This window comes from Mameliella sp. CS4 (assembly GCF_019392335.1).
GTDB lineage: Bacteria > Pseudomonadota > Alphaproteobacteria > Rhodobacterales > Rhodobacteraceae > Antarctobacter.
The window spans coordinates 1-104898 of the sequence record NZ_JAHXRQ010000005.1; the positions used below are offsets into that span (position 1 = coordinate 1).

Genomic DNA, 104898 nt, shown 5'->3' on the forward strand with positions numbered 1-104898 from the left:
GCCCAGACATAGGCCAAGGGCCACTGCAACTGCCCGCTGAGATACTTGGACAGGGTGCCCTTGCCGACCTGCCCGCCCAGCCGCGCATTGATCGTCTCCGCAGCGGCATCGAGGCAGCCGAAGGTGCCGTCGATCAGCGCCGACATGGCCGCATTGATGGCCCGCCCTTCATTCATCCCGAAACCTCGTTTCCTGTGCACCGGCCCGTGATGCAGGCAGACAGGCGGCATGGGACAGACAGACCGACAACATGTTGACGAAACGCCAGCGCAGGGCGGAAACTGCGGGCGCGCCGGGGTAGCAGCCCGACGCGCCCAACCACATGACGCCAGAAGGAAAACGCCACATGGCAAACGACGACGTGACCCGGATCATCCTGCGGCAGGCCGGGGAAATCCAAGCTCTGAAAACCGTCCTGGCCCAACTGATCTCTCGCCTTGCGGCGGACCATCCGGACACCGAGGGCTATGTCCTCACACTGACCGCTGGCGTGCGCGGCGCGTCCGAGGCCGCGGACGTGCCCTCGGCAATGCTCGACGCGATGGAAGGCGTGGCCGACATGATCGAGGACATGGCCCTGAACGACTGACCTACGCATCGCGGGATCTCCCGAGCCGCCGGAATGCCGCCTCGCCTTCCCGCGCCGCTTGCCGCGCTTGCTTCTCTGCAGAGGCAAGCGCGGCGGCAAAATCCATCCGCGCCTTGCGCTGCGCCACCTCGGCGCGGTGTCGGATCACCCAGGCCGCCAGACAGCCCGCGCCGAACCCGGCAAGCGCACCGACCAGGACGGTGAGGAAGAGGAAGGCAGTGAAGGCGATGGGGGTCATGCGGCGCTCTCCTGTTCAGCGTCCGGGTTCGGGACCCACGACTCGGCAGGCACAGCGCCGCCGGTGAGACGATGAATCCGGACCGCCAGAACCAACCCGGGCACCTTTTTGCCGCCCAGCAGGTCACAGAGGTAACCGGGGGAGATTTCGAGCCGGCGCGCCCATGCGGCCTGGCTATCTCCGGAGTTTTTGATGAAGTCAGCGAACATCTTGAGAATCTTCTCACACAGAGAAGATCGCCCCGTCAAGATTTGAATTCTTTGTCAGCGAATATTCTCTCTCAGCGTATTGCCCGGAGCAGCCCGCCGAAGGACAACCCGCACATGGGTCCAATCATCCTCAAGCAATTGAAAACGCTGCGCATGACGCAGACCGCCCTTGCCGACAAGGTCGGCATCAGCGCGGGCTACCTCAGCGAATTGATCTCGGGCAAGAAACAGCCCTCGATGGCAACGCTCAACGCGATTGCCGAAGCTCTGGAGATCACGACTGCCGAATTGCACGGCGCGCCGACACCGGCACCGGGCTTTCAGGAGCCGCCGGAAAGCTTTGTCTCCCCGGTAAAGGAAACGCCGGAGGATCTGCGCCAGGCCCTGACAGAACAGCCCGGCCACGCCGCCTACCGCATCAACCGCGCAGCCATCCCCTTCGGCATGCTGGCAGGTGACATCATCATCCTGGAACTCGGGAAAGGCGGGCACCCCGGCGACCTGGTGATTGCCACCCAGGTCGACACCTTCGGCGCCGCCGAGACTTTTCTGGCCCGCAAGATCGGGGACAGCTTCATGCTACCCGATCCGCAGGACCCGCCGCGCAAGTCACGCGGCGGAACGATAATTACCGTGATGGGCCGGGTGGCGGCCGTGTTCAGGAATACAGGTCCCTCTGCCCACTGAACACCTTTCGCGCCGACGTCATGTTGTCGAACACCTGCCCTTCGACCCAGTACCGACCGTCGCCAATGTCGCGCAATTCGCGCCCGTAACGCACCTCGACGATCCGACCCGGCGCCTTGCCGCCACCGGGCGCAGGCACTGCCCTGCGTTCTGCATCGACAGTTTCCGCGATGAAGGCGACGGCCCGCGCCAGGTGCGCCAACAGCACCAGCAGCAAGCCACCCACAACCGATGGCACCGCCGCCATGATGCCGGGCAGCGGATCGCGCTCGCCGACGTTCAGCGCAATCAGCACCATGCCACCCGCGACCGTCAGCCAGCCAATGATCTCGATCACAGCGGACAATTTCCGCAATCCGTCAAACATCAAACCCCTCCACCAGATCAATGCCACGACCGTAGCCGCAGGACCGTTACAGCTCAACGATTCACCTCGGCGGCAACCGATATTCTCCTGTGGCGAATATTTCTCTTGACGCGAATATTCTCTGTCAGCTAATTCTCCCTTCATCCCACCCCGGCCACATCCCCCGCGATGCACCCGCCGGGACACCCCGCCCGCCGTCAGGCAGGCACTTGGATGGAGGCCATATGCGTATCCCCCGCGATTTCACCGCCGATCTACTTGTCCCGCCCTCGGGCGCGGTTGACCGGATCACCTGCCTGGACGCCTGGCTGCGGCTGAAAGCCCGCCAGCGGCTGGAGGATGGCACCAGCGCCGCCATTGAACCGCAGCGCCTCTCGCGCCTCCTGCGCCTGCCCACCCCGGTCAACGAGATCGACGCCGCCCGCATCAACGCCCTGCCCGCCACCCGCGCCGCCATCGCCAGGCTGGGCGCCCGCGCAGGCTCCCGCGAGATCGCGGCCTACACCTACCGACCGGGGTGCACGTGATGGACGCGCTCACCCGAGAAGCCGCGGACCATCTCTGGTACGCCCGCGCCGTCCTCGCCGACATTGCAGCCCAGGACACCGCCACGGTGATCGAGGCCTGCCGCATGGTCGAAACCAAAAGCGACGACCTGCAGGAATGGAAAGACGTCCGCGCCCTGCGGGAACGCCTGGAGAGAGAGGCCGCATGACACGCACGATCTGCATCTACCATGTCAATTGCGCAGATGGTTTCACCGCCGCTTGGGCCGTTCGAGAAGCCCTTGGCGACGCCGTCGAATACATTCCGGCAGGCTACGGCAGCGAGCCGCCCGACGTCACAGGCGCCGACGTGATCATCGTCGATTTCAGTTACAAGCGCCCAGTGCTGGAACGCATGGCGCAGACCGCGCGGTCCATCCTGATTCTCGACCACCACAAGACAGCCCAGGCGGATCTTGCCGGGTTGCCGTCCCCCGCTGGCGGCTGGGAGGCGCACCGCTCATCCGCTGGAAACCCCGTCGCCCTCTTCGACATGGACCGCAGCGGCGCGCAGATGGCCTGGGCCTATTTCCACGAGGGCGCCGCCCCTGCCATTGTCGACTATGTCGCCGACCGTGATCTGTGGCAGTGGCGGCTTGAACACTCGCACGAGATCAGCGCCGTGATCGCCTCCTACGACATGACCTTCGACCGCTGGCACGAATTGGCGGCGAACATGCAGGCAGACTACGATCTGGGCCTGATGGCCGACGAGGGCGCCGCGATCCTGCGCGCCCGCAACAAGATCGTGCAGAGCATCATCGATAGCACGTTCCGCACCATGCAGATCGGCGGACACATTGTGCCCGTTGCCAACGGCCCTTACGCGCTTGCCTCCGAGGTTGCTGGTACATTGGCCGAGGGCGCCCCCTTCGCCGCCAGCTATGTCGACACTCCTAAGGGTCGCGCCTTCTCGCTGCGGTCCAGAGCCGATGGTGAGGATGTTTCCGAAATTGCGGCCCGCTTCGGCGGCGGCGGTCATCGTCAAGCCGCCGGTTTCCTTGCCCCGCTCCGCTGGGAGGGTGAGGCATGACCCAGCATGACAAATGGGGCGGTCAGCAGACCGCCGAACACACCTACGGCACCAGTGATGCCGGAATGGACGACCTCGGCATGGGTGAGGCCGCGCGCCGCAGGCACCGCCGCTGGATCTTTGCCCTGCCCATCCTTGCCATCCTGGCGCTGGCCGCCGCGCGCATGGTGCTGGCGGCACCGTGATGAAAACCATCCTGTCCATCGTCGCGGGCGTCCTGCTGATCGCCACTGCGGTCATGACGCTGCTGTGCATGCGCGAGTGGCCCGTCATGCGCCGCGGCGAACGCCAGGCCGCGGTCTGCCTGGTCGCCCTCTTCGCCGCCGTCACCGCAGGCCTGACCCTTTACGCGCGAGGCCTGCAATGACCCCCGCCGAGGCCCGCGCAATCCTCGCAGACCCGGCGCCCCACGACGACGCGAAGATCCGCGACGCCGCCCGCCTGCTGATCGAGGCGGGAGACCCCGACGACATCCAGAAAGCCCGCAGGTTCGTCAGCTTCGGCCTGCGCCACACAGGAAAGGACTCGCATGCCACGCGATGAACTGAACTTCCTCGAATTCCTCCAGACTTTTCGGCGCGGCGAACTGCTGCGCGAGGTGGATGCCCGCCTGCTGGAGGTTCTGGAGGCCATCCAGGAGACCGGCAACAGCGGCGAGATCACGCTGAAACTGCCGCTCAAGGTGAACAAGGCGGGGCAGATCGAATGCGTCCCTCAGGTCACCGCCAAGAAGCCGCGCCGCGAGCTGGGCGCCGGAATCTACTTCCTCAGCGACGACGCGCGGCTGTCGCGCCGCGATCCCAACCAGGGCGACTGGCTGGACGAGGTCGAAAGCCGCCGCGACGCGGCGGAATGAACCCAAACCCGAAAGGACCTGACATGACCGAAACCGCACAGACCGATCCGCGCGCCGCGCTGGACGTCGCCCTGAACGCCGCCCGGCTGGCCGACCCGGTGATAGAGGGCGAACACGGCAAACGCTTCACCTTCGGCCCGACCGATTTCAAGCTGACGGAGATCCCGAACCCACATGCCCTGCCGCCGCACATCCAGGCACAGCCCGTGGTGGACGACGCGCAGTCGCTGATCACCTATGCCAACCGGTTCAGCAGCGCCGAGTCCCTGCTGATCGCGGACATCGACAGCCTGCGCGTCATGGCCTGCCTCGACTACCACGCCGGCAACCAGGACTCCGAGCCGCTGGTCCCGGGTCCGCGCAAGCACACCGCCACGCTGCAATTGCGCGAAAGCGAGGAGTTTAAGCGATGGAACGAGGTGCAGGGCGAGCTTATCGACCAGATGGCTTTTGCCGAGTTCCTGGACGAGAACGCCAGCGATATCATCGACCCGGAACCCACCGTCATGATCGAGATCGCCCGCGACCTCGAAGCCACCCAGGGCGTCAATTTCAAATCCTCGACCCGGCTGCAGACCGGTGAGCGGTCAATCGTCTACGAGACCGAGACCCACACCAAGGGCGAGATGAAGGTGCCAACCCAGTTCACCCTGCAGATCCCGCTTTTCGCGGGCGAGGCGCCTGTCGACATCACCGCCAGCTTCCGGTTCCGCCCCTCCGCCGGCGGCCTGAAACTCGGATTCGTCTGGCGCCGGGTCGAGTACCGCCGCCAGGCAGAGTTCCAGCAGGTGGCAACGCGCATCGCCGAAGGCACCGGCCTGCCGGTGGTCTTTGGCCGCCCGGCGTAAGCTGGCCCCCAGCGCCTGCGCCGCCAGCCCGGCGGCGCATCCCCTCCCAGAAAGGAAATCCCATGACGACGCTCGAAGATCTTCGGAACGCCCGCCAGGCGGAACTGCGGTTGGCGCAGGCACAGGTCGCCCTCTGCGACGCCCTCATGAAACATGCCCGCACGCTGGAGGAGGACCAACTGGCAATGGACGTCGAGACCGACAGCAAGGGCAAGATGTCGATCATGCTGCGGCTGGCCAACACCGCCGCACCGAACAGCACGCCCGCCGCCCCCAAACCCGGCGACTGGACCGACGACGAGGACATGACCCTGCTGGCCGAGGCCGAGAAAGGCACGCCGGTCAAACAGATCGCGCCCAAGGTCGGGCGCAGCTGGCAGGCCGTGGCCAAGCGGCTCAAGGCCCTGAAACAGGCGCAGGACGAAGAGGGCGGCGAACCCGAGCCCACGCCTGCCTCCGCGCCTGCGGCCTTGCCCACCGCAACCACCCGCGACCCCGGCGAAACCGGGCTGGCCTTGTCCTTCCCCGGCCTCGGCACGGCCCGCGAAAAGGCCGCCGAACGCCGGATGCGGGCCATCGGCTACCCGGCCCCGCACAGCCCGCAGTCGGATCTGAAACTGGTCGAATCCATCATGCGCGGCGATGGCATGAGCCTTGCCGCCAATACGGCAGGCCTCGAAAAGGATGCCGCCGGCAAGCGCTGGAAGGCGCTGATGGCCGAGGTGACGATCGATAACCAGACGGCCCTGCTGACCGTCCTGCGCCTGCGCTACGAACTGGAACGGCGCGCCAGCGGCCAGGCAGCGTGATGCACCCCCATGCGTGACACCTTCGAGTTCCCCGACCCCCAGCCCATCCCGCAGGCAATTTGCGAAATGCTGGATGCTGGCGCTCTGTTCGCCGTCAACCACAGCGCTGGCAAGGACAGCCAAGCCATGCTGATCACGCTGCGACGCATGGGCGTGCCGGATTCCCAGATTGTCGTCGTTCACGCCGATCTCGGCGAGGTCGAATGGCCCGGAAACATCGAGCACATCACGGACACTATCGGCAATGTACCGTTGATCATCGCCAAAGCCCGCAAATCGTTTTTCGAAATGGTAGAACATCGCCAGATGTTCCCAAGCCCCGGCCAACGCCAGTGCACCAGTGACCTGAAACGCGGCCCCATACAGCGCGAACTCCGCCGCTATCTAAAGGCCAACCCTCAGTTCGGGGGGCGGATCGTCAACTGCATGGGAATGCGGTCCCAGGAAAGCCCAGCCCGTGCCAGACGGAATCCGGTTTCCAGGAATGTGGGATGTTCTGTTGCAGGACGGGAATGGATCGACTGGCTTCCCATCCATGACATGCTGCATTTCGACGTGTTCGCTACCATCCTGTCCGCAGGGCAGCGACCACACTGGGCCTACTACGCAGGAATGACCCGCCTTTCCTGCGTCTTCTGTATCATGGCCAGCGCAGCCGACCTGACAACCGCTGCCCGACTGATGCGCGATCTCTACCGCCGCTATGTTGAGACCGAAAAGCGGGTCGGTCACACCCTCAGTATGTCCGGGCGCGGCTTGGAAGAAATTACCGGAGTGACCGCGTGACCCGCCCCCTCCGCGTCCTCATCGGTTGCGAGTCTTCCGGCATTGCCCGCAGGGCCTTTGCCGCGCTGGGGCATGATGTCTGGTCCTGTGACATCGAACCGGCGGAGGACGGCAGCAATAGGCACATCCGCTGCGATATCCGCGACGGCATCCTGACCGAGGGCTGGGATCTGCTGACCGTCATGCATCCGCCCTGCACCAGGCTCTGCCGCTCCGGCCGCCGGTGGATGAGCGGCGCAGGCAAATGGACCCCGCCCAAACGCCTACCGAAAGGGCGCACATGGACCGACATGCGGGCCGAGTTCGAGACCGGCATCGAGGTATTCACGGCCTGCTGGGGCGCTCCTATTCCGCGCGTGGCCATCGAGAACCCGGAAATGAACGACCTGGCGCGCGACCGGATGCCCGATGATCTGCCCGCACCGTCGATGGTGCAGCCGTTCTGGTTCGGCGAACCCGCCTACAAGTCCACCGGCTGGTATCTGCGCGGCCTGCCCGAGCTGGTCGAGACCAACCGCCTGCCAGAGCCGGAACGCGGATCCGACGAATGGAAAGCCTGGAACAAGGTCCACCGAATGCCACCGGGCCCCGACCGCGCCCGCCTGCGCAGCCGGTCCTTCCCCGGCATGATGAACGCCGCCGCCGATCAATGGGGCGGCTACGCCCTCGCACAGGAGACAGCAGCATGACCCGCCGCGCCGCCACATCTTCGCTCGCTCTTTGCATCACGGTCGAACCCGTGGCCCTCGGGCACCCGCAGGAGGGCAGATACCAGGCGCAGGTGCGCTGGGACGAGGATACCGTCACCGCCTACGGCGACACGGCGCCCCTGGCTGCGCTGGCGGTGGCGACAAAGATCAACAGGGAGACATGGGGATGACCGACAAACCGATCCTTTTCAGCGGCCCGATGGTCCGCGCCCTGCTGGACGGTCGAAAGACTCAGACGCGGCGTGTGCTGAAGCCGTGGCCCGGCTATCAGGCGGAATGGCTCAGCATGGAAACACTTCACAGCGCACCGACCTGTTATCTTGCTGATGTGGACGGGCACCTTGGAGTGCAAATGCAGCATCCTCGGGCAGGCACCGTCTACCAAGGCGTCGACATAGACGCCATGTCGCCTCTCACCTGGGTCCGCCTACCCTACGCCATCGGAGACCGCCTCTGGGTGAGGGAAGCGTGGCGCACATCACGGCACTACGACGACCTCAAGCCCAGCGAAATGGGCGGTGAGGAGCCTGTGCAGTTCATCGCAGATGGATCAGTCGACGCCCATGCAGGGCGCGTCGATGACCTGTCGGGGCGGGCGCGGCCAGGTATGTTCATGCCCCGCTGGGCCTCACGTCTGACGCTGATCGTGACGGACGTGCGCGTGCAGCGGTTGCAGGAGATCAGCGCCGACGATGCCAGGGCAGAGGGCGTGCAGCCTGTCTACGACCCCGCCAGCGACACAGGGGACCCTGCATACATGAATTATCAAAAAACCGGCGAGGCATTCGCCGGACTCGGTGCCGCACGTCTCAGTTTCATGACGCTCTGGGACAGCCTGAACGCCCCGCGCGGCTTCGACTGGTACGTCAACCCGTGGGTCGCAGCCTACACGTTCGAGATCCACCGCGAGAACATCGACCAGATGACCGACACCCTGCAACAGATGAGGACGACATGAATAGTAACAGTATACGTGTGACATTCCAAAGCGACGACGACGCCGTGATGGCGTTAGAGGCGGCAGGGTTCAGCGTCGGACGCTTGCAAGCGAGTTCGCCGCGCGGGATCATGTTCGGAGACTTTGACATCCAGAAGTGGCGGAACCTGAGCGCATCCGACCGGGACAGCCTCGATGGCCACCTATGCCGCCACGGCTCGGCTGGGGCGCCCGCATCGGTGACTATTAATTCCGCCGATCACATACCGGCGAAAGCCATCAACAAAGTGACCGCCGCTGCCCTGCGGGCGCATCCCACCCAACCCCCGGAGTCCCCCAATGGCTGAACACAGCACGATAGAATGGACCGATGCCACCTGGAACCCGATCACCGGGTGCAGCGTGGTCTCGCCCGGCTGCACCAACTGCTACGCCATGAAGCTGGCAGGCACCCGTCTGCGCAACCATCCCAGCCGGGCCGGGCTGACCGACAGCAGCCGCGCCGGACCCGTCTGGAACGGCAAGGTGCGGCTGAACGACCAATGGCTGGAACAGCCGATCCACTGGCGCCGGGGCCGCAACGTCTTTGTCTGCGCCCACGGCGACCTTTTCCACGAGGACGTGCCCGACGACTGGATCGACGCGGTGTTCGCCGTCATGGCACTCGCCCCGCAGCACAACTTCCAGGTGCTGACCAAGCGGGCGGCGCGGATGCGGACCTATATGTCTCATGTCAACGCACACGGCGAAACCAGGCATGAAATCATCGAACGCAAGGCGCGGCACATGTTCGAGTACGCCGACGCATGGATGACGGAAAGCTGGCCCCTGCCCAACGTCTGGATGGGTGTCTCTGTCGAGAACCAGGCCGAGGCCGACCGCCGCATCCCGCACCTTCTGTCGATCCCCGCCCACGTCCGGTTCCTGTCTTGCGAGCCGCTGCTGGGGCCGGTGGATTTGACCGCGATCCGACGCACCAGAGAACTCGGGTTCATGCGCCCGCTGGATGGTCGGTTCAACCGCATCGACTGGGTCATCGCAGGCGGCGAGAGCGGCCCCGGCGCCCGGCCCAGCAACCCGCAATGGTTCCGCGACCTGCGCGACCAGTGCGCGGCGGCAGGCGTGCCCTTCCACTTTAAGCAGTGGGGCGAGTGGCACCCCGGCGACGGCATGGGCGATGACATCGATGGCAGCGCGTTCGGCTGCTTCGATGATGCGGGCAGGTGGGTGCATCCCGTGCAGCAGGACTTCGCCGCCACCCGCACGACCATGTTCCGCATCGGCAAATCGCGCGCCCTGCGCCAGCTCGACGGAGTGACACATGACGGATTCCCCACGCCCTGACATTCCGTCAGGCGTCCCCCGCCGTCCCAACCGGTGGCAGGCCAAGGCGGCGGGGGTTCTGAACAAGGAGAGACGTGATGCTGAAACTTCTTTCGTTCTTGTGGAGCGGGTGCTTCCACAAATGGAAGGCAACCAGCCAAGCAATATACGATAGCGGTTCCGGGGAGCGCGGCCCGATTGTCTATGCAGTTTGTGAAAAGTGCGGGAAACGAACGCATTTCAAAAATGCCACAATAGGAGACTGGGAGAAATGACCAACACATCACGAGAAGCCGTCGAGGCGCTGGCGCGTGACGTTGAGAAGTACAGAAACTTGCCAACCAGAAAGGAAGGCGCCGAGGCCCGCGACAGGCTGGCGAAAGACGGCGGCGCCAGAGCCGAGGCAGCCCTACAGGAGAAACCCGATGAGTGAACGCAAATGGACGCCGGGGTCTTGGTATTTTGACGGAAGATCTGTTCGCGCCGAAGGTTTCCCGCGTACTGCTGACCATCATTTGACGGACGCTTTTGTAACCGGGCCGTGCAATTTTGATGACGCTCACTTAATCGCAGCGGCGCCCGATCTGTATGAGGCGCTGGAGGAAGCAACAAAATGGGCTGACAAGTTCGGTTGGGCCGCGCCGTGGTATGACGACGCCCGCACAGCCCTAGCCAAAGCAGAAGGACGCACCCACGATGAGTGATGAACTGAAAGAGCGACTGCGTAGCGCCTTGACCTCATACGAGGCCGCAGGCGTTGAAGGATCGCACGGTGCCCGCGAAATGAGAGGCGCGCTTAATCGCATCACCGACCTCGAAGCCCAGCTTGCCGAGGCGCGGGCCGATGGGATGCGGGAGGCGGCATCTCTGGTTGGTTCGATGGGGACTGAATACCACCCCGTGTCAAACGCCATCCTCGCAGCTATCGAGAAGGGGGAAGGGTCATGAGCGACAATCAAGCATGGATCATCGGCGGGCTGATATTCTGGGGACTGCTTCTGAATGGGTGCATGCAGTCATGACCCCGCCAGACCTATCACCCGGAGAGTTCATCTGCCCTCTCTGCTACCGCCGCCACCGTTTCGGCGCTGAACCGGAAGGGATGTTCTGATGACCTCCCCCCGCCCTCTCTCAGAGCGCGCCCTGCGGGAGGCGGCGCAGGTGGCATCTGACACCGGCTGCCCTATCGTGATCGAGAGCGGGGGGCGGGTTTACAAGGTAATGCCGCCGGAACAGTCTGAGAAGCCCGTGAACCCTGCCGATCTGGTGAATTGGGATGATTAAGCGCCACCTGCCGCCGAACATCTACCGGACGCGCGGCGTGCTGTATTTCTACCGCCGCCCGGGCCCGTGGATCAAGCTGGAAACCCAGTTTCCGGAGGGAGAGCCGGTTCCGTTCGCCCTGCACCAGGAGCGCGAGCGGCTGTTGTCCCAGCCCGCGCCGGTCAAGCCGGGTCAGGACATTGCAGCGGTCATCAGGCACTACATGGCAAGCCGGAAATACGCTCGCAAGGCCAGCCGCACGCGGGCCGACTACGAGGCGCACCTGATTGCGCTGTCCGAAAAGCTGGGGAAGATCGAGCCGCGCCGGATCGAGCGCCGCCACGTAATCGAGTGGCTGGACGCATGGGCCAAGGCCGCGACCCCGCACCTGGCGAATTACCGGCTGCGCGTGTTCCGTATCGTCATGGAGCACGCCATAGACATGGGCCTGCTCAGCGCGGGGCAGAACCCGGCGAAAGGCGTGACCGAACTGGAATACGACCGGGTAGAGCGCCAGCCGTGGCCGGTCAATCTCGTGCAGGCATTCCGGTCCGAAGCCGAGGGCGATACGCTGCTGCTCTTTGAGATGCTGCTAGGGCTGGGCCAGCGCGTCGGAGACACGCTTAGCCTGCGCTGGCCGCAGTACGATGGGGATTGGTTCGCCGTGCGCCAGAGGAAGACAGGAAACCGCGTGTGGCTTCCTGTGCCGCCCGCGCTGGCCGAGACGCTGGACGCTCGCCCGCGCGATGCCCTGTTCATCTTCCCGAACGCGGATCTGACCGGGCACCTGACCTACAGCGCCGCGCGGCAACGCTTCATGCGGGTGCGCAAGAGGATCGGCGCGGAGGCCTACGACATTCACGCCCTGCGCCACACGCGGGCCAGTGAACTGGCCGCCGCCGGTCATGATGATGCTACGATCATGGCAATCACCGGCCACAAGAGCGTTGCGGCGCTGAGGATTTACACCGAGGAAGCCCGCCAGAAGGCGCGGGCGGAACGGACCAAAAACAGAACGTGAATGTTTGGGCCGATGTTTGGAAACAGGCGAACGCGAAAGCTAAGCCGCTGTCCGAAAAGGTGAAAATCGCCGCCTGTCACCGGATAGACAATCCGGTGCTCTCCCGTTGAGCTACGCGACCCACGTGCCGGGCCTGGCAGGGCGTACGGGATTCGAACCCGTGTTATCCGCTCGAAAGGCGGGTGTCCTGACCCCTAGACGAACGCCCCATTGGCCATGTCGGGACATTAGGTGAATAAATCGCGCCGATCAATATTTTTATTGTTTATTTTCATGCACTTAAATAATTTGCAGCACGGTCCCGTTCACCCCCTAGAAGGGGTGTTGAAGACCGGAACGCCGGGGTCGTATGGATCTGGGTCGGGAACGGAGACGGAGGACAGGGGTCCTCCGCCTCCTCGGGATCGTCAGGGTCTTCGGCCAAGGCGGCTCCTTTCTGCGGAACAAAAGAAAAGGGGCGGCATCACATGGATGCCGCCCCTCGGGATAAAACCGGATCTGACTGCTAGTCGCCGCGCGCGCACAAGCACCCGATCCCCCGAGGGGGGCCGGGATCGCATTCTGCAAAGGGGCTGCGCGTGAACATGACAGGTCTTTTTCGGTTGAACTCAGATCGCCTGCTTAACAGAAGCCCGCCCCGTGCCAAAGACGAAATGGCCATAACGCGCGGCCACGAGGTCACAGCGCGAAATCGTCCGCCGTCAGCCCCGTGACACCGGCCACGCGGATCTCGGCATCGGCTACCCCGTCGCCCGTCGTCTCGAACTGGACGATACTGGACCCGGAGGCCGTTTCGATCACGCGGATCTGGTTCGCGCCGGTAAAGGCGCCGGTTCCGACAAAGGTGAAGGCCCCAGGCGTCATCGAGACCACGTTGATCACGTCCACCCCCTGTTCAAAGTCCAGGATCTGGTCGCGGGTCACGCCAATCCCGGCCTGCGCGATAGTGCGGAACACAAAGATATCCGCGTCCGCGCCCCCGGTCAGAAAGTCGAGACCAAGCCCCCCGGCCAGCTCGTCCTCACCGGCGCGGCCGCGCAGGACATCGCTTTCGTCCCCACCCTCAAGGATGTCATTGCCACCACCACCGTCCAGAGTGTCCCTGCCCGCGCCGCCATCAAGGTTGTCCGCCCCGTCCTGGCCAACCAGCACATCATTCCCCAGACCTCCGACCAGTTCGTCATCGCCGGCCCCGCCGTTCAGGGTGTCGTTCTGTGGCCCGCCATCCAGCAGATCGTCCCCGTCGCCCCCCAGCAGCATGTCCGGAAACTCTCCACCGTAAAGCGAATCGTCCCCGCCGTGTCCCGCAAGCAGGTCGGCATTTTCGTTGCCTTCGAAGCGGTCTGCAGCGTCGGAGCCGATCAGGGTGTCATTGTCCGCCCCACCCCGCACGGTGCCGACGACGCCCCCGGCCCCCGCGTTCCGGAACAGGTCTTCGCCCGCCAGCAGTTCTACGTCGCCGAAAATCGTACCGCTATTGCTGACCACATCTGCAGCGCCGCCGGTTTCCAGCGCCGGATCTGTCCCGTGTACCGTGATCGTCCCGCTGTTGAGCACCGTCGTCCCCGCCCCTGACCCGGCCCGGATGCCACTGGTCTGGATCAACCCGGAATTGGCCAGGTAGACGCCAAACTCCGCCTCCGCGAACAGCTCGTCCCCGATCATGTCACCACTGTTGATGAGACGCAGCGCATCAAGCCCGTTGTTGGACGCGATGATTGCCCCGGTGTCGGCCGAGATCAGGCCAGTGTTGGTCAGGTTGAGGCTCATGTCGGGATTGCCCGCCATCGCGATCGCCGCGCCGCTGCTGCTGATGTCGCCGTGGTTCGTCAGGGAGTGGAGACCGGTCGAGCCCGGGGCATAGTCTACCGCCGCCGCGACACCATTGATCGTGCCGAAATTGCTCACCTTGCTGCCCGGAGAGAGCACCGTCACCGCCGCTGCGCCGGAAAAGACGGCGCCGTGGTTGTGAAACTCCGTCGACAAGGCCCCCGCGTCCAGCGTGACGGCATCCGCAGACGCGTAGATCTGAGCGTCCTGCAGGGTGAACATCTCGTCACCATTGATCACGGTGACGGGGATCGCGGACGCGCCCTGAAAAACCACAGCCATGAGGGAGTTCCTTTCGTGTCGGGGAAAATGTCACTTGCGATCCTAACGAAGCCGAGACCGCTTTGCGCGCATTTCTGCGCCGCCGCACGCGCGACACGCGCATAATCGCGCATCCGGTCCGCGGGAATTTCAGACCGGCGCAAAAGAAAAGGCCCGGGCGCTGTGCCCGGGCCTTGTCAAACGTTCAGGTTGCGCTCGGCTCAGGCCGGCAGCGCGCCTTTCGCCTGATCGACGATGGCGGCGAACGCCTCGGGCTCGTGCACGGCCAGATCGGCCAGGACCTTGCGGTCGACCTCGATGCCGGCCAGCGACAGGCCATTGATGAAACGCGAGTAGGTCAGCGATTCGTCATGGGCGCGCACAGCCGCGTTGATGCGCTGGATCCACAGGGCGCGGAAGTTGCGCTTGCGGTTCTTGCGGTCGCGGGTCTTATACTGGTTGGCCTTGTCCACAGCCTGCGCCGCCACCTTGAAGGTGTTCTTGCGGCGGCCGTAGTAACCTTTGGCCTGGTCCGTGATCTTCTTGTGACGCGCGTGGGTGACGGTTCCGCCTTTGGTACGGGACATCTTATATCCTCCTGATCAGCGGTCGTAGGGCATGAACTGCTTGACGATCTTGGCGTCAGGCTTGCTCATGACAGTGGTGCCGCGTGCGTCGCGGATGAATTTCTTGGTGCGCTTGATCATGCCGTGGCGTTTGCCGGCCTGGGCCGTCATCACCTTGCCGGTGGCGCTTACCTTGAAGCGCTTCTTGGCGCTCGACTTGGTCTTCATCTTGGGCATTTCTATCTCCATTACTTGGCGCGACTCGGCATGCCACTGGTGGCCGGCCGCGCGGTTGGAAGGCGCCGTATAGGGGGATGCCGGGAATTTGGCAAGGGCAGAGTCGCCCCGACCGAAGTGCCTTTGCCGTTCAGGGATCGGGCACTTCGGGCCACATCCGGGAACCATGATGGCACCCGTCCTTGCCCGTGGCGGATCGCCTTACTATCCTCGCACAGCGCATTTGCCACCACAAAAATCAGAGTTCCCAATCCCCCGCATGTCCGACACTCCCGAAACAGACCAGTCAACGCGCCCGGAAATCTCGGAGATCCGAAAGGCGCAGACCTGGTTTCTCGGCATCATCGCCTTCGCGGTGATCCTCTTCCTGCTGGTGCAGGCCAAGTTCCTGCTGATCTCGCTGGCCATCGCGATCATGCTGTTCTCGCTGACGTCCGATGCGATCAACTATTTCCAGCGAATGCGGATCGGCAGCGCCCGTGTCTCGATCTGGATCGCCTCGGTGCTGGCTGTCCTGCTGATCGCCACCATCCTGATTTCCGCCTCGCTGATCATCATCGCGCAGGCCAACACGGTCGTGGTCACCATCCTGCAATACGCCGACCCCGCTCAACAGGCGGTCGCGGACCTGGTGGGCTGGATGGGCGCGGACGTGGAAACAGCCGTGCTGGACTGGCTGAAGTCGATTCAGTTGGGCCCCTACCTGTCCTCTCTGGCCGGGCAGGCCGGCAACATTGCCTCTGGCGCGGTGCTGGTGACGCTGTTCGTGGGATTCATGTTCCTGGAACGGCTGTGGTTCCCGACCAAATTGGCCAGCCTCATGGGGGACGAGCGGCGCGCCCGGCGGGTCGAGCGGATCATTTCCTCGATCATCCACAGGGTGAACCGCTACCTGGTGGTGAAGGTGGTCATCAGTACCGTCACCGGGGCGCTGGTCTACGCCGTGATGACCTTCTTTGCACTGGACCTGGCAATGCCGATGGCGGTGCTGACCTTTATCCTGAACTTCATCCCCAACATCGGGTCCATCGTCGCCACGGTGGTGGTGGCGCTGGTCAGCTACGTCCAGACCGGCGACGCCTTTACCGGGCTGATGGTCCTGTCCATCGTGACGGTGATCCAGTTCACCGTTGGTCAGGTTCTGGACCCGCTCCTGCTGGGCAAGACCCTGCGTCTGTCCTCTTTCGGCATCATTGCCAGCCTGGCGTTCTGGGCGGCGGTCTGGGGGATCGTGGGGATGTTCCTGGCGGTGCCGATCATGGTGTCGGTCATGATCATCTGTTCGCATATTCCGCGCGTGCGCCCGGTGGCGATCCTGCTGTCCCGCGAAGGGTTGCCGGACCTCGACCTGGAAATGGAACCTGAGGCCGAGCCTGCCAAGGATACCGCAGAAGCCCGACCCTCCTCCTGATCCTGCGTTCAGCCCAGGATCTGACCAATGACGCCATAGACCGCGTCGGGAATATCCTGCAGGCGATAGCCGCCGTCCTTTTCCCGGAAGGCCAAGAACACAAGACCCGCGCCACCGAACAGAACGAGGGCGCCCGCACGGGGCGCCCGGCTATCGGCCCAGGCCGAAATGATCGCCGGCAGGGACAGAACGACCAGCCCCATGCCGGTGACCAGCATCATGTCAGGTTCCATTGGCCTGTCCCCTCTTGCAGGGGCGAGGTTATTCCGGATCGGTCGAGAAGATCAAACGCTCGTTGCAGGGGGCAACGCGCAGGATGTTGGTTGTCCCGGGCTGGTTGAAGGGCACGCCCGCCGTGACGACGATCTGGTCCTTTTCGCCCGCATAACCTTGCGCGCGTGCGGCGCGGGCCGCATTAACCACCGCCTGCTTGAACCGCTCCAGCTCGCCGGTCATGACACATTGCGTGCCCCAGGTCAGCGACAGGCGGCGCGCCGCGCCGGTCATCGGGGTCATGGCGATGATCGGAACGCGCGGACGTTCCCGTGCCACCAGCGCGGCAGTGGTGCCCGAGGAGGTAAAGCAGCAGATCGCCTTGATCTCCGTCGTCTCGGCGATCTCTCGCGCGGCGGCCACGATGCCGTCGGCGACAGAGGTCCGCACGGCGTTGCGCGAGGCCTCGATCACCTCGCGGTAGGTTGGGTCGCTTTCGACCGAAACCGCCACGTTGTTCATCGTCTGCACCGCCTCGATCGGGTACTGGCCAGCAGCCGATTCCGCTGACAGCATGATCGCATCGGTGCCTTCGTAGATCGCGCCGGAGACGTCCGAAACTTCGGCCCGTGTGGGCATCGGCGATTCGATCATGGATTCCAGCATCTGGGTGGCGACGATCACCGGCTTGGCCGCGGCACGGCACTTGCGCACCAGGCGTTTCTGGATCGGCGGCACCGCCTGCACCGGCAGTTCGACGCCCAGGTCGCCCCGCGCGACCATGATCCCGTCCGAGACCTCCAGGATCTGATCGAAGGCTTCGACCGCCGAGGGTTTCTCGATCTTCGAGATGATCGCGGCCCGGCCCCAGACCAGGCGCCGCGCCTCCTCGACATCTTCGACCCGCTGCACAAAGGACAGCGCGATCCAGTCCACGCCCAGCCCGCAGGCAAATTCCAGGTCACGGCGGTCCTTGTCGCTGAGCGCCGCCAGCGGCAGCACCACGTCGGGGACGTTCACGCCCTTGCGGTTGGAAATCGTTCCACCCGCCTCGACGATGCAGTTGGCGTGGTCCTTGCCGCAGTCGGCCACTTTGAGGCGGATCTTGCCGTCGTTGACCAGCAGGTGCGACCCACCGCTGAGGGCGGCAAAGATCTCGGGGTGCGGCAGTTGCACCCGCGTCGCGTCGCCCGGCGTGTCGTCCAGATCCAGCCGGAACTTCTGGCCCCACTCCAGCTCTTCGGATCCGTTGGCAAACTCGCCCACCCGCAACTTAGGGCCCTGCAGGTCGGCAAGGATCGCGATCGGGCTGTCCAGGTCCTTTTCGACCTGCCGGATCATCTTGTGGCGTTCCTCGATTTCCTCGTGGGTGCCGTGGCTCATGTTCAAGCGAAAGACATCCGCTCCGGCCTCGTGCAGGGCCCGGATCATATCGTAGGTGTTGGATGCGGGGCCAAGCGTGGCCACGATCTTGACGTTACGGTCGCGTTTCATGTCTTTCTCCCTGCCCGGTCGGCTGTGGCGGCCAGTCGCGTCCATGGGTGCGCGCTGGCATATGCAGTTGCGGCGTTACCGCTAACGGCGCCTGCTTTATCACGCATTTCCCTTTGCCGCGCAACTGGCATATGTGTAGCGGGCCAAAGACGACGAGACCATGACATATTCCCCCTGCCAAATCATCGGCGAAACCCGCCAGAGCCGCTTCCTGATCACCTGTGATCATGCCGCCAACACCGTTCCGCCCGATCTTGGCGGCTCTCTGGGGCTGCCGGTGTCGGACATGGCGCGCCATATCGCCTACGACGTGGGCGCCGCGGGCATGGCGCTGGAACTGGGCAGTCTTCTGGATGCGCCGGTTGTGCTGTCGAATTTCTCGCGCCTCGTGATCGACCCGAACCGGGGCGAAGACGACCCGACCCTGTTGATGAAGCTCTACGACGGATCGGTGATCCCCGGCAACCGCCATGCGGACGCCGAGGAAAAGGAACGCCGCCTGAACGCCTATTACCGCCCTTATGATGCCGCTTTGGCGAAAATGGTGGCAGGGCGCGACGATGTGGCCATCGTGGCGATCCATTCCTTCACACCGCAACTGCACGGCCGCCCGCCCCGCCCCTGGCATGTCGGCGTGCTGCATGCGGCATGGGATGCGCGCCTGTCTGATCCGCTCATTGACATGCTGGAGGCGGAACCCGATCTGGTGGTGGGACGCAACCAGCCCTACCCCGGCCACCTGCCCGGCGATGCGATCGACCGCCACGCCCTGGGCGCGGGTCGCCTGAATACGCTGATCGAGGTCCGCAACGACCTGATCGAGGAAGAGGTCGGCCAGCGACACTGGGCGGCGCGCCTGGCGCCGCTGCTGGAACAGGCGCTGGCCGCCGTGACGGAGAAAGAGGAGTGACAAAGATGGACGACCAGACCCGCATCGAGATCGAGGCCGCCGCCTTTCGCCGGCTGCGCCAGCACCTGATGGAAGACCGGCAGGACGTGCAGAACATCGACATGATGAACCTCGCCGGCTTCTGCCGCAACTGCCTGAGCCGCTGGTACCAGGAAGCGGCAAACGAAAAGGGCATCGAGATGGGCAAGGAAGAGGCCCGCGAGGTCTATTACGGGATGCCTTATTCCGAATGGAAGGCGCAGCACCAGACCCAGGCCGGGGCCGACAAGCAGGCCGCCTTCGAAAAGGCCTTCAAGGAAAACGTGACCGACAAGGGCTGAACCCGCCCGCATTCGCACAGAAAGTCGTTGCGCCCGGGCGGCATCCTGCGGGCGGTATCAAAAACCGGGGCGCTGGCGCCACGCACGCGCCGGGGGATGCTTGCGCACGGGCGCGCGTGCCGGTAACGGGAAGCGCATGCGGATCGTTCACGACTATCAGTACACGCGGCCCGAGGATCGGGGCGCCAGCGCCGCCATCGGCAACTTTGACGGCGTCCACCTGGGTCATCAGGCGGTGATCGACCTGGCGCGCCGGTCGGCGCCGGGGGCGCCCCTTGGTGTGATGACCTTTGAACCGCATCCGCGCGAGTATTTCGCCCCGGACTCTGCCCCCTTTCGCCTGATGAGCGCCGAGACACGCGCCGCACGGCTTGAGAAGCTTGGGGTCGAACGGCTGTACCAGTTGAATTTCAATACGGTGCTGGCCTCGTTGACCCCGCGGGACTTCGCGGACCGCGTGATCCGCAAGGGCTTCGGCCTGGTCAACGTGGTGGTGGGCGCGGATTTCTGTTTCGGCAAAGGGCGCGCGGGCAATGTCGAAAGTCTGCAGGCCTTCGGCGAAGAAATGGGATTTGGCGTGACGGTTGCTGACCTGTTGGAAACCGGCGGTGTACAGGTTTCGTCGACCGCGATCCGCGACGCGCTGTCCGAGGGCCGCCCCCGCGATGCCGCGGCCCTGCTGGGTCACTGGCACCGGATCGAAGGCAAGGTGGTCGGCGGCGAACAGCGCGGGCGTGAGCTTGGCTATCCCACCGCGAACATGTCCATCGACGGGCTGCACCCGCCCCGGTTCGGCGTCTACGCCGTATTGGTGGACGTGCGCGACGGCCCGCACAAGGGCAGCTATCGCGGCGCCGCCAGCATCGGCGTCCGCCCGATGTTCAACGGCGAAGTGCCGAACATCGAAACCTATCTCTTCGACTTCACGGGCGACCTCTACGGTGCAACGCTGTCGGTCGGACTGGTCGAATACCTGCGGCCCGAGCTGAAATTCGACGGGCTTGAGGCGCTGATCACCCAGATGGACGCGGATTGCCTGAAAGCCCGCGAGATTCTGGCCGCCGAATGACCGATCCGATCCCTCGCACCGGCCTGACGCCGCGCTTTTGGGAGCGCAAGCGCCTTCAGGACATGTCGGACGCCGAGTGGGAAGCTCTGTGCGACGGCTGTGGCAAGTGCTGCCTGAACAAGCTCGAGGACGAGGACACCGGCGAAGTGGCCCTGACCCGGGTCGCCTGCCGCCTGTTCGACGACAGCACCTGCCGTTGCTCCCAATACGAGATCCGGCATCAGTTCGTGCCCGAATGTATCGTGTTGCGGCCGGCGAATATCGCCAAGAACCACTACTGGATGCCCGAGACCTGCGCCTACAAGCTGCTGTACGAGGGCAAGCCGCTATTCGACTGGCACCCGCTGATCTCAGGCACGCCCGGCTCTGTTCATGATGCAGGCGTGTCGATGCGGGACGCCACGGTGCCCGAATTCGAGGTCGATGAAGACGACTGGGAAGACCATATCATCGAGGAGCCGCTATGAATTTTGCGTCCGACAATGCCAGCCCGGTCCCGCAACAGGTCATTGACGTTCTGGCGCGCGTGAACAGCGGTTCGGCGGCAAGCTATGGCGCCGACGACGTGACGGCAGAGGTGGCGGACCGGGTCCGCGCCCTTTTCGAAGCCCCGGACGCGGCGATCTATCTGGTGGCCACCGGCACCGCTGCGAATTCACTGTCGCTGGCCACGCTCTGCGCGCCGTTCCAGACGATCTTCTGCTCCGAACACGCGCATATCCACGAGGATGAGTGCAATGCCCCGGAATTCTACACCGGCGGCGCCAAGCTGACCCTGGTGCGCGGCGGCGACGTCATGACGCCCGACGCCCTGCGTGCCGCGATCCTGGGCGAAGGCAACCGTGGTGTGCACGGGCCGCAGCGTGGCCCGGTCTCGATCACCAATGTGACCGAGGGCGGGAATGTCTACGCATTGTCCGACATCGGGGCGCTTTGTGCGGTGGCGCGGGAATACGGATTGCCGGTGCACCTGGACGGGGCGCGCTTTGCCAATGCCTGCGTCAAGCTGGGCTGCAGCCCGGCCGAGATGACCTGGAAGGCGGGCGTGGACATCGCCGTGTTCGGGGGCACCAAGAACGGTCTGATGGATGCCGAGGCGGTGGTGATCTTCGATCCCGAAGCGCCTGCCAGCAGTGGATTTACCCGGGCGCAGGAATTCGAACTGCGGGTGAAACGCGCGGGCCACCTCTATTCCAAGCACCGCTACGTTGCGGCACAGATGCTGGCCTACCTTCAGGACGACCTGTGGCGCGACCTGGCGCAACAGGCCAATGACCGCTGCGAGGCGCTGGCCCGGGGTCTGGAGGACATGGGCCTGGAGATCGTGAACCCGACCCGTGCCAACATGCTGTTCTTTCGCGCGCCGCTGCGGGCGCACGAGGCGGCGCAGGCGGCAGGTGCGGTCTATGGTCTGTGGGGCAACGCGCCCAAGAACGCCAATGAACTGGCGCTTGCCCGGCTGGTGTGCAACTGGTCCACCACCGAGGCGGAAATCGCGGAATTCCTGAAGGTCATGCGCGCCGCGCCGTGACCGGATGGGGCTTCACAGCCCCTCCTGCCTGCCGCTAGGCTGATTCTGCGGCAGGAGGATATGGCATGGCCAAGCTGGATTTCTGGTATTCGATCGGCAGCACCTACAGCTACCTGACGGTCGCGCGGATGCGGGGCTATGCGCGCCAGCATGGGCTGCAGGTGACATGGCGCCCCTTCGATGTGCGCCGCATCATGATGGCCCAGAACAACATCCCCTTTCGCGACAAGCCGATCAAGACCGCCTACATGTGGCGCGACATGGAACGGCGGGCAGACCTCTTCGGGCTGCCGATCAATGTGCCTGCTCCCTACCCGCTGCCGAACCTGCCGCTCGCCAACAAGGTGGCGGTTTTGGGCATGACCGAGGGATGGGGAGAAGACTACACGATCGAGACCTACCGCCGCTGGTTCATCGACGGACAGGAAGCGGGCAGCGATCCGAACCTGTCGAACAGCCTGCGGGCCGTGGGCCAGGACCCCGTCGCAGTGCTGGCCCGCGCCGCCGGCGAGGAAGGTACCGCTCTGCTGGCCGCAGAAACCGACAAGGCCGAAGCCCTCGGCATCTTCGGCAGCCCGACTTTTGTCGTGGGTAAAGAAGTGTTCTGGGGCGACGACCGGCTGGACGAGGCCGCCGCCTGGGCAACAAGGGCGGCATGAGCCCACCCGGCCTGTGACCGGAAATCCGCCCTCAGTTCATCTGGAAATGCAGCGCGTAAGAGCCATCCTCGAAGGCGCCGAAGAGATCGGGAATGTCCGGATGGTCTACCGGCTCGCCCGAGTAGTCGGCGACAAGGTTCTGTTCGGACACATAGGCCACGTAAAAGCTCTGATCGTTTTCCGCCAACAGGTGGTAGAACGGCTGCTTCTTGGACGGACGGCTGTCCTCGGGAATGGATTCGTACCATTCCTCGGTGTTCGAGAATTCGGGATCGACATCAAACACCACGCCCCGGAAGGGGTGTTTGCGGTGGCGGACGACCTGACCCAGGTGATATTTCGCGCGATTGTGCAACATAACGAGCCTCTTCCTGCCCCCTTGATATCGTTTCCGCCGGTGCCTTGTCCAACTTTCGCCTCAAATTGGCGAGAAACACTCTGTGAAACACACGCCAACAGTACCGAATGGGGGTCCTTCGCGCCTGATACCCCACGCGGTTCCCCGGCAACAGCGGCGCGCCGCCGGAATGGAGGAAATGTGATTCCCTCGCCCGGCGCAATCAGCTAAAATGCCTTACAATAAAAAGACAAAGCGAGGCGAGTGGCAAATGAGCAGAGTCCTTCGCGCCTTGGTGATCGTGCTTCTGGCGGCCTCCTGTGGGGGTGGCGGCGGGTCTGGCACGTCTCCGCGCAACCTGGACAACGCCTGTTCGATTCTCGAACAGCGACCCGGATATTACCGTGCATTCCGCAGTGCCGAACGGCGCTGGGGTGTTCCCGTGCACGTTCAGATGGCGACGATCTACCAAGAAAGCAAGTTCGACAGCGACGCGCGAACCCCCTTCCGTTACAGACTGGGCGTGATCCCGATCGGGCGGCAGAGCTCGGCCTTCGGTTACAGCCAGGCGCTGGATGGCACCTGGGACGAATACCTGGCCGACGCGGGCCGACGCAGTGCGCGCCGCGACAACATCCGCGACGCGACCGATTTCATGGGCTGGTACATGGATCAGTCGCGCAAGGAACTGGGCATTCCGATGTCGGATGCGCGGCGCCATTACCTTGCCTATCACGAGGGGCGCGCCGGCTATCGTCGGGGTACATACAACGCCAAGTCCTGGCTGCTGCGGGTTTCGACCCAGGTCGGCGAACGGGCAGTGCTATACGAGCGCCAGCTCAGGACTTGCCGCGCCGCACGGTAAGGCAGGCACGCGGCCCCGGACGGGGCCGCGCCCTAACTATCAGCGCTTGAGCTTGGCCAGTTCCGCTTCGATCGAGAAGACGCTGTTCGACAGGTTGGCCTGTTCCAGCCCGCCCAGGATCACCGTGGTCTGGGTGCCGTTGCCGTCGGTGATGATCCACTGGCGCAACTCCACCGGAGAGCCGGTGAACTTCAGTTGGATGGTCCCATAGTCCGGGTTGTCGGGGTCCTGTGCGGTGACCGTCGTCGCCGTGCCGTCGTACCCATGCCCGACCACCATGCCGGCGCGGCTCAGATCCACGTTCCGCGCCAGGATGATCGACAGCGGCGTCTGGCGAAGTGGGTAGGTGTCGGGTCGGGCCCCCAGCTTGCGGTCTAGGATATAGACCGCCCCGGCACTGGCCATGACCAGCGCCCGCTCTGGCGGGTTGTAGTCGAAACGCACCTTGCCCGGCCGCTTGATTGCAATCTCCCCCGTCGAAATCGTGCCGTCGGCGTTGATCTGGGTAAAGCTGCCCGTGGCCGAGGTGATCGAGTTCAGGTAGCGCGAGATCTCGGTCAGCGAAAGCTGCTGGGCGCTGGCGGGCAGCGCCGCAAGCGTGCCAAGGGCAATAAGGCCTGCGGTAAAAGCTCTGCGGATCATGTGTTTCCTTCCTGCTCGGATGCCCAGTATGTGGCACCTTGGGGCCGGATATGCGATAGCGTCGCCCGTTCAGCCTGATATCGTAGGCAAAACGCCACCGATCAAGGGCACATCTTCGAGCGCTCCAACCCGTGAATACGATGCCCGGTTCCTTCAGCCCCGCAGAAATCGCCCTTGCCGCCACGGTGGTGGAACAGGAACTGGCAGACCTGCAAGTCGCAACCGATTACCACAGCGCGGCGGGATGGGAATACTTGCAGGACTACCCGCGCGACAGGTTCGACCTGCTGTTTCGGCTGGCACTGCTGCCGGAATGCGCAAAGGACGGTCCCGGCGCGCTGGATCGGCACAAGGGCAAGACAGATCTGACACGCCCGGCCGAGCAGTTGCTCAACCTGCCCCTCACACGCGCGGACTATGATCTGATCCTGACGTTCATGTTGCGCCAGCCCCGGTTCAGCCGGGCGGGCATCCGACCCTACGACACCCCGATGGTGCCGGAACAGGACGGTCAGGCGATCTTTGAACTGCTGAGCGATTGCGGCCTGCTGGAACAAAGGCGCAAGACTTGGCACTGGACACCCGGAATGCGCCCGCATCTTGGCGCACCGCCGCCACCGCAACCACCCGTCCAGTCGCCGCTCTATGATGAATTGCCGCTGCTGCTGCGCGGCTATCTTCACTGGATCGCCCGCAGCAAGGACGCCAAGGCCTTTGGCCAAGCGATCCGCAGGCACCGGCGCGGCGGCCGCTGGCACCTGATCCCGATGGACAGCGCAGACGCCGGTCACGAGCTGGAGCTGACGCAGATCGTCCGGCTCATGCGAAAGTTCTTTCCGCGCCACTGATCTCGGGAAGCCCCTGGCCTGAAAAGGCCCCCGTCTCTTTGGTCAACAGCCCCCCTTCGGAGGCCGGAAAAGAAAGATGGGGGCAGTGCCCCCATCAATCCGATTGAATGTTCCTATAGGCGAACAGGCTCAGGCCTGTTCCGGCACCAGTATTTCGCGCTTGCCGACATGGTTCGCGGGGCTGACGACACTCTCGTCCTCCATCTGCTCGACCAGGCGCGCGGCCTTGTTATAGCCGATGCCCAGCTTGCGCTGGATGTAAGACGTCGAACACTTGCGGTCCTTGATGACGATGGCCACGGCCTGATCGTACAGCGCATCCTCGCCACCGGTGTTGCCGCCGGTGTTCAGCCCCAGCACCGCGTCGATGTTTTCGGCCTTCTCGTCGTCCGGCCCCTGCACCACGCCGCCAACATATTCCGGCGGACCGAAGGCCTTGAGGTGATTGACGATTTCCTCGACCTCCTCGTCGGACACAAACGGCCCGTGGCACCGGGTGATCTTGGCCCCACCCGCCATGTAGAGCATGTCGCCCATACCCAAGAGTTGTTCGGCGCCCATCTCGCCCAGAATGGTGCGGCTGTCGATCTTGGACGTCACCTGGAAGGAAATCCGGGTCGGGAAGTTCGCCTTGATCGTGCCGGTGATGACATCGACCGAGGGGCGCTGCGTGGCCATGATGAGGTGAATGCCAGAGGCACGCGCCATCTGGGCGAGACGCTGGATGCAGGCCTCGATCTCTTTCCCCGCGACCATCATCAGATCGGCCATCTCGTCGACGATGACGACGATATAGGGCATCTTCTTGGGCTCGAATTCCTCGGTCTCGAAGACGGGCTCACCCGTGTCATCGTCAAAGCCGGTCTGGACCGTGCGGCTGAACATCTCGCCCTTGGACAGCGCGTCTTCGACGCGAGAGTTATAGCCATCGATGTTGCGGACGCCCATCTTGGACATCTTGCGGTAGCGGTCCTCCATCTCGCCCACGACCCATTTCAGGGCGACAACCGCCTTTTTCGGGTCCGTCACAACCGGGGACAGCAGGTGCGGGATGCCGTCATAGACGCTGAGTTCCAGCATCTTGGGGTCGATCATCACCAGTCGCAGATCCTCTGGCGACAGCTTGTAGAGCAGCGACAGAATCATGGTGTTGATGGCCACGGACTTGCCCGAGCCGGTGGTGCCCGCGATCAGCAGGTGGGGCATCTTGGCCAGGTTGGCCACCAGAGGTTCGCCACCGATGTTCTTGCCCAGCGCCAGCGGCAGCTTGTGCTTGCCGTCGCCATAGTCACGGCCTGCCAGGATCTCGCGGAAAGAGACCATTTCGCGGTTGTCATTGGGCAGTTCGATACCGATCACGCTGCGCCCCGGCACGGTGGAGACACGCGCCGAGAGCGCCGACATGGACCGCGCGATGTCATCGGCCAAGCCGATGACGCGGCTGGCCTTGAGGCCCGGCGCGGGTTCCAGTTCGTACATGGTGACGACCGGCCCGGGGCGGACGCTGACGATCTCACCCTTGACGCCATAGTCGTCCAGCACGGTTTCCAGCATCCGCGCGTTTTCCTCCAGCGCCTCGTCGCTGAGGACATGGCGCTCGATCTTGTCGGGCGACATCAGCAGCGAGAGCGGCGGCAGTTCGTATTCCGGCTTGTCGTCGTCAAAACGCAGTTGCGGCTGGGCCTCGGCCTGGGCGCGTTTCGACGGTTGCACGGGCTTGCGCACCGGCTGCTGGACAACCTTCTTGGGTTCCGGCAGCGGCACGGCGGCACGCGGTTGCGGCGTGGGCTGCGGGGCAGGCTCGGGCTGATAGTCGTCGGTCAGCACCTCCGCCTCGTCTCCGTAGTCGTCCCCGTAATCGTCTTCGTAGTCCACGGTGTCGCCGTAGTCGTCGAAATCGCTGAGGTCAGAGTACAGCTCCGCGTCCACCTCGGGTTCCACGGTCGGGGCGCGGGGCAGGACGCGCGGCGCCGGTTCGGCGACGTCCTCGGCAACGGGCACGGTCCGGGGGGCCGGTGCAGCGGCAGGCGCAGGCGCCGGGTCGGCGGCGGTCAGGCGCGGCTCGGGCGGCAGCGGGCGATCCGCTGCGGTCAACGGCGGTTCCGGCGGCAGCGCGGGCTGGCGCGGCGTGTCGCGGAAGACGATTGGCTGCGGACCATAACCACGGCCCTTGGTCAGCGGCTTGTCGGCCATGATGCCTGGCGTCTGGCGCCCGGGCAGAACCGTGCTGCGGGACTTCACCGCACTGGCGATCTTGGCACGGATGCGGTCCTCTCCCGGCACGTCGACGTCATGGTCGATCAGCTCCTCGACCAGTTCGGGTTCCGGCATCGGATCGGGGTCTGCCCGCCGGATCATGCGCGACAGGAACCCCTGTTTCTCGGGCTGCGGCATGGGCGCCTCTTCGAGGATGTCTTCCTCGGGGTCATAGAACCCGGCCTCGGGCGAAGGCGGCACGCCCATATCTGCGCGCAGCACGCGAGAGGACGAGGGCACGGCGGCAGGCGCCGGCTCGGCAGTGGCGACATAATCGGCCTCCTGTGCAGCCTCCGCGGCGGCGGCCCGGCGCTCGGCCCGGGCGGCGCGGCGTTCGGCACCAGCGGCCTGCATGCGCTGCGCCACGACCACCGTCCCACTGGCGCCACGCCCCATCAAGCGCACCAGCGTGGCATAGGTCATGACAACACTGACCAGCAGGAAGCGGCCCAGCGCTTTCAGTTCCTCGCGGGTAAAGCCCAGCACGAAGGCGCCCAGCGCAAGGATGCCCGCCCCCAGTCCAAGCTGCATGATCTTCAGCCCCGTGGCCGGGGCAAAGGGCAGCACGTTGAGGGCCGAGCCCATCATCATGTCGCCGAACAGCCCACCGAGGCCAAAGTGATGCGTCCATCCGGCGGATTCGTGCAGGCCCGAGGCATAGACCGCACAGAGCGCCACCCAGATGGGCGAGAAAATCAGGCAAGAGAAGGCGCGGCCATTGCCCTGGTGCAGCGCCAGGCGGACTCCCCAGGCGAGGAAGACGGCGGCCAGCGCCCAGGTCCCCAGCCCGATAATCATGAACAGCGGCGCGGCGACATAGGCCCCAAGGCGTCCCATCCAGTTCTGCACCGGCGCATCGGTGGCCGACAGCCAGGAGGGATCATCCGGCGTATACGAGGCGATCATGGCCGCCACCATCAGCCCCAGCGCGATCAGCGCCAGCCCGATCAGCTCGCGACCCCGCTTTTCCAGCGTCGCGGCGGTATTGGTGTCGAACAGGGGATCACGCCCCCTTGCCTGGAAAGATGCCATCTTCGCCTCGTCTTTTTTCTTTATTATGTGAACAGGCAGTCCCGGATCCGGGTCAGCCCATCCTTTGTCTCGTCCTGTGGCGCGACAAGCGCCGCGCGGATGTACCCCTGCCCCGGGTTTCCATCCGCCGTGTCGCGCGACAGGTAGGCGCCGGGCAACACCCGTACACCGGTTTCCGTCCACAGTTTGAACGTCGCCGCCTCGCCGTCCTCGACCGGCAGCCAGACGAACATGCCCGCTTGCGGGGACATGTAGCCCGGGACATCGCCCAGGATCTCGTCCGCCAGGGCGTATTTTTGCGCCCAGAGCGCGCGGTTCTCGCGCACATGCGCCTCATCTGTCCAGAGCGCCTCTGACACATGTTGCAGAGGCAGCGGCACCGGGGCGCCGGAATAGGCCCGGAGTTGACGCAGACGCGCGATGCTTTCGGGGCCACCCGCAACAAAGCCGGACCGCAGCCCCGGCAGGTTCGAGCGTTTGGAAAGCGAATGCAGCGACAGCACCCGTTCGGGGTGCGCCCCCATCGCGGCAGCCACCTCCAGCGCGCCGGTGGGCGGCGTGCCGCGGTAAAGCTCGGCGTAACACTCATCGGCCACGATCTGGAAGTCGTGTTTTTCGGCCAGGCCGATCAGCCCGCGCCAATAGGGCTCGTCCGCCATGACGCCTTGCGGGTTTGCCGGCGAACAGATGTAGCACAGCGCGGCACGGTCCAGCACCTCGGCCGGCAGGCCCGCATAGTCCGGCAGGTGGCCGGTTTCCGCGGTGGCGGGGGTAAAGATCGGCTCTGCCCCCACCGAAATCGCCGAAATCATGTAGACTTGGTAGAAGGGGTTGGGCATCAGCACCGCCGGGCGCTGGCCGTTCTTCTGTTCCGGGCACAGCGCCATGCCGATGTTGTACAGCCCCTCGCGCGTGCCGTTCAGGTTCATGACCTGCGTCGCAGGGTCAAGGCTGACGCCATATCGCCGGTTCAGCCAGCCCGCGATGGCCGCGCGCAGCTCTGCCGTGCCCTCGTTCGGCGGATAGCGCCCGAAATCGGCGGCATGGCGGGCGATGATCTCGGTGATCCACGCCGGAAACGGATGTTTCGGCTCTCCGATGGACATGTGCAGCACGGGGCCGCCCGGATCATGGTGATCCAGCAGCGCGCGCAGGCGCGGGAACGCATAGGCCGGTAGGTTCGAAAACCGCTCGGGGAACATCGTGACTGCCTCAATAAGTAGCGGGATCATTTGCGTGCCCCGCGTTTGTCCGCAGGATACGGAAAAACAGGGGGTTCTGTCCAGAATCAAGGACCTGCAGGGGGGCGATGTGGCGCCAAAGTCGCAGTGGCGCGAAATCCTCAGCCCATTGCGGCCTCGGCGGCGGCGGCGATCCGCAGCAGGCGGTGTTCGCCCATCGGTGTGCCCATCAGCGAGATACCACAAGACGGGATGCCGGTGGGCAGGGTGACAATCGCGCCGCCGATCAGGTTTCCGATGCGCGTGTTGCGCAGGGTGCGCAGGTTGGCCTGAACATAGGTCTCGCCCAGTTCCATCAGGGTATCGACCTTTTCCGGCAGGTTCGGCGCCGTCGGACAGAGCACCGCGTCATAGCCTGCCGTGACCTCGGCCCAGCGGGCGCGCATGGCGTGGACGGTCTTCCAGGCGGCGATGAAATCGGCGGCGGAATGGGCGGCACCTGCCTCGAATCGCTCGCGGATGGGGGCGAACATGACATCGGGCTGGGCGGTGATCTCGTCGCGCCAAGTGGCCCAAGCCTCGGCGGTGTAGAGCATCGCCGATTGTTCATGCGGCTGGATGATCTCCGGGACGTCCAGCTCTTCGATGATGGCACCGGCGGCGCGCAGCTTGTCCAGCGCAAGGGCATAGGCCTGCGCCGGGGCCGGGTCGAGGTCGTCCATGACCACCGTCTGCAGCGCGGCAAAGCGGCGGCCCTTCAGGCTGGTGCCGCGCAGGTCGGGCGCAGGTGTGCCTTCAAGCGCGGAAAGCATGAGGGCCGCGTCCTCGACCGAGCGGCACAGCGGACCCACCGTGTCGAAACTGGCGATCAGCGAGACCGCGCCCTTGAGGCTGAGCCTGCCGGAGGTGGTTTTCAACCCCACGAGGTCGTTCCAGCAGGCCGGCAGGCGAACAGAGCCGCCGGTGTCCGACCCGACACTTGACGGCGCCAGCCCGAAGGCGACAGAGGCCGCGGCCCCCGAAGACGACCCGCCCGCCACCGCCTCGGGATCGTTTACGCAGGGCGCGGTGGCGGTCACAGGATTCAGGCCCAGACCGGAAAAGGCCAGTTCGGACAGATGTGTCTTGCCCAGGCAGACAAGGCCGTTCTGCGTCGCGGTCCGCAGCACCTCGGCGTCGCGGGCGGGAATGCGCCCGGCCAGCAGGGCAGAGCCCGCCTCTGTCACCGTGCCCGCAGTGTCGTAGAGATCCTTCCAGCTGATCGGCACGCCGTCCAGCGGATGCACCCGCAGGCCCAGTTCGGCGCGGGATTTCGCCGCGGCGGCCTCGGCCAGGGCGCGGTCCGGAGTCAGCCGGGCATAGATCCGGTCACGCAGGGGGTGTGCGTTGATTTCATTCAGGAAATGCTCGGTCAGCACAACCGGGTCGATCTCTTTCCTGCCAATGCCCCGCCCCAGGTCCGCGGCACTCATCTCTGTCCAGTTCGTCATGCTTGTCTTCCCTGTCCTCGCGCGGCGACGGTAGCGGCAGGCGGGCGCATGGACAATCCCGTACGCAGGTTCATATTGCGGCGCATGGAACATGACCTGATCATCGTCGGCGGCGGATTGAACGGCCCCGCCCTTGCCTTGGCCGCCGCGCAGGCCGGGCTGAGCAGTTGCGTGGTGGATGCCCTGCCCCTGGATACCCGCGAAGCAGAAGATTTCGACGGCCGGTCCTATGCGCTGGCGCGGTCGTCGCAACGGATGCTGGACCGGCTGGGGCTGTGGGAGGATCTGGCCGATCATGCCCAACCGATGAACGAGATCAAGGTCTCGGACGGGCGCGTGGGCGATGCGGGCGTCTTCCTGGGTCTGCATTTCGACAGCGCCGAGATCGAGGACGGCCCGATGGGCTACATGGTCGAGGATCGCTACCTGCGCCGCGCCCTGCTGGCGACGCTGGCCGGTACAGACTTGATCGAACACCGGGCCGAAAGCCTTGTCACCGCACAAGACGTCACGCCCGAGGGCGCGGCGGTCACGCTGGCGGATGGCACGGTTCTGCGCGGACGGCTGATCGTGGGCGCGGACGGACAGAAAAGCGGCGTCGCCCGCCGGGCGGGCATCCGGCGCATGGGCTGGAGCTATGGCCAGACCGCGCTGGTCTGCGCCATCGCGCATGAGGAATCGCATCACGGGGTGGCGCATCAACTGTTCCTGCCCGCCGGGCCGCTTGCGATCCTGCCCTTGACCGGGAATCGCTCCAGCATCGTCTGGAGCGAGACCGATGCGCGGGCCAAGGCCATCAACGCGCTGCCGGATGAGGACTATCTGCAGGTATTGCGCCCGCGCTTTGGCGATTTTCTGGGCGAGATCTCCATTGCCGGCGCGCGCTTCACCTATCCGCTGACGCTGTCGCTGGCGCGGGCCTTTGTGGCCGACCGGGTGGCGTTGGTCGGCGATGCGGCGCACCGGATGCACCCGATCGCGGGCCAGGGGCTGAACGCGGGGCTGCGTGACGTGGCGGTCCTGGCGCATGTCATCACCCATGCGGCGCGGCGGGGCGAGGATATCGCGGCGCCGGGCGTGCTGGACCGCTACACGCAATGGCGGCGCTTTGACACGGCGACGCAGGCCACCTCGACCGACCTGTTCAACCGGCTGTTTTCCAATGACAACCCGCTTTTGCGCGCCGCCCGCGACATCGGCATGGCAGCGATCAATGCGGCACCGGGACTGCGACGCGGCTTTATCCGCGAGGCGGCGGGGCTGACCGGCGACCTGCCGGACCTGATGCGGGCCTGATCGCGGGCTGACGGGACTTCCCCCCGGGTCGGGCGCTGCCTAGAGTGCCCGGCAGAAGATCGGGAGGACCTCAATGGACAAGAAATGCGCAATCGTCACCGGCGCCGCGCGCGGCATCGGGCTGGCCACGGCAGACCTGTTTCTGGAGAACGGCTGGCAGGTGGCGATGCTGGACCGCGACGGGGACGAGCTGTTGAAGCAGACAGCCACACGCGAAAACGTGCTGCCTTTGGTGCGCGACGTGTCGAACCCGCAGGACGTGGCCGCGATGGTGCGCGAGGCGCATGGCTGGGCCGGGCGCATCGACGCGCTGATCAACAACGCGGGCGTGGCCGAGTTTGGCCCCATCGAGGAGTGCGACTTCGAAACGTGGCGGCGGGTGATGGAGACCAACCTGGACGGTGTTTTCCTCTGTTCGCAGGCGGCGACGCCCTATCTCAAGGAAACGCATGGGGCCATCGTCAACATCGCCTCGATCAGCGGGTTGCGCGCCTCGACGCTGCGGGTGGCCTATGGCACCTCGAAGGCGGCGGTGGTCCACCTGACCAAGCAGCACGCCGCCGAACTGGGCGAGTTCGGTATCCGCGTCAACTGCGTCGCGCCGGGTCCGGTCAAGACCAAGCTGTCGATTGCCGTGCACAGCCCCGAGATCATCCAGGCCTACCATGACTCGATCCCGCTGAACCGCTACGGCAGCGAGCGCGAACTGGCCGAGGTGATCGTCTTTCTTGCCTCGGAAAAGGCGTCTTATGTCAGCGGCCAGATCGTGGCGGTGGACGGCGGGTTCGATTCCACCGGCGTGGGTCTTCCCGCTCTGCGGGCGTAACCCAGGGGTCCAGACGAAAAAAGGGCGGGGAAATCCCCGCCCTTTCGCTTGCGCCGGAACGGCGGCTTACTGGATGCGCTGACCGTTGGCCAGGACGTGGCCCTCTGCGTTGACCTCGATGGTCGAGGTCGCGGTGTCGGGGTCTTCACCCGGCACGGTGAACATCGACATCATCATGCGAAAGCCCATCGCGTCCTCTTCGGGCAGCAGGCCCATCGAGATCAGGCTGTCGACAAGACCGTTGGCCCCGGCGATCGACACGTCTAGCTTGCCTTCGGGACGCGGCACGCCGCCGAATGTCTGCAAGTCGGAGTTGTCGAAGGTGAAAGCGCCCGAGCCCTTGACCATCGCGCCCAACGCATCGACCACGAGGTTGTTGAGCGTGAGCGAGTTCAGCTCACCCGGCATACCGTCGGTCATGCCCAGTTTTTCCATCGACTCGGGGTCCAGCAGGCTGACGAAGGGCGTGACCATCGCTTCCAGGCTGAAGGCCACGGTGGCAGGATCACGGGGCAGCACCTCACCCGGGTCGAAGATGTTCCACAGCATGTCGTCCATCGTGAACCCGCCCAAGGTCAGCGACAAAGACGCGGGGCGCGGCTCTTCGGACGGGGACAGGGGCATGGCCAGCGCGAAACCGGCCTCGCCCAGCGCGGCATTGATCGGCAGCGGCAGTTCCGGGCCGGCCATCGCGACGGTCTGGTCGGTGGCCGACAGGCGATAAGACAGGTCGGTTTCCGACACGGCCACGCCGAATTCGCCACCGGACGAAGTAAACATGCCGGTGGTCGGGCCATCCCCTTCGTTGACGCTGAACTCGGTCTTGCCGCCGGTGTGCTTGATCACCGCATCGACCATGCCACCGTTCTTGAACATCGAGGTCGGGTCCTCGACATCCAGGTCCAGCGGCAGGCGCGTGGTACCGGTGCTGCTGAGTCCGGCCAGGGCCATCGTGAACATGAAGGCATCGTCGCCCTCGGGGTCGTCAAATTTGACGTCGAGGGCCAGGTCCCCCATCGTCATGTCCTGCTCGATGCTGCGCATCACATCGTCTTTCATGATGTGCGAGGTGCCCGACAGCGGGCCCATGCTCATCGTGGCGCTGATGATGTCGCGGCCGTATTCCTCTTCGTCCTCGTGGTCGTAGACCCGCGTCAGGTCCAGCGCGACACGCTCGCCCGAGTAGGTGTATGTCAGGTCGCCGGGGTTGCCGGACACCAGCATCTCGAGATCGGTATGGGTCATCTCCAGCACGACTTCGCCGACGACCTCATCCTCGTCCTCGACAAAGAAGAGCGTGACCTCGCCAACCTCGGGATAGGTGATGGACACGCTGCCTTCGCCGGCTTCGGCAAAGGTCATCGGCGGCATGGTCACGCGAACCAGACCGTCCTCTTCGGGGATGGTCACAACCATCGTCATGTCCGAGACCACCAGCGACGAACCTTCCATCGTCTCGGTGGCGGTGATCTGGTAGCCGAAGTTGGACATGTAGGCTTCGAAGTCGTCCCAGACCTGCTGGGGCGTCACATCGGCCCAAGCCTGTCCGGCCATAGCCACGATGGCCAGCGCAGAGGCTGTTGCGTAGCGTTTCATAATATCTCCTCTCTGTCGGGGCAAACGAATGGATGCAGTGTCAAGACCTTCTCAGGGCCGGTCAAGGGACTGGATTCCATACTATTGAGCGATTACGAAAGTTGCGAGACGCCTTTTGTGGCGCAAATCACCAATTCCAGCAGGAGACCGGGCATGAGCAGCGATCTGAGCGGAAAGACGGTGCTGATCACGGGCGCAAGCCGAGGGATCGGGGCCGAGGCGGCGCGAGCATTCGCCGCAGCGGGGGCACGGGTGGCGCTTGTGGCGCGCTCTGCCGAGGCGATCGCCGACCTCGCAGGCGAGATCGGTGAACAGGCCGTGGCAATCCCCTGCGACATCGCCCGTTACTGGGAATTGGAACAGGCCGTGGCCAAGTGCCAGCAGGCGCACGGGGGCCTCGACATCCTGGTCAACAATGCCGGTGTGATCGAACCCGTGGCCCATATGGCCGATGCCGACCCAGAGGCCTGGGGCGAGGTCATCGACATCAATCTCAAGGGGGTGTTCCACGGCATGCGCGCGGCGCTGCCCGTGATGCTGGAGGCCGGCGGCGGCACGGTTCTGACCATCGGGTCCGGCGCCGCGCACGGCCCGGTCGAGGGCTGGTCGCACTACTGTTCGTCCAAGGCGGGCGCGTTGATGCTGACCCGGATGTTGGACAAGGAATACCGCGATCAGGGGATGCGGGCGATCTCGCTCTCGCCCGGGACGGTGGCCACGCAGATGCAGCGCGAGATCAAGGCCAGCGGCATCAACCCGGTCAGCCAGCTGGACTGGTCGGCCCATATCCCGCCCGAGTGGGTTGCCAGGACGCTGGTCTGGATGTGCTCGGACGCGGCGGACGGCTGGCTGGGTGACGAGATTTCCCTGCGGGACGAGAGCATTCGCAAGGCGGTGGGGCTGGCATGATCCGGCTGGACCGTGACGGCGGACTGTGGGTCGCCACCATCGACCGGCCCGAAAAGGCCAATTCGCTGACCGCGCGCATGCTCGAAGAGCTGTGCGACATCGCCGAGGATGCCCAGACGGGTGCGCGGGCGCTGGTGCTGACCGGCGCGGGAAAGGTGTTTTCCGCCGGAGCGGACCTGGAAGCGGCCAAGGCTGGGCTGGCTGTCTCGCCGCTTTGGGAACGGCTGTCGGGCGCCATTGCCCGGCACCCGGGCTTGACGATCTGTGCGCTGAACGGCACCGTCGCGGGCGGGGCGATGGGTATGGCGCTGGCCTGTGACCTGCGGATTTCCGTCCCCGGCGCCAAGGTATTCTACCCGGTGATGAAGCTGGGCTTTCTGCCGCAGCCGTCAGACCCCCGGCGCCTGGTGGCGCTGGTTGGTCCCTCCCGGGCCAAGATGATCCTGATGGCAGGTCAGAAGATCCCCGTCGAAGAGGCACAGACCTGGGGCCTTGTCGACCGGCTGGTCGAGGGCGACCTGCTGGAAGAGGCCCGCGCGCTGACCGCCGACACGGTGGGCGCCGAGGCCAGCCATGCCCGGGCGATCAAGGGGTTGATCCTCTAGGCTTTTCGGAGAGACGAGCTTTCGGCCAGCACCCCTCGGCAGCTTCAGAACCGGCCGGGGAAATGCGCTATCATGCCGGTCACGTCCTCACCGCAGGAAAAGGCCTCCGGGTTCCGCGACAGCATGGACTGGACAAAGGCGCGCCGCTGGCGGGCCTCCTCTGGCGTGGTTTCCGCGTCACCGCGACGCCGGATCAGAACTGCGGCAAGGCGGATACGCCGGGCATGATGCCTTGTTTCGAACCGATCCCGGAGCTCGAGATGCAACACCTGATGCTGATCTCACCCGAGGCCTATCGGCGGCGCGAGGTGAAGGCCTTTGTCAGCCATTTCGCACCGCGCTACGCCGCGCTCTACCGCTAAGCCCGGGCTATTGCGCCAGCCGGGCGATCACGCTGTCGGCGGTCACGCGGCCCAGCGGTGTTCCCGCCTCGGTCACAGTCAGCGGCCCCTCTTTCAGCCTTGGCATCAGGTCGCGGATCGGCGTTTCGGCCGCGATCTCGATGGACCCGGCCCCCGGTTCCATCACGTCGCGCGCGGTCAGCACGCCCAGCGGGTTCATGTTGGCGACGAAATCGGCGACATATTCCGAAGCGGGGTTCGAGAAGATCTCGCGCGGGGTGCCGGTCTGGACGATACGACCGCCTTCCATGATCGCGATGCGGTTGCCGATCTTGAAGGCCTCGTCGAGGTCGTGACTGACGAACAGGATGGTGCGCTTCAGCTCGCTCTGCAGGTCCAGCAGCTCGTCCTGAAGCCGGGTGCGGATCAGCGGATCAAGCGCCGAAAAGGGCTCATCCATCAGCAGGACCGGCGCCTCGGTGGCAAAGGCACGGGCGAGGCCCACGCGCTGCTGCATCCCGCCCGAAAGCTCGCCCACCTTGCGGTCGCCCCAGTCGGAAAGTCCGACAAGAGCCAGCTGGCGTTTGACGGTTTCGGTGCGTTCCGTGTTCCCCTGCCCCGCCAGTTCCAGGCCGAAGCCCACGTTTTCGGCCACGGTGCGCCAGGGCAACAGGCCGAACTGCTGGAACACCATCGCCACGCGGCGCTGGCGGATACGGCGCAGGCGGGCGGCGGTGCAGCTGGCCACGTCGACCATATCGCCGTCGTCGTTCACCAGAACCCGCCCGCGCGAGACCTTGTTCAGCCCGTTGACCGCGCGCAGCAGCGTCGACTTGCCCGAGCCGGACAGGCCCATCAGGACGACGATTTCCCCCTCTTCGACGCTGAGCGTGCAGTCATGCGCGCCCAGCACCTGGCCGGTTTCGGACTGGATTTCGGCCCGGTCCTGGCCCGCGTCGGCCAGTGGCAGCGCGCTGGCGGGACGGTCTCCAAAGATGATCGAGACGTTTTCGAAGGCGACGGCGCTCATTGTTTCCACCTCAGGGCACGGTCCAGCATGATGGCGACGACGACGATGATCAGCCCCGCCTCGAAACCAAGGCCCGTATCGACCCGGTTCAGCGCACGCACCACCGGCACGCCCAGCCCGTCGGCACCGACCAGCGCCGCGATCACCACCATCGAGAGCGACAGCATGATGGTCTGGTTCAGCCCGGCCATGATCTGCGGCAGCGCGCTTGGCAGTTCGATCTTCCACAGCTTCTGCCCCGGCGTCGCGCCAAAGGCATCCGCTGCCTCCAGCAACGCCTTGGGGGTCGAGGAAATGCCGAGATGCGTCAGGCGGATGGGCGCGGGCACGACAAAGATCACCGTGGCGATCAGACCCGGCACCATGCCGATGCCGAAAAAGACGATGGCCGGGATCAGGTAGACGAAGGTCGGCAAGGTCTGCATCAGGTCCAGAACCGGACGCATGAAACGATAGAGGCCGGGATTATGGGCGGCAAAGATGCCGATGGGCACGCCAACCCCCATGCAGACCACGCAGGCCGAAAGCACCAGCGTCAGGCTCTCGGTCGTTTCCTCCCAATAGCCCTGGTTGAGGATGAAGATAAAGCCCAGGAAGACCATCAGAGGCACCTGCCAGCTGCGGTGCAGCGCGGCGGTCGCAGCGGTGAAGAGGGCGATCACCACCAGTTCGTGCGGGGTCTGCAACAGCCAGAGGATCGCGTCGATCAGCGTTTCCATCGCCACGGCCATGCCGTCGAAAAACCATCCGCCATGTTCCTGCAACCAGTCAAAGACCGCCTCCGCGGCATCACCTACGGGGAGCTTGTGCTCGGTCAGCCAGTCCAAATCTCACTCCTCTTCGTTTTCGTGCCCGAGCATGCGGGCTGCGCCGCCGGATGTGAAGCGGGTTTAGAAATTGATGCTTGGTGACTGTGACCTCGCGTGAGAGCCTGACCGGGCGGAAGCCGGAGAGAGATCATGAGTGACATCACCTTTTACACCAATCCCATGTCGCGGGGGCGCATCGCCCGCTGGATGCTGGAGGAAACCGGCGCGCCCTACCGGACCGAGGTGCTGGACTATGGCCCTGCCATGAAGACGCCCGAATACCGGGCGCTGAACCCGATGGGCAAGGTGCCCACGATTGTGCATGGCGAGTTGGTGGTCACGGAATGCGCGGCGATCTGCGCCTATCTTGCCGATGCCTTTCCCGGGGCCGGGTTGGCGCCGGAGCCCGGCTCTGATGCACGGGGAGCCTACTATCGCTGGCTGTTCTTTGCCGCCGGCCCGGTCGAGGCGGCGGTGACGGCTGCCGCTTTCGGCTTTGACACGCAGGACGACCAGGCCTATTGCCGCGCCGGTTGGGGCAATCTGGAGGCGGTGACAGATACGCTGGCCGGGCTGCTGTCCGACGGACGCCCCTACCTGTTGGGAGAGGCGTTTTCGGCGGTGGATGTCTACCTCGGCTCGCAGATCGCCTGGGGGCGCCAGTTCGGCACCCTGCCCAACCGCGAAGGCTTTGGCCCCTATCTCGCTCGGATCATGGGACGCGGGGCAGCGGTACGGTCGCAGGAAAAGGACAAAGCCCTGATGCCCCAACAAGACGAAGACCAGCCCTCGGCAAGCTGAAACGGGGGCGCCGGGGCGCCCCCGCCGGGATCACTTCAGCGCGTCCATGACCGCGGCCTTGGCATCGCCGCCATCCATCGCGGTCACGCCGTCCAGCCAGCCGTCCAGAACGCCGGTGTTGGCCGAAAGCCAGGTCTTGGCCGCATCTTCGGGGTCTTCGCCCTCGTCGAGGATCAGGGCCATGATCTCGTTTTCCATCGCCAGGCTGAACTCGAGGTTCTTGAGCAGCGCGCCGACATTGGGGCATTCATCGACATAGCCCGCGCGGGTGTTGGTATAGACCGTCGCACCACCCAGATCGGGGCCAAAGTAGTCATCCCCGCCGGTCAGGTACGTCAGGTCGTAGTTGGCGTTCATCGGGTGCGGTTCCCAGGCCAGGAAGATCACCGGTTCATCGCGTTTCACCGCGCGTCCGACCTGCGCCAGCATCCCCTGCTCCGAGCTTTCCTTGACCTCGAAAGCGGAGAGGCCAAAGGCATCGGCGTCGATCATGTCGATGATCAGGCGGTTGCCGTCATTGCCCGGCTCGATGCCATAGATCGTCTCGTCCAGGGCCTCTGCGTGGGCGGCAATATCGGCGAAATCCGCGATGCCCAGCGCGGCACCGGCGGCGTTGGTGGCCAGCGTGTATTTCGCGCCCTGCAGGTTGTCGCGCACGGTGTCGACGGTGCCCGCCTCGCGGTAGGGGGCGATATCGGCCTCCATCGTCGGCATCCAGTTGCCCAGGAAGACATCGATGTCCCCTTCGGCCATCGAGGTATAGGTGACCGGCACGCTCAGCACCTTGATGTCGGTTTCATAACCCAGCGCGTCCAGCACCAGCGTGGTTGCGGCGGTGGTGGCGGTGATATCGGTCCAGCCGACGTCCGAGAAGGTGACGGAGCTGCAATCGGCCATCGCGGTGCCCGCGACGAGGCTCAGCGCAAGCGCGGAAGTGAGGGTCTTTGTCATGGAAATCTCCCAGGTTGGTTTTGCGCGCGAGTAGATCGTGCCTTGGGGTCCTTTGCAACCGATGGATGGATCGGAGCGCCTACAGCGGCGGAAGCCCTCGCAGGGGACGGGACGCTGTGCCATCATCCGGCACGAGGCAATTTTCGAAAGGCTGGGTCATGGCAGATCTGGAACGGCGCATCGCGCAGGGGCGCGGGGATGAACCGGCGGACAAGGTGCTGCGCGGCGGGCAGGTGTTCGACCTGATCACCGGAGAGCTGTTGGACGGGGACGTCGCGATCTGCGGCGACACCATCGTCGGCATCATGGACCGCTACGAGGGGCGCGAGGTGATCGACGTGACGGGACTGATCCTGGTTCCCGGCTTCATCGACACGCATCTGCACATCGAATCCTCGCTGGTCACACCTTTCGAGTTCGACCGCTGCGTCGGGCCGCGCGGAGTGACGACGGCGATCTGTGACCCGCATGAAATCGCCAACGTGATCGGCGAGGCCGGCGTGCGCTATTTCCAGGAGGCCAGCCGTCATACGCTGATGGACATCAAGGTGCAGCTGTCCTCCTGTGTGCCCTCGACCCACATGGAGACGGCAGGGGCCGAACTGACGGCGGCAGAGATTGCCGGACTGATGGGGCATCCCTCGGGCCTGGGGCTGGCGGAGTTCATGAACTTCCCCGGCGTGATCCACCGCGACCCGGGTTGCATGGACAAGCTGAGGCTCTTCGAGGGCGGCCATGTGGACGGGCATTGCCCGCTTCTGTCCGACAAGGACCTGAACGCCTATGTCGCGGCTGGCATCCGGACAGAGCACGAGGCGACCAACGCGGATGAGGCCTTGGAAAAGCTGCGCAAGGGGATGCGGGTGCTGATCCGCGAGGGGTCCGTGTCAAAGGATCTGCACGCGCTGCAACCGCTGCTGACCGAACGCACGGCGCCCTACATGTGCCTGTGCACCGACGACCGCAATCCGCTGGACATCGGGGAGCATGGCCACCTGGATTACATGATCCGCGAGTTGATCCGCCTTGGTTCATCGCCGCTGGCGGTCTATCGCGCGGCCAGCCTTTCGGCGGCAGAGGCATTCGGCCTTAAGGATCGCGGCCAGATCGCCCCGAGCAAACGCGCGGATATCGTGGCCGTCGGATCACTGGAGGCCTGCGACGCGCAGATCGTTCTGGCCGGGGGCACCGTTCTCTCGGAGGCGGCCTTTTCAGCACGCGAGACGGTGGCGCCGGTCGGGCGCGGATCGGTCAAGGCGCCGCGGGTCTCGCCCGAGAGTTTCCGGGCCCGGGCCAACCGGGTCGAAACGGATGTGATCGGCATTCGCGAGGGCCAGATCCTGACCGACCACCTGCACGAGGACATCGCCATCCTGGACGGCGACAAGGCGCCGGACGTGGCACGTGACCTCGTTCGCATCGCGGTGGTGGAGCGGCACGGCAAGAATGGCAATATCGCCAAGGGGTTCGTAAAGGGGTTCGGGCTGCAAGCAGGGGCAATTGCCTCGACGGTCTGCCACGATCACCACAACATCGCCTGTGTCGGTGTGGAATATGCCGACATGGCCATCGCCGCAAATCGGCTGTCAGAGATCGAAGGCGGTTTCGTCGTGGCCCGCGACGGCAAGGTGCTGGCGGAACTCGCCCTGCCCGTCGCCGGGCTGATGAGCCTTGAGCCTTTCGAAGAGGTCCGCGCCCGGCTGGTCGACCTTCGGGCTGCGGCAAAGTCGCTTGGCGTGACGCTGGAAGAACCCTTCTTGCAGTTGGCCTTCCTTGCGCTGCCGGTCATTCCGGCGCTCAAGATCACCGATCGGGGCATGGTGGATGTGAACCGGTTCGAGATTATCGGCTAAGGCCCCCTCTGCCCCGCCTGTCTGTTTCGGCCCGAACGGGCCGAAACTTCACCGGACCCCGGTTCGGCCGGCTTACAGACGGTTCAGCAGCGCAGGCGTCGGCCAGGCATCGGCGGGCAGGCCCAGTTCGCGCTGGACGTCGCGGACCGCGTTGCGGGTGCCGGCGCCAAGAATACCGTCGATCTTGCCCACGTCATAGCCGCGTGCGGCCAGCTTGGTTTGCAGGCGCTTCATCTGCTCGCCCGACAGGCCCGGGTCCGGGTTGCCCGCGTCATAGACCGGCGCACCCTCCAGCCTCGTGCCGAAGTAGGCGGCGGTCAGGACGTAGGTAAAGCTCTGGTTCCATTCAAAGTAGATGCTGAAGTTCGGGTAGGCGATGAACGCCGGTCCCTTGTGCCCCTGCGGGATCACGATGGACGCGTCGAGCCGGCCATCGTCCAGCGGTCCGTGTTTGCCGCGCACGCCCAGTTGCTCCCATTCCGCCACGGTCTTGGTCGCATGCATTCCGGTGTCGTACCAATCCAGGTCAGAGGGCAGTTCGACCTCCTGCAGCCAGGGCTCGTTCGGGCGCCAGCCGAGATGCGACAGCATCTTGGCGCCGGACATCAGCGCATCGGGGGCCGAGGTCTTGGGCGTCACATGGCCGTCACCGTCGCCATCGACACCGTTGATGAGGATATCCTTGGGCAGCATCTGCACCATGCCGATTTCCCCGGCCCAGGCGCCGGTCGTGGTGCGCGGGTCGAAATCGCCGTTCTCGTACAGCTTGAGCGCCGAAAAAATCTGCGGCCGGAAGATTTCCGGGCGGCGGCAGTCATGCGCTAGCGTCACCAGCGCGTTGAGCGTGTTGAAATCCCCCTGGAAGGCGCCGAAATCGGTCTCGAACGCCCAGAAGGCCAACAGGACACCGCGCGAGAGGCCGAACTCACGCTCGATCCGGTCGAAGACGGAGTCGTAGCGGTTCGCCATCTGGCGCCCCTTGTCCAGCCGGTACTGGCTGATCAGCTTGCGCGAGAAGGTGATGAAGGGATCCTGAAAGATCCCCTGCCGGCGGTCGGCCCTCAGCACGGCATCGCTTTGCTGCGCGCTGGCGAAAAATTGCCGAACCATGGCGGGGTCATGTCCCTGCGTGACAGCCTCTTGCGCCAGACCGTCGACGAAGGCGCCAAAGCCGCCACCACAGGGCACGTCCTGCGCCTGAGCCGCGCCTGCCAGCATCAGTGCACCGATAATTGCCGAAAACCGCATGGAATTCCTCGCTTGCTCTCTTTGCCAACACAGTATCAAGACCGGCGCCCGGGGCAAGCGTGCTTCACGGTCAGGGCGCCTTGTGGCAGGTTTCCGACAACCGGGGCGGGTATTTACGCTTTATTCAAAATTCTCATAGCAATTAACCGTTTATTCACTCCTGTGAACACATGATGAAGGCAAGCAACGGTTCACCGGGGATGTCCGACCCGGGTGTTGGGTGCGAGGAGAGTCGCTTGAACGTGCTGATCGTGGAAAACAGCGAGCAGTTGGCTCAGCTGTGGCAGAGGCATATCCAACGTGGAGGCGCCCGTGTCTGGACGGCCTCCACCGAGGAAGCCGCCTTTGACCTGCTTACGGCACAGAAATTCGACATCATCATCCTGAACGTCATGCTGGAAGGCGGCAATGCGCTGGCGGTTTCGGACCTGGCCCAATTCCGCCAGCCCGAGTCGCGCATCATCTTCGTCACCAACACCACCTTCTTTTCGGACGGATCGATCTTCAACCTCTGCGCCAATGCCTGCGCCTTCCTGCCCAGCAGCACCTCGCCGGACGATCTGGCCACGATGGTCAACCATTACGCCCGGGCGGGCTGAGGCAACTCAGGCCGCCCGCAGCCTTTCGCGCCCATGCGGCGCGTCAAGATCCAGGTTCGGCCCGATGGGCACGATGCGATGCGGGTTCACCGTCTCGTGGCTATAGTAGTAATGCCGCGTGATATGGTCGAAGTTTACCGTCTTCGCCACGCCCGGCCACTGGTAAAGCTCTCGCGTATAGGCCCAGAGGTTTGGATAGTCGACGATCCGCGCAAGGTTGCACTTGAAGTGACCGTGATAGACCTTGTCGAAGCGGATCAGCGTGGTGAAGAGACGCCAGTCTGCCTCGGTGATCGTGTCACCCATCAGGTAGCGGTTCCGCGACAACCGGTCCTCGATCCAGTCCAGCGTATCAAAGAGCGGGTGCACGGCGCCGTCATAGGCCTCTTGGGTAGTAGCAAAGCCCGACTTGTAGACCCCGTTGTTCAACGTGTCGTAGATGCGCGCGTTCACCGGCTCGATGGCCTCGCGCATGGCCTTGGGCCAGTAGTCGTCCCGGTTGCCGGTGATCCCGTCAAAGGCAGAGTTGAGCATCCGGATGATCTCGGCGCTTTCGTTCGAGACGATGGTCTCGCGGCTCTTGTCCCACAGCACCGGGACGGTGACGCGGGTCGTCGCCTGAGGGTCGGCCTTGGTGTAGATGTCACGCAAGTAACGCAGGCCATAAAGCGTGTCGCCCGTCGCGCCCTTGTCGTCAGTGTCGAAGGTCCAGCCGTCGCCCAGCATGTCCGGATGCACGGCGCTGACGGTGATCAGGTCCTCCAACCCCTTGAGTTGACGAAAGATCAGCGCACGATGCGCCCAGGGGCAGGCATAGCTGACATAAAGATGATAGCGGCCGGGCTCGGCCTTGAAGCCGCCCTCACCGGTGGGGCCGGGCGCGCCGTCGTCAGTGATCCAGTTGCGCCAGCTCGACTCCGACCGCACGAACTTGCCGCCGGTCTTTCCGGTGTCGTACCAGCCTTCGTGCCAGGTGCCGTCAACAAGTTGTCCCATGCTATCCTCCTTTGGCTTGGCAGGGAGGTAGAGCCAAAGGTCCCGCACACCAAGGCAGACTGGCGCGCAGGGGGTCTGTGCTGACGCACAGGCGCCCCTAGCGCATGTAGGTCTGCCAGACCCAGATCAGCAGCAGCGCCCCCAGAACGGCCCCGACAAGACCCGCCAACAGCCCTGTCACGGTCAGCAAAAAGCGCAGCACGAGGCCGCCGATCAGCGCCCCGCCGATGCCAATGGCGATGGTCGGCAGGATGCCGGTTTCCATCTTCATCATGCGGGTCGCAAGGAAGCCCGCGGCGGCACCGACGATGATGAGCCAGACGATATGCATGGATGCTCCTGTTGGGGCTGACGTGTCTTTGCGGGCAGGATAGGCCTGCAGGACAGCGGCGCAATGGGGAATTCAGTCGCCCTCGGCGCCTCGCATCGGCCACCGTACCGCCCGACACGCGCGGACTGGCATTCGTGGACCAACCATTGCTGCTTTGGTTTTCCAAACACCCTCGGGGAGGCGCTCGGTGAGAGACGGGGCAGAGACCCCGGGATCTGCGCGCCGAAAGCGCGTTGCGCGCGGTCAGCGCCGGCGCCAGTGGGTTGGAACGATGATCAGCGCGCCGATGGAAGCGAGGATGGCATTCACGCCGGGACTGCGGAAACCGATGCCGAACATGAGGGTGACGAAATAGAACAGGAAGGCGCCACCGATGCAGATGATGATGCTGGGCAGGATGCCATTGCGGGTAAAGCCCGATTTCTCGGAGACATAGCCGGTGATCCCGGCGATGACCACGGTGCCGATCAGGGTGGGGAACATGGGGGTCTCCTTGGGTCCGGGGTCAAGATAGAGGCCGGGGTGCGGGATGCCCAGAGGGTCAGGCGCCCAGGTGCGCGCCCTTGGGCAGGGGGCAGCCATTGAGGAAGGTGGCGGCGTCCTGCGCGCCCTTGCCCGCCCGTTGCGCGCGGGTGATGCGCAGGGCGCCGGTGCCGCAGGCCACGGTGAAGCGGTCGTCCAACAGCGTGCCCGGCGTGCCCTGCCCGTCTGCCGGTTCGGCGCCCAGCAGTTTTATCCGGTCGCCCTGGTGCGTGGTCCAGGCCCCGGGAAAGGGCGCGAGGCCGCGGACCTGGCGCGAGATTTCGTCCGCGGGACGGGTCCAGTCGACGGCGGCCTCGGCCTTGTCGATCTTGGCGGCATAGGTCACGCCTTCCTCGGGCTGAGACTTGGGGACGAGATCGTCGATCCGGTCGAGCGCCTGCGTGATGAGGCGGGCGCCCATCTGGCTCAGGCGGTCGTGCAGCGCGCCGGTGGTTTCGGTTGCCCCGATGGGGGTGGCCTCGCGCATCAGGACCGGGCCAGTGTCGAGCCCCGCCTCCATCTGCATGATGCAGACGCCGGTTTCCGCGTCCCCGGCCATGATGGCGCGGTGGATCGGCGCCGCGCCGCGCCAGCGGGGCAGCAGGGATGCGTGGATGTTGAGGCAGCCATGTTTCGGCGCGTCGAGCACGGGTTGCGGCAGGATCAGCCCGTAGGCAACAACCACGGCCACGTCGGCGTTCAGGTCGGCGAATGCGGCCTGCTCCTCGGGCGATTTCAACCGCTCGGGGTGACGGACGGGCAGGCCCAGCGCAAGGGCCCGTTGGTGGACCGGGGTCGGCCGGTCCTTCTTGCCACGTCCGGCGGGGCGCGGTGGCTGGCAGTAGACGCAGGCGATGTCATGGCCCGCCGCATGCAGCGCGTCGAGGACGGGGACGGAGAAATCGGGGGTTCCCATGAAGATGACGCGCATATGCCTGCTCCTGCGGTGCTCGTATTTGGGGTGTAGCGCAGGCGGGTGGACCGGGCCAAGGGCCTTCGAAGGCCCTTGCAAGCGGCTTTGAAGCCGCTTGGCCCCGCCCCGACCGATAGCATCAGGCGCGTTTGCGGGCCTTGCGCAGCAGCATGTCGCGTTTCATCTTGCTGAGCCGGTCGAAATACATGCGCCCGTTCAGATGGTCGATCTGGTGCTGCACCGAGGTGGCCCAGAGACCGACAAGATCCTTGCGCACCTTCATCCCCTGCGGGTCGGTATAGGTGACGGTCACAGCGCGGGGACGGCTGATCTTTGCATGCACGCCGGGCAGGTTGGGGCTGGCCTCGTCGTGGTCGCGGAACTCGACCGAGGCGTGCAGGATCTCGGGATTGGCCATACGCAGCGCCTTGCCGCGCTCTTTGGAGGCATCCACGACCGCGAGGCGCAGCATGACACCGATCTGCGGCGCCGCCAGCCCGACACCCGGCATGGCCTCCATCGTGTCGATCATGTCCTCCCAGATCCCGCGAATCTCGTCGGTGATTTCAGCGACCGGAGCGGCGGCGGTGCGCAGGCGCTTGTCGGGCCAGGGGACGAAGGGACGCAGGCTCATGCCCCCTGCCCCGCCTCGTATGCCGCCAGCAGCGCATCGCGCCCGGCCGGGTCAAGCCGATCGAAGTGCAGGACCCCGTCGAGATGATCGTATTCATGCTGGGCAATGGTGGCCTCGGCGCCACTCAGGCTCAGCTGCCGCGCGGTGCCCGTCAGATCGGTGAAGGCCAGCGTGATCTCCGCGGGGCGGGTCACGTCGGCGGTAACGCCGGGGACGGACAGGCAGCCCTCTGTCGCAACGGCCTGTTCATCGGACGCCGAGAGGATCGACGGGTTGATGCAGACCAGCGGCGTCATGTCGCCCTCTTTCCAGCCCGCATCCATGACGAAGACCCGTTGCATCACGCCGACTTGCGGCGCTGCAAGGCCGCGACCGGGCGCATCGTACATGGTTTCAAACATGTCCGTGACCAGCGCCTCGAGCGCGGCAGGGTCCTCGACCGGCGCGCAGGGCAAAGCCAGGCGCGGATCGGGCCATTTCAGGATCGGCAGGAGGCTCATGCCTTCTCCCGCGCGCGTTCTTTCTTCAGCTTGACCATCTTGCGGGTGATCATCTGGCGGCGCAGCGGTTTGAGGTAATCGATGAACAATTTGCCGTCGAGGTGGTCGATCTCGTGCTGGACGCAGGTCGCCCAGAGCCCGTCGAAGGTTTCGCGCCGCAGCTTGCCGTCGCGGTCGAGCCATTCGACATCCACTACCTTGGGCCGTTCGACATCGGCATACTGGTCGGGGATGGACAGGCAGCCTTCTTCATAGACGTTGCGTTCGTCGCTGCTGGCCACCACTTGCGGGTTGAACATGACCAGCGGCCGCGGGTCGTCGCCGTCATCCTTCTTCGCGCAGTCCAGCGCGATCAGCCGCGACAGCACCCCGATCTGCGGCGCGGCCAGCCCGATGCCCGGGGCAGCGTACATGGTTTCCAGCATGTCGTCCGAAAGGCTGCGCAACTCGTCCGACAGATCGTCGACGGGGGCGCAGACCTTTTTCAGGCGGGGGTCGGGGTGGATGAGGATCGGCCGTTTCATGCGCCCGATTTAAGCATGGCGGACGATATAGGCAAGCGCGCCCCCTTGCACCTGCCACCCGTCAGGATAGCTTGCGCGGCATAGATGCAGAAAGGGGCAGGTGATGAGCCGGTTTGACGAGGACATCGACCGCGTAGGCACGCATTCGACCAAGTGGGACATGATGGAAAAGGCCTATGGCGTCTCGCCCGAGGACGGGCTGGCGATGTGGGTCGCGGACATGGACTTTCGTCCGCCCGATTGCGTGCGCGCGGCCCTGCAACGGATGGTCGATCACGGGCTCTTTGGCTATTTCGGCCCGGACACGGCCTATCGCGACGCGATCCGCTGGTGGCTGCACGAGCGGCACGGCTGGGAAATCTCGCCCGACTGGATCTTTTCCACGCACGGCCTGGTGAACGGCACCGCCATGTGCCTGCAGGCCTATACCGAACCGGGGGATGGCGTGGTGCTGTTCACACCCGTTTATCACGCCTTCGCCCGGGTGATCCGCGCCGCCGGGCGCGAGGTGGTGGAATGTCCGCTGGTGATGAACAACGGTCGCTACGAGATGGATTTCGACGCCTACGACGGGATGATGACCGGGCGCGAGAAGATGGTGATGCTCTGTTCGCCGCACAATCCCGGCGGCCGGGTCTGGACAGAGGAGGAACTGCGCGGGCTCGCCGAGTTCGCCAAGCGGCATGACCTTGTGCTGGTCTCGGACGAAATCCACCATGACCTGCTGATGCCCGGCGAACGACACATCCCGATGGCCCGGGTCGATGCGGGGATCGAGGATCGGCTGGTCATGATGTCGGCCACCACCAAGACCTTCAACATGGCGGGCAGCCACATCGGCAATGTCATCATCCCCGACGCCGCCCTGCGCAAGCGGTTTGGCGATGTCATGGCGGGCCTGGGCATGTCGCCCAATTCCTTTGGCATGGTGACGGCGACGGCGGCCTATTCGCCCGAGGGCGCGGCCTGGGTCGATGAGCTCTGCGCCTACCTCGATGGCAACCGGCGGCTGTTCGACGCGGGTGTGAACGCCATCCCGGGTGTGACCTCGATGCCGATGCAGGCCACCTACCTGGCCTGGGTCGATTTTGCGGGTACGGGCATGTCGCCCGAGGAATTCACCCGTCGGGTGGAAAAGGAGGCCCGGATTGCGGTGAACCACGGCAACACCTTCGGCAGCGGCGGAGAGAGCTTCCTGCGGTTCAACTATGCCACGCCGCGGGCACGGGTGGCAGAGGCGGTTTCGCGGTTGCAAGAGGCGTTTGCCGACCTGCAGTAGCGCCCGCGCCTTTGGAAAGACAAAGCGAGGGGCCAGCCCCTCGCGCTCCCCGGAGTATTCCGCGCCCAAAGAAACACAGGTGGCGGCGCGATGTCAGCGGGACGCGCCTTGGATCACTGGCGGGGCGGGCGCGGCCGGTAGACCGGCAGGCGCCAGCCCAGCGTCAGAGACCCGGCGCGCAGCCCGATCGTGACAAGTGCGACCAGCCCGGCGCTGAGCGCGGGCGCGGCCCCGGCCTGCGTGGCCAGGACACCGGCAAGCGATCCGGCAAGGGCACAGGTGACGTAAAGTTCGCCCTGTTTCAGGACCAGCGGCAATTCGTTGGCGACCACGTCGCGCGCCAGCCCCCCGGCACAGCCGGTGGCGATCCCCATGACCAGAACAATACCCACGGGCTGCCCCAGCCCCTGCGCCACCCCTGCCCCGGCGGCCACGGCGACGCCCAGCGCCAGCGCGTCCAGCCAGAGGATCGCGCGCATCCGGCTTTCCAGCAGGTGAGCCGTGAAAAAGACCAGGACGGCGGCGCAGGTGACCACTGCAAGGTAGGTCTGGTCGGCAATCCAGATCGGCGTGCGGTTCAGCAGCAGATCGCGCAGCGTGCCCCCACCCAGGCCCGTCAGACCGGCGAGGAAGGCAAAGCCCACGATATCCAGCTGCGCCCGGCTGGCCACCAATGCGCCAGTCAGGGCAAAAACCAGCACCGCGGCATAGTCGAGCAGGACCAGCAGGCTCATGCGCGGAGGCTAATCATTTCTTGAACGGCGCCATGCCCGCCCGCGCCAGTTCGTCGGCGCGTTCGTTTTCCGGATGGCCGGCGTGGCCCTTGACCCATTCCCATGTCACCTGGTGGCGTTTCTGCGCCTCGTCCAGCCGCTGCCAGAGTTCGACATTCTTGACCGGCTTCTTGGCGGCGGTCTTCCATCCGTTGCGCTTCCAGCCGTGAATCCAGCCGGTGACGCCGTTCTTGACGTATGCGCTGTCGGTGACGACGGTGATGGTCGAGGGCCGGGCCAGGCTTTCCAGAGCGTTGATCGCGGCCAGCAGTTCCATCCGGTTGTTGGTGGTCTGTGCCTCGCCGCCCTTCAGCTCGCGTTCCTTGACGACGGTCTCGCCCTCCTTCGCGCGCAGCAGGGCGCCCCAGCCGCCGGGGCCGGGGTTTCCGGAACAGGCGCCATCGGTATAGGCAAAAAGCTCAGGCATGGGCGGTCACCGTGATCCAGGGGGCCATGACGTTGTCGAGGCCGAGATCCTCGCCGTGGCGGAAGGCGCCGGGCGTGAAACCGGCATCCCGCAAGAGGCCAGAGAGTTCCGCTTCGGTGTAATAGGTGTAGAGGCGCCCAAGATCGTCGCGCTTGCTGCCCGTGCCGGTTTTCACCCCGACATGGAACAGCCCGCCGGGTTTCAGCGCACGGTGGATCGCCGAAAGGTGGCGGGGCATGGCGTCACGGGGCGCGTGCAACAGGCTGAAGTTGGCCCAGATGCCATCATAGGCCGTCGTGGCATCCAGCGCATCGAAATCCGCCTTGCGCGCGGCAACGCCGGGATGGGCGGCCGCCAGGTCCACCATCGCGGTGGAGGCATCCCAGGCCTCAACCTGGTGCCCGGCGGCGGCCATGTGGCGGGCCGAGAGACCGGGGCCACAGCCGAGGTCAAGCACATGGGCCCCTTTGGGCAGCGCCTCGATAAAGGCCCGCAGGGTGGCGTCCGGCGCGTCGGAGGCGGTAACGCGGGCATAATCCTCGGCCCGACTGTCGTAGATACGGATGGTTTCGCGGTCTGTCATGGCTGTGGTCTGGCCTTTTCCGGCGCCCTTCGCAAGACGGTTCAGAGCAGTGCGGTCAGCAACAGGCAGGCGACCACCAGCGCCGTCAGAAGGACGCGCAACCGCATCCACCACGGCGGCGCCAGCCCCCAGCGCCAGAAGGCCGCGTCCAGCAGCAGAAGCGCGAGAAATCCGAAAGTCAGGTTCAGCGCGGCGGCGGTCTCTCCGCCACCGGTGGTGAAAAACGCCCAAAGCGCGGGGATGACCGAGAGCGCGTAGCCGGTGGTCGCGCGACTGCCTTCGGCCTTGGTCGCGAACCCCCAGAGCACGCCGGACATGAAGGACAGGATCACCGCACCATAGAACAACTGCACATAGGGGCCAACGAAACGCGGCCCCAGCGCGCCCGTGGCCCAGTCATGCAACCCGGGCAACAGCAGGGTCAGCACACCCCAGACGAACGGGAGCACACCGGCAAGGCCGAGGATCAGGGCAGAGCGGGGGATCTGGGACATCTCGGGGCCTATTGATGTGCTGGGTCAGGCAGGCTCGCGCAGCACGCGCGGCACCTTGAATTCCACGTTTTCCTGCGCGGTCTCGACCAGTTCGACCGTGACGTCATGGCGCGCCCGGAAGGCGTCGATAACCTCGTCGATCAGCACTTCGGGCGCCGAGGCCCCGGCGGTGATCCCCACCGATCCGATGCCGTCGAGAGCACGCCAATCGATGTCCGTGGCCCGCTGGACCAACTGCGCATAGGCACAGCCTGCGCGGCGCCCGACCTCGACCAGGCGTTTCGAATTCGACGAATTGGGCGCGCCCACCACCAGCAGGGCATCGGCCTTTGGCGCCAATGCCTTGACCGCTTCCTGGCGGTTGGTGGTGGCGTAGCAGATATCTTCCTTGTGCGGGCCGACGATGGCCGGAAAACGCGCCTTGAGCGCGGCGACGATGTCGATCGTGTCATCGACCGACAGCGTCGTCTGGGTGACAAAGGCGAGGCGCTCGGGATCGCGCACCTCGACATGGGCCACATCCTCGACCGTTTCCACCAGCAGGACCTCGCCCGCCGGCAGTTGGCCCATCGTCCCTACAGTCTCGGGATGGCCAGCGTGGCCGATCATGACCATCTGCAGCCCGTTCTCGTGATGGCGGGCAGCCTCGATATGCACCTTCGAGACAAGCGGACAGGTGGCATCGACGTAGATCATCTCGCGCTTGGCCGCCTCGGCCGGGACGGATTTCGGCACGCCATGCGCGGAAAAGATCACCGGGCGGTCGTCCGGACAATCCTCCAGCTCTTCGACGAAAACGGCCCCCTTGGCGCGCAGGTCGTCGACGACATACTTGTTGTGCACGATCTCGTGCCGGACATAGATCGGGGCGCCCCATTTCTCGAGCGCCATTTCCACGATCTTGATGGCCCGGTCGACACCGGCGCAGAAGCCGCGCGGCGCGGCCAGGTAGAGAGTGAGCGGCGGCAGTCTGTCGGTCATGGCGCGGCCTTTCGTCCTGTGTTGCCCCTGACCTAAGACCTTGCCCCCTCCACGTCCAGTCCGCCCCTTGGCCGGAACCCGGCAGGCCAAAGGCAGAGGCCAAAAGGAAAGGGACGGCGCAGCGCACCGTCCCCTTCCGTTTCATGCCGCCCGCCCTGTCGCCGCCCTCTCATCCCTGTGGAGCGGTTGTCGGGGCTGCGGAAAGTGGTCTTACTTGCTCGAGGCGACCTCGAAGTTGCGTTCGACCTGGTTGTCGCGCGGCGGACGACCGATGACTTCACGAAGCTCGTCGAGCTCGATGAAGTTGTCGGCCTGGCGGCGCAACTCGTCGGCGATCATCGGGGGCTGCGACCGGATGGTCGAGACTACCGAAACCCGCACGCCCTGCCGCTGGAGGCTTTCGACCAGCGGACGGAAGTCGCCGTCACCGGAGAAGAGCACGATGTGATCCACCCGCGGGGCCAGCTCCATCGCATCGACCGTCAGCTCGATGTCCATGTTGCCCTTGACCTTGCGACGCCCTTGGCTGTCCGTGTACTCCTTTGCGGGCTTGGTCACCATCGTGAACCCGTTGTAGTGGAGCCAGTCAACCAGAGGGCGAATAGGAGAGTACTCATCATTCTCCAGAAGCGCCGTGTAGTAGAAGGCCCGAACCATCTTGCCGCGACGAGCGAATTCCTGCCTCAGGAGCTTGTAGTCGATGTCAAACCCGAGAGCCTTGGCCGCTGCGTAAAGATTGGAGCCATCTATGAACAGCGCAAGCCGTTCGTCTTTGTAGAACATAAAATTTCCTTTCGTCCAATCGGCCCGCCTAGTCCGTGAGTGAGTGAGTGGTAGCGGACGCGTTCGGCTAAGATTATGGTTTTTTCCGCGCATCGCAAGGCGTAGGCAGGTCTCAAAAGAATAGTACGTTAGGGCAAATGGCACAAGAATTCCTTATAGCACTCGGCTCGAACCTGCCGTCCAGCGCAGGCGGCAGCAGCGACACGCTGGCCGCGGCCCTGGCCGCGATGGTCGGGTCCGGGCTGCGACTGCGCCGCGTCAGCCGGTTCTTCTCGACCCCCTGTTTTCCGCCTGGCAACGGGCCGGATTTCGTCAATGCCTGCGTCGCGGCGACTGGCCCAGATCACCCTGAGGTGGTATTGGAGATCCTGCATGGCATCGAGGCGGAGTTCGGGCGCACTCGCGGAACGCGATGGGCCAGCCGCCCGCTGGACCTCGATCTGCTGGCGGCAGGCGACCTCATCCGCCCCGATCCAGAGGCTCAGGCGCACTGGCGCGGGCTGCCCCTGGAACGGCAGACAAAAGAGGTCCCCGGCGAATTGATCCTGCCACATCCCCGCCTGCAGGACCGTGCTTTCGTCCTGGTGCCGCTGGCGGATATCGCGGCGGACTGGCGCCATCCGCTGACAGGCGCTACGGTGTCAGAGATGCTGGCGGCGCTGCCCCGGCAGACACGCGCCGACGTCATAGCCTTGCAAGGGGACTTGTGATGACACCCCTCTTGTATCCCGGGCAAGGGCGCGTTATGTCATGCCTTTCTGAGGCCCTCGTAACAGGATAACGGAGCGCTTTTCATGGCACGCGTGACGGTAGAAGATTGCGTCGACAAGGTCCCGAACCGGTTCGAACTGGTGATGCTCGCCGCACATCGTGCGCGCGAAGTGTCTTCCGGTGCCGCGATCACGGTCGACCGCGACAATGACAAGAACCCGGTGGTCGCCCTGCGCGAAATCGCCGAGGAAACCCAGTCCGCCGACGAACTGCGCGAGCGTCTGATCGAATCGAACCAGACCCAGATCGAGGTCGACGAGCCCGAAGAAGACGCGATGGCCCTTCTGATGGGTGCAGAGCAGGACAAGCCGCAAGAAGACGACATGTCCGAAGAAAAGCTGCTGCGCGCGCTTATGGAGGCGCAGGGCCAGGGCTGAGCCCCCGGGCTGGCGGTGCGGTGCTGACATGATCTCGGCCGAAGACCTCGTCGAACTCGTCCGCAACTACAATCCGCGCACCAACGCAGAGTTGATCATCGCGGCCTATGACTATGGCCGCGAGATGCACGAGGGGCAGTTCCGCAAGTCCGGAGAGCCCTATTTTTCGCATCCGGTGTCTGTGGCGGCGATCCTGACCGAGCAACAGCTCGACGACGCCACCATCATCACCGCCCTCCTGCACGACACGATCGAAGACACGCGGTCGACCTATTCCGAGGTCGAACAGCGGTTCGGACGCGATATCGCCGAACTGGTCGATGGTGTCACCAAGCTGACCAACCTCCAGCTTTCCAGTTCCGAGACCAAGCAGGCGGAAAACTTCCGCAAGCTGTTCATGGCCATGTCCAAGGACCTGCGCGTGATCCTGGTCAAGCTGGCCGACCGACTTCACAACATGCGCACCATCCGCGCCATGCGCCCCGACAAGCAGGTGCAAAAGGCGCGCGAGACGATGGACATCTACGCCCCGCTGGCAGGTCGGATGGGCATGCAGTGGATGCGCGAGGAGCTGGAGGATCACGCCTTTCGCGTGCTGAACCCCAAGGGCCGCGACAGCATCATCCGCCGCTTTATCACCCTGCAGCGGGAAACCGGCGATGTGGTGCAGCGCATCACCACGGACATGCGGCACGAGCTGGAAAAGGCGGGCGTCGAGGCAGAGGTCTTTGGCCGCGCGAAAAAGCCCTACTCGATCTGGCGCAAGATGCAGGAAAAGAAGATCGGCTTTTCCCGTCTCTCCGACATCTATGGCTTTCGTGTCATCACCCGGTCCGAAGGCGACTGCTATGGCGCATTGGGCGCCATCCACCAACGTTGGAAATCCATCCCCGGCCGGTTCAAGGACTATATCAGCCAGCCCAAGACAAACGGCTATCGCTCGATCCACACAACGGTGTCGGGCCGCGACGGCAAGCGGGTCGAGGTGCAGATCCGCACCCGCGAAATGCACGAGGTGGCCGAAACTGGCGTGGCAGCGCATTGGTCCTATCGTGACGGGGTGCCAGCGGAAAACCGTTTTGCCGTGGATCCCGCCAAATGGATCGCCTCCGTCACCGAACAGTTCGACGCCGAAGAAGACCACGACGCTTTCCTCGAGGCGGTCAAGCTGGAGATGTATTCCGACAAGGTCTTTTGCTTCACGCCCCAGGGCGACGTGGTAAAGCTGCCGCGCGGCGCGACGCCGATCGACTATGCCTATGCGATCCACACGCGGATCGGGTCGAAATGCGTGGGCGCCAAGGTCGACGGCATCCGCGTGCCGCTGTGGACACGGCTGAAGAACGGCCAGTCGGTCGAGATCATCACCGCCGAAGGCCAGGCGCCGCAGGCGACCTGGCTGGACATGGCGACGACGGGCAAGGCGAAATCCGCGATCCGCCGCGCCCTGCGCGAGGCCAACAAGGAACGCTATGCCAAGCTGGGCCACGAACTGGCCCGCGCCGCGTTTGAATCGCGCGGCAAGAAAGCAACCGACAAGGTTCTGGAAAAGGCCGCGGCGACCCTGCGGCTGGAAGACACGGAAACCCTGCTGGCACGGCTGGGCAGCGCCGAACTGACCACCTCCGAGGTGGTCGAGGCCGTCTATCCCAACCTCGCCATCCAGGACGACGGCGAGATCGAGATGAAGCGCGCCGTCGTGGGCCTGGAACACGGGCAGGGATTCGAGCGGGCGAAATGCTGTCAGCCGCTGCCGGGCGAACGAATCGTCGGGCTTGCGCATCGCGGGCAGGGCGTCGCCGTGCACGCCATCGACTGTGCCGCCCTCGCCGACCACGAGGATCAGCCGGAACGCTGGCTGGACCTGCACTGGGCCGAGGGCAAGCACCCGGCCGTCTACACGGTGTCACTTGAACTCACCATCGGCAACGATGCAGGCGTCCTGGGACGGATTTGCACATTGATTGGCGAGACCAAGGCCAATATTTCTGATTTGAATTTCCTCGCACGCAAACCGGATTTTTACCGCCTCATGATGGACATTGATCTGCGAGATGCAGAACATCTGCATTCCCTGATCTCCACGCTGGAGGCGGAAAGCCACGTGGCCTCTGTCGTCCGTCGACGTGACCCCGGGCTTGAATCGGTCCCGGCTGCGGCGACGGAAGCGGCAGAATAGGCAGGAAAGGCACAACTTGGTCTTCAAGAGACGCGACAGACGGTCCATTGGCCGGATCGTGCTCGAAGCGCTCTGGCCGCGCGGCGGCTGGGCGCGGGCGGCGCGCTATGTCCAGTTGCGTGTCAACCGCCTGCCCGATCCGCCGGACCGGATCGCGCGCGGCATCTTTGCCGGTGTCCTGACCACCTTCACACCGTTCTACGGCTTTCACTTCTTCACCGCTGCGCTGATCGCCTGGATCATGCGGGGCAACATCCTGGCCGCGATCCTGTCGACATTCTTCGGCAACCCGCTGACCTATGTGCCCATCGGCGTGATCGCGATGAAAACCGGGTATTGGCTGCTGGGCCTCGAAGCGGATCAGGATCACGGCAGCATCGGCAAGAAATTCGTCAAGGCAGGCCAGGATCTCTGGGACAATTTCATCGCCATCTTCACCCCGGACAGGACCGACTGGAGCCACCTCAAGATCTTCTATGACGAGGTGTTCTTTCCCTACATGGTGGGTGGCGTCCTGCCCGGGATGATCGCGGGCACCATCGCCTATTACGTCTCGCTGCCGCTGATCACCGCCTTTCAGAACCGCCGCAAGGGGGCCATCAAGGCCAAGCTGGCCGAGCTGAAGAAGAAAAAGGCGCGCCAGGCGAAGTGACCGCCCCTGCCGGTCGGCGCGTCCCGATTCCCGCTTTCATTTTCCTGCCCGCCGCTCTAGCTTTTGATCAAATTCCAGAACGGGGATCGCCACCATGACCCAAACCGGACAGCTGCGCCTTGGCGTCAACATCGATCACGTCGCAACCGTGCGAAATGCGCGCGGCGGGGCCTATCCCGACCCGATCCGGGCCGCCAAGCTGGCCGAAGAGGCCGGCGCCGACGGCATCACCGCGCATCTGCGCGAGGATCGGCGCCACATCTCGGACGCGGATATCGACGGGCTGATGGAAAACCTGAGCGTGCCGCTCAACTTCGAGATGGCCGCCACCGACGAGATGCAGAAGATCGCCCTGCGTCACAAGCCGCATGCTGTCTGCATCGTGCCCGAGAAGCGCGAGGAAAAGACCACCGAGGGCGGGCTGGAAGTGGCGCGTGAAGAGAACAAGCTGGCCCATTTCATCGCGCCGCTGCGCGAGGCTGGGTGCCGCGTGTCGATCTTCATCGCCGCCGACCGGCGCCAGATCGAAGCCGCGCACCGGATCGGCGCGCAGGTGATCGAACTGCACACCGGCGCCTATTGCGATTTCCACGCCGAAGGGCAGTTCGACAAGCGCGACACGGAGCTGGAACGGATGCGCGAAATGGCCACCTACGCGCATTCGCTGGGGCTGGAGGTGCACGCCGGGCACGGGCTGACCTACGAAACCGTGCAGCCGGTTGCCGCGTTTCCCGAGGTGATGGAGTTGAACATCGGCCATTTCCTTGTGGGTGAGGCGATCTTTCGCGGTCTGGGCACGGCCATCGCGGAAATGCGCCGCCTGATGGACGCCGCGCGCGCCTGACCCTGCGCGGACCGGCCTCCCGGTCCGCCGCATTCCTTACGATTGTCACCATTTTTTTGCCGTAAATCCGGTTATACTTGGCCCAAACGCGTGCAATTGCCCGAGGTGCCGTCATGCCTGTCATTCCAATGGACCCAGAAACGCTTGCCATCGATGCCTCGGCTGCCAAGGCAGCGGGCGCCGCGGCGGCCGAAAACTATCGCAATCGCACGCCCTACCCCTATGGCAGCTTTGACGATTTCCTGCCCGCAGAGGTGCTGGACCGGGTTCTGGAAGAGCTGAAACAGCTGCCCGAGGCCGAGGACATGTTCAACCGCCCGCAGGAAAAGCTGAAGTCCAGCTACCTGCCGGAGCGCCTGCCGCCCTATACGCGCAACCTGTTCTACGTCCTGAACTCGCGCCCCTTCGTGCGTTTCCTCGAAGAGATGACCGGCATCAACGGGCTGATCCCGGATCCCTATTTCGCGGGCGGCGGCGTCCATGTTGTCGCCAATGGCGGGCACCTCGATATCCACGCGGATTTCAACCACAATCAAAAGCTCAACCTCGAACGCCGACTGAACATCCTCATCTACCTCAACAAGGACTGGAAAGAGGAATACGGCGGCTCTTTCGAGATCTGGAACACCGACATGACCGAAAAGGTCGCGGGATTCGTGCCGCTGTTTAACCGCATGTGCTGTTTCAACACCGGGTCCGACACCTGGCACGGCAACCCCGAGACGGTGAACCATCCCGACGGAGAACCGCGCATGTCGCTGGCGCTGTACTACTACACCGCGACATGGGACTACACGCGCAAGTCCCATACGACGCTGTTCAAGCCCCGCCCGGGCACCAAGGACCAGGTCGACCGGCAGGTGAAACGCGCCGACATTCTGCAGGAAGTCCTGCCGCCGGTCATCTTCCGCAAGGTGATCGGGCGGCTGCAACGCTTCGGCTTCTGAGACCGGCATGAGTGTTGCGGGTGCGGTCGGGAAAACCTCGCCTCGCCCCCTCGCCCGGTCCGGGCTATCATTGCTCAAATCCGCTTTGACAAGGATACGCCCCATGAAACGCCTGATGTGCACCCTGCCCCTCGTCCTGCTTCCGGCCCTTGCGGCGGCTCAGGACAACATCGTCACCGTGCAGGACTGCGACTGGCAGGCCAGTGCCCGCAATATCGTCGAACCCTGGGAGGCACACAGCCGCACCTTCTCCAACGGCAAGACACGGCTGGCCCTGATGGACACCATCGAACCCGCCGCCGCCTGGGCCTGGATGCTGGTGCTGTCACCGCCCTACTCGGAGCTGGGCGACCGTCAGTGCAAGGTGATCGGGCTGAACGGCATGGGCTTTGCGGGGATGGAATTCGGCGCACTCAATGCCGACTACGATCCCGCCACGGGCCTGACCTTCACCGTCCCGGTAAACGTCTATGATCCCGATACCGCCATGCCTGCCACGGCCACCCTGCGCTTTACGCTGAACCAGGCCACCGGCGCCATCGACGGCGACCTCCTGCCCTGAGCTTGACCTTGGCGCGCCGCCGGGGTTTGTGGGGCGGGTTCCCACCCGCCCGCAGGAGGCTGACCCCATGATCCTCGGCATCGGCACCGACCTGGCCAACATCGACCGGATCGCCGGCACGCTAGAGCGTTTCGGCGACCGCTTTCGCAACCGCGTCTTCACCGAGGTGGAACAGGCCAAGGCAGAACGGCGCGCGGATACGCCGGGCACCTACGCCAAACGCTGGGCCGCGAAAGAGGCCTGTTCCAAGGCGCTTGGCACCGGCCTGCGCATGGGCATCGCCTGGAAGGACATGGCCGTCAGCAACCTGCACACCGGCCAGCCGGTGATGGAGGTGACGGGCTGGGCCAGGGATCGGCTGGACGCGATGACCCCCGAGGGGCACGAGGCGATCATCCACGTCACCCTGACCGACGATCACCCCTGGGCGCAGGCCTTTGTCGTGATCGAGGCGCGGCGAAAGGGCTGAACGCCTAGCGTATGAGCCATGCGCTGAACCGGCGGTCAATCGCTGCGCGATGCTCGGTCCAGAAGTCATAGTTGTAGAGCAACGCCGTCGCGAAATTGCCTGAGCCCGTCGGAATGTGACGTTTCATGTCGATGCCCAGGTCCTTGTGCCGCCCCACCAATGGCGCCGAGCTGCGCCGCGCGGGGCCGTAGGAAATGTATTGCGCCTGATCCGCCAATCGCTGTGTATCGGTTGCGAAGTACAAGAAATCCAGCACGCGAGCCTTGCGGTCCGCAGGCAGGCCCTTGGGGATGATCCAACCGTCCAGATCGATCACTTGCCGGTCCCATAAAATCTCAACTGGTTGGCCCTGCTCCGCAATCAGGCTGAACAAGCGTCCGTTGTAAGTGGACCCCATGACCACTTCGCCATCCGCAAGCAGTTGTGGCGTTTCCGCCCCGGCGGACCACCAGATGATATCGTCCTTGATCGTATCCAGCTTGGCCAAAGCCCGGTCCTGACCCCGCCGGGTTGCCAGAACCTCGTACAGTCGGCTCTCGGGCACACCATCGCAGAGAAGCGCCCATTCCATGTTGTTAATCGGACGTTTTTCCAGTGCCCGCTTGCCCGGAAAACGACGAAGATCAAAGATATCGCAGACTGATCGGGGACGCTGGCGTCCAACCAGATCGGTGCGATACCCGATGGTCGTGGAGTAAGCGATCTGGGGAATGAAGCAGTCGTTGATCAGGAACTTTCCGAAATCCACGCTAGGCGGCGTACCGTCCGGCGCCGGTGCCAGCACACGATCCACCTCGATCCGCTCTGCCAGCCCGGCCTCGCAAAGGCGGATCGCGTCGCTGGCGACGACATCCACCACGTCCCAGGACCGCGCCTTGGCATCCCCTTTCCGGAGTATGCTGACAGCGGAATGGGAGTCCGAGTCCCAACTGACATCCAACGACCGGTTGCGTGCCACATAGGGATCAAGATAGGCCTTTTCCTGACTTCGCTGGTACATGCCGCCCCAACTGACCAGTTTCATAGCATCTGCCATCTTGACCCCGGGCTTCGGTTGGGGCGGCTTCGCCACGGTGGACCGCGCCGCCATCAACTCCAGCATCGTCTGGGCGCTCCTGCCCGCAGCAGTGAACCGAAACCGATCAAACACTTTCGTCAGGGCACGCCGCCGCGCCTCATCCTCGCTTAGCGCCAAAGCTGCGATCAGGGCATCCGAGGCCTGCTCCTCTACGCTGCGTTGCCGGGGCGCCATCAGGTCCAGAGCATTGCGCGCACTCCTGGCGGCGCGGCTTGCGGGAAAAGTCGTGACCACATCTTCCAACGCCGTGCGCCGCGCCTCGATACCGTCCAGTTGCAGGGCCTCGGTCAGCGCCTCCTGTGCCAGGGTCTCCGGGTCCGGTTTGGGCTCCGTGACGGGAGCGGGCGCCGCTATGGCGCGAAATCCCAGCCCAAGCGCAGCCTCGACCGCCGCGATCTTGTGGCCGCCGTTATAGCCGCCGCGTCCATGCAGGCCGCCCTGGTTGTGCAGCCCAACAACAGCCAGTGAGCGCGCATCCAGCAGCAGGGAACCGGAAGACCCGCCCGTCGTCTCGCAGCTGTGGCGCAATTGCGAGGCCGCCTCGGGCAGCTTGGCCTGGTCGGGATGCACCTGGCAGGTGCCGGATGAAAACTGCTGCGGATCACCGTTTGGGTGGTGGATCATGGTCAACGCGCGGCGCGGTCGCACGCGCGACTGCATCACCATCGGCACGTGCCCGCCCAGCGCCTCGTTGGCGTCCGCGCCAAAGATCTGCAGAACCATCGCGTCAAGATCGGCGTCCCGCGTCAGTTCCCGCGTCGAAACCGCGTATGTCTTGACGTTGCCGGTGAAATCCGCCGCCGTGTAGCCGAAGTTGATGCGCGCCTCCTGCACAAAGGTGAACCCGGCCCCGACCATGACATCGTTGTAGAAACAGTGGCTGTTGGTCAGCAAACGGTTGCCGGGCAGAAGCGCGGCGGTACAGGTGGTCATTTGCGGGCTTTTCAGTGTCCGCGTCTGACCGTTCAGGGTCACCGTTCGCGGCTTGCCGTCCGGCGTCATCAGGCAGACATCCAGCCGCCCGATGTAGCGCCCGATTTCCTGCACGTCGTCCGGCGCCTCGGCGATCGGCCGCCAGAACCCGCCGCGTTCAGAGGCCCCCTGGATCAGCGCTTGCAGGGCCGAACTTTGCGCGTCAATGCGGAAGGAAAACTTGCAGCCTTCGAAGGCGCTGGCCGCCTGTCCGGCGACCATGAACAGCAACACGGCAAGAAATCGGGGCAAGGTCATCATGAATTCCGAAGGCTAACAGGATAATCCGCCAAGCCTAGCAAGCGCCACGTCGCCCGGTCAACGTCCGTCCCTCCTGCCTTGACACGCCCTGCCCCGCCGCCCATGAAGCGCCCAACAGGTGAGGCAAAGGGCAGATCACATGGCGAAGGAAGAAAAGAAGGGCGGTCTCGTCGAGACCATCAAGACGGTTGTCTACGCGCTGCTGATCGCGGGCGTCTTCCGCACCTTCCTGTTTCAGCCCTTCTGGATCCCCTCCGGGTCGATGAAGGACACCCTGCTGATTGGCGATTTCCTCTTCGTCAACAAGATGGCCTATGGCTATTCCTATGCCTCCTGCCCCTCGATCATCATTCCGCGTTTCGGCATCAATGTGGATGCGCAGGATTTCTGCGGCTGGGCCGATGGCGACAACAAGCGCCTCTTCGGTGGTGAACCCAAGCGCGGCGACGTCGTCGTGTTCCGCCACCCGGTTTCGGGCCGTGATTTCATCAAGCGGCTGATCGGCCTGCCGGGCGAACGTATCCAGGTGCGGAACGGCGTGCTGCACATCAACGGTGAACCGGTCGAACTGACCCCCGACGGCACTTTCGAGGAACTGGCCGCCCCGCAAGGACCGCAGGGCCTGCGCCCGCGCTGCGCCAATGGCACGGTCGGCGACGGCGCCACCTGCATCAAGGAAAAGCTGATCGAGACGCTGCCCAACGGCGTCAGCCATTCGATCCTGAACATCGGCATGCAGGGATCGGACAACACCCCGGTCTACACGGTCCCCGAGGGGCATTACTTCTTCATGGGGGACAACCGCGACAACTCTTCCGACAGCCGCGTGCCCAATATCGCCAACGGCGTCGGCTTTGTTCCTTATGAAAACCTGATCGGTCGGGCGGACCGGATCATGTTCTCGTCCGCCGGACGCTCGATGCTCTATTTCTGGACCTGGCGGAGCGACCGGTACTTCCAAGTGATCGAGTGAGCTTTCTGCGCACAGCTTTCGACTGGCGCGGCCTGACCGGTCGCGCCGGTTTTGTTTTGGCCGCCGCGCTGGTGGTGCTGATGCTGATCGCGCAGGGCCGTCTGTCGCCGCTCAGCCCTGCCGGCGCCGCCGTGGCGCTGGCCGGGGCAATGGCGACCCTGCTGTTCTGGGGTCACGCACGGCGGCGGCTGCGCGCGATGGGCTGGTCCGGCTGGTGGATGTGGGGACTGGCGGTGCCGCTGGTCTCGCTTGCGCTTGTCGCCGTGATGGCCCTGCGCCGCACCCGGCCCGATGCCGCACCGGGTCCCTTCAGCAAGGCGGGCCGGGCACTGGTCTGGGTCATGGTCGCCCTGATCGCCAGCCGCGTGGCCTGGGCGCCCTACATCATTCCGACCGGCAGCATGTCGCCCACCCTGCAACCCGGGGACTATGTCCTTGCCACCCGCAGCCTGTCGTCGCCAGGGCGGGGGTCGGTCGTGGTCTTTCGCCATCCGGTCACCGGGCAGGACTTTCTCAAGCGAGTGATCGGGCTGCCCGGCGATCGGGTTCAGATGCGGGACGGGCAGGTGATCCTGAATGGCACCCCCGTGCCGCAGGTCCCTGCGCCCGACTGGACCGAACCCAATCGCCCCACGGCCTTCGGCACGCGCCCGCGCTGCCTGACCCCAACGGCCCCCGGCACCCCCTGCATCAAGCAGGCCGCGCGCGAGACCCTGCCCGGCGGCCCCACCTACACCGTGCTGAACATCGGCACGCACCGCACCGACAATACCGTCGAGCTCCACATCCCCGAGGGGCACCTCTTTGTCCTTGGCGACAACCGCGACAACTCGCTGGACAGCCGCGTCACGCAAGGGCTGGGCGGCGTCGGGCTGGTTCCGCTGACGCATGTTGCAGGCCGGGTGCGTCTGGTGCTCTATTCGCAGGAAGGGCGCGAAGGGCGCCTGTTGAGGACAGTCGAATGAAGGTTTCCGCCGAACTCATCACCTTGCAGGACTCGCTGGGCCACCGTTTCGCAGACCCGCGTCTGCTGCGCCGCGCCGTCACCCATGCCTCGATGTCCGGGCCGGGGCGCGAGGACAACCAGCGGCTGGAATTCCTGGGCGACCGGGTGCTGGGGCTTGTCATGGCAGAGGCGCTGCTGGAAAGGGACCGCACCGCCACCGAGGGACAGATGGCCCCCCGGTTCAACGCGCTGGTGCGCAAGGAAACCTGCGCCGATGTCGCGCGCGAGGTGGGCATCGGCGACGCGCTGAAACTGGGCCGGTCGGAACAGCTGTCCGGCGGGCGGCGCAAGATGGCGCTTCTGGGCGATGCGATGGAGGCGGTGATCGCCGCCGTCTACCTGGACGCCGGGTTTGAGGCGGCGCGTGCCCTGATCCTGCGGCTCTGGGACAAACGCATCGACGCGGTCGAGGAAGACGCCAAGGATGCCAAAACCGCCCTGCAGGAATGGGCGCAGGCGCGCGGCCACCAGCCGCCCAAGTATGTCGAGACTGCCCGCAGCGGCCCGGATCATGCCCCGGTCTTCACCATCGAGGTCCGCCTGCCCGACGGCGCCTCTGCCGAGGCCACGGCGGGCAGCAAGCGCCAGGCGGAACAAATGGCCGCCCGGACGCTGCTGGACAAGTTGACCGGCTGAGGCAAGTCCCGTCCGCTATCCCCGCAAGAGCGCCTCCTACGGCGAGACACGCAGTTTCTGCTGAAACGCATTCAGCAGCTCCGGTTCAAAGTCCGTCCCGGAAAGCGTTTCGCGCAGGTCACTCATGACCCGGGGCGGATCCATGTCCCGCGCGTCCTTCGTTTCCCGTTGCAGCCCGCCCAGCCTGCCCCGAACACGCGCTCTGGTCCACGGGGTGAATGCGCTGTACCGCTATGCGCATCTCAACGCGAGGGTCACGCATGACCGACAACCTCAAGGGCAGCCTCTGGATGATGCTCGCCATGCTCGGCTTCGGGGTCGAGGATGCCTTCTTCAAGGCCGCCACCGGCACCGGCGGGATTTCTCCCGGGCTGGGCACGGTGCAGTTCGGCCTGCTGGCCATGACGATTTATGCAATCCATGCCCGCCGTCGAGGCGTACCGCTCTGGGACCCCGCCTACCTGCAAAAGGGTTTGCTGATCCGCACCGGATTCGAGATCCTGGGCCGGCTCTTCTTTGCCCTCAGCCTGGCCTATACGCCGCTCTCGACCACCTCGGCCATCCTGCAGGCCGCGCCTTTGGTGGTCATGCTGTCCGCCGGGCTGATCCTGGGCGAACGCATCGGCCCACACCGCTGGCTGGCCACCGCGGTAGGCTTTGCCGGGGTGCTGCTGATCATCCGCCCCTCGCCCTCGGGGATCGAGGCCAATGCCGTCTTTGCCCTGCTCGGCATGATCGGCTTTGCCGGGCGGGACGTGGCCACCCGCACCGCGCCCGCCCATATCCGCCCCTCGCAACTGGGTGTGCTTGGCTTTGCCGTTGTCACCTTCGCGGGCCTCGTCATCATGGCCTTCGAACCCGCGCCCGGCCTGCCAACCCTGCCCTCCGCGACGATGATCTGCGGCACGGCGATCGCCGGGGTAATCGGCTATACCGCGCTCACCGCCGCGATGCGCACCGGAGAGGTCTCGGTCGTGGCCCCCTTCCGCTATTCCCGCCTGCTGGTGGCCCTGGTCCTGGCCTATACGGTCTTCGGCGAACGCCCCGACACGATGACCCTGAGCGGCGCGGCGCTGATCGTCGCCTCGGGCATCTACTCGCTCTGGCGAGACGGCCGGAAACGGACCGCGACAGGACGCGCGACGCCCTGAGACGGCCCGCCACATGCGAATCCGCTGGCCATGACGCCCCATCTGGCCTAGGGGAGGCTCTTCAATTTCGCATTCGGACAGATCTGTCATGACCACACGCGCCGGCTTCATCGCCCTGATCGGAGAGCCCAACGCAGGCAAATCCACCCTCACCAACGCGATGGTGGGGGCCAAGGTCAGCATCGTGACCCACAAGGTCCAGACCACCCGCGCCCGCATCCGTGGCGTGGCGATGGAAGGCGACAGCCAGCTGGTCTTCGTCGACACGCCGGGCCTGTTCAAACCGCGCCGCCGGCTGGACCGCGCGATGGTCGCCGCCGCCTGGAGCGGCGCGGCGGATGCCGATGTCATCGTGCTGCTGATCGAGGCGCATCGCGGTATCACAGAGGGCGTCGAATCCATCCTCGAAGGCCTGAAGGATCTGCCGAAGAACCGTACCGTGGCCTTGGCCATCAACAAGATCGACCGGGTCGAGGCCCCCGCCCTGCTGGCCCTGACGCAGGCCATGAACGAGCGCTACGAATTTGCCCGCACCTTCATGATCTCCGCCGAAAAGGGATACGGGATCGAGGATCTGCGCCACTGGCTGGCGGGGGAAATGCCCGAAAGCCCCTGGCTCTACCCCGAGGACCAGATCGCCGACCTGCCGATGCGCATGATCGCCGCCGAGATCACCCGCGAAAAGCTGACCCTGCGTCTGCACCAGGAACTGCCTTACCAGCTGACCGTCGAAACCGAGAACTGGGAGGAACGCAAGGACGGCTCCGCCCGCATCGACCAGATCGTCTATGTCGCCCGCGATGGCCACAAGGGCATCCTGCTGGGCCACAAGGGCGAGACGATCAAGGCCATCTCCAAGGCCGCCCGCGAGGAACTGACAGAGTTTCTCGGCCGCCCGATCCACCTTTTCCTGCAGGTCAAGGTACGCGAGAACTGGCTCGAAGAGGCGGAACGCTACTCGGAGATGGGGCTCGACTTCCGCGACGGCAACGCCTGATGGCCAGGCTGACCGCGCGGTTCTGGGTCGATGCCTACCTGGCGCGCCTGCGCCTTATGGACATTCCCGCCTTCGTCACCGCCCACGGCGACGACACGGCAGGCGCCGTCCTGGTCAAGCTCAACACGCTTGACGGCCAGGCCCGCGCCTTCACCCGCGGTTTCGACCTGACCAGTGGCGACCGCAAGTGGACCGACCTCACCATCGGACCCGAACCCGAGGTCGACGAGACCATCACCCGCCAGCGCCGCTTCGACCCCGACCTTTGGGTGATCGAGGTCGAGGACCGGCAGGGCCGTCACCTGCTCGACGATCCCACCCTGGCCTGACCCGCAGGCTTCTTCTCTCCAAAAATACTCATGCCCGAGGCCCCAAAGGGGCCGAGATACCCTGCGCAGCCGCAGGCTGCACAATTGGATCACCGCTTGCCAATCCGCGCGCGCGGCCCGATCTTTCGCCGCATGGACTGGCGCGACACGGGCATTCTTCTTCATACGCGGAAACACGGCGAGACCTCGCTGATCCTCGAGGTCTTCACGCCGCGACATGGCCGTCACGCGGGCGTGTTGCGCGGCGGGACCTCGCGCAAGCTGGCGCCGCATCTGCAACCCGGCGCACAGCTCGACCTCTCCTGGCGGGCGCGGCTTGAGGACCACATCGGCAGCTTTACCGCCGAACCCGAACGGTCGCGCGCCGCGGCGGCGCTGGGGGATCGTCTGGCGCTGGCGGGGCTCAACGCCGTCACCGCGCTGCTGGCCTTCTGCCTGCCCGAACGCGAGCCGCATCCGGCCCTTTACGACCGGTCCGAAAAGCTGCTCGACCTGCTGGATCGCCCGGATCTCTGGCCGCTGGCCTACCTGCACTGGGAACTGGCGCTGCTGGAAGAGATGGGGTTCGGCCTTGACCTTACGCAATGCGCCGTCACCGGCGCGACCGAGGGGCTGGACTATGTCTCGCCCCGGTCGGGACGGGCGGTCACCACCCGGGGCGCCGGGGAATGGGTCGACCGGCTGCTGCCCCTGCCGCCGGTCCTGCGGGGCGAGGGCGAGGCCGGGGATGCCGAAATCCTGACCGCATTGGAAACGACCGGGTTCTTCATGGAAAACCGGCTGGCGGCGGACCTGAGGGACAAGCCGCTGCCGCCCGCGCGGGCGGCGCTGATCGCACGGCTCAGGGCGCGGGGCTGAACACCATCTCGTTGCCCTCTGCGTCGCGCAAAACCAATTGATCATCGCGCAGCTCCGCCTGTGTCACCTGCCGCAGGGCCATGACAAAGGCGTTCTCCTGCGCCAGTTCGGGACAGGCCCGGCGGGTCAAACGCAACGGCCCAAAGCTCAGCCCGGGCCAGGCTCCCTCGACCCTGCCGCCAAAGCTGTTGCAAGGCGCCTTGCCGCTGACCTTGCCGGGCGTGGTCAGGTCGAGGGAAGCGTCGAAATCCACCATCTCGCCGCCCATGCTCTGCAGCACCCAGTGCGTATTTTCAGGGGGCAGGGTCATGTCTGCCCAGGCGCCCGGGACAAGCGCCGAAAGAAGTCCCGCCAGGATGAGTCCACGCATGATACCCCCGTTTTGCCTCCTCCAGAGGTGGGGTGCCGGGACAGTGCGCGCAAGCCTTCCCCCTTCCCCGAGAACCGGATAGAGAGGCTGCGATGAAACTGACCTTGCCCAACCTTCTCACCATCCTGCGCCTGCTCGCCGCGCCCGGCGTGGCGGTGATGTTCCTCTATTTCTCCCGCCCCTTGGCGGACTGGGCCGCACTGATCCTGTTCCTTGGGGCCGCCGTGACCGACTGGCTGGACGGGCACCTGGCCCGCAGCTGGCAACAGGAAACCAAGCTGGGCGCCATGCTGGACCCGATCGCCGACAAGGCGATGGTGGTCATCGCCCTGATGGTGATCGTCGGGTTTTCGTCCTGGTCGCCCTGGCTGGTCCTGCCGGCCACGGTGATCCTGTTCCGCGAGGTCTTTGTCTCCGGGTTGCGGGAATTCTTGGGCGACACCGCCGGCACGCTGAAAGTCACCAAGCTGGCCAAGTGGAAGACAACGGCGCAGATGGTGGCCATCGCGGTGCTCTTTGCACAGGGCGTCTTTGAACACTATCTTGTCACGTCGAGCATGGGCATGGATGATCGGATCATCACGCAGATCCTCGACGGCCAGGTCGAAGACGAAATGGGCCTGCGGTGGAAGCTTCAGGGCATGATCTGGTCCGGCAAGGGCGGGCTGATGCTGCTCTGGATCGCCGCCGCGCTGACGCTGATCACGGGTTGGGACTATTTCCGCAAGGCCCTGCCCTTTCTGAAGGAGGATCGCTGATGGATGTGCTGTATTTCGCCTGGGTGCGCGAACGGATCGGCCTGCCGCGCGAAAAAGTCGAGACCGAGGCCGCGACGGTTGCTGCACTGGTCGACGAGCTGCGCGCACGCGAAGACCGCTATGCCGCCGCTTTCGAGGACCTGAGCGCCCTGCGCGTGGCCGTGGACCAGGAGCTGACGGATTTCGACGCGCCCCTCGCCGGTGCGCGCGAAGTGGCCTTTTTTCCGCCGATGACGGGGGGCTGAGGGCCATGCGCGTCGTCGTTCAGGAGGCCCCTTTCGATTTCGGCGCCGAGGCCGCGGTTTTTGCTGCTGGTCGGCACGACATGGGCGCGGTCGTCACCTTCACCGGCATCGTACGTGATCTGCAGGGCGGCGGCCTGGAGGCGATGGAGATCGAGCACTATCCCGGCATGACCGAGAAAGCCCTTGAAAAGATTACCAAAGAAGCGGTCGACCGCTGGTCTCTGGGGGATGCGCTGGTGATCCATCGTTATGGCCGGATGGAGCCGGGCGACCAGATCATGATGGTCGCGACGGCGGCGCCGCACCGCAAGGATGCCTTCGAGGCTGCGGAATTCCTGATGGACTACCTGAAGTCGCGGGCCCCGTTCTGGAAGAAGGAATTCAGCGCCGAATCAAAGTCTTGGGTCGCGGCGCGGAACGAGGACGAGGACGCGCTGCGGCGGTGGTAACAACCGCCCGGCTTTGGTAACTTCGCCTGACCAGCGGAAGGAACGCGCGATGCCCTTCGAAAAAGTGCAGGCCGAGAAGCTCTCGAAGACCGTTGTCCGGCAGATCGAACTGCTGATCCTGCGCGGCGTGCTGCGCCCCGGGGAACGGCTGCCCTCGGAACGCGACCTGTCCGAACAGCTTGGCGTCTCGCGGCCCTCCCTTCGAGAGGCCGTGTCCGAGCTGCAGGCGCGCGGGTTGCTGACCTCCAAGGCCAGCGCGGGCGTCTTTGTGACCGGCGTCCTGGGCTCGGCCTTTTCCGAACCGCTGATCCAGCTTTTCGCCAATCACGACGAGGCGGTGTTCGACTACCTCTCGTTCCCGCGCGACATGGAAGGGCTGGCCGCCGAACGTGCCGCCATCCACGGCACGGACAGCGATCTTGCCGTGATTGCTGCGGTTTTCACCAAGATGGAGGCCGCCCACGTCAAGCGGAACCCCTCCGAAGAGGCCGGGCTGGACGCCGAGTTTCACCTGGCGATCATCGAGGCCAGCCATAACGTGATCATGCTGCACATGATGCGGTCGATGTACCAGTTGCTGCGCGAGGGCGTGTTCTACAACCGCCAGGTCATGTTCAAGCAACGCACCACCCGGGCGAGCCTGCTGGACCAACACCGCGCCATCAACGACGCGCTTCAGGCGCGCGATGCCGCCGGGGCGCGGGCCGCTGTCGAGGCACATCTGGATTACGTCGAGGCGGCACTGACCGCGGACAGGACCATGGAAAAGAACGAGGCCATTGCGCGCCAGCGGCTGCGCCGGGAAACCGACCGCCGCTAGACCGCCCCCCCAGGATATGGGCCGAAGCGGTCAGAAGTATTGACCACCGGGTGCAGCAAGCCCGTCTGAAAGCCCCAAGTCCCCGGCAAGGCGTCAGCCCGTCGCGTCGTGTACGTTTTGTACAAAACGTACACCGTTTTCAGCATTTTGTACAAAACACAAGTTCAGGTTGAAATTCTGACCTGCCCCCCATGCTGACGGTCCAGGAACTGCCTGACGGCGGCCTGATCCGACGGTGAAATCCCGGCCCGGTGGATGATCCAGTCCGCCGCCTCATGGATGTCCAGCGTCACCAGTGTGTTCTCTTGTTTGCGCACGCCAGACAGCTCGAAATAGGTGGCCGACATCCGCATCATGCCAAAGTTGGTGTCGTTGCTCACGACATAGGCGGCAACGCCACCGGGCACGTCGAGCCCCCGCGCCTTGAGTCGTTCGGCGTATCGGCGCATATCCGCGCCGGTGAAGGGCGCCATGTCGACGTCGCGCATGTCGAAAAGGACCGGACGGTTCATGTCCGAGGCAGAACCGCCCCCGTCCCGAACCGCGAGGAAGGCTGCGATCGTTTCGTCCAGATCGACGTCGCCCGACAGATGCCAGTACCGGATGCCGGGCACTTCCAGGAAGTCGTGAGATATCATTGGCGCTCCAGGAAAGCCGTCTGTGTTTCCCTTAGGGAAAGCAGAATTTCGACAAAGCCTCCACGAGACAACCGTGCAAAGGCTCATGCTGGTGCAAAAGAATCACTCTGTACCCTACAGGAAGGAAAAAACCCGGGCGCGAGCGCCCGGGCCAGTGGTCACAAAAGCTGAGAGGAAGGAGAACCTCAGCCTTTGGAGAACTCGGGGTATGCCTCCATACCCAGCTCGGCCATGTCGAGACCGGTGATCTCTTCCTCTTCCGAGACACGGATGCCCATGACGGCCTTGAGGATGAACCAGACGATCAGCGATGCGACGAAAGTGAAGACACCGTAGCCGATGATGCCGATGATCTGCGTCGAGAGGCTGGCGTCACCGTTGTAGAAGACCACGGCGATGGTGCCCCAGATGCCGGCGCAGAGGTGCACCGGGATGGCGCCGACCACGTCGTCGATCTTGAACTTGTCCAGCATCGGCACGGCGAAGACCACGATGATACCGCCGATGGCACCGATCCAGAGCGACCCGAAGAGCGAGGGTGCAAGCGGTTCGGCGGTGATCGAGACCAGGCCCGCCAGGGCGCCGTTCAGGACCATCGTCAGGTCGACCTTCTTGTACAGGATCTGCGTCAGGATCATCGCGGCGATGGCTCCAGCCGCAGCGGCCATGTTGGTGTTGGCAAAGATGCGCGACACGTCCGACACGTCACCCACGGTGCCCATTGCCAGCTGCGAACCGCCGTTGAAGCCGAACCAGCCCAGCCACAGGATGAACGTACCCAGGGTTGCCAGCGCCAGGTTGGACCCCGGGATCGGGTGCACCTTGCCGTCCTTGCCGAACTTGCCGATCCGCGGGCCAAGAACGATGGCACCTGCGAGCGCGGCCCAGCCACCGACCGAGTGCACGACCGTCGAGCCGGCGAAGTCGGAGAAGCCCATTTCGGACAACCAGCCGCCGCCCCACTGCCAGGAGCCGGAGATCGGGTACATGACGCCGGTCAGCACGACGACGAAGACCAGGAAGGGCCACAGCTTGATCCGCTCGGCCAGGGCGCCCGACACGATCGAAGCGGTGGCGGCAACAAAGACCAGCTGGAAGAAGAAGTCCGACCCGATCGAAGCGTAGTCAAGCGCTGCATCCGCAGCGGCCACGCCAACCGGATCCAGGACGGTCGGGCTGAAGAACGGGCCGACGTAGCCGGTCATGATCCAGCCGTCGCCCGGGTACATCAGGTTGAAGCCGATGAGCCAGTACATGATCGCGGCAACCGAGTAGAGCGCGATGTTCTTGGTCATCTGCATGGTGACGTTCTTGGACCGCACCAGGCCGCCTTCGAGCATCGCAAAGCCCGCGGCCATGAAGAACACCAGGAAGCCTGCCATGCAGAACAGCAGGGTCGTCATGATGTAGGGGCCGATCTCGTCGAAACCGGGCGCTGCGGCCTCAGCGTCCTGTGCCAGGCCCATGCTCGGCAGGGCCAGCAGAAGCGCGGCCGGCGCAAGCGTCTTGAGAAGTTTCATGTCGTTATCCCTCATGATGAACTGCGCGCGTCAAAGCGCGTCTGCGTCGGTTTCGCCGGTGCGCACACGCACGGCTTGCTGAACGTCGAGCACGAAGATCTTGCCGTCGCCGATCTTGCCGGTCTGCGCGGTGGTCTTGATGGTCTCGATCACCTGGTCGGCCATCGACGACGAAACGACGATTTCCAGTTTGATTTTCGGCACGAAATTCACAGCGTATTCGGCGCCGCGGTAGATTTCGGTATGGCCGGACTGAGAGCCGAAGCCCTTGATTTCCGTTACCATCATGCCGCGCACGCCGATGCCGGTGAGGGCTTCGCGCACCTCTTCCAGCTTGAACGGCTTGATCGTTGCAATGATCAGTTTCACCTTGGTCCCCTTCGGTCTGGCAGGGTCGCCCCTGCAATGCACCCGCAGCAAAACTGGTCCGGGGCCTCGAAATGAAGGGATTGGCCCGGATTTCGGGCAAATTTTCGGGCCCCAGCGCACATTTTTTAGGCTTATGTGTATTTGCGCTCAAAATTTCATCACAAAATAAACCTCTGTTGCGCTCGGCGATGGTCAACATTCCCGGCCGGGACAGGTAGAGTCGGGCTCAAACAAGAGTGACAGGCAGATCTTGATGAGTTCCTCGAAGGGCAAATCCGGCCGCTTGGTGGCCGACAGGCGCTACACGCGCAAACCGGCGAAATCCGCCGCAAAGCCGACGCGCAGCCGAAAGACCAAAACGCGGCGCAAGCCCGCCCGCCAGCGGCGCGGCGGCATCCTGGGCTTTTTCGGCGCGATCCTTCGCTGGATCCTGCGGCTGATCTGGCGTGTGACGCTGTCGGCAACGGTGGTCGTGGCACTGATCCTTGGATCGGCGGTGCTCTATGTCTACAGCGGGCTGCCCGACATGTCGCAGGTGACGGACGGGCGCGCACGCGGATCGGTGACGCTGCTGGACCGCGACGGAAAGGTCTTTGCCCTGCGCGGCGACCAGTTCGGCGGCGCGGTGACGGCGGACACCGTGTCCGAGCACCTCAAGAACGCGGTGGTGGCAACCGAGGACCGGCGGTTCTACTGGCATTTCGGTGTCAGTCCGCGCGGCGTGGCCAGCGCGATCCGCATCAACCTGCGCGAGGGGCGCGGGCCGCTGTCGGGTCACGGCGGGTCGACGATCACCCAGCAGACCGCGAAACTGCTGTGCCTGGGCGTGCAGTACGACCCCGACGAGTGGGAGTCCGAGGCCGATTACGTCGCCGACTGCCGTCGCGGTTCGCTGTCGCGCAAGGCGCAGGAGGCGATCTATGCCATCGCGATGGAGGCCAAGTATACCAAGGACGAGATCCTCTCGATCTATCTCAACCGCGCCTACATGGGGGGCGGAGCCTATGGCGCCGAGGCGGCGGCGCAGCGCTATTTCGCCAAACCGGCGGCAGCCCTGAACCCGGCAGAGGCCGCGATGCTGGCGGGGCTGCTGACCGCGCCCTCGATGCTGGCGCCCACCTCGAACCTCAAGCGCAGCCAGGACCGCGCTGCGACCGTGCTGCGCCTGATGTACGACCAGGGCTATCTCAGCGAAGAGGACATGCGCCACTACCAGGCCAATCCGGCTGTGCTGGCGGAGGGCGCGCGCAACCTGGGCGGCGGCTATTTCGGGGACTGGATCATGTCGTCGGACATGGACTACCTGATCGGCGACACGACAGAGGACGTGATCATCGAAACCACGCTGGACCAGCGCATCCAGCGCGCCACCGCCAGCGCGGTCAACAAGATCTTTTCCGAGAAGGTGCGCGAAGGATCGAAGGCGCAGGTGGCGGTGATCGTAATGTCGGCGGACGGCGCGGTGCGCGGCATGGTCGGCGGGCGGGACACGGATGCCACCGGCCTGTTCAACCGCGCCACGCAGGCGGTGCGCCAGACCGGATCGGCCTTCAAACCCTTTGTCTATGCCACGGCGCTGGAACTGGGTTATTCGCCGCTGGATACAGTGGTGGATGAACCCTATTGCCTGAACATCCCCGGATCGGGCCAGTGGTGCCCCGAGAACTACTCGCGCCAGCACTATGGCCGGGTGCCCCTGGAAGAGGCGCTGCGGAAATCGCTGAACATTCCGGCGGTCAAGGTTTCGGAAACCGTGGGGCGTGACCTGGTGCTGCGGGTGGCGCGCGATTTCGGCATCCACCGCGAACTGGCGGACACGCCCGCGCTGGCGCTGGGTGCCGCCGAGGCGACCCTGCTGGAGATGACCGGCGCCTATGCCGGCATCCTGAACGGCGGGTCGTCGGTGCGGCCCTACGGCCAGCAGCTGATCCGCTACAAGGGCACGTCCGATCCGCTGATGGAGGCCAGCGGCGGCATGGGCGAACGGGTGATCCGCGAAGAGGCGGCCCGCCAGCTGGTCTGGATGATGCAGCGGGTGGTGGCCCAGGGCACCGGTGGCCGCGCCGCCCTGCCCGACCGCCAGGTCGCGGGCAAGACCGGCACCAGCCAGGAGGCGCGCGACGCCTGGTTCGTGGGATTTACCGCCGATTACGTCGCCGGGGTCTGGATGGGCTATGACGACAACACGCCTTTGACCGGCGTGACCGGCAGCGGCCTGCCCGCGGAAATCTGGCACGAGGTCATGGTGCGGGTCCACGAGGGCCTGCCGGTGCGCCCCCTGCCGATGATGGAACCGGTGCCGCCAAAGGTCCCCGAACCGGAACCCCAGCCGGTGCCCCGCCAGCCGCAACGGCGCGATTCGATCCTGGAACAGGTGCTGCGCGACATCCTGGGCGGCAACTGAGGCCACCTGCCCGCACAGCGGACAAAACAACGGCCGGCCCCAAGGGGGCCGGCTCTTTGGTACAAATGATACGCGTGAGACCCCGCAGTGGGGTCGGAGCGCAGTGACCGCTTTGGGCCCGCAGCTACCAGAAAAGCGTTGAGCTATTCTGAGGACGAAGGAGAATAATTTGTCGGATGTAGCATCACGAATTGCGGCAATTTTAGACTTCGCGGTAGCGGTGGCGCTGGCGGCTAGTGTCGTTTTAGTCATGCTTGTTTTTGCGGATTTATTCACGCCTCCCGCCGGTACAGTCGGGACGCATCCTAATTATCTAACTAATTCGACAAAGGCTGCTGTGTTTGTAGGGCTGCTTTTAAGCCCGACCATAGGTTGTGCAATCGCATGGCCGATTCATGTTTGCCAGCAGCGTCGGGACCAGCCGGTTTTCCCGTGGCTACGCTTTGTGGTTTTGGCGTCGGCGGTATGGACATGGTTTGTTTTTGCGGCTTTGAGTGATCTCTGATCTGCTCAATGGCAGCTTCGTCCCGCACAGCCGACATTCACCGCAACCCTCTCCCGAAGCTTTCTTCGAGAAATGGTTTCTTGGCATCGGGCTGTTCTGAAGCGCTCTCTGCTCTGCACCACATCAATTGATGCAAAGGGCCGGCCCCAGGGGGACCGGCCCGTAATCATTCGGCGGGCAGGATGCCCGGTCGCGCGGCTCAGCCAGCCCGGCGCAGGTCGGCGATCAGTTGGTCGATGTTGCCGCGACGGGCATCCAGCATGGCGCCGATCTCTTCCTTTTCGGACAGCAGCATGTCGGCGCCTTCCACGAAGAGGTTGTAGAACCGGTTCGAGTCGGACACGCGGAACGCGGTTTCCAGCGTCTTGGACCCGCTCATGTGAGCGACGCAGCGCACCTCGTAGCCACGGCTGATGGCATGGACCGACTGCACCTCGATACGCCCACCCTGGAACTCGCGGAACCGCTTGCCGTATTTGCGCGCGATGTAGCCGGTGAAGGCCTCTGTAAAGGCCTTGCGCTGCGCGTTGCTGGCGCGGCGCGCGGCAACCCCCAGAACGTTCGCGGCGATCAGCGGCGTATCGCCGTATTTCTTGAACAGCCGCTCGAACTCACGGTACATCGACGCTTCGGACCTGCCCGAGGCGATGACCGTGTTGATCTCGTTCACGAGGCTGTTCACGAGGTTCGCCGCCTGCTGTCCGGTCAGGGCAAGGGCGGGCATGGCGGGCATCGCGGCCAGGGCCGCGCCCGCCGCGATGAAATGCCGGCGGTTGAGATGGGTCATCACGGGACTCCTCCTAGAAACCTTCAGTGTCGACGGCGAAGGGATCGAAATCCGCCCCCGGCGCCTCTTCGCCCAGCTCGTAGCGGCGCTGTTGCAGGTAAATCAACCGCAGCTGCGTGTAGCTGTCGGCGCTGTCGTAGAGCACCGAATCGACCGTACCGCTGAACTGGCTACGCTCGCCAAACTTGTCGATGGCCTTGGCGACCGTACCGACATAACGATCTGGAGTCGGCACGACATATTTCAATGGGTCGGTGAAAAGGTCGACGATGTCACCGGCGGTATCCCGCTCGGTCGAGGGCCCCAGCAGGGGCACTTCGAGGTAGGCGCCCTCGGGTGCGCCCCAGACGGCCAGCGTTTCACCGAAATCGGTCTCGTCGGGCTTGAGACCCCATTCATTGGCCACGTCGAACAGGCCGCCGACACCGATGGTGGCGTTCAGCGTAAAGCGCATGGTGTTGCTGGTTGCGCGCAGCAGGCGCCCCTGAAGCAGCTGATTGACCACGGTTTGCGGCAGCGACACCGTGTCGGCGAAACTGGAAACGCGATCCTGCACGAAGGGCGGCACGGTCTCGGTGTAGCCCGGCCCGTCTCCGCTGAAAAAGGTCTTGTCGACCTTCTTGTTGAATTCGTGCACCTTGCGGTTCTGCGCCTCGTAGGGATCATGGATGCCCCCCGGGGCGCCCTCGGGTCCCGGAACGGAACAGCCCGCAATGCCCAAAACGACGGTCAGAACCACAAACGGCCTTACATTCACCATCAACCCCCAGTCCTCTTCAACCCCCTTGGGAAAGCCACGCGGCTTCCGTAGAAGGGTAGGTAGATTCATCTCCGCTCCTTCCCAACGAAGGATCCCGGAATCCCCGGCCATGTGGCACAATAGCGACATGAGGCGGGACAGGGTTTCACTGTCACCGATTCCGGCCCAAGACACAACGAAGGGCTGATACAGGCATATGAGCATGGCACAGAAAGACACCGGCCGCGACGAATTGCGGGCAGCCCGCAAGCAAAGCCGACCATACTACTGGTTCGTCGGCATCTTCAGCTTTTTCGTCAACATGCTGATGCTGACCGGCCCGATGTACATGCTGCAGGTCTATGACCGCGTGCTTGGCTCGCGCTCGGAGGCGACGCTGATCGCGCTCTCGGTGCTGGTGGTCTTCCTTTATTCGATGATGGGCCTGCTGGACTACGTCCGGGGCCGAATCATGGGCCGGGTGGCGGCGCGGTTCCAGGCGGCGCTGGACCTGCGGGTCTTCGATGCGGTGTTGCGGCGCGCGGCGGTGCAGAACGACGAACTGGCACAAACCGGGCTGAGAGACCTGGAATCGGTGCAGCGGCTGATGTCCTCGCCGGTGCTGATGGCCTTTTTCGACATTCCCTGGACGCCCTTCTTCATCTTCGCGATCTTCATCTTCCACCCCTGGATGGGCATCCTTGCGATCTGCGGCGGCCTGTTCCTGATCGCAGTGACGCTGGTCAACCAGATGGTCAGCAAGAACCCGACCCAGAAATCCAACGTCGCCGTGATGCAGGCGGAACGCACCTCGGACCAGATCCGCCAGGAGGCGGAGATGGTGCAGGCGCTGGGGATGCGCGGGGACGCCTTCACCCGCTGGATGCAGGCGCGGTCGCAGGCGCTGTCGGGGCAGATCCATTCCGCTGACCTCACCGGCACCTTCACCACGATCACCAAGACCTTCCGGATGCTGCTGCAGTCGGCCATGCTGGGCCTCGGGGCCTATCTTGTCCTGCAGGGCGAACTGACGCCGGGCGCGATGATCGCCGGGTCGATCCTGATGGGCCGGGCACTGGCGCCGATCGAACTGCTGATCGGGCAGTGGGTGCTGGTGCAGAGGGCGCGCAAGGGCTGGGACAACCTGGCACAGCTGCTGACCGAGGTGCCCGAGGCGGGCAACCCCACCGCCCTGCCGAAACCCAAGGCCAAGCTGGACGTGCAACAGCTGACCGTCGTCGCTCCGGGCGAACAGCAGGCGGCGCTGCGGCTGGTCTCCTTCAGCGTCGGGCCGGGCCAGGCCTGTGGCGTGATCGGGCCGTCAGGCGCGGGCAAGTCGACGCTGGCGCGCGCGCTGACCGGGGTCTGGCGCCCTGCGGGCGGCAAGATCCGGCTCGATGGCGCCTCGCTGGAACAGTACGGCGCCGAGACGCTGGGCAAGCACATCGGCTACCTGCCGCAGCGGGTGACACTGTTCGACGGCACCATCGCCGAGAACATCGCCCGCCTGTCACCCCAGCCCGACGCCGAAATGGTTGTCGAGGCGGCGATGAAGGCCGACGCGCACGAGATGATCCTGAAATTGCCGCAGGGCTATGATACAAGGGTCTCGGCTGCCGGCGGGCGGCTGTCGGGCGGCCAGATGCAACGTATCGGGCTGGCCCGTGCGATGTATGGCGATCCGGTTGTTCTGGTCCTGGATGAGCCGAACTCGAACCTCGACAACGAGGGGTCCGAGGCGGTGAACAAGGCGATCAAGACCTTCAAGGCCGAAGGCAAGATCGTGCTGATCATGGCCCACCGCCCGGCGGCCATCAAGGAATGCGACCTGCTCCTGATGCTGGAAAACGGCGGGCGCGCGGCCTTCGGGCCCAAGGACGAGGTGTTGCAGGCCATGGTCAAGAACCACCAGCAATTGCAGAAAGCCGGACCGGGAGGCGTCAGATGAGCCCCGAAAAACAGTTTTCCCTACGCATGCCGATGATCTTTGGCATCATCGGCCTGACGATCCTTGTCGGCGGCTTCGGCACCTGGGCGGCAACGACGAATATCTCGGGCGCCATCGTGGCCTCTGGCCAGATCGAGGTCGACCAGAACCGACAGGTGGTGCAGCACCCGGACGGCGGCGTGGTCGCCAAGATCCTGGTGGACGAGGGCGACACGGTCGAGGAAGGCCAGGTGCTGATCCGGCTGGACCCGACGCTGCTGCTCTCCGAGCTGAACATCATCGAGGGCCAGCTTTACGAGATCATGTCGCGCCGTGCCCGCCTGCAGGCGGAACGGGACGCCAAGGACGAGATCGTCTTTGCCGAGGAAGTGCTGAACCGCGCCGAGACCGATCCGGAGGTCGCCGAACTGGTCGAGGGCCAACGCAATCTCTTCTTCGCCCGGCGCGATTCCATCGAGGGTGAGATCGGGCAATTGCGCAAACGCTCAGACCAGATCGCCGACCAGGTGATCGGCATCGACGCCCAGCAGGATGCCCTGGCGCGCCAGTTGGAACTGATCGAGGAAGAGCTGGTCAACAAGGAGGGACTGCGCGCGCAGGGGCTGGTCCGGGCGCCGGAAATCCTGGCCCTGCAACGCGAGGAAGCGCGGCTGGCCGGATCGGTGGGTGAACTCAAGGCCTCGAAGGCACAGGCCGAGGGCCGCATCACCGAAATCGACATCCAGATCCTCAGCCTGCAGACCAAGCGCCGCGAAGAGGCGATCACCACCCTGCGCGACCTGCAGTTCCGCGAGCGCGAGCTGGCCGAGAAACGCCTGGCCATCCGCGAGCGGCTGAACCGGCTGGACATCACCGCGCCCGTGGGCGGGGTGATCTACGGTCTGACGGTCTTTGCCCCGCGCTCGGTCATCCGCCCGGCGGACCCGGTGCTTTTCATCGTGCCGCAGGACCGCCCGCTGGTGATTGCCGCGCAGGTCGAACCGATCCATATCGACAAGCTTTTTGTCGACCAGGAAGTCTCCTTGCGGTTTTCCTCGCTCGACCAGCGACAGACGCCGGAACTGTTCGGCCGTGTGGTGCAGATCTCGGCCGATGCCTTCGAGGACCAGAACTCGCGCGTGCGCTACTATCGCGCCGAGATCGTGCTGAACGAGGGCGAGATCGACCGCCTGCCCGAGGGCGCGGCACTGATCCCCGGCATGCCGGTCGAGGCCTTCATCCGCACCGAGGACCGCACGCCGCTGGCCTACCTGGTCAAACCCTTCACGGATTACTTCGCCAAGGCCTTCCGCGAAAGCTGAGGGTCCCGGGGAAGCGGTTTGAAAACCGCTTCAACGCCTTTGCAAAGGCGTTGGGCAAGGCTCTTTCCAAGAGCCTTGTGGCGCGCGGTCTGGGCGCTTGCGCCCGCATTCCGGCGCCGTTAGCGTGGCCGCGAAATCCGACGAGGAACGTATCATGACCAATGCCATCGACGCCCGCCTGGCCGAACTGGGCCTGACCCTGCCCGACGCGCCCGCCCCTGCCGCCAACTACGTGCCCTACGTCCTGTCGGGCAACCTGGTCTTTGTCTCCGGCCAGATCAGCATGAACGCGGACGGTCTGATCACCGGCAAGCTGGGCGCCGGGCTAAGCGTCGAAGAGGGCGCCGCCGCCGCCCGCGCCTGCGCGCTGAGCCTGCTGGCACAGGTCAAGGCGGCCTGCGGCGGCGACCTGAGCCGCCTCAAGCGGGTGGTCAAGCTGACCGGCTTCGTCAACTCCACCGATGATTTCACCGACCAGCCCAAGGTCATCAACGGCGCCAGCGACACGCTGGTCGAGATCCTGGGCGATGCGGGGCGGCACTCGCGCTCTGCCGTCTCTGCCGCCGCGCTGCCGCTGGGCGTCGCCGTCGAGATCGAAGGCATCTTCGAGATCGCGTGATGATCCCCCTGCCCGCGGCCTTCCTGGACCGCCCGATCGCGCACCGCGCCCTGCACGGGCCCGGGCGGCCCGAAAACTCGCGCGCGGCGATCCGCGCGGCGATGGCCGCAGGCTATGCCATCGAGATCGACCTGCAACTGTCGAAAGATGGGCAGGCGATGGTCTTTCACGACTACGCGCTGACACGGCTGACCGGCGCCAGCGGGCCGATCCAGCAGCGCAGCGCCGATGAACTGGCGGGCCTGACCCTGATCGGCGGGGATGAGGGCGTGCCCCTGTTCGCCGAGGTGCTGAAGATCGTCGGCGGCGCCGTGCCGCTGCTGGTCGAATTCAAGGACCAGGACGGACGGATGGGGCCCGACATCGGACGGCTGGAACGCGCCGCCGCCGAGGCCGCGCAGGGGTACGAGGGGCCGCTGGCCTTCATGTCCTTCAATCCGCATTCAGCGGCAGAGATGGCGCGACTGTGCCCCGAGATCCCGCGCGGATTGACCACCTGCGCCTGCACCCCTGCGGATCACCCGACCCTGGGCGCCGAGGCCCGCGCGGCCCTGCGCGAGATGCCGGGGATCGCGGAGATGGGCGCCGGTTTCATCAGCCACGATCACCATGATCTGAACAGCCCGCAGGTGGCCCGGCAAAAGGCGCGTGGACTGAACGTGCTGTGCTGGACGGTCAGGTCGCCCGAAGAGGAGGCGCAGGCGCGGCAGGTCGCCGAGAATGTGACCTTCGAATGGTACATGGCTTGATCGGCGCGCAACAGATGCCAGATTGAGCGATGTCATGACGGATCAAAGCCAGACCCCCACCCTGACCGTCGAGGTCCTGTCCTCGCTCAGCCAGATCGCGCCCGCGACCTGGGATGCCTGCTCCTGCCCCGAGGCCGCGGACGGCGGGCGCCCCAACGATCCCTTCACCACCCATCGCTTTCTCAAGGCGCTGGAGGACAGCGGATCGGTCGGGGCGGGCACTGGCTGGGATCCGCGCTACCTGGTGGTCCGCGACGGGGAAGAGACGATTGCCGTGGCGCCGATGTACGGCAAGAGCCACAGCCAGGGCGAATATATCTTCGATTTCAATTGGGCCCATGCCTACGAGGGCGCGGGCGGGCGGTATTATCCCAAGCTCCAGATCGCGGTGCCGTTTACCCCCGCCACCGGGCGGCGCTTTCTGACCAAGCCCGGGCACGAGGTTGCGGGCATGTCGGCGCTGGTGCAGGGGGCGGTGCAGCTGGGGGCGGAAAACCGGCTGTCGTCGATGCACGTAACCTTCTGCACCGAGGCAGAGGCCATCGCGGGCGAGGAAATGGGGCTGCTTCGGCGGCTGACGCAGCAATTCCACTGGCAGAACCACGATTACGCGGATTTCGACGCTTTTCTTGCCACCTTGAGTTCACGCAAGCGCAAGAACATACGCAAGGAACGCGCCCGCGCGCAGGATTTCGGCGGCCAGATCGAGATGCTGACCGGCGACCAGATCCGCCCCGAACACTGGGATGCCTTCTGGGTCTTTTACCAGGACACGGGCAGCCGCAAATGGGGCACGCCCTACCTGACGCGGGCCTTCTTCGAGGCGGCGCATGAAACCCTGCGCGACGATATCGCGTTGGTCATGTGCATGCGTGAGGGACGGCCCGTCGCGGGGGCGCTGAACTTCATCGGGCGCGACGCGCTTTATGGCCGCTACTGGGGGTGCATCGAGGATCACCCCTGCCTGCACTTCGAAGCGTGTTATTATCAGGCCATCGACCTGGCCATCGCCCTGAGGCTGGCCACGGTCGAGGCCGGGGCGCAGGGCGAACACAAGCTGGCGCGCGGCTACCTGCCGCGCCAGTGCCATTCGCTGCACTGGATCGCCGACCAGGGCTTTGCCGATGCGGTGGGGCGCTACCTGGACGCGGAGCGGCGCGCGGTGGATGAGGACATCGAGGTGCTGACCGCTTACGGCCCCTTCCGCAAGGACAGACAGGAGGACCACGAATGACCGAGAAACTGTCGGACACCGCCCGCAAGACCGTGCTGGAACCGCTTCTGGAGACAGGCTGGGAGATGGTCGAGGGGCGCGATGCGATCGCCAAGACCTACCAGTTCAAGGACTTCACCGAGGCCTTTTCCTGGATGACCCGGGCGGCACTTTGGGCCGAGAAGTGGAACCATCACCCGGAATGGTTCAACGTCTACAAGACCGTGCAGGTGACACTGTCGACCCATGACGTGGGCGGTCTGTCCGCCCTCGATGCCAAGCTGGCGCGCAAGCTGGACAGCCTGTGACAGCGGCATCGGGAGGCCCGGTCTGGTGCCGGGACTCCCGATTCGCGATCAGATCGCGGACAGCAGCGCCTCGCCGCCCGAGGTTTCGCAGACACCCGGGTTTTCCTCGAGGTGCAGGACAGAGACCGTTCCATCCTCGACCAGCATGGCATAGCGTTTGGACCGTTCGAAAAGGCCTGCGGGTGGGGCGGTGAAATTCATCCCGATGGCGCTGGTGAATTCCGACGCAGGATCGCCCAGCATGCCGATGCCCGCGCTCTCGGCGCCCGTATCCTTGCCCCAGGCGCCCATGACGAAGGGGTCGTTCACCGACAGGCAATAGATCGCGTCCACGCCCTTTTTCGCAAACCCGTCGACCGTGCGCATGAAGCTGGGCACATGGGCGGTGGTGCATGTGCCGGTATAGGCCCCCGGCAAACCAAAGATCACCACTTTGCGGCCCTTGGTCAGCTCGCTCAGCTTGACCTGTTCGGGGCCGTCGTCCCCCATACGGGACAGAGTTGCCTCTGGGAGGCTGTCACCTGCGGAAATTGCCATTGTCCTGTCGCTCCTGCGAATTGCGTTTCTCCGAAGCAGGACTATAGGGTGGCGCGGGCAAAGGAAAACCGGAGGGCGTGAAATGAGCGATGTCGTGGTGATCGGTGCAGGACAGGCCGCCGCTTCTCTGGTGGCGCGGCTGCGCTCCAAGGGGCACGAGGGCAAGATCACCCTGATCGGCGAAGAGCCGGTGCCGCCCTACCAGCGCCCACCGCTGTCCAAGGACTATCTGCTGGGCAAGATGGAACTGGAGCGGTTGTTCCTGCGGCCCGAGGCCTTTTACGCCGAGAACGGCATCGACCTGCGCACCTCCGACACCGCCGTGTCCATCGACCGGGCCGACAAGACCGTGATCGCCGGGGGAGAGGCGATTTCCTATGACCATTGCGTGTTGTGCACCGGATCTGTGCCGCGCCGCCTGCCCGGCGCCATCGGGGGCGAGCTGGAGGGCGTGCATGTCGTCCGCACGCTGCGCGACGTCGACAGAATGGCGCCCGACTGCACCGAGGGCAAACGCGTGCTGGTCGTCGGTGGCGGCTATATCGGGCTGGAGGCCGCGGCGGTCTGCACCAAGCTGGGCCTGAGCGTGACCCTTGTCGAGGCCGCCGACCGCATCCTGCAGCGGGTCGCCGCGCCGGAAACCTCGGCCTGGTTCCGTGCGCTGCACAAGGCGCGCGGCGTGGACCTGCGCGAGGGCGTGGGCCTGAGGCGGCTGATTGGCGACACCCGTGTGACCGGCGCGGAACTGGCCGATGGCACCGTTCTGGAGGTGGATTTCGTGATTGTCGGCGTCGGCATCACGCCCGCCACGGAACTGGCCGAGGCCTGCGGGCTGGAGACCGACAACGGCATCGCTGTCAACGCGCAGGGCCAGACCAGCGACCCGTCGATCTGGGCGGCGGGCGACTGCGCCTCCTTCCCGCAGAATGAGCAACGGATGCGGCTGGAATCGGTGGGCAATGCCATCGACATGGGCGAACTGGTCGCTGACAACATCATGGGCGCCGGGCGCGACTATGTCGCCAAGCCCTGGTTCTGGTCGGATCAATACGACGTCAAGCTGCAGATCGCCGGGCTGAACGCGGGCTATGACCGGATCGTGGTCCGCGATGGCGGTGACGGGCCCTGTTCGCATTGGTACTACGCCGGGGGCACCCTGCTGGCGGTGGACGCGATGAACGACAGCCGTGCCTACATGGTGGGCAAGCGCCTGATCGAGGCCGGCAAGAGCCCCGATCCCGCGGCGGTGGGCGATCCCGCCGGCGACCTCAAGGCACTGCTCAAGGCGTGAGGATCGTCGCGGGCGACTGGCGCGGGCGGCGGCTGGCCGCCCTGGGCAAGGGGGATGCGGGCGCGCATCTGCGCCCCACGACCGACCGCGTGCGCGAGGCGCTGTTCAACATGCTGGGCGGCGGACGTTTCGACGATCCTTTTGACGGAACCCGGGTGCTGGACCTGTTCGCCGGGACCGGCGCACTGGGCCTGGAGGCACTGTCGCGCGGGGCTGAAAGCGCGGTCTTTGTCGACGACGGGCGCGTGGCGGGCAAACTGATCCGGGAAAACATCAGGACGCTGGGGTGCGGCGCCCGTGCGCGGCTGATCGGGCACAATGCGACCCGCCTGCCCCCGGCAGAGGTGCCCTGCGAGCTGATCTTCCTGGACCCGCCCTATGGCAAGGCGCTGGGGGAAAAGGCGCTGGCCTCGGCCCGGGCGCAGGGCTGGATCGCTCCCGGGGCGCTGGTGGTCTGGGAAGAGAAGGCGCCGCAGGCGGCGCCCGAAGGCTTTGATCTGCTGGACACACGGCGCTATGGCGACACGCATGTGACGCTGTTGCGGGCGGTGCAGGGCTGAGGCGAGGCGCGACGGTCACCTGTTTTGCCAAGCCGCTGGAAGTTTCGCGTCTTGATGATATCTTCCCATTCAAATGCATGAATGACTGGGAGGTATCCATGTCCATCTTTCGCCCCTCGCGCCGGGATCTGCTGAACATCGCGGCCCTGTCCCCGGCGCTGGCCCTGCCCGCGCTGACGGCCGCGCCCGCCCGCGCACAGACGCTTGGCGCGCCCGCCGGAGCCAACCCCGCGCATTTCCGGTTCCAGCTGGGAGAGGCCGTGCTGACCGTCGTCTCTGACGGGCACCTGGAAATCCCGGCCAGCGGGCTGGGCGTGAATGCCGACCCCGAAGAGGTCAAGGCCTTCCTGGAAAGCTATTTCCTGTCGACCGAGACCAATTACTCGCACACCAACCACCTGGTGATCGAACTCGGCGAGGCCAAGGTGCTGGTCGATGTCGGATCGGGCAACCGATTCCTGCCGACGGCGGGCCGGTTGATGGACAACCTCGACGCTGCAGGAATCGACGCGGGCGAGATCACCCATGTGGTCATCACCCATGCCCACCCCGATCACGTCTGGGGCATCCGTGACGATTTCGACGAGGCGATCCTGCCGGACGCCCAGTTCTTCATCGGCGGCACCGAGCGCGATTTCTGGTTGCAGGACGGGCTGGTCAACACCGTGTCCACCGACATGCAGCAATTCGTCGTCGGCGCGGTCAACTCGTTGAACGTGGACGGCGCCGAATGGACCGTGGTCGGCGACGAGGCCGAGATCGCACCGGGCATCCGGGTCATCGACACGCCCGGGCACACGATGGGCCACATGTCGGTGGTGGTCGAATCCGGCGGCAAGCAGCTGATCGCTCTGGGCGACAGCATGAACCACGCCTGGATGAGCACCGTGCGCCCGGAGTGGGTCAGCAATTTCGACATGGACGGCGAGCAGACTGTGGCCACCCGCAAGCGCCTGCTGGACATGGCGGCGACGGACAGGATGGCGGTTCTGGGCTATCACTTCCCTTTCCCCGGCGTGGGGCACATCGCGGCAGAGGGCGACGCCTATCGTTTTGTCCCGGCGCTGTGGCAGTGGTGACCGGGTGAGGCGGGGTATTTTCGCCAAGAAGAAGCCATGAGCGAGGCGCCTCCGCAACGGGGGCGCCTTTGCACAGGTCAGCGAAGGCCGGCCCGGCGGCGAGCGGCGCGGTCCGAGACCACCAGCACGCCCAGCGCCACGAGCGCCACGCCGCTTGCGGCGGGGCCCAGCGCCATGAGGCCCGCGCCCTCGACCACCAGCCCGCCCAGGCCCGAGCCGACGGCGATGCCGATGTAGATCGACGCCGCGTGCAGCGACATCAGCACCGAGGCGAGCGGCGGGTTCAGCGAGACCAGCCGCAGCTGTTGCGAGGGCGAAAACAGCCAGCCGACCAGCGACCAGAAGAAGATGAAACCGAGCAGCAGCGCGCCGGGCAATGGCAGGAGCGTGAAAAGCGGCAGGCAGAGCACTTCGAGCGCGCAGATCAGCACGAGGCTGCGCGCCGGGCCCAGCCGGTCGGCCATCCGCCCGCCTACCATGTTGCCCAGGGGCGCGCCGATGCCGAAGATCAGCAGCGCGAGGCTGATGCCGTCGCGGCCATAGCCCATGGTGGCCGAGAGGAGCGGCGGCAGGTAGGTGAAGACCATGTAGATCGACCCCAGGAAAACCACGGTGAACCCCACCGTCAGCAGCGCCACCGGGTCGCGCAGCACGCCGCCGAGGTCCCTGAGCGTGACCGGGGAGAACCGCAGCCCGGCGGGCACCCGTGTCCAGACCAGAAAGAGGCAGGGCAGCGTCATGAGCGCCACCAGGGCAAAAACGCTGCGCCAGCCAAAGGTATAGGCCAGCCAGCTGCCCACCGGCACACCCGCCACCTGCGCCAGCGTGATGCCGAGAAAGACCGAGGACAGCGCGCGCCCGCGCCGTTCCGGCGGGGCCAGCGCCGCCGCGATGGCCAGCGCCACGGGCGAGACCATGCCGGCCCCTGCCGCCGCCGCCACCCGCGCCGGGTAGAGCAGGGCCATGCCCGGCGCCAGCGCCGCCAGCGCCGTGGCCGTGGCAAAGATCGCCAACCCCGCCGACAGCACTCGCCGCCGCCCGATCCGCCCCGTCAGCGCCACGAGCACCGGCGAGGTCACGGCATAGGCGATGGAATAGACCGTCAGCAGGAAGGCGACGCTTGTCACCGGCGCTTGCAGCGCCTCGGACATGGGCTCGATCATCCCGATCAGGGAAAAGGCCCCCATGCCGATGACGAAATTGCACAGCGACAGGATGGCGTAGATGCCGCGCGGGTCGCCCTCTTCGGTCCCGCGCGCCTGGGCTGTCCCTGCCATGGTCCTAGTATGTCGGGTGGAACAGCCCAGCAGGTGAGAGCGTAAAAATCTCGACCCCGTCGGCGGTCACGCCCACCGAATGCTCGAACTGGGCCGAGAGCGACTTGCCCCGGGTCACCGCCGTCCATTCGTCTGCCAGCACCTTGGTTTCCGGGCGGCCGAGGTTCACCATCGGCTCGATGGTGAAGAACATGCCCTCTTCCAGCACGGGGCCGGTGCCGGGACGGCCATAATGCAAAACGTTGGGCGGGGCGTGGAACACCTGCCCCAGACCGTGACCGCAGAAATCGCGCACCACGGACATGCGGTTCGCCTCGACAAATGTCTGGATGGCATGGCCGATGTCACCGAATGTATTGCCCGGCTTGACCGCCTCGATCCCGGTCAGCAACGAGTCATGCGTGACCTGGATCAGGCGTTCCGCCTTGCGGCTGAGCTTGCCCGCGACATACATCCGGCTGGTGTCACCGTACCAGCCGTCGACGATCACCGTCACGTCGATGTTCAGGATATCGCCGTCCTTCAGCTTTTTGTCGCCGGGGATGCCGTGGCAGACAACGTGATTGACGCTGATGCAGGTGGCGTGCTGATAGCCCTTGTAGCCGATGGTCGCCGAGGTAGCCCCCTCTTCGGTCACGCGGCGTTCGATGAAGGCGTCGATGGCGCCGGTGGTCTGGCCCGGCTCGACCAGCTCTGCCACCTCGTCCAGCAGTTGCGCGGCCAGCCGTCCGGCCACGCGCATTCCTTCGAAATCCGCCTGCGAATGGATGCGGATGCCGTCGCGGGTCAGTCGATGTCCAGCCTTGTCTTTCACGTCACGTCCTCTGCTTTTGCTCTGTATTTAACGGGCGGAGACGGGATTTGCCAGTGGGGGCGCCGCGGATGTGGCGGGCTTTGGAGGCCAAAGCCGCTTTTGGCATCGGCTCTTTTGTGGCTAGAGTGGGACAGGCCAGTCCTTACAGGAGACCCATTGCGATGCTCATGCCCCTTGTCCGCGCCGCTGTTGCAGGCCTGATGATCCTGCCCCTGTCCCGTCCTGCGCAGGCGCTGGACGACACATGCCCCAACCTCATCACCGCCATGATGCAGGGGGGTGCGCTGGACCCGTTCGAACGGCCGCCGCATCGCTTTACCAACACCGTGACCGCCCCGGACGGCACGGTACGCTATGTCTTTCATACCGTCTGGGACACACCGGCACGGTCCATTTCGGGTATCGAGGGCAGCGGTCCCTTCACCCTTGTGATCGACAGCGACAGTTGGACCGGCCCGGGGCCCGACGGCCCCTGGACCGCCGCGCCCAACCAGTTGCCACCGGACCGCGAGGCCTTTCAGCGTAAGCAATTGGCGCAGATGGTGGCCAACCTCTCGCTGGCGTCCTGCGACGGCCCGGTCGACATCGAGGGCAAGACCTACGATCGCTATTCCTATTTCACCAAGACAGACCCGGACGACAACATGGGCGGCGCATGGTTCGGAGCGCTGAACATTGTCTACATCGACGCCGAGACCGAACGTGTCATGCGCTGGGAGATGACGGATTTCGTCAGTTCATTTGCGCCAGAGGTCAACGAAGACCGGCACACCCAGGTTTTCACCTATGACCCGACGATTTCGCTGACCCGTCCCCGGTAGGTCTTTCGCTCCGCTCATACCCGGCGTATCAGCCGGGCAAAACCGCGGAGTTTCTCCATGTCCTTCATCACCCTGGTCCGCCACGGGCAGGCCAATTCCAGCGCCCGGGACGAGGACAGCTATGACCGGCTGAGCGATCTGGGCTGGCAGCAGGCCCGCTGGCTGGGTGGCTATTTCGAGCAGACGGGCGAGAAATTCGCCCGCGTCTACTCTGGCACGCTTCGCCGCCATGTCGAGACGGTCGAGGGGATCTCTCCGGCCAGCCTTGCCGAACCGGTGCAGGACGCACGGCTGAACGAGCTGGCCTATTTCGACATGGCGCAACTGATGGAGACGCAGCACGGCATTGCCATCCCCGGCGACCGCGAGGAATTCATCCTGCACCTGCCGCAACTGTTGACCATGTGGCGCGACGGGGTCCTGGACGGCGCGCCCGAAAGCTGGGCCAGTTTCGAGAGCCGCGTGACCGAAGCCCTGACCGAGATCGCCGGGGGCGAGGGCCGCGCGCTGGTGGTGACCTCGGGCGGGCTGATCGGCATGGCGATGCGGGTCATCATGACGCTGGAGCTGAAGGCGATGGCGCATCTCTGCCTGGCCATCGAGAACAGCTCTCTGCACCGCATCCAGCCGCTGGCGACAGGCCTGGCCATGACCCAGTTCAACGCCCTGCCGCATCTGGACAGCCCCGAACGACAGCACGCCCGCAGCCACCTGTAGGACACGGGCACAGGAAAACCCTTGCACCCCGGCCCGCGCGCAGGTTCTCTGCCCGGCAAACACCAGGACCGAACATGACACATCTGTGGATCCGGGCGGAAAGCCGCCCCAACGAGGAACGCACCGGCATCACCCCCAAGGGTGTCACAGCCCTGCGCGACAAGGGGTTCCGCGTCACCATCGAGGACAGCCCGACCCGCATCCTGCCCATCGACGATTTTGCCGAGGCCGGTGCCAGCATCGTGGCCGAGGGCAGCTGGCCCGAGGCACCGCGCGACGCGATCATATTCGGCCTCAAGGAGCTGCCCGAGGCGGACACGCCCTTGGTGCATCGCCACATCATGTTCGGCCATGCCTACAAGGGGCAGTCGGCGGGGGCGCGGCTGTTGAAACGCTTTGCCGCCGGGGGCGGCGCGCTTTACGACTTGGAATACCTGGTCGATGAAAACGGGCGCCGGGTCGCCGCCTTCGGCTACTGGGCCGGATACGCGGGGGCGGCGGTGTCCCTGCTGGCCTGGGCCGCCCAGGCGGATGGCAAGACCTGCCCCCCGGTCCACACCTGGCGCGATGCGGACATGCTGCAGGACGACCTGCGCGCGGCGCTGGACATCGCCCCCTGCGGCTCGGCTATCGTGATCGGCGCGCTGGGACGTGTCGGCAGCGGCGCACGGGATCTCTGCGCGCAGATGGACGTGCCCGTCACCTGCTGGGACATGGCCGAAACCGCCCACGGCGGTCCCTTTCCCGAAATCCTGGACCACGGGGTCTTTCTGAACTGCATCCTGGCCACCGAGGGCGTGCCGGTCTTTGTCCCGCGCGAGGCGGTCGACACCTCCCGCAGCCTGCGGGTGATCGGCGATATCGCCTGCGATCCCGACAGTCCCTTCAACCCGATCCCGATCTACGACGCGGCGACCAGCTGGGACCATCCCGTGACCCGCGTCTGCGACGCGCCGCCGCTGGACGTGATGGCCATCGACAACCTGCCCTCGCTTCTGCCGCGCGAATCCTCGCTGGACTTCGCCGAACAACTGCTGCCCCACCTGCTGGCGCTGGAGGCCATCGACGCCGGCGTCTGGGGGCGGGCGCATGAAACCTACCTGCAACACAAACCGGAGGAACGCACATGACCATCCATTGGTGCGGCACCGGCCTGTCGGCTGTGCCCGGCTTGCGCCGCCTGATCGAAAAGGGCCACCCCGTGACCGTCTGGAACCGGACAGAGGCCAAGGCCCGCGAGGCGGTCGGCGACCTGACCCAGGACATCCGGGCCTTTGACATCGACACCCTGGGCGCCGCTCTGGAAAAGGGTGACGTGATCGTGTCCATGCTGCCCGGCGACTGGCACGTGCCGCTGGCGGAACTGGCGCTGGAAAAAGGCGCCGATTTCGTCTCGTCCAGCTATATCGCGCCCGAGATGCGCGCCCTGGATGCCAAGGCCAAGGCGGCAGATGCGCGGCTGGTGAACGAGGTTGGCCTGGACCCGGGCATCGACCACCTGATGGCGCATTGGTTGATGGCCGACTATCGCGCCTCCGACGCCTTCGATCCGGAAAACGCGCTGTCCTTCACCTCCTACTGCGGCGGCGTGCCGAAGATCCCCAACGCTTTCCGCTACAAGTTCAGCTGGGCGCCGGTTGGTGTGCTCAAGGCGCTGCGCTCGCCCTCGCGGTCGATCCGGCAGTTTTCCGAGCTGAACGTGAACCGGCCCTGGGACGCGCTGTCGCGCTATGACGCGCCGCTGCCCTCGCCCGAAAGTTTCGAGGTCTATCCGAACCGCGACAGCCTGCCTTTCATGGCGGACTACGGGTTTGAAGAGGACTGGAAGGTCAAGGATTTCGTTCGCGGCACCCTGCGCCTGAACGGCTGGGCCGAGGCCTGGGCCGATATCTTTGCCGAAGCGGGAACCGCAACGGATGCCCGTCTGCAGGAAATCGCGGACAAGCTGCTGGAAGAAAACGCCTATGACGCGGGCGAGCCGGACCGCGTGGTGCTTTGCGTCGCACTGGAGGCCGAGAAGGACGGCGTGCCGGTCTATCACAAGACCTATGTCATGGACGCCTCGGGCGACGAACGCAGTTCCGCGATGGCGCGGCTGGTCTCGATCCCGGTGTCGCTGGCGGTGGAATCGGTGCTGAACCGAGAGATCCCGGCGGGGGTCAGCGCAGCACCGTCGGACCCGAAACTGGTCGAACGCTACATGGGCGCGGTGCAGACCCTGGCCCAGCACCTGGACGTGGTGGATCACCTGGCATGAAACGTCTCGCCCTGATCGCGGCCCTGTTCGCGGGTCCGGCCTGGGCGGGCGATGTCTGTCACGACATCGACGCCTCGCAGGGCTGGCAGGTGGCCGATTTCCCTGTGGGACGGGTTCAGGACGTGCGCTCCACCGGCTTTTGGTCGGTGGAACCGGGACTGACCCCGGCGGGCACACAGGGCCACGGCGGGCCAGAGGCCAAGGCCCTGGCCGCACGCCCCGAGGCGCGCCCGCTGGTCAGCGCGCGGCATGGCGCGTTGCTGGTCCGTTTCGAGCTGGCCGGCGCCGCGCAGGAAATGGACTGGGCGCGGTTTCACGGCGCGATCCAGCAGGCAGGGACCTTCAACATGAACGTCGACAGTATCGCCTTTCGCATCAACGAGGGCGACGCGGAGCTGGCCGACAATGACGGCGCGCTCACCGTCTGTTTCCGCTACATCGACTAACCGTCTGCCACCCGGCGCGCGCCCTCCGATGCGCGCCAAGGCCCCTGCTTCTTTGGGCCCGAAATATCTCTGGGGGTGAATGCGCGGGACGCGCAGAGGGGGCAAAGCCCCCCTGCCCCGCCCTCCACCGGCGCGGTGGGGCAGGTCAGGTGCCCGCATCCCCCAGCTTTGGCGCCGGGCGTTCCAGAACAAGGTCCGCGTCCGAGAACCGGAAGGGCGCGCGCACGCCAGGCACGCCCTCGGGCGCGATCTGCAATCCGCGCGCGACGATCTGCGGATCGGCAAAGACCTCTGCCATGTCGTTGATCGGCCCTGCGGGCACGCCCTGCGCCTCGCAGGCGGCCAACAGATCGTCCCGCGTGCGCTGACGTGTGGCCGCCATCAGGCGGTCGATCATCACCTCGCGATTGGCGACACGGTCGGCGTTGCTGGCGAATTCCGGCGCTTCGGCCATGTCCTCCAGCCCCAGCAGGCGGCAGAGCCGCTGGTACTGCGCGTCGTTGCCGGTGGCGATGATGATATGGCCATCCGAGCAATCGAAGACCTGGTAGGGCGTCAGGTTGGGATGGTAGTTGCCCGTACGCCCCGGCGGTGTGCCGGTGCTGAGGTAGTTCAGCGCCTGGTTGGCCATCGCCGAAACCGCGCAGTCCAACAGCGCCATGTCGACGTGCTGCCCCTTGCCGGTGCGTTCCCGCTGATGCAGGGCGGCGAGGATGCCGGACACCGAGTAGAGCCCGGTAAACAGGTCGGTGATCGCCACGCCCGCGCGTTGCGGCTGGCCATCGGGGTCGCCGGTGATCGACATGAAGCCCGACATGCCCTGGATGATATAGTCATAGCCCGCGCGATGCGCGTAGGGACCGTCCTGACCGAAGCCGGTGATCGAGCAGTAGATCAGCCGCGGGTTGACCGCGCTGAGGCTGGCATAGTCCATGCCGTATTTCGCCAGCCCGCCGACCTTGAAATTCTCGATCAGGATGTCGGCCTCTGCCACCAGGTCGCGCATGCGCGCCTGACCCTCGGCGCTGGTCAGGTCGACCACCTCCGAACGTTTGCCGCGGTTGCAGGAATGGAAATAGGCGGCCGAGGTGTCGCCTTCACGCTCGATAAAGGGCGGGCCCCAATTGCGCGTATCGTCGCCCTGCGGCGCCTCGATCTTGATGACCTCGGCCCCCAGATCAGCCAGCGTCTGGCCAGCCCAGGGGCCGGCCAGGATGCGTGCCAGTTCAATGACCCTGACCCCTTCGAGAGGGCCGCGTGGTGCCGATGTCATTCGCCCAGCTTGTCGTCCAGGATCTCGGCGAACTCGTCGTAGCTCATGTTCGTGTACTTCTTGCCGTCGATCACAAAGCTGGGGGTCGAGTTGATGCCATGTTCAGAAGCGTTTTTCTGGAACCAGGCCACCAGGGTGGCGATCTTGTCGGTATCGTTCAGGCAGGCCTCGATCTGGTCGCCCTCCATGCCGGCCAGGCGGCCAATCTTGCGCAACTCGTCGACCACGGCGGCCTCGGAGCCCTTACGCGCCCAGTCCTGCTGGCCCTTGTAGATCAGGTCGGTGATGCCAAAGAATTTCTCTTCGCCGCCGCAGCGGGCGATCAGCGACGCCCAGACACCGACCTTGTCGAAATAGACCTCGCGGTAGGTGAATTTCACCTTGCCGGTGTCGATATAGTTCTCTTCCAGCTTGGGGATCAGGTTGGCATGGGCCGACGCACAATGCGGGCAGGTGTAGGAGGCGTATTCGATCACCTCGATCGGTGCATCCGCATCTCCCTTGACCATCTCGATGACGGTCGATGTGTCCACATCCGGTGTCTGTGCCTGGGCGGCGCCGGGCAGGCGCACATCCGCCGCCCCTGTCTGTCCGGACCCCTGGGTCATGTACCACGCGCCACCGGCGATCATTGCCAGCGCCACGGCGCCCGCGGGAAGAATGGATTTCATGTCGTAAGCCTCTTTCCTGTCGGTCCTGGGGCCAGGTCAGTCCCGGCCCGTCCTCGATATGACGTTTGCGGCCAGACGTTCAAGCGCCGCGCGCAAATCCGCGTCGCCCACATCCTCGGCCACGGCGCGGGCCCGGGCCTGAACCTCGGGCGTGGGCATGGCCCCCGCACTGTCCTTTTTCCGGTACTGGAAATCGACCTGCCCTTCGGCAAAGCCGACTGCGGCGGTCTGCGTCACCCGCACCCGGGAAATGGCGTTGTAGCCATAGACCGCATTGATCCGCGCGCGGATTTCCTCCTTGCGCATCTCGACCATCGGGGCGCGTGCTCCGGTGGTCAGCAGGGTCAGCGTGCCGCCGAATCCCCCCTTGGAATAGCTGACCTCGACGGGGCGGGCGATCCCGGCCAGATCGGCGCCGGCGATCTCCTCCCAGTGGGTCAGCACGCGGGTCTGGGCGAATCCCCGCCCTTCCGCCGCCTGGCGGATGCGCCCCTGCAAAAGCTTGGAGGCGCTTGAAAACCCGTATGTGGTGGTCTTGCGTCCGGCCACGTTTGACTCCCTTTACCGCGCGCTATTCTAGTGGCACGGCAGGGCGGCGCCAGCCCCCTTCCCACACGGAGTTTCACCCTTGCGTGATGAACCCATGCCCAGACCCGACCCGCAGGCGTTGCTTGACTGGTACGACCGCCACGCGCGCGCCCTGCCCTGGCGCGTCGGCCCCGCCGCGCGCCTGCGCGGGGAGCGCCCCGATCCCTACCGCGTCTGGCTGTCCGAGATCATGCTGCAACAGACAACCGTGGCGGCGGTGCGCGACTACTTCCATGCCTTCACGACGCGATGGCCAACGGTGCAGACCCTGGCCGCGGCGGCGGATGCGGATGTCATGGCCGCCTGGGCGGGGCTCGGGTATTACGCCCGCGCCCGCAACCTGCTGAAATGCGCCCGGGTGGTGGCGGATGACCACGGCGGTCAGTTCCCCGAGGATCACGCCACGCTGCTGACCCTGCCCGGTGTCGGTCCCTATACCGCCGCCGCCATCGCCGCGATTGCCTTTGACGATCCACAGACCGTGGTGGACGGCAACGTGGAACGCGTCATGGCCCGGCTCTTCGACGAACACACCCCCCTGCCCGCCGCCAAGCCGATCCTGACCGAACATGCCGCCCGGCTGACCCCGCACCAGCGTCCGGGATGTTTCGCCCAAGGGGTCATGGACCTGGGCGCCACGATCTGCACACCCAAACGCCCCGCCTGCGGGCTCTGCCCCTGGCGAACATCTTGCACCGCCTGGGCAGAAGGAACCACCACCGAGCTGCCAAAGAAGGCGCCCAAGAAGCGCAAACCCACCCGCCTGGGCATCGCCTACCTGGCGCGCCGGATCGACGGCGCCTGGCTGCTGGAACGCCGCCCGGACAAGGGATTGCTGGGGGGGATGCTGGGCTGGCCCGGTTCGGACTGGGGCGAAGAGGCGCCACAGGACACTCCCCCGATCCGCGCCGAATGGAAGACATTGAACGCCGAGGCGCGTCACACCTTCACCCATTTTCACCTGCGCCTGACGATCAAGACCGCCCTCGTGCCGCTGGACCGGCGGCCATATCGCGGAGAATTCATCGAATTGCCCGATTTTAGCCCCGCCGATCTGCCAACGGTGATGCGCAAGGCCTTTGACCTTGCGCAAGGACAGTGATCGCCCGCGCGTGGCAAAGCGGGCTTAATCGGTGAGAGCAACCGGAGCAGTGATATGATCCCCGCCGCACAGGTCGCGAAATTCTCGGCCGCGCTGCCCTTCGGCCTGTCTTTCATCCTGGTCCCGCTGGTCTGGACCGGGGCCGTCCTTGGCGGTTGGTGGATTGCCCTGACGCCGCTTTGTGCGTGGTACCTGTTCTCTGCCATCGACATTGCCGTGGGGCTGAACACGGAGAACGCCGACCTCGAGACGAGCGAGGATCAGCTTTTCTGGTACCGCGTCCTGACACAGGTCTGGGTGCCGCTGCAGGCGCTGACGCTCTTCGGCCTCGTGGCCTATGTCAGCGGCGCCGGACATCTGAACGCGCTGGAGAAATTCGGCGTCATGTTCGGCACAGGCGTGATGACGGGCACGGTGGGCATCGTCTACGCGCATGAACTGCTGCACCAGCGCAACCGGCTGGAACGCTGGCTGGGGGATATCCTGCTGGCGATGGTGCTCTACTCGCATTTCCGCTCGGAACACCTGCTGGTGCATCACCGTTACGTCGGCACGCCGCGCGACCCGGTGACGGCGCGGTACAACGAGGGGTTCCACAAGTTCTATCCCCGCGTGCTGCGGCAAAGCCTGCATTCGTCGTTCCAGGCCGAGGCGGCGATGCTGGCGCGCAGGAAACTGCCCTGGAATCACCGCTCCAACCCCTTCTGGCGCTACTGGGCGCTGCAGGGCGCGATGCTGGCGCTGGCGCTGGTGCTGGGCGGCTGGACCGGGCTGGTCCTCTTCCTGGTGCAGGCGGGCGTGGCCATCTGGCAGCTGGAGGTGGTCAACTACGTCGAACACTACGGGTTGACGCGCAAACACCTGGGAGACGGGAAATACGAACACGTCCTGCCACGCCATTCCTGGAACGCGGAACACCGGGCGACCAACTGGCTGATGATCAACCTGCAACGCCATTCCGACCACCACTACAAGCCCGACCGGCGTTTTCCCCTGCTGCAGACCTACCCCGAGGACGAGGCGCCGCAACTGCCCTACGGCTACCCGGTCATGGCCATCGCGGCGATGATCCCGCCGCTCTGGCGCCGGATCATGAACCCGAGGGTGCGAGCCTGGCGACGGCAGTACTACCCCGAGATCGAGAATTGGCAGCCCTACAACAAGGCCGCAAACCCCCTGCCGCGCTGAACCGCGCGCCGCCTCCACCTGGCCCAAGCCTGTTTCCCGGAGCCCTCCCTCGCTTGATGCCGAAAAGAGGTGAAGGACCGGGCGGGGCAAGGGGGCGCAGCCCCGCGCTTTGCGCGGCTTGCCCTTGCCCCGCCCGGGTCTTTGCCTCAGGCAGAAAGTCAGCGAGGGAGGGCTCCGGGAAACAGGCGCGGCTTGATTGCTGGTGACTCCTGAAGCCATGCCGCACTTGCCGTCCTTTCCAGAAGCCGGAGCGATGCGCCCGGTCGCGGGTTGGCGGGCGGGCGATGGGCCCAAGGGGGCCCGAGTCCCGACCGGCCCCGCGATCCTTGCAAAGCGAACCGGTTCCCAAGGTCGCACCCGCCGGCGGCGGGGTGACATCTCGCCGCGACGCGGCTATGAGGCGGCCAAATCGACATCTCAGCCAAGAGGATTCCCATGACCACGCAGGTTTTCGGCCACAAGTCCCCCGACACCGACAGCACCGGCAGCCCGATCATCTGGGCCTGGTATCTCAACGAAGTCAAAGGCGAGGCCGCCAAGCCGGTCCTCCTGGGCGAGCCCAACACCGAGGCCGCCTTCATGCTGAGCCACTGGAACCTCGACAAGCCCGAGATCATCTCGGACGTCGCCGCCGATGCGCCTGTTGTCATCGTCGACACCAACAACCCCGCGGAACTGCCCGCCTCGATCAACTCGGCCGACATCCGCGCCATCATCGACCACCACAAGCTGGTCGGCGGCCTGGAAACCAAGGGCCCGATCGACATCACCGTGCGCCCGCTGGCCTGCACCGCTACCATCATGGTCGACCTGATGGGCGACGATGCCGCGAAGATGCCGAAAGAGATCAAGGGCGCGGCGCTGACCTGCATCCTCTCGGACACGATGGAATTCCGCTCGCCCACCACCACCGACCATGACCGCGCCGTGGCCCAGAAGCTGGCCGCTGACCTGGGCATCGATGTCTCCGACTATGCCGCGCAGATGTTCGCCGCCAAGTCCGACGTCTCGTCCTTCTCCGATGCCGAGCTGATCCGCATGGACAGCAAGGAATATGAGGTCGACGGCGTGAAATTCCGTGTCTCGGTCCTGGAAACCACCGCGCCCGAGATCCCGCTGGACCGCAAGGCCAGCCTGATGGACACCATGAAGACCGTCTGCGCCGAAGACGGCGTCGATGACGTTCTGCTGTTTGTCGTGGACATCCTCAAGGAAGAAGCCACCCTGCTGATCCCCAACGACCGCGTGAAGGGCGTGGCCGAGAAGAGCTTTGGCGCCAGCGTCTCGGGCGACAGCGTTGTCCTGCCGGGCATCATGAGCCGCAAGAAGCAGATCATCCCGAACCTCAAGGTCTGAGGGCGGGCGCCCCTTGCGGGCGGTCAGGATCGAAACATTGGACGGGGGCCTGCGCCCCCGTTCCTTTTTTCAGGGTGGGGGCTCTGCCCCCACACCCCCGGAGGTATTTTCAGCCCAAAGAAACACGGGGCATCGTGAAGGGCAGAGGCGCGCCGAGCGTGATGCCCTCGGGTGATATCCCGCATCCCAGGGCGAGCACCTCGACCCCCGCATCACGCGCGCGCGCGAATGCCGCCGCATAGGCCGGGTCGATGTCTGCCGCCAGGGTGACCTGGGTGCAATCGCTGCGCTGGACGAGGTAGAGCATCACCGCGCGGTGCCCCAGCGCCGCCATTGCCGCCAGTTCACCAAGGTGCTTCGTGCCGCGCGCCGTCACGCTGTCGGGAAACTCGGCAGGGCCGTGCGTCCGCGAGAGTGTCACGGATTTCACCTCGACGTAGCAATCGGGGCGATCCGCGCCGGTCAGCAGAAAGTCGATGCGGCTGTTTTCACCGTATTTCACCTCGGGCCGGACAAGGTCGTAGCCGTCCAGCCCCGCGACCTCGCCCGCCATCAGCGCGGCCTTCAGCACACGGTTCGGCACGCCCGTGTCGACGCCCGTAAAATGCCCGTCCGTGTGTTCGACCAACCGCCAGGCCCATTTCAGTTTCTTCTTCGGGTCGTCGTTGGGTTCCAGCCAGATGCGCAGGCCCTCGTCCTTGAGCCCCAGCATGCTGCCGGGGTTGGCGACATGGGCCGTCACCTCGCGACCATCCTCCAGCAGGCAGTCGGCGAGAAAGCGTTTGTAGCGGCGGATCAGGGTCGCGGGGACCAAGGGGGTTTGAAAGCGCATGGCTGCCGCCTATACCCTCTGGAAATCCCCACGCCAAGGAGCCTGCCCATGTCCAATCCCACCGCCGCCATGCTGGTCATCGGGGACGAGATCCTGTCGGGCCGCACCCGTGACGCCAACATGCACTACCTGGCGCAGGAATTCGCCAAGCACGGCATCGACCTGAAAGAAGTGCGCATCGTCTCGGACGACAGCGCGGCGATCGTTGCGGCGTTGAACGCCCTGCGCGACGGGTTCGACCATGTGGTGACCTCGGGCGGGATCGGGCCGACCCACGACGATATCACCGCTCCCTGCGTGGCCGAGGCCTTCGGCGTGGCGATCAGCGTGCGTGACGATGCCCGCGCGATCCTGCAGGCACATTACGACCGGCAGGGATCGGAGCTGAACGAGGCGCGGCTGCGCATGGCGCGCATCCCCGATGGCGCCAGCCTGATCGAGAACCCGGTTTCTGCGGCGCCTGGGTTCACGCTTGGCAATGTGCATGTCATGGCGGGTGTGCCGGCGGTGTTCCAGGCGATGGTGTCCAGCGTGCTGCCCAAGATGACCGGGGGCCAGCCCCTGCTGTCCCAGACCCTGCGGATCGAACGCGGCGAAGGCGACATCGCCGGGCCGCTGAGCGCCCTGGCAGAGCGGTTCACCGACCTCTCCATCGGGTCCTACCCCTACCAGCGCAATGGCGTCTACGGCGCCAACGTGGTGATCCGGGGCACCGATGGCGGACGGATCGACGCGGCCATGTCGGAACTGAGCACGCTTTTCCCCGAGGCGGTCACGCAGTAGGCCGTGCGAAAGGCGCGCACGCCGCATGGACAGCCCCCAATGCAGCGGCCATAACGGGACAAACCTCAATTTCGGGCCGTGGCAATGACCGACGACCTTTCCGATTACTTCGAGGCACTTGATGCCACCTGGCCCGCCGCCTCACGGGTCGAGGCCGGGCCGTGGCTGCTGCGCGAGGGGCGCGGCGGCGGCAAGCGTGTCTCGGCTGCGACGGCGCATGGCACATGGGACGAGGGCGACCTCTCCGCCGCTGAAGATGCCATGCGTCTCATGGGTCAGGCGCCCCTGTTCATGGTCCGCCCCGAGGATGCCGCGCTGGACACGGCGCTGGATCGCCGTGGCTATGAGCGGATCGACCCGGTGCAGCTGTGGTCGGCGCCGATCGAGCTTTTGACCGACCTCAAGCTGCCGCGCGTCACCGCCTTTGCGATCTGGGAACCGCTGGCCATCATGCGCGAAATCTGGGAGGCGGGCGACATCGGCGCCGAACGCCAGCGGGTGATGGAGCGGGCCCCTGCCCCCAAGACCGGACTGTTCGGACGCGTTTCGGACAAGCCCGCAGGCGCCGGCTTTTGCGCGATCCATAACGGCACCGCGATGGTGCATGCGCTGGAAATTGCGCCCGAGCACCGACAGAAGGGGCTGGGCGGCTGGATGATGCGCTGTGCCGCGCTCTGGGCCGCGCAGAATGGGGCGACCCGCATCGCCGTGGCCGCAACCGAAGAGAACACCGGCGCAAATGCGCTTTATGCCGCCTTGAAGATGGAGGTCGTGGGGCACTACCATTACCGCATCCTGAACGGCGACTGCGAGGAAATGTGACCAACGCCCTGCCCACCGCGCTCAACCTGCCCATGGTCGACCCCCTGCCGGAGGCCACGCAGAAATACTTTGACGTCTGCCAGGACAAGCTGGGCATGGTGCCCAATGTCCTCAGGGCCTATGCCTTCGACGTCGACAAGCTCAATGTCTTCACCGCCATGTACAACGACCTGATGCTGGCGGACAGCGGGCTGACCAAGCTGGAACGCGAGATGATCGCGGTTGTCGTCTCCTCGGTGAACAAGTGCTTTTACTGCCTGACCGCGCATGGCGCCGCCGTGCGAGAGCTGTCGGGCGATCCCAAGCTGGGCGAGATGCTGGTGATGAACTGGCGGGTGGCGGATCTGAACCACCGCCAGCGCGCCATGCTGGGGTTTGCCGAGAAGATGACCAAGGCCAGCGCCGAAATCGCCGAATGGGACCGCGAAGCCCTGCGCGACGCGGGCTTTTCGGAGCGTGACATCTGGGACATCGCCAATGTGGCGGGGTTCTTCAACATGACCAACCGGGTTGCCAGCGCCACAGACATGCGTCCGAATGACGAGTACCACGCGCAGGCGCGCTAAGGCGCTGGCACTGGGCCTGGTGCTGGTGGCGGGCAGTGCGGCGGCGGCCGACCTGACCTTGCCGCGCGGCGCGCAGCAAAGCTTTGGCACCGTGCAATCGCCCGGGGCCTATGCCTTGCCGACCGGCCCGTGGAAAAACGGCTACCTGCCCGTGGAACGGGTCGAGGGCCGGATCGAGGTGGCCGCCTGGCACCTGCCCGACAACGACGAGACGCCCTTTCAACTGGCACAGCCGCTGCGCGACGCCCTGGTCGCGCAGGGGTTCGACATCCTGCTGGACTGCCGGGCGCGGGCCTGTGGCGGCTTCGACTTCCGTTTTGCGACGCTGGTTCTGCCGGCGCCGGAAATGTTCGTGGACCTGAGCGACTATCATTTCATTTCCGCGCTTTCGGACGAGGAAGGCGCGGTCTCGATCCTGACCAGCCGCGATGCCCGCGCAGGGTACATCCAGATCATCCGCGCCGGCGGCAGCGTCGGCGAGATACGGCCCGGCGCCCCGGCAGATCCGGTGCCCGCCGTGCCCGCGCAGCCGCGCGACGACATCATCCGGACGTTGGAGAACAGCGGCCATGTGATCCTGCGGGACCTTCTGTTTCGCTCTGGCTCCACCGCCCTGGGAGAGGGGCGCATCGCCTCGCTGGATGCCCTCGCGGCCTACCTTGCGGACAATCCCTCGCGGCAGATCCTCTTTGTCGGGCATACGGATGCGACCGGGTCGCTGGAGGCGAACAGGCGGGTGTCCCTGCGCAGGGCCGAGGCGGCGATGAGCTATCTGCGCGACCGGCACGGCACACGGGCGGCACAGATCGGCGCAGAGGGTGTGGGATACCTGGCCCCGGTCGCGTCGAACCTCACGCCCGAAGGGCGCGAGGCGAACCGCCGGGTCGAGGCGGTGCTGATCTCGACCGAGTGACAGCCCGCGGGCCTACCAGGTCTGCGGACCTTTCTCGGCAAAGGCATGCACCAGGAAGTCGATGAAGGCGCGGACCTTGGGCTGGGTGAACCGGCCCGGGGGATAGACGGCATAGATACCCTGCGTTTCCACCGGCAGATCGGGGATCGCATCCTGGACCAGCCCGGCCTCCATCGCCTCGTGGTAGAGGTAGGACGGCAGGTAGGCGATGCCCAGTCCCGCGA

General features: G+C 65.2%; 126 protein-coding genes, 1 tRNA gene and 1 pseudogene (1 of these 128 only partly in view). 80 read left to right on the forward strand and 48 right to left on the reverse strand.

Features of this window, described 5'->3' with window-relative positions:
• The first annotated feature begins 346 nt into the window (after nucleotides 1-346).
• On the forward strand, nucleotides 347-589 hold the full coding sequence (locus KZZ07_RS08165) for a hypothetical protein (protein ID WP_219513435.1): 243 nt from the start codon (nucleotides 347-349) through the stop codon (nucleotides 587-589).
• Nucleotide 590: 1 nt separating this feature from the next.
• On the opposite strand, the gene KZZ07_RS08170 is transcribed toward KZZ07_RS08165, so the two are convergent.
• Nucleotides 591-827, reverse strand: a complete 237-nt coding sequence (locus KZZ07_RS08170; RefSeq protein ID WP_219513436.1) for a hypothetical protein — start codon at nucleotides 825-827, stop codon at nucleotides 591-593.
• A 71-nt stretch (nucleotides 828-898) separates the two neighbouring features.
• Between KZZ07_RS08170 and KZZ07_RS08175 the strand changes: the two genes are divergently transcribed.
• The gene (locus tag KZZ07_RS08175; RefSeq protein WP_219513438.1) at nucleotides 899-1723 is read left to right on the forward strand and encodes a helix-turn-helix domain-containing protein; all 825 of its coding nucleotides are present in this window, start codon (nucleotides 899-901) and stop codon (nucleotides 1721-1723) included.
• Here the strand turns inward: KZZ07_RS08175 and KZZ07_RS08180 are convergent.
• Complete coding sequence (locus KZZ07_RS08180) at nucleotides 1695-2090, reverse strand: hypothetical protein (protein ID WP_219513440.1); 396 nt, start codon at nucleotides 2088-2090, stop codon at nucleotides 1695-1697. The two genes, KZZ07_RS08175 and KZZ07_RS08180, sit on opposite strands and share 29 nt — an antisense overlap.
• A gap of 224 nt (nucleotides 2091-2314) precedes the next feature.
• On the opposite strand from KZZ07_RS08180, the gene KZZ07_RS08185 reads away from it, so the two are divergent.
• The 19 genes from KZZ07_RS08185 to KZZ07_RS08275 all read left to right on the forward strand — a co-directional run bounded on the left by KZZ07_RS08185 (nucleotide 2315) and on the right by KZZ07_RS08275 (nucleotide 12221).
• On the forward strand, nucleotides 2315-2617 hold the full coding sequence (locus KZZ07_RS08185) for a hypothetical protein (RefSeq protein WP_219513442.1): 303 nt from the start codon (nucleotides 2315-2317) through the stop codon (nucleotides 2615-2617).
• Complete coding sequence (locus KZZ07_RS08190; RefSeq protein ID WP_219513443.1) at nucleotides 2617-2805, forward strand: hypothetical protein; 189 nt, start codon at nucleotides 2617-2619, stop codon at nucleotides 2803-2805. The genes KZZ07_RS08185 and KZZ07_RS08190 overlap by 1 nt, the downstream gene beginning before the upstream one ends.
• Nucleotides 2802-3668 (forward strand): phosphohydrolase, encoded by an 867-nt coding sequence (locus KZZ07_RS08195; RefSeq protein ID WP_219513444.1) that lies wholly within the window; start codon nucleotides 2802-2804, stop codon nucleotides 3666-3668. Before KZZ07_RS08190 ends, KZZ07_RS08195 begins: the two co-directional genes overlap by 4 nt.
• The gene (locus KZZ07_RS08200; RefSeq protein ID WP_219513445.1) at nucleotides 3665-3853 is read left to right on the forward strand and encodes a hypothetical protein; all 189 of its coding nucleotides are present in this window, start codon (nucleotides 3665-3667) and stop codon (nucleotides 3851-3853) included. The genes KZZ07_RS08195 and KZZ07_RS08200 overlap by 4 nt, the downstream gene beginning before the upstream one ends.
• Nucleotides 3853-4035: a hypothetical protein gene (locus KZZ07_RS08205; RefSeq protein ID WP_219513446.1), complete on the forward strand. Its 183-nt coding sequence runs from the start codon at nucleotides 3853-3855 to the stop codon at nucleotides 4033-4035. The genes KZZ07_RS08200 and KZZ07_RS08205 overlap by 1 nt, the downstream gene beginning before the upstream one ends.
• Nucleotides 4032-4211: a hypothetical protein gene (locus KZZ07_RS08210; RefSeq protein ID WP_219513448.1), complete on the forward strand. Its 180-nt coding sequence runs from the start codon at nucleotides 4032-4034 to the stop codon at nucleotides 4209-4211. Before KZZ07_RS08205 ends, KZZ07_RS08210 begins: the two co-directional genes overlap by 4 nt.
• Entirely contained in the window at nucleotides 4198-4524 is a 327-nt protein-coding gene (locus KZZ07_RS08215; RefSeq protein ID WP_219513449.1) for a YfdP family phage-associated protein, read from the forward strand. Before KZZ07_RS08210 ends, KZZ07_RS08215 begins: the two co-directional genes overlap by 14 nt.
• Before the next feature lie 23 nt (nucleotides 4525-4547).
• The gene (locus KZZ07_RS08220) at nucleotides 4548-5372 is read left to right on the forward strand and encodes a DUF2303 family protein (protein ID WP_255564237.1); all 825 of its coding nucleotides are present in this window, start codon (nucleotides 4548-4550) and stop codon (nucleotides 5370-5372) included.
• 62 nt (nucleotides 5373-5434) lie between these two features.
• A complete protein-coding gene (locus KZZ07_RS08225) occupies nucleotides 5435-6181 on the forward strand; it encodes a hypothetical protein (RefSeq protein WP_219513451.1) in 747 nt (248 codons plus the stop codon).
• 9 nt (nucleotides 6182-6190) lie between these two features.
• Nucleotides 6191-6967 (forward strand): phosphoadenosine phosphosulfate reductase domain-containing protein, encoded by a 777-nt coding sequence (locus KZZ07_RS08230; RefSeq protein WP_219513453.1) that lies wholly within the window; start codon nucleotides 6191-6193, stop codon nucleotides 6965-6967.
• On the forward strand, nucleotides 6964-7656 hold the full coding sequence (locus KZZ07_RS08235; RefSeq protein ID WP_219513454.1) for a hypothetical protein: 693 nt from the start codon (nucleotides 6964-6966) through the stop codon (nucleotides 7654-7656). The genes KZZ07_RS08230 and KZZ07_RS08235 overlap by 4 nt, the downstream gene beginning before the upstream one ends.
• A complete protein-coding gene (locus KZZ07_RS08240; RefSeq protein WP_219513455.1) occupies nucleotides 7653-7847 on the forward strand; it encodes a hypothetical protein in 195 nt (64 codons plus the stop codon). The genes KZZ07_RS08235 and KZZ07_RS08240 overlap by 4 nt, the downstream gene beginning before the upstream one ends.
• Nucleotides 7844-8635: a hypothetical protein gene (locus KZZ07_RS08245; RefSeq protein WP_219513456.1), complete on the forward strand. Its 792-nt coding sequence runs from the start codon at nucleotides 7844-7846 to the stop codon at nucleotides 8633-8635. The genes KZZ07_RS08240 and KZZ07_RS08245 overlap by 4 nt, the downstream gene beginning before the upstream one ends.
• 318 nt (nucleotides 8636-8953) lie before the next feature.
• Nucleotides 8954-9958: a DUF5131 family protein gene (locus KZZ07_RS08250; protein WP_219513457.1), complete on the forward strand. Its 1005-nt coding sequence runs from the start codon at nucleotides 8954-8956 to the stop codon at nucleotides 9956-9958.
• A gap of 77 nt (nucleotides 9959-10035) precedes the next feature.
• Nucleotides 10036-10212: a hypothetical protein gene (locus KZZ07_RS08255; RefSeq protein WP_219513459.1), complete on the forward strand. Its 177-nt coding sequence runs from the start codon at nucleotides 10036-10038 to the stop codon at nucleotides 10210-10212.
• Entirely contained in the window at nucleotides 10209-10370 is a 162-nt protein-coding gene (locus tag KZZ07_RS08260) for a hypothetical protein (protein WP_219513460.1), read from the forward strand. Before KZZ07_RS08255 ends, KZZ07_RS08260 begins: the two co-directional genes overlap by 4 nt.
• Nucleotides 10363-10641, forward strand: a complete 279-nt coding sequence (locus tag KZZ07_RS08265) for an XkdD/Y8K6 family phage-associated protein (protein WP_219513461.1) — start codon at nucleotides 10363-10365, stop codon at nucleotides 10639-10641. Before KZZ07_RS08260 ends, KZZ07_RS08265 begins: the two co-directional genes overlap by 8 nt.
• Nucleotides 10634-10885 (forward strand): hypothetical protein, encoded by a 252-nt coding sequence (locus KZZ07_RS08270; RefSeq protein WP_219513463.1) that lies wholly within the window; start codon nucleotides 10634-10636, stop codon nucleotides 10883-10885. Before KZZ07_RS08265 ends, KZZ07_RS08270 begins: the two co-directional genes overlap by 8 nt.
• Before the next feature lie 328 nt (nucleotides 10886-11213).
• Nucleotides 11214-12221 (forward strand): tyrosine-type recombinase/integrase, encoded by a 1008-nt coding sequence (locus tag KZZ07_RS08275; RefSeq protein ID WP_219513464.1) that lies wholly within the window; start codon nucleotides 11214-11216, stop codon nucleotides 12219-12221.
• 134 nt (nucleotides 12222-12355) lie between these two features.
• Here KZZ07_RS08275 and KZZ07_RS08280 read toward each other — a convergent pair.
• The 4 genes from KZZ07_RS08280 to rpmI form a co-directional block, all read right to left on the reverse strand.
• Nucleotides 12356-12430, reverse strand: a tRNA-Glu gene (locus KZZ07_RS08280).
• A gap of 469 nt (nucleotides 12431-12899) precedes the next feature.
• On the reverse strand, nucleotides 12900-14333 hold the full coding sequence (locus tag KZZ07_RS08285; RefSeq protein WP_219513465.1) for a calcium-binding protein: 1434 nt from the start codon (nucleotides 14331-14333) through the stop codon (nucleotides 12900-12902).
• A gap of 200 nt (nucleotides 14334-14533) precedes the next feature.
• The gene (gene rplT / locus KZZ07_RS08290) at nucleotides 14534-14899 is read right to left on the reverse strand and encodes a 50S ribosomal protein L20 (RefSeq protein ID WP_219513466.1); all 366 of its coding nucleotides are present in this window, start codon (nucleotides 14897-14899) and stop codon (nucleotides 14534-14536) included.
• A 15-nt stretch (nucleotides 14900-14914) separates the two neighbouring features.
• On the reverse strand, nucleotides 14915-15115 hold the full coding sequence (gene rpmI, locus KZZ07_RS08295; protein WP_219513468.1) for a 50S ribosomal protein L35: 201 nt from the start codon (nucleotides 15113-15115) through the stop codon (nucleotides 14915-14917).
• Nucleotides 15116-15374: 259 nt separating this feature from the next.
• On the opposite strand from rpmI, the gene KZZ07_RS08300 reads away from it, so the two are divergent.
• Nucleotides 15375-16526, forward strand: coding sequence for an AI-2E family transporter (locus KZZ07_RS08300; RefSeq protein WP_219513469.1), 1152 nt, complete (start codon nucleotides 15375-15377; stop codon nucleotides 16524-16526).
• A gap of 8 nt (nucleotides 16527-16534) precedes the next feature.
• Here the strand turns inward: KZZ07_RS08300 and KZZ07_RS08305 are convergent, their stop codons facing one another.
• Both KZZ07_RS08305 and pyk read right to left on the reverse strand, forming a co-directional pair.
• Entirely contained in the window at nucleotides 16535-16759 is a 225-nt protein-coding gene (locus KZZ07_RS08305) for a hypothetical protein (RefSeq protein WP_219513472.1), read from the reverse strand.
• A 28-nt stretch (nucleotides 16760-16787) separates the two neighbouring features.
• A complete protein-coding gene (gene pyk / locus KZZ07_RS08310; RefSeq protein ID WP_219513473.1) occupies nucleotides 16788-18233 on the reverse strand; it encodes a pyruvate kinase in 1446 nt (481 codons plus the stop codon).
• Between the two features lie 160 nt (nucleotides 18234-18393).
• Between pyk and KZZ07_RS08315 the strand changes: the two genes are divergently transcribed.
• The 6 genes from KZZ07_RS08315 to KZZ07_RS08340 all read left to right on the forward strand — a co-directional run bounded on the left by KZZ07_RS08315 (nucleotide 18394) and on the right by KZZ07_RS08340 (nucleotide 22722).
• The gene (locus KZZ07_RS08315; RefSeq protein ID WP_219513475.1) at nucleotides 18394-19143 is read left to right on the forward strand and encodes an N-formylglutamate amidohydrolase; all 750 of its coding nucleotides are present in this window, start codon (nucleotides 18394-18396) and stop codon (nucleotides 19141-19143) included.
• A 5-nt stretch (nucleotides 19144-19148) separates the two neighbouring features.
• Nucleotides 19149-19463 carry a DUF1244 domain-containing protein gene (locus KZZ07_RS08320; RefSeq protein WP_219513477.1) on the forward strand — a complete coding sequence of 105 codons (315 nt, stop codon included), beginning with the start codon at nucleotides 19149-19151 and terminating at the stop codon, nucleotides 19461-19463.
• A gap of 136 nt (nucleotides 19464-19599) precedes the next feature.
• Entirely contained in the window at nucleotides 19600-20532 is a 933-nt protein-coding gene (locus tag KZZ07_RS08325) for a bifunctional riboflavin kinase/FAD synthetase (RefSeq protein WP_219513478.1), read from the forward strand.
• Complete coding sequence (locus KZZ07_RS08330) at nucleotides 20529-20999, forward strand: YcgN family cysteine cluster protein (protein WP_219513481.1); 471 nt, start codon at nucleotides 20529-20531, stop codon at nucleotides 20997-20999. The genes KZZ07_RS08325 and KZZ07_RS08330 overlap by 4 nt, the downstream gene beginning before the upstream one ends.
• The gene (locus KZZ07_RS08335; RefSeq protein WP_219513484.1) at nucleotides 20996-22063 is read left to right on the forward strand and encodes a threonine aldolase family protein; all 1068 of its coding nucleotides are present in this window, start codon (nucleotides 20996-20998) and stop codon (nucleotides 22061-22063) included. Before KZZ07_RS08330 ends, KZZ07_RS08335 begins: the two co-directional genes overlap by 4 nt.
• A gap of 65 nt (nucleotides 22064-22128) precedes the next feature.
• The gene (locus tag KZZ07_RS08340) at nucleotides 22129-22722 is read left to right on the forward strand and encodes a 2-hydroxychromene-2-carboxylate isomerase (RefSeq protein ID WP_219513485.1); all 594 of its coding nucleotides are present in this window, start codon (nucleotides 22129-22131) and stop codon (nucleotides 22720-22722) included.
• Between the two features lie 31 nt (nucleotides 22723-22753).
• Here KZZ07_RS08340 and hspQ read toward each other — a convergent pair whose 3' ends face one another.
• Nucleotides 22754-23080 carry a heat shock protein HspQ gene (gene hspQ / locus KZZ07_RS08345; protein ID WP_043142221.1) on the reverse strand — a complete coding sequence of 109 codons (327 nt, stop codon included), beginning with the start codon at nucleotides 23078-23080 and terminating at the stop codon, nucleotides 22754-22756.
• Nucleotides 23081-23330: 250 nt separating this feature from the next.
• Here hspQ and KZZ07_RS08350 point away from each other — a divergent pair, with 250 nt between their 5' ends.
• Nucleotides 23331-23924 carry a transglycosylase SLT domain-containing protein gene (locus tag KZZ07_RS08350; RefSeq protein ID WP_219513487.1) on the forward strand — a complete coding sequence of 198 codons (594 nt, stop codon included), beginning with the start codon at nucleotides 23331-23333 and terminating at the stop codon, nucleotides 23922-23924.
• Nucleotides 23925-23963: 39 nt separating this feature from the next.
• Here KZZ07_RS08350 and KZZ07_RS08355 read toward each other — a convergent pair whose 3' ends face one another.
• Nucleotides 23964-24566: a LolA family protein gene (locus KZZ07_RS08355; protein ID WP_219513489.1), complete on the reverse strand. Its 603-nt coding sequence runs from the start codon at nucleotides 24564-24566 to the stop codon at nucleotides 23964-23966.
• 140 nt (nucleotides 24567-24706) lie between these two features.
• On the opposite strand from KZZ07_RS08355, the gene KZZ07_RS08360 reads away from it, so the two are divergent.
• Entirely contained in the window at nucleotides 24707-25414 is a 708-nt protein-coding gene (locus KZZ07_RS08360) for a hypothetical protein (protein ID WP_219513491.1), read from the forward strand.
• 129 nt (nucleotides 25415-25543) lie between these two features.
• Here the strand turns inward: KZZ07_RS08360 and KZZ07_RS08365 are convergent, their stop codons facing one another.
• The 3 genes from KZZ07_RS08365 to KZZ07_RS08375 form a co-directional block, all read right to left on the reverse strand.
• The gene (locus tag KZZ07_RS08365; RefSeq protein WP_219513492.1) at nucleotides 25544-28702 is read right to left on the reverse strand and encodes a DNA translocase FtsK; all 3159 of its coding nucleotides are present in this window, start codon (nucleotides 28700-28702) and stop codon (nucleotides 25544-25546) included.
• 23 nt (nucleotides 28703-28725) lie between these two features.
• Nucleotides 28726-29904 (reverse strand): aminotransferase class I/II-fold pyridoxal phosphate-dependent enzyme, encoded by a 1179-nt coding sequence (locus KZZ07_RS08370; RefSeq protein ID WP_219513707.1) that lies wholly within the window; start codon nucleotides 29902-29904, stop codon nucleotides 28726-28728.
• Nucleotides 29905-30044: 140 nt separating this feature from the next.
• Entirely contained in the window at nucleotides 30045-31373 is a 1329-nt protein-coding gene (locus KZZ07_RS08375) for an amidase (protein ID WP_219513493.1), read from the reverse strand.
• A gap of 48 nt (nucleotides 31374-31421) precedes the next feature.
• Here KZZ07_RS08375 and KZZ07_RS08380 point away from each other — a divergent pair, with 48 nt between their 5' ends.
• Nucleotides 31422-32669: an FAD-dependent monooxygenase gene (locus tag KZZ07_RS08380; RefSeq protein WP_219513495.1), complete on the forward strand. Its 1248-nt coding sequence runs from the start codon at nucleotides 31422-31424 to the stop codon at nucleotides 32667-32669.
• A gap of 73 nt (nucleotides 32670-32742) precedes the next feature.
• On the forward strand, nucleotides 32743-33495 hold the full coding sequence (locus KZZ07_RS08385; protein ID WP_219513497.1) for an SDR family NAD(P)-dependent oxidoreductase: 753 nt from the start codon (nucleotides 32743-32745) through the stop codon (nucleotides 33493-33495).
• A 66-nt stretch (nucleotides 33496-33561) separates the two neighbouring features.
• Here KZZ07_RS08385 and KZZ07_RS08390 read toward each other — a convergent pair whose 3' ends face one another.
• The gene (locus KZZ07_RS08390) at nucleotides 33562-35091 is read right to left on the reverse strand and encodes a DUF2125 domain-containing protein (RefSeq protein ID WP_219513499.1); all 1530 of its coding nucleotides are present in this window, start codon (nucleotides 35089-35091) and stop codon (nucleotides 33562-33564) included.
• 153 nt (nucleotides 35092-35244) lie between these two features.
• Between KZZ07_RS08390 and KZZ07_RS08395 the strand changes: the two genes are divergently transcribed.
• The gene (locus KZZ07_RS08395) at nucleotides 35245-36000 is read left to right on the forward strand and encodes an SDR family oxidoreductase (protein ID WP_219513500.1); all 756 of its coding nucleotides are present in this window, start codon (nucleotides 35245-35247) and stop codon (nucleotides 35998-36000) included.
• A complete protein-coding gene (locus KZZ07_RS08400; RefSeq protein ID WP_219513501.1) occupies nucleotides 35997-36605 on the forward strand; it encodes an enoyl-CoA hydratase/isomerase family protein in 609 nt (202 codons plus the stop codon). The genes KZZ07_RS08395 and KZZ07_RS08400 overlap by 4 nt, the downstream gene beginning before the upstream one ends.
• A gap of 44 nt (nucleotides 36606-36649) precedes the next feature.
• On the opposite strand, the gene KZZ07_RS08405 is transcribed toward KZZ07_RS08400, so the two are convergent.
• The 3 genes from KZZ07_RS08405 to choW all read right to left on the reverse strand — a co-directional run bounded on the left by KZZ07_RS08405 (nucleotide 36650) and on the right by choW (nucleotide 38803).
• Nucleotides 36650-36871, reverse strand: a complete 222-nt coding sequence (locus tag KZZ07_RS08405) for a hypothetical protein (protein WP_219513502.1) — start codon at nucleotides 36869-36871, stop codon at nucleotides 36650-36652.
• A gap of 103 nt (nucleotides 36872-36974) precedes the next feature.
• On the reverse strand, nucleotides 36975-37976 hold the full coding sequence (choV, locus tag KZZ07_RS08410) for a choline ABC transporter ATP-binding protein (RefSeq protein ID WP_219513503.1): 1002 nt from the start codon (nucleotides 37974-37976) through the stop codon (nucleotides 36975-36977).
• Nucleotides 37973-38803 carry a choline ABC transporter permease subunit gene (gene choW / locus KZZ07_RS08415; protein WP_219513504.1) on the reverse strand — a complete coding sequence of 277 codons (831 nt, stop codon included), beginning with the start codon at nucleotides 38801-38803 and terminating at the stop codon, nucleotides 37973-37975. Before choW ends, choV begins: the two co-directional genes overlap by 4 nt.
• Before the next feature lie 132 nt (nucleotides 38804-38935).
• Between choW and KZZ07_RS08420 the strand changes: the two genes are divergently transcribed.
• Nucleotides 38936-39586: a glutathione S-transferase family protein gene (locus KZZ07_RS08420; RefSeq protein ID WP_219513505.1), complete on the forward strand. Its 651-nt coding sequence runs from the start codon at nucleotides 38936-38938 to the stop codon at nucleotides 39584-39586.
• A 30-nt stretch (nucleotides 39587-39616) separates the two neighbouring features.
• On the opposite strand, the gene choX is transcribed toward KZZ07_RS08420, so the two are convergent.
• Complete coding sequence (gene choX / locus KZZ07_RS08425; RefSeq protein ID WP_219513507.1) at nucleotides 39617-40537, reverse strand: choline ABC transporter substrate-binding protein; 921 nt, start codon at nucleotides 40535-40537, stop codon at nucleotides 39617-39619.
• A gap of 158 nt (nucleotides 40538-40695) precedes the next feature.
• On the opposite strand from choX, the gene ade reads away from it, so the two are divergent.
• A complete protein-coding gene (ade, locus tag KZZ07_RS08430) occupies nucleotides 40696-42390 on the forward strand; it encodes an adenine deaminase (protein ID WP_219513509.1) in 1695 nt (564 codons plus the stop codon).
• Nucleotides 42391-42462: 72 nt separating this feature from the next.
• Here ade and KZZ07_RS08435 read toward each other — a convergent pair whose 3' ends face one another.
• Nucleotides 42463-43638 carry a lytic murein transglycosylase gene (locus tag KZZ07_RS08435; RefSeq protein WP_219513511.1) on the reverse strand — a complete coding sequence of 392 codons (1176 nt, stop codon included), beginning with the start codon at nucleotides 43636-43638 and terminating at the stop codon, nucleotides 42463-42465.
• A 242-nt stretch (nucleotides 43639-43880) separates the two neighbouring features.
• Between KZZ07_RS08435 and KZZ07_RS08440 the strand changes: the two genes are divergently transcribed.
• Nucleotides 43881-44237, forward strand: a complete 357-nt coding sequence (locus tag KZZ07_RS08440) for a response regulator transcription factor (RefSeq protein WP_367181406.1) — start codon at nucleotides 43881-43883, stop codon at nucleotides 44235-44237.
• 6 nt (nucleotides 44238-44243) lie between these two features.
• On the opposite strand, the gene KZZ07_RS08445 is transcribed toward KZZ07_RS08440, so the two are convergent.
• From KZZ07_RS08445 to def (KZZ07_RS08475), 7 genes are all read right to left on the reverse strand, one after another.
• Nucleotides 44244-45233: a glutathione S-transferase family protein gene (locus KZZ07_RS08445; RefSeq protein ID WP_219513515.1), complete on the reverse strand. Its 990-nt coding sequence runs from the start codon at nucleotides 45231-45233 to the stop codon at nucleotides 44244-44246.
• A 97-nt stretch (nucleotides 45234-45330) separates the two neighbouring features.
• Nucleotides 45331-45564: a GlsB/YeaQ/YmgE family stress response membrane protein gene (locus KZZ07_RS08450; RefSeq protein ID WP_219513517.1), complete on the reverse strand. Its 234-nt coding sequence runs from the start codon at nucleotides 45562-45564 to the stop codon at nucleotides 45331-45333.
• A 243-nt stretch (nucleotides 45565-45807) separates the two neighbouring features.
• Complete coding sequence (locus tag KZZ07_RS08455; RefSeq protein ID WP_219513519.1) at nucleotides 45808-46047, reverse strand: hypothetical protein; 240 nt, start codon at nucleotides 46045-46047, stop codon at nucleotides 45808-45810.
• Between the two features lie 58 nt (nucleotides 46048-46105).
• A complete protein-coding gene (gene fmt, locus KZZ07_RS08460) occupies nucleotides 46106-47017 on the reverse strand; it encodes a methionyl-tRNA formyltransferase (RefSeq protein WP_219513521.1) in 912 nt (303 codons plus the stop codon).
• A gap of 121 nt (nucleotides 47018-47138) precedes the next feature.
• Nucleotides 47139-47633, reverse strand: coding sequence for a peptide deformylase (gene def, locus KZZ07_RS08465; RefSeq protein ID WP_219513522.1), 495 nt, complete (start codon nucleotides 47631-47633; stop codon nucleotides 47139-47141).
• A complete protein-coding gene (gene def / locus KZZ07_RS08470; RefSeq protein WP_219513523.1) occupies nucleotides 47630-48133 on the reverse strand; it encodes a peptide deformylase in 504 nt (167 codons plus the stop codon). Before def (KZZ07_RS08470) ends, def (KZZ07_RS08465) begins: the two co-directional genes overlap by 4 nt.
• Entirely contained in the window at nucleotides 48130-48657 is a 528-nt protein-coding gene (gene def / locus KZZ07_RS08475; protein ID WP_219513524.1) for a peptide deformylase, read from the reverse strand. Before def (KZZ07_RS08475) ends, def (KZZ07_RS08470) begins: the two co-directional genes overlap by 4 nt.
• 103 nt (nucleotides 48658-48760) lie before the next feature.
• Between def (KZZ07_RS08475) and KZZ07_RS08480 the strand changes: the two genes are divergently transcribed.
• Nucleotides 48761-49936, forward strand: a complete 1176-nt coding sequence (locus tag KZZ07_RS08480; RefSeq protein ID WP_219513525.1) for a MalY/PatB family protein — start codon at nucleotides 48761-48763, stop codon at nucleotides 49934-49936.
• A gap of 113 nt (nucleotides 49937-50049) precedes the next feature.
• Here KZZ07_RS08480 and KZZ07_RS08485 read toward each other — a convergent pair whose 3' ends face one another.
• The 6 genes from KZZ07_RS08485 to KZZ07_RS08510 form a co-directional block, all read right to left on the reverse strand.
• On the reverse strand, nucleotides 50050-50670 hold the full coding sequence (locus tag KZZ07_RS08485) for a trimeric intracellular cation channel family protein (protein WP_219513526.1): 621 nt from the start codon (nucleotides 50668-50670) through the stop codon (nucleotides 50050-50052).
• Between the two features lie 13 nt (nucleotides 50671-50683).
• A complete protein-coding gene (gene rnhA, locus KZZ07_RS08490; protein ID WP_219513527.1) occupies nucleotides 50684-51136 on the reverse strand; it encodes a ribonuclease HI in 453 nt (150 codons plus the stop codon).
• Nucleotides 51129-51719, reverse strand: a complete 591-nt coding sequence (locus tag KZZ07_RS08495; protein ID WP_219513529.1) for a class I SAM-dependent DNA methyltransferase — start codon at nucleotides 51717-51719, stop codon at nucleotides 51129-51131. The genes rnhA and KZZ07_RS08495 overlap by 8 nt, the downstream gene beginning before the upstream one ends.
• A 41-nt stretch (nucleotides 51720-51760) precedes the next feature.
• Nucleotides 51761-52213: a DUF3429 domain-containing protein gene (locus tag KZZ07_RS08500; protein WP_219513530.1), complete on the reverse strand. Its 453-nt coding sequence runs from the start codon at nucleotides 52211-52213 to the stop codon at nucleotides 51761-51763.
• Between the two features lie 24 nt (nucleotides 52214-52237).
• Nucleotides 52238-53194: a 4-hydroxy-3-methylbut-2-enyl diphosphate reductase gene (gene ispH, locus KZZ07_RS08505; RefSeq protein ID WP_219513531.1), complete on the reverse strand. Its 957-nt coding sequence runs from the start codon at nucleotides 53192-53194 to the stop codon at nucleotides 52238-52240.
• A gap of 210 nt (nucleotides 53195-53404) precedes the next feature.
• Nucleotides 53405-53977, reverse strand: a complete 573-nt coding sequence (locus tag KZZ07_RS08510) for a LabA-like NYN domain-containing protein (RefSeq protein ID WP_219513532.1) — start codon at nucleotides 53975-53977, stop codon at nucleotides 53405-53407.
• Between the two features lie 137 nt (nucleotides 53978-54114).
• Here KZZ07_RS08510 and folK point away from each other — a divergent pair, with 137 nt between their 5' ends.
• From folK to acpS, 8 genes are all read left to right on the forward strand, one after another.
• A complete protein-coding gene (gene folK / locus KZZ07_RS08515; protein ID WP_219513533.1) occupies nucleotides 54115-54687 on the forward strand; it encodes a 2-amino-4-hydroxy-6-hydroxymethyldihydropteridine diphosphokinase in 573 nt (190 codons plus the stop codon).
• Nucleotides 54688-54771: 84 nt separating this feature from the next.
• Nucleotides 54772-55125 (forward strand): DNA-directed RNA polymerase subunit omega, encoded by a 354-nt coding sequence (rpoZ, locus tag KZZ07_RS08520; RefSeq protein ID WP_043142299.1) that lies wholly within the window; start codon nucleotides 54772-54774, stop codon nucleotides 55123-55125.
• A gap of 28 nt (nucleotides 55126-55153) precedes the next feature.
• The gene (locus KZZ07_RS08525; RefSeq protein ID WP_219513534.1) at nucleotides 55154-57304 is read left to right on the forward strand and encodes a RelA/SpoT family protein; all 2151 of its coding nucleotides are present in this window, start codon (nucleotides 55154-55156) and stop codon (nucleotides 57302-57304) included.
• Between the two features lie 16 nt (nucleotides 57305-57320).
• Nucleotides 57321-57956, forward strand: a complete 636-nt coding sequence (locus KZZ07_RS08530) for a DUF2062 domain-containing protein (RefSeq protein ID WP_219513535.1) — start codon at nucleotides 57321-57323, stop codon at nucleotides 57954-57956.
• Between the two features lie 94 nt (nucleotides 57957-58050).
• Nucleotides 58051-58800: a pyridoxine 5'-phosphate synthase gene (locus tag KZZ07_RS08535; protein ID WP_219513537.1), complete on the forward strand. Its 750-nt coding sequence runs from the start codon at nucleotides 58051-58053 to the stop codon at nucleotides 58798-58800.
• Between the two features lie 113 nt (nucleotides 58801-58913).
• Nucleotides 58914-59747 carry a 2OG-Fe(II) oxygenase gene (locus tag KZZ07_RS08540; protein WP_219513538.1) on the forward strand — a complete coding sequence of 278 codons (834 nt, stop codon included), beginning with the start codon at nucleotides 58914-58916 and terminating at the stop codon, nucleotides 59745-59747.
• A 103-nt stretch (nucleotides 59748-59850) separates the two neighbouring features.
• Nucleotides 59851-60309, forward strand: coding sequence for a hypothetical protein (locus KZZ07_RS08545; protein WP_219513539.1), 459 nt, complete (start codon nucleotides 59851-59853; stop codon nucleotides 60307-60309).
• Nucleotides 60310-60376: 67 nt separating this feature from the next.
• Complete coding sequence (gene acpS, locus KZZ07_RS08550) at nucleotides 60377-60778, forward strand: holo-ACP synthase (RefSeq protein WP_219513540.1); 402 nt, start codon at nucleotides 60377-60379, stop codon at nucleotides 60776-60778.
• Between the two features lie 4 nt (nucleotides 60779-60782).
• Here acpS and KZZ07_RS27645 read toward each other — a convergent pair whose 3' ends face one another.
• Together KZZ07_RS27645 and KZZ07_RS28060 are read right to left on the reverse strand one after the other, a co-directional pair.
• Nucleotides 60783-61868, reverse strand: a complete 1086-nt coding sequence (locus KZZ07_RS27645; RefSeq protein WP_255564248.1) for an extracellular solute-binding protein — start codon at nucleotides 61866-61868, stop codon at nucleotides 60783-60785.
• A gap of 447 nt (nucleotides 61869-62315) precedes the next feature.
• Nucleotides 62316-63089: pseudogene (locus KZZ07_RS28060) on the reverse strand (trypsin-like serine peptidase); the annotation flags it as partial.
• A 139-nt stretch (nucleotides 63090-63228) separates the two neighbouring features.
• On the opposite strand from KZZ07_RS28060, the gene lepB (KZZ07_RS08560) reads away from it, so the two are divergent.
• The 7 genes from lepB (KZZ07_RS08560) (at nucleotide 63229) to recO (ending at nucleotide 69039) form a co-directional block, all read left to right on the forward strand.
• Nucleotides 63229-64062, forward strand: coding sequence for a signal peptidase I (lepB, locus tag KZZ07_RS08560; RefSeq protein ID WP_219513542.1), 834 nt, complete (start codon nucleotides 63229-63231; stop codon nucleotides 64060-64062).
• Entirely contained in the window at nucleotides 64059-65027 is a 969-nt protein-coding gene (gene lepB, locus KZZ07_RS08565; RefSeq protein ID WP_219513543.1) for a signal peptidase I, read from the forward strand. Before lepB (KZZ07_RS08560) ends, lepB (KZZ07_RS08565) begins: the two co-directional genes overlap by 4 nt.
• Nucleotides 65024-65704, forward strand: coding sequence for a ribonuclease III (gene rnc, locus KZZ07_RS08570; RefSeq protein ID WP_219513544.1), 681 nt, complete (start codon nucleotides 65024-65026; stop codon nucleotides 65702-65704). The genes lepB (KZZ07_RS08565) and rnc overlap by 4 nt, the downstream gene beginning before the upstream one ends.
• A gap of 260 nt (nucleotides 65705-65964) precedes the next feature.
• Entirely contained in the window at nucleotides 65965-66855 is an 891-nt protein-coding gene (locus KZZ07_RS08575; RefSeq protein WP_219513545.1) for a DMT family transporter, read from the forward strand.
• Between the two features lie 88 nt (nucleotides 66856-66943).
• The gene (era, locus tag KZZ07_RS08580) at nucleotides 66944-67852 is read left to right on the forward strand and encodes a GTPase Era (RefSeq protein ID WP_219513546.1); all 909 of its coding nucleotides are present in this window, start codon (nucleotides 66944-66946) and stop codon (nucleotides 67850-67852) included.
• Nucleotides 67852-68181 carry a DUF1491 family protein gene (locus tag KZZ07_RS08585; RefSeq protein WP_219513547.1) on the forward strand — a complete coding sequence of 110 codons (330 nt, stop codon included), beginning with the start codon at nucleotides 67852-67854 and terminating at the stop codon, nucleotides 68179-68181. The genes era and KZZ07_RS08585 overlap by 1 nt, the downstream gene beginning before the upstream one ends.
• A gap of 132 nt (nucleotides 68182-68313) precedes the next feature.
• Complete coding sequence (gene recO, locus KZZ07_RS08590; RefSeq protein WP_219513709.1) at nucleotides 68314-69039, forward strand: DNA repair protein RecO; 726 nt, start codon at nucleotides 68314-68316, stop codon at nucleotides 69037-69039.
• Here recO and KZZ07_RS08595 read toward each other — a convergent pair.
• The gene (locus KZZ07_RS08595; protein ID WP_219513548.1) at nucleotides 69023-69409 is read right to left on the reverse strand and encodes an META domain-containing protein; all 387 of its coding nucleotides are present in this window, start codon (nucleotides 69407-69409) and stop codon (nucleotides 69023-69025) included. The genes recO and KZZ07_RS08595 overlap by 17 nt on opposite strands.
• A gap of 92 nt (nucleotides 69410-69501) precedes the next feature.
• Between KZZ07_RS08595 and pgsA the strand changes: the two genes are divergently transcribed.
• Genes pgsA through KZZ07_RS08615 form a run of 4 tightly spaced genes read left to right on the forward strand, consistent with a single transcriptional unit; the run spans nucleotide 69502 to nucleotide 71681 of the window.
• The gene (gene pgsA, locus KZZ07_RS08600) at nucleotides 69502-70167 is read left to right on the forward strand and encodes a CDP-diacylglycerol--glycerol-3-phosphate 3-phosphatidyltransferase (RefSeq protein ID WP_219513549.1); all 666 of its coding nucleotides are present in this window, start codon (nucleotides 69502-69504) and stop codon (nucleotides 70165-70167) included.
• Entirely contained in the window at nucleotides 70167-70412 is a 246-nt protein-coding gene (moaD, locus tag KZZ07_RS08605) for a molybdopterin converting factor subunit 1 (RefSeq protein WP_219513550.1), read from the forward strand. Before pgsA ends, moaD begins: the two co-directional genes overlap by 1 nt.
• Nucleotides 70413-70417: 5 nt before the next feature.
• Nucleotides 70418-70861: a molybdenum cofactor biosynthesis protein MoaE gene (locus tag KZZ07_RS08610; RefSeq protein WP_219513551.1), complete on the forward strand. Its 444-nt coding sequence runs from the start codon at nucleotides 70418-70420 to the stop codon at nucleotides 70859-70861.
• A 49-nt stretch (nucleotides 70862-70910) separates the two neighbouring features.
• Nucleotides 70911-71681, forward strand: coding sequence for an FCD domain-containing protein (locus KZZ07_RS08615; protein ID WP_219513552.1), 771 nt, complete (start codon nucleotides 70911-70913; stop codon nucleotides 71679-71681).
• 164 nt (nucleotides 71682-71845) lie between these two features.
• Here the strand turns inward: KZZ07_RS08615 and KZZ07_RS08620 are convergent, their stop codons facing one another.
• The 3 genes from KZZ07_RS08620 to KZZ07_RS08630 form a co-directional block, all read right to left on the reverse strand.
• Nucleotides 71846-72319 carry a hypothetical protein gene (locus KZZ07_RS08620; RefSeq protein WP_219513554.1) on the reverse strand — a complete coding sequence of 158 codons (474 nt, stop codon included), beginning with the start codon at nucleotides 72317-72319 and terminating at the stop codon, nucleotides 71846-71848.
• Between the two features lie 185 nt (nucleotides 72320-72504).
• Nucleotides 72505-73839 (reverse strand): ammonium transporter, encoded by a 1335-nt coding sequence (locus KZZ07_RS08625; protein ID WP_219513555.1) that lies wholly within the window; start codon nucleotides 73837-73839, stop codon nucleotides 72505-72507.
• A 30-nt stretch (nucleotides 73840-73869) separates the two neighbouring features.
• Nucleotides 73870-74208, reverse strand: a complete 339-nt coding sequence (locus tag KZZ07_RS08630) for a P-II family nitrogen regulator (protein WP_043142336.1) — start codon at nucleotides 74206-74208, stop codon at nucleotides 73870-73872.
• 253 nt (nucleotides 74209-74461) lie between these two features.
• On the opposite strand from KZZ07_RS08630, the gene KZZ07_RS08635 reads away from it, so the two are divergent.
• Nucleotides 74462-76612, forward strand: coding sequence for a transglycosylase domain-containing protein (locus KZZ07_RS08635; RefSeq protein ID WP_219513556.1), 2151 nt, complete (start codon nucleotides 74462-74464; stop codon nucleotides 76610-76612).
• Nucleotides 76613-76781: 169 nt separating this feature from the next.
• Nucleotides 76782-77117 carry a hypothetical protein gene (locus KZZ07_RS08640; protein WP_219513557.1) on the forward strand — a complete coding sequence of 112 codons (336 nt, stop codon included), beginning with the start codon at nucleotides 76782-76784 and terminating at the stop codon, nucleotides 77115-77117.
• 199 nt (nucleotides 77118-77316) lie between these two features.
• Here the strand turns inward: KZZ07_RS08640 and KZZ07_RS08645 are convergent, their stop codons facing one another.
• Together KZZ07_RS08645 and KZZ07_RS08650 are read right to left on the reverse strand one after the other, a co-directional pair.
• Nucleotides 77317-77904 (reverse strand): MlaC/ttg2D family ABC transporter substrate-binding protein, encoded by a 588-nt coding sequence (locus KZZ07_RS08645; protein WP_219513558.1) that lies wholly within the window; start codon nucleotides 77902-77904, stop codon nucleotides 77317-77319.
• Between the two features lie 13 nt (nucleotides 77905-77917).
• Nucleotides 77918-78733: an MlaA family lipoprotein gene (locus tag KZZ07_RS08650; protein ID WP_255564238.1), complete on the reverse strand. Its 816-nt coding sequence runs from the start codon at nucleotides 78731-78733 to the stop codon at nucleotides 77918-77920.
• A gap of 127 nt (nucleotides 78734-78860) precedes the next feature.
• Between KZZ07_RS08650 and KZZ07_RS08655 the strand changes: the two genes are divergently transcribed.
• From KZZ07_RS08655 to KZZ07_RS08680, 6 genes are all read left to right on the forward strand, one after another.
• Nucleotides 78861-80591: a type I secretion system permease/ATPase gene (locus KZZ07_RS08655; protein WP_219513559.1), complete on the forward strand. Its 1731-nt coding sequence runs from the start codon at nucleotides 78861-78863 to the stop codon at nucleotides 80589-80591.
• On the forward strand, nucleotides 80588-81892 hold the full coding sequence (locus tag KZZ07_RS08660) for an HlyD family type I secretion periplasmic adaptor subunit (RefSeq protein ID WP_219513560.1): 1305 nt from the start codon (nucleotides 80588-80590) through the stop codon (nucleotides 81890-81892). The genes KZZ07_RS08655 and KZZ07_RS08660 overlap by 4 nt, the downstream gene beginning before the upstream one ends.
• Before the next feature lie 154 nt (nucleotides 81893-82046).
• On the forward strand, nucleotides 82047-82511 hold the full coding sequence (locus KZZ07_RS08665; RefSeq protein ID WP_043142615.1) for a RidA family protein: 465 nt from the start codon (nucleotides 82047-82049) through the stop codon (nucleotides 82509-82511).
• The gene (locus KZZ07_RS08670) at nucleotides 82511-83260 is read left to right on the forward strand and encodes a glycerophosphodiester phosphodiesterase family protein (protein ID WP_219513561.1); all 750 of its coding nucleotides are present in this window, start codon (nucleotides 82511-82513) and stop codon (nucleotides 83258-83260) included. The genes KZZ07_RS08665 and KZZ07_RS08670 overlap by 1 nt, the downstream gene beginning before the upstream one ends.
• Before the next feature lie 34 nt (nucleotides 83261-83294).
• Complete coding sequence (locus KZZ07_RS08675) at nucleotides 83295-84494, forward strand: GNAT family N-acetyltransferase (RefSeq protein WP_219513563.1); 1200 nt, start codon at nucleotides 83295-83297, stop codon at nucleotides 84492-84494.
• Complete coding sequence (locus KZZ07_RS08680; protein WP_219513564.1) at nucleotides 84491-84781, forward strand: 4a-hydroxytetrahydrobiopterin dehydratase; 291 nt, start codon at nucleotides 84491-84493, stop codon at nucleotides 84779-84781. The genes KZZ07_RS08675 and KZZ07_RS08680 overlap by 4 nt, the downstream gene beginning before the upstream one ends.
• 48 nt (nucleotides 84782-84829) lie before the next feature.
• On the opposite strand, the gene KZZ07_RS08685 is transcribed toward KZZ07_RS08680, so the two are convergent.
• Nucleotides 84830-85318 (reverse strand): peroxiredoxin, encoded by a 489-nt coding sequence (locus tag KZZ07_RS08685; protein ID WP_219513565.1) that lies wholly within the window; start codon nucleotides 85316-85318, stop codon nucleotides 84830-84832.
• Nucleotides 85319-85400: 82 nt separating this feature from the next.
• On the opposite strand from KZZ07_RS08685, the gene KZZ07_RS08690 reads away from it, so the two are divergent.
• From KZZ07_RS08690 to KZZ07_RS08700, 3 genes are all read left to right on the forward strand, one after another.
• Nucleotides 85401-86609: an NAD(P)/FAD-dependent oxidoreductase gene (locus KZZ07_RS08690; protein ID WP_219513566.1), complete on the forward strand. Its 1209-nt coding sequence runs from the start codon at nucleotides 85401-85403 to the stop codon at nucleotides 86607-86609.
• Nucleotides 86606-87169: a 16S rRNA (guanine(966)-N(2))-methyltransferase RsmD gene (rsmD, locus tag KZZ07_RS08695; RefSeq protein ID WP_219513567.1), complete on the forward strand. Its 564-nt coding sequence runs from the start codon at nucleotides 86606-86608 to the stop codon at nucleotides 87167-87169. Before KZZ07_RS08690 ends, rsmD begins: the two co-directional genes overlap by 4 nt.
• 98 nt (nucleotides 87170-87267) lie before the next feature.
• Nucleotides 87268-88248, forward strand: a complete 981-nt coding sequence (locus KZZ07_RS08700) for an MBL fold metallo-hydrolase (protein WP_219513568.1) — start codon at nucleotides 87268-87270, stop codon at nucleotides 88246-88248.
• Nucleotides 88249-88325: 77 nt separating this feature from the next.
• On the opposite strand, the gene KZZ07_RS08705 is transcribed toward KZZ07_RS08700, so the two are convergent.
• Together KZZ07_RS08705 and map are read right to left on the reverse strand one after the other, a co-directional pair.
• Complete coding sequence (locus tag KZZ07_RS08705; protein ID WP_219513569.1) at nucleotides 88326-89525, reverse strand: MFS transporter; 1200 nt, start codon at nucleotides 89523-89525, stop codon at nucleotides 88326-88328.
• A 4-nt stretch (nucleotides 89526-89529) separates the two neighbouring features.
• Nucleotides 89530-90339: a type I methionyl aminopeptidase gene (gene map / locus KZZ07_RS08710; RefSeq protein ID WP_219513571.1), complete on the reverse strand. Its 810-nt coding sequence runs from the start codon at nucleotides 90337-90339 to the stop codon at nucleotides 89530-89532.
• A gap of 161 nt (nucleotides 90340-90500) precedes the next feature.
• Here map and KZZ07_RS08715 point away from each other — a divergent pair, with 161 nt between their 5' ends.
• The 5 genes from KZZ07_RS08715 to KZZ07_RS08735 all read left to right on the forward strand — a co-directional run bounded on the left by KZZ07_RS08715 (nucleotide 90501) and on the right by KZZ07_RS08735 (nucleotide 94580).
• Nucleotides 90501-91160, forward strand: coding sequence for a hypothetical protein (locus tag KZZ07_RS08715; protein ID WP_219513573.1), 660 nt, complete (start codon nucleotides 90501-90503; stop codon nucleotides 91158-91160).
• A 57-nt stretch (nucleotides 91161-91217) separates the two neighbouring features.
• Complete coding sequence (locus KZZ07_RS08720) at nucleotides 91218-91877, forward strand: histidine phosphatase family protein (RefSeq protein ID WP_219513574.1); 660 nt, start codon at nucleotides 91218-91220, stop codon at nucleotides 91875-91877.
• Between the two features lie 74 nt (nucleotides 91878-91951).
• On the forward strand, nucleotides 91952-93007 hold the full coding sequence (locus KZZ07_RS08725; RefSeq protein ID WP_219513575.1) for a saccharopine dehydrogenase: 1056 nt from the start codon (nucleotides 91952-91954) through the stop codon (nucleotides 93005-93007).
• The gene (locus tag KZZ07_RS08730) at nucleotides 93004-94134 is read left to right on the forward strand and encodes a saccharopine dehydrogenase C-terminal domain-containing protein (RefSeq protein WP_219513576.1); all 1131 of its coding nucleotides are present in this window, start codon (nucleotides 93004-93006) and stop codon (nucleotides 94132-94134) included. The genes KZZ07_RS08725 and KZZ07_RS08730 overlap by 4 nt, the downstream gene beginning before the upstream one ends.
• On the forward strand, nucleotides 94131-94580 hold the full coding sequence (locus tag KZZ07_RS08735; RefSeq protein ID WP_219513577.1) for a hypothetical protein: 450 nt from the start codon (nucleotides 94131-94133) through the stop codon (nucleotides 94578-94580). The genes KZZ07_RS08730 and KZZ07_RS08735 overlap by 4 nt, the downstream gene beginning before the upstream one ends.
• Before the next feature lie 145 nt (nucleotides 94581-94725).
• Here KZZ07_RS08735 and KZZ07_RS08740 read toward each other — a convergent pair whose 3' ends face one another.
• Genes KZZ07_RS08740 through KZZ07_RS08750 form a run of 3 tightly spaced genes read right to left on the reverse strand, consistent with a single transcriptional unit; the run spans nucleotide 94726 to nucleotide 97073 of the window.
• Entirely contained in the window at nucleotides 94726-95853 is a 1128-nt protein-coding gene (locus KZZ07_RS08740; protein WP_219513578.1) for a CaiB/BaiF CoA transferase family protein, read from the reverse strand.
• Complete coding sequence (locus tag KZZ07_RS08745) at nucleotides 95850-96524, reverse strand: DsbA family protein (protein ID WP_219513579.1); 675 nt, start codon at nucleotides 96522-96524, stop codon at nucleotides 95850-95852. The genes KZZ07_RS08740 and KZZ07_RS08745 overlap by 4 nt, the downstream gene beginning before the upstream one ends.
• A 36-nt stretch (nucleotides 96525-96560) precedes the next feature.
• Nucleotides 96561-97073 (reverse strand): DUF721 domain-containing protein, encoded by a 513-nt coding sequence (locus KZZ07_RS08750; protein ID WP_219513580.1) that lies wholly within the window; start codon nucleotides 97071-97073, stop codon nucleotides 96561-96563.
• 94 nt (nucleotides 97074-97167) lie between these two features.
• Between KZZ07_RS08750 and mutY the strand changes: the two genes are divergently transcribed.
• The 3 genes from mutY (at nucleotide 97168) to KZZ07_RS08765 (ending at nucleotide 100758) form a co-directional block, all read left to right on the forward strand.
• Nucleotides 97168-98214, forward strand: coding sequence for an A/G-specific adenine glycosylase (gene mutY, locus KZZ07_RS08755; RefSeq protein WP_219513581.1), 1047 nt, complete (start codon nucleotides 97168-97170; stop codon nucleotides 98212-98214).
• 54 nt (nucleotides 98215-98268) lie between these two features.
• A complete protein-coding gene (locus tag KZZ07_RS08760) occupies nucleotides 98269-99402 on the forward strand; it encodes an alkane 1-monooxygenase (RefSeq protein ID WP_219513583.1) in 1134 nt (377 codons plus the stop codon).
• A gap of 435 nt (nucleotides 99403-99837) precedes the next feature.
• A complete protein-coding gene (locus tag KZZ07_RS08765) occupies nucleotides 99838-100758 on the forward strand; it encodes a manganese-dependent inorganic pyrophosphatase (RefSeq protein WP_219513584.1) in 921 nt (306 codons plus the stop codon).
• 109 nt (nucleotides 100759-100867) lie between these two features.
• Here the strand turns inward: KZZ07_RS08765 and sfsA are convergent, their stop codons facing one another.
• A complete protein-coding gene (gene sfsA / locus KZZ07_RS08770) occupies nucleotides 100868-101590 on the reverse strand; it encodes a DNA/RNA nuclease SfsA (RefSeq protein ID WP_219513585.1) in 723 nt (240 codons plus the stop codon).
• Between the two features lie 48 nt (nucleotides 101591-101638).
• Here sfsA and KZZ07_RS08775 point away from each other — a divergent pair, with 48 nt between their 5' ends.
• The 4 genes from KZZ07_RS08775 to KZZ07_RS08790 all read left to right on the forward strand — a co-directional run bounded on the left by KZZ07_RS08775 (nucleotide 101639) and on the right by KZZ07_RS08790 (nucleotide 104674).
• Nucleotides 101639-102373, forward strand: coding sequence for a competence/damage-inducible protein A (locus KZZ07_RS08775; protein WP_219513586.1), 735 nt, complete (start codon nucleotides 101639-101641; stop codon nucleotides 102371-102373).
• An 84-nt stretch (nucleotides 102374-102457) separates the two neighbouring features.
• Nucleotides 102458-103195 (forward strand): GNAT family N-acetyltransferase, encoded by a 738-nt coding sequence (locus tag KZZ07_RS08780; protein ID WP_219513587.1) that lies wholly within the window; start codon nucleotides 102458-102460, stop codon nucleotides 103193-103195.
• Nucleotides 103192-103761 (forward strand): peroxidase-related enzyme, encoded by a 570-nt coding sequence (locus tag KZZ07_RS08785; RefSeq protein ID WP_370631088.1) that lies wholly within the window; start codon nucleotides 103192-103194, stop codon nucleotides 103759-103761. The genes KZZ07_RS08780 and KZZ07_RS08785 overlap by 4 nt, the downstream gene beginning before the upstream one ends.
• Nucleotides 103733-104674, forward strand: a complete 942-nt coding sequence (locus KZZ07_RS08790) for an OmpA family protein (protein ID WP_219513588.1) — start codon at nucleotides 103733-103735, stop codon at nucleotides 104672-104674. Before KZZ07_RS08785 ends, KZZ07_RS08790 begins: the two co-directional genes overlap by 29 nt.
• Nucleotides 104675-104686: 12 nt before the next feature.
• Here the strand turns inward: KZZ07_RS08790 and KZZ07_RS08795 are convergent, their stop codons facing one another.
• Nucleotides 104687-104898, reverse strand: partial view of a LysR family transcriptional regulator gene (locus KZZ07_RS08795; protein ID WP_219513589.1) — the end only. It continues 694 nt past the right edge of the window; the window shows 212 of its 906 coding nt (coding positions 695-906); its start codon lies off the right edge, out of view — the gene reads right to left on this strand; the stop codon is at nucleotides 104687-104689.

What these genes read in the sequence shown, in the direction of transcription:
- KZZ07_RS08210 (WP_219513448.1), top strand. Translation starts at nt 4,032, where the DNA reads ATGACCCCCGCCGAGGCCCGCGCAATCCTCGCAGACCCGGCGCCCCAC.
- KZZ07_RS08385 (WP_219513497.1), top strand. Translation starts at nt 32,743, where the DNA reads ATGGACAAGAAATGCGCAATCGTCACCGGCGCCGCGCGCGGCATCGGG.
- KZZ07_RS08545 (WP_219513539.1), top strand. Translation starts at nt 59,851, where the DNA reads ATGAAACGCCTGATGTGCACCCTGCCCCTCGTCCTGCTTCCGGCCCTT.
- rnc (WP_219513544.1), top strand. Translation starts at nt 65,024, where the DNA reads ATGAAGGTTTCCGCCGAACTCATCACCTTGCAGGACTCGCTGGGCCAC.
- def (WP_219513524.1), bottom strand. Translation starts at nt 48,657, where the DNA reads ATGAAACGGCCGATCCTCATCCACCCCGACCCCCGCCTGAAAAAGGTC.
- KZZ07_RS08680 (WP_219513564.1), top strand. Translation starts at nt 84,491, where the DNA reads ATGACCGAGAAACTGTCGGACACCGCCCGCAAGACCGTGCTGGAACCG.
- KZZ07_RS08455 (WP_219513519.1), bottom strand. Translation starts at nt 46,047, where the DNA reads ATGTTCCCCACCCTGATCGGCACCGTGGTCATCGCCGGGATCACCGGC.
- KZZ07_RS08585 (WP_219513547.1), top strand. Translation starts at nt 67,852, where the DNA reads ATGGCCAGGCTGACCGCGCGGTTCTGGGTCGATGCCTACCTGGCGCGC.
- KZZ07_RS08705 (WP_219513569.1), bottom strand. Translation starts at nt 89,525, where the DNA reads ATGGCAGGGACAGCCCAGGCGCGCGGGACCGAAGAGGGCGACCCGCGC.
- KZZ07_RS08715 (WP_219513573.1), top strand. Translation starts at nt 90,501, where the DNA reads ATGCTCATGCCCCTTGTCCGCGCCGCTGTTGCAGGCCTGATGATCCTG.
- recO (WP_219513709.1), top strand. Translation starts at nt 68,314, where the DNA reads ATGGACTGGCGCGACACGGGCATTCTTCTTCATACGCGGAAACACGGC.
- KZZ07_RS08215 (WP_219513449.1), top strand. Translation starts at nt 4,198, where the DNA reads ATGCCACGCGATGAACTGAACTTCCTCGAATTCCTCCAGACTTTTCGG.
- KZZ07_RS08185 (WP_219513442.1), top strand. Translation starts at nt 2,315, where the DNA reads ATGCGTATCCCCCGCGATTTCACCGCCGATCTACTTGTCCCGCCCTCG.
- KZZ07_RS08735 (WP_219513577.1), top strand. Translation starts at nt 94,131, where the DNA reads ATGAAACGTCTCGCCCTGATCGCGGCCCTGTTCGCGGGTCCGGCCTGG.
- KZZ07_RS08645 (WP_219513558.1), bottom strand. Translation starts at nt 77,904, where the DNA reads ATGACCCATCTCAACCGCCGGCATTTCATCGCGGCGGGCGCGGCCCTG.
- KZZ07_RS08400 (WP_219513501.1), top strand. Translation starts at nt 35,997, where the DNA reads ATGATCCGGCTGGACCGTGACGGCGGACTGTGGGTCGCCACCATCGAC.
- KZZ07_RS08510 (WP_219513532.1), bottom strand. Translation starts at nt 53,977, where the DNA reads ATGTTCTACAAAGACGAACGGCTTGCGCTGTTCATAGATGGCTCCAAT.
- KZZ07_RS08420 (WP_219513505.1), top strand. Translation starts at nt 38,936, where the DNA reads ATGAGTGACATCACCTTTTACACCAATCCCATGTCGCGGGGGCGCATC.
- KZZ07_RS08780 (WP_219513587.1), top strand. Translation starts at nt 102,458, where the DNA reads ATGACCGACGACCTTTCCGATTACTTCGAGGCACTTGATGCCACCTGG.
- KZZ07_RS08775 (WP_219513586.1), top strand. Translation starts at nt 101,639, where the DNA reads ATGTCCAATCCCACCGCCGCCATGCTGGTCATCGGGGACGAGATCCTG.
- KZZ07_RS08240 (WP_219513455.1), top strand. Translation starts at nt 7,653, where the DNA reads ATGACCCGCCGCGCCGCCACATCTTCGCTCGCTCTTTGCATCACGGTC.
- KZZ07_RS08200 (WP_219513445.1), top strand. Translation starts at nt 3,665, where the DNA reads ATGACCCAGCATGACAAATGGGGCGGTCAGCAGACCGCCGAACACACC.
- KZZ07_RS08380 (WP_219513495.1), top strand. Translation starts at nt 31,422, where the DNA reads ATGGACAATCCCGTACGCAGGTTCATATTGCGGCGCATGGAACATGAC.
- KZZ07_RS08180 (WP_219513440.1), bottom strand. Translation starts at nt 2,090, where the DNA reads ATGTTTGACGGATTGCGGAAATTGTCCGCTGTGATCGAGATCATTGGC.
- mutY (WP_219513581.1), top strand. Translation starts at nt 97,168, where the DNA reads ATGCCCAGACCCGACCCGCAGGCGTTGCTTGACTGGTACGACCGCCAC.
- KZZ07_RS08500 (WP_219513530.1), bottom strand. Translation starts at nt 52,213, where the DNA reads ATGTCCCAGATCCCCCGCTCTGCCCTGATCCTCGGCCTTGCCGGTGTG.
- rpmI (WP_219513468.1), bottom strand. Translation starts at nt 15,115, where the DNA reads ATGCCCAAGATGAAGACCAAGTCGAGCGCCAAGAAGCGCTTCAAGGTA.
- sfsA (WP_219513585.1), bottom strand. Translation starts at nt 101,590, where the DNA reads ATGCGCTTTCAAACCCCCTTGGTCCCCGCGACCCTGATCCGCCGCTAC.
- KZZ07_RS08485 (WP_219513526.1), bottom strand. Translation starts at nt 50,670, where the DNA reads ATGAGCCTGCTGGTCCTGCTCGACTATGCCGCGGTGCTGGTTTTTGCC.
- KZZ07_RS08435 (WP_219513511.1), bottom strand. Translation starts at nt 43,638, where the DNA reads ATGCGGTTTTCGGCAATTATCGGTGCACTGATGCTGGCAGGCGCGGCT.
- KZZ07_RS08725 (WP_219513575.1), top strand. Translation starts at nt 91,952, where the DNA reads ATGACACATCTGTGGATCCGGGCGGAAAGCCGCCCCAACGAGGAACGC.
- KZZ07_RS08700 (WP_219513568.1), top strand. Translation starts at nt 87,268, where the DNA reads ATGTCCATCTTTCGCCCCTCGCGCCGGGATCTGCTGAACATCGCGGCC.
- KZZ07_RS08320 (WP_219513477.1), top strand. Translation starts at nt 19,149, where the DNA reads ATGGACGACCAGACCCGCATCGAGATCGAGGCCGCCGCCTTTCGCCGG.
- KZZ07_RS08265 (WP_219513461.1), top strand. Translation starts at nt 10,363, where the DNA reads ATGAGTGAACGCAAATGGACGCCGGGGTCTTGGTATTTTGACGGAAGA.
- lepB (WP_219513542.1), top strand. Translation starts at nt 63,229, where the DNA reads ATGGCGAAGGAAGAAAAGAAGGGCGGTCTCGTCGAGACCATCAAGACG.
- KZZ07_RS08375 (WP_219513493.1), bottom strand. Translation starts at nt 31,373, where the DNA reads ATGACGAACTGGACAGAGATGAGTGCCGCGGACCTGGGGCGGGGCATT.
- ispH (WP_219513531.1), bottom strand. Translation starts at nt 53,194, where the DNA reads ATGACCGACAGACTGCCGCCGCTCACTCTCTACCTGGCCGCGCCGCGC.
- KZZ07_RS08360 (WP_219513491.1), top strand. Translation starts at nt 24,707, where the DNA reads ATGCCCGGTTCCTTCAGCCCCGCAGAAATCGCCCTTGCCGCCACGGTG.
- KZZ07_RS08685 (WP_219513565.1), bottom strand. Translation starts at nt 85,318, where the DNA reads ATGGCAATTTCCGCAGGTGACAGCCTCCCAGAGGCAACTCTGTCCCGT.
- hspQ (WP_043142221.1), bottom strand. Translation starts at nt 23,080, where the DNA reads ATGTTGCACAATCGCGCGAAATATCACCTGGGTCAGGTCGTCCGCCAC.
- folK (WP_219513533.1), top strand. Translation starts at nt 54,115, where the DNA reads ATGGCACAAGAATTCCTTATAGCACTCGGCTCGAACCTGCCGTCCAGC.
- KZZ07_RS08315 (WP_219513475.1), top strand. Translation starts at nt 18,394, where the DNA reads ATGACATATTCCCCCTGCCAAATCATCGGCGAAACCCGCCAGAGCCGC.
- ade (WP_219513509.1), top strand. Translation starts at nt 40,696, where the DNA reads ATGGCAGATCTGGAACGGCGCATCGCGCAGGGGCGCGGGGATGAACCG.
- KZZ07_RS08540 (WP_219513538.1), top strand. Translation starts at nt 58,914, where the DNA reads ATGCCTGTCATTCCAATGGACCCAGAAACGCTTGCCATCGATGCCTCG.
- KZZ07_RS08745 (WP_219513579.1), bottom strand. Translation starts at nt 96,524, where the DNA reads ATGAAATCCATTCTTCCCGCGGGCGCCGTGGCGCTGGCAATGATCGCC.
- KZZ07_RS08220 (WP_255564237.1), top strand. Translation starts at nt 4,548, where the DNA reads ATGACCGAAACCGCACAGACCGATCCGCGCGCCGCGCTGGACGTCGCC.
- KZZ07_RS08250 (WP_219513457.1), top strand. Translation starts at nt 8,954, where the DNA reads ATGGCTGAACACAGCACGATAGAATGGACCGATGCCACCTGGAACCCG.
- KZZ07_RS08665 (WP_043142615.1), top strand. Translation starts at nt 82,047, where the DNA reads ATGACCAATGCCATCGACGCCCGCCTGGCCGAACTGGGCCTGACCCTG.
- rpoZ (WP_043142299.1), top strand. Translation starts at nt 54,772, where the DNA reads ATGGCACGCGTGACGGTAGAAGATTGCGTCGACAAGGTCCCGAACCGG.
- KZZ07_RS08350 (WP_219513487.1), top strand. Translation starts at nt 23,331, where the DNA reads ATGAGCAGAGTCCTTCGCGCCTTGGTGATCGTGCTTCTGGCGGCCTCC.
- KZZ07_RS08275 (WP_219513464.1), top strand. Translation starts at nt 11,214, where the DNA reads ATGATTAAGCGCCACCTGCCGCCGAACATCTACCGGACGCGCGGCGTG.
- KZZ07_RS08445 (WP_219513515.1), bottom strand. Translation starts at nt 45,233, where the DNA reads ATGGGACAACTTGTTGACGGCACCTGGCACGAAGGCTGGTACGACACC.
- KZZ07_RS08765 (WP_219513584.1), top strand. Translation starts at nt 99,838, where the DNA reads ATGACCACGCAGGTTTTCGGCCACAAGTCCCCCGACACCGACAGCACC.
- KZZ07_RS08305 (WP_219513472.1), bottom strand. Translation starts at nt 16,759, where the DNA reads ATGGAACCTGACATGATGCTGGTCACCGGCATGGGGCTGGTCGTTCTG.
- pyk (WP_219513473.1), bottom strand. Translation starts at nt 18,233, where the DNA reads ATGAAACGCGACCGTAACGTCAAGATCGTGGCCACGCTTGGCCCCGCA.
- KZZ07_RS08230 (WP_219513453.1), top strand. Translation starts at nt 6,191, where the DNA reads ATGCGTGACACCTTCGAGTTCCCCGACCCCCAGCCCATCCCGCAGGCA.
- KZZ07_RS08170 (WP_219513436.1), bottom strand. Translation starts at nt 827, where the DNA reads ATGACCCCCATCGCCTTCACTGCCTTCCTCTTCCTCACCGTCCTGGTC.
- KZZ07_RS08190 (WP_219513443.1), top strand. Translation starts at nt 2,617, where the DNA reads ATGGACGCGCTCACCCGAGAAGCCGCGGACCATCTCTGGTACGCCCGC.
- rnhA (WP_219513527.1), bottom strand. Translation starts at nt 51,136, where the DNA reads ATGCCTGAGCTTTTTGCCTATACCGATGGCGCCTGTTCCGGAAACCCC.
- def (WP_219513523.1), bottom strand. Translation starts at nt 48,133, where the DNA reads ATGAGCCTCCTGCCGATCCTGAAATGGCCCGATCCGCGCCTGGCTTTG.
- KZZ07_RS08355 (WP_219513489.1), bottom strand. Translation starts at nt 24,566, where the DNA reads ATGATCCGCAGAGCTTTTACCGCAGGCCTTATTGCCCTTGGCACGCTT.
- KZZ07_RS08620 (WP_219513554.1), bottom strand. Translation starts at nt 72,319, where the DNA reads ATGATATCTCACGACTTCCTGGAAGTGCCCGGCATCCGGTACTGGCAT.
- def (WP_219513522.1), bottom strand. Translation starts at nt 47,633, where the DNA reads ATGAGCCTGCGTCCCTTCGTCCCCTGGCCCGACAAGCGCCTGCGCACC.
- pgsA (WP_219513549.1), top strand. Translation starts at nt 69,502, where the DNA reads ATGAAACTGACCTTGCCCAACCTTCTCACCATCCTGCGCCTGCTCGCC.
- KZZ07_RS08370 (WP_219513707.1), bottom strand. Translation starts at nt 29,904, where the DNA reads ATGTTCCCCGAGCGGTTTTCGAACCTACCGGCCTATGCGTTCCCGCGC.
- KZZ07_RS08450 (WP_219513517.1), bottom strand. Translation starts at nt 45,564, where the DNA reads ATGCATATCGTCTGGCTCATCATCGTCGGTGCCGCCGCGGGCTTCCTT.
- KZZ07_RS08330 (WP_219513481.1), top strand. Translation starts at nt 20,529, where the DNA reads ATGACCGATCCGATCCCTCGCACCGGCCTGACGCCGCGCTTTTGGGAG.
- KZZ07_RS08195 (WP_219513444.1), top strand. Translation starts at nt 2,802, where the DNA reads ATGACACGCACGATCTGCATCTACCATGTCAATTGCGCAGATGGTTTC.
- KZZ07_RS08390 (WP_219513499.1), bottom strand. Translation starts at nt 35,091, where the DNA reads ATGAAACGCTACGCAACAGCCTCTGCGCTGGCCATCGTGGCTATGGCC.
- KZZ07_RS08625 (WP_219513555.1), bottom strand. Translation starts at nt 73,839, where the DNA reads ATGAAACTTCTCAAGACGCTTGCGCCGGCCGCGCTTCTGCTGGCCCTG.
- choX (WP_219513507.1), bottom strand. Translation starts at nt 40,537, where the DNA reads ATGACAAAGACCCTCACTTCCGCGCTTGCGCTGAGCCTCGTCGCGGGC.
- KZZ07_RS08660 (WP_219513560.1), top strand. Translation starts at nt 80,588, where the DNA reads ATGAGCCCCGAAAAACAGTTTTCCCTACGCATGCCGATGATCTTTGGC.
- KZZ07_RS08595 (WP_219513548.1), bottom strand. Translation starts at nt 69,409, where the DNA reads ATGCGTGGACTCATCCTGGCGGGACTTCTTTCGGCGCTTGTCCCGGGC.
- fmt (WP_219513521.1), bottom strand. Translation starts at nt 47,017, where the DNA reads ATGCGCGTCATCTTCATGGGAACCCCCGATTTCTCCGTCCCCGTCCTC.
- KZZ07_RS08790 (WP_219513588.1), top strand. Translation starts at nt 103,733, where the DNA reads ATGACGAGTACCACGCGCAGGCGCGCTAAGGCGCTGGCACTGGGCCTG.
- choV (WP_219513503.1), bottom strand. Translation starts at nt 37,976, where the DNA reads ATGAGCGCCGTCGCCTTCGAAAACGTCTCGATCATCTTTGGAGACCGT.
- era (WP_219513546.1), top strand. Translation starts at nt 66,944, where the DNA reads ATGACCACACGCGCCGGCTTCATCGCCCTGATCGGAGAGCCCAACGCA.
- KZZ07_RS27645 (WP_255564248.1), bottom strand. Translation starts at nt 61,868, where the DNA reads ATGGCGGCGCGGTCCACCGTGGCGAAGCCGCCCCAACCGAAGCCCGGG.
- KZZ07_RS08205 (WP_219513446.1), top strand. Translation starts at nt 3,853, where the DNA reads ATGAAAACCATCCTGTCCATCGTCGCGGGCGTCCTGCTGATCGCCACT.
- KZZ07_RS08575 (WP_219513545.1), top strand. Translation starts at nt 65,965, where the DNA reads ATGACCGACAACCTCAAGGGCAGCCTCTGGATGATGCTCGCCATGCTC.
- KZZ07_RS08255 (WP_219513459.1), top strand. Translation starts at nt 10,036, where the DNA reads ATGCTGAAACTTCTTTCGTTCTTGTGGAGCGGGTGCTTCCACAAATGG.
- KZZ07_RS08610 (WP_219513551.1), top strand. Translation starts at nt 70,418, where the DNA reads ATGCGCGTCGTCGTTCAGGAGGCCCCTTTCGATTTCGGCGCCGAGGCC.
- KZZ07_RS08740 (WP_219513578.1), bottom strand. Translation starts at nt 95,853, where the DNA reads ATGACATCGGCACCACGCGGCCCTCTCGAAGGGGTCAGGGTCATTGAA.
- KZZ07_RS08675 (WP_219513563.1), top strand. Translation starts at nt 83,295, where the DNA reads ATGACGGATCAAAGCCAGACCCCCACCCTGACCGTCGAGGTCCTGTCC.
- KZZ07_RS08535 (WP_219513537.1), top strand. Translation starts at nt 58,051, where the DNA reads ATGACCCAAACCGGACAGCTGCGCCTTGGCGTCAACATCGATCACGTC.
- KZZ07_RS08335 (WP_219513484.1), top strand. Translation starts at nt 20,996, where the DNA reads ATGAATTTTGCGTCCGACAATGCCAGCCCGGTCCCGCAACAGGTCATT.
- KZZ07_RS08270 (WP_219513463.1), top strand. Translation starts at nt 10,634, where the DNA reads ATGAGTGATGAACTGAAAGAGCGACTGCGTAGCGCCTTGACCTCATAC.
- rplT (WP_219513466.1), bottom strand. Translation starts at nt 14,899, where the DNA reads ATGTCCCGTACCAAAGGCGGAACCGTCACCCACGCGCGTCACAAGAAG.
- KZZ07_RS08325 (WP_219513478.1), top strand. Translation starts at nt 19,600, where the DNA reads ATGCGGATCGTTCACGACTATCAGTACACGCGGCCCGAGGATCGGGGC.
- KZZ07_RS08175 (WP_219513438.1), top strand. Translation starts at nt 899, where the DNA reads ATGAATCCGGACCGCCAGAACCAACCCGGGCACCTTTTTGCCGCCCAG.
- KZZ07_RS08395 (WP_219513500.1), top strand. Translation starts at nt 35,245, where the DNA reads ATGAGCAGCGATCTGAGCGGAAAGACGGTGCTGATCACGGGCGCAAGC.
- KZZ07_RS08365 (WP_219513492.1), bottom strand. Translation starts at nt 28,702, where the DNA reads ATGGCATCTTTCCAGGCAAGGGGGCGTGATCCCCTGTTCGACACCAAT.
- KZZ07_RS08730 (WP_219513576.1), top strand. Translation starts at nt 93,004, where the DNA reads ATGACCATCCATTGGTGCGGCACCGGCCTGTCGGCTGTGCCCGGCTTG.
- KZZ07_RS08495 (WP_219513529.1), bottom strand. Translation starts at nt 51,719, where the DNA reads ATGACAGACCGCGAAACCATCCGTATCTACGACAGTCGGGCCGAGGAT.
- KZZ07_RS08655 (WP_219513559.1), top strand. Translation starts at nt 78,861, where the DNA reads ATGAGCATGGCACAGAAAGACACCGGCCGCGACGAATTGCGGGCAGCC.
- KZZ07_RS08525 (WP_219513534.1), top strand. Translation starts at nt 55,154, where the DNA reads ATGATCTCGGCCGAAGACCTCGTCGAACTCGTCCGCAACTACAATCCG.
- KZZ07_RS08245 (WP_219513456.1), top strand. Translation starts at nt 7,844, where the DNA reads ATGACCGACAAACCGATCCTTTTCAGCGGCCCGATGGTCCGCGCCCTG.
- KZZ07_RS08165 (WP_219513435.1), top strand. Translation starts at nt 347, where the DNA reads ATGGCAAACGACGACGTGACCCGGATCATCCTGCGGCAGGCCGGGGAA.
- KZZ07_RS08260 (WP_219513460.1), top strand. Translation starts at nt 10,209, where the DNA reads ATGACCAACACATCACGAGAAGCCGTCGAGGCGCTGGCGCGTGACGTT.
- acpS (WP_219513540.1), top strand. Translation starts at nt 60,377, where the DNA reads ATGATCCTCGGCATCGGCACCGACCTGGCCAACATCGACCGGATCGCC.
- KZZ07_RS08300 (WP_219513469.1), top strand. Translation starts at nt 15,375, where the DNA reads ATGTCCGACACTCCCGAAACAGACCAGTCAACGCGCCCGGAAATCTCG.
- KZZ07_RS08480 (WP_219513525.1), top strand. Translation starts at nt 48,761, where the DNA reads ATGAGCCGGTTTGACGAGGACATCGACCGCGTAGGCACGCATTCGACC.
- KZZ07_RS08340 (WP_219513485.1), top strand. Translation starts at nt 22,129, where the DNA reads ATGGCCAAGCTGGATTTCTGGTATTCGATCGGCAGCACCTACAGCTAC.
- KZZ07_RS08690 (WP_219513566.1), top strand. Translation starts at nt 85,401, where the DNA reads ATGAGCGATGTCGTGGTGATCGGTGCAGGACAGGCCGCCGCTTCTCTG.
- KZZ07_RS08670 (WP_219513561.1), top strand. Translation starts at nt 82,511, where the DNA reads ATGATCCCCCTGCCCGCGGCCTTCCTGGACCGCCCGATCGCGCACCGC.
- KZZ07_RS08635 (WP_219513556.1), top strand. Translation starts at nt 74,462, where the DNA reads ATGAGTTCCTCGAAGGGCAAATCCGGCCGCTTGGTGGCCGACAGGCGC.
- KZZ07_RS08760 (WP_219513583.1), top strand. Translation starts at nt 98,269, where the DNA reads ATGATCCCCGCCGCACAGGTCGCGAAATTCTCGGCCGCGCTGCCCTTC.
- KZZ07_RS08285 (WP_219513465.1), bottom strand. Translation starts at nt 14,333, where the DNA reads ATGGCTGTGGTTTTTCAGGGCGCGTCCGCGATCCCCGTCACCGTGATC.
- moaD (WP_219513550.1), top strand. Translation starts at nt 70,167, where the DNA reads ATGGATGTGCTGTATTTCGCCTGGGTGCGCGAACGGATCGGCCTGCCG.
- KZZ07_RS08720 (WP_219513574.1), top strand. Translation starts at nt 91,218, where the DNA reads ATGTCCTTCATCACCCTGGTCCGCCACGGGCAGGCCAATTCCAGCGCC.
- KZZ07_RS08650 (WP_255564238.1), bottom strand. Translation starts at nt 78,733, where the DNA reads ATGAATCTACCTACCCTTCTACGGAAGCCGCGTGGCTTTCCCAAGGGG.
- KZZ07_RS08615 (WP_219513552.1), top strand. Translation starts at nt 70,911, where the DNA reads ATGCCCTTCGAAAAAGTGCAGGCCGAGAAGCTCTCGAAGACCGTTGTC.
- KZZ07_RS08225 (WP_219513451.1), top strand. Translation starts at nt 5,435, where the DNA reads ATGACGACGCTCGAAGATCTTCGGAACGCCCGCCAGGCGGAACTGCGG.